Here is a 115,343-nt window from a genome sequence, read left to right as displayed (position 1 = left end):
ATGGGCCGCATCGAGTCCGGCGCAGGCGAAGATCTCGAGCAGACGAACCTCACGCGCGCAGACATGGCCCTCGGGACGCTCGAGTACATGGCGCCCGAGCAGATCCTGAACTCACGCGACGTGACCGCAGCCTCCGATCTCTACGCCGTCGGCGCGATGCTCTACCGCGCGATCGCAGGGCGTCACATCTTCGGCGACGCGCAAGACGCCGAGCTCGCGCGCGCCAAGTTGATGACGGACGCACCAGCGCTGCAGACAGGCCGAAACGATCGGATCTCGCAAGGGTTCGTCGCCGTGGTGACGCGCGCGGTCCAGCGGCGGCCGCAGATGCGCTACCAGAAGGCCGAGGACATGCTGAACGAGCTACGCGCGCTGCAAGACGCCGTGCGCGCGATGGCCTTCGAACAGAGCGGTGCGAGGCACCTGATCGCGCCGGCGAGCGTCGCAAACCCGAGGCCGTCACAAACGTCGTATCCAGGCTACGCCGCGACGCAGACGCCCATGCCGTATGCGCAGCAGCCGCAGGCCGCACAGGCGCAGTCCGCGATGATGCAGGCGCAGGATCGGCCCTCGCTGCCAGGCGGGCCAACGTCGAGGCCAAGCGCGACCTCCGCGCCCATCTCCCTCCCCATGGTTGCTCCGCGCCGCGGGATGTCCCCCGCAGCCGTGGTAGGCCTCGTGTTCCTCGCCCTCGCAGCAGGCGTGGCCGGAGCAGCCGTCTTTTTCCTGAACACAAGGCCCGCCGAGCCCACAAGCACCGCACCCGCCGCAACCCCCCAAGCCCCCGCGCCGAGCGCAGCCCCCGCGCCGCCCACCACAGCCGCGCCGCCACCTTCCGCAGCCGCGCCAAATCCAAGCGAAGGAGGCGACGGCCTCGAGGTCGAGCCCGCCACGACCGCAGCGCAGCCAACGCCAAGCCAGAAGCCCGCCGGGGCACTCGGCAGCGGCGCGTTCTCCGCGAAGCCATTCGGCGCCGGAAGCACAGGCACCACGAAGGCGCCCGCCGGTACGGGCACTGCGCCGAACGTCAGCAAGATCCAGTTCTGAACGGTTTGTCCGCTTGGCTGGGGGCGTTGCGCTGGGGCTTTGCCCCAGGCCCCACCGGGGCTGTCCGCCCCTGGACCCGGACCAGCGCAAGCGCTGGACTCGGGGTCGATGAACTGCGCGGTGCGCAGTTCATCGAACAGCCGCAAGTCAAGACCCTCAACGACCTTGCCAACGAAGACCGCGGCGCTGCAGGTTCAACCTGCAACGTGCCCGTTGCCTGCTCGAGACGCACGTCCCTGGTCTTGCCACCGGCCCGTTGGAAGAACTGCGCACCGCGCAGTTCTTCCACCCTCGGTCCAGGCCGTGCCTGGTTCGGGTCGAGGGGCGAACAGCCCCCGCGGGGTCCGGGGCAGCGCCCCGGCGCGGCGCCTCTCGCTCAGTTGCCGTCGTTCGAGCAGGCGAAGAACTGCGCGCCGCAGCCGTTCGACGAATTGTCGAGCAGACAGTTCTCGCACTCGGTTGCGGGGACCTGGCTCGACATGCAGGCTTCGCCGCACTTGGATGCGCAGGCGCCGTAGCACTTGCAGTCGGTGAAGGCTTCGTAGAGGGGGACGGACCCGGGGCAGAGCTCGGGTGGCATGTCTTCGAGCATGAACTGCTTGCACGATGCGCACGTCGAGGCGCCGCCGGAGCCACCCACGCCACCCATGCCGCCGGCGCCGGCTGCGCCGCCGGCGCCGCCGACGCCGGGGGCGCCGCCGACGCCCACGGCGATGGAGGTCCCGGGTGGGAAGGGGCCCGGCTCGGGGGCGCAGCTCCCGAAGCCTGAGCTGTCCTCGGTCACGTCGTAACAGCAGGTATCGCCTTCGAACGTGCCCTCGCTGGTGACCGCGGTGATGTTGGTCGAGCAGAAATCACCCTGGAAGAAGTCGAACGCCTCGCGCTGCGAGGGGCATGTGCCTTCGAGCTCGGTCCAGTAAAAGCAGGCGCGGTCGGTCCCGCATCCGGAGCTCGACACCGTCAGGAGCAGGCCGGTCGCGAGTGCGAGCGAGAGGAAGGGGAACGTCCGCGAAGAAAAAGAAAAGAAGCTCGGCTTTCGCATGCGTTCAGCGTGGCGCTTCGCGCTCGAAAATTCAATCGGAGGAGGCGCGGTACCCCTTCACGTCGTCGAGAACGGCGCGCGTCAGATTGGCGCCGTCGAGGATCGCGTCCGTCAGGTTCGCTTCCGTGAGGATCGCGTCGACGAGGATCGCGCCGGAGAGGTTCGCGCCGGCGAGGTATGCTCCTTCGAGATCGGCGCGGGTCAGGTTTGCGCCCTTCAGGTTTGCGCCTTTCAGGTTTGCGCCGAAGAGGTTCGCCATGATCAGGTTTGCGCCGGCGAGATTTGCGCGGGCCAGGTTTGCGCGGTGGAGCGCGAGGCCGGAGAGATCGAGCCCGGACAGGTCGACGCCCATCAGCCGCGGGTGATCCCCGGCGGCGATGAGGGCGAGGACCAGCTCTTTGCGGGTGATTTCGGCCACGGGGAGCTTCCTTGTCGTGGGGGTCAGCGCGGCGGGGGGGGCCGGCTCTCGGGCGGCGTGGCGAAGAAACGCAGCAGCCGCTCGGCGAGCGTCTCGGGCGCGGTCCAGTGCATCATGTGGCCGGCGTCGGGCAGGTCGACGTGCAGCGTGTTCGGGATGCAGGCGAGCCGCTCGGCCTCGTCGGGCAAGCGCAGGCCGTTCACGCCGCCGCTCATGTAGAGCGTGGGCGCTGTGATGCGGCGGAGAAAGCACTTGAAGGACTCGAGGTGGAACGGGACCGGCGCTGTCGTGCGGTGCATCGAATCGTAGGCCCACGACAAACGGCCCGAGTGGGTGCGCGTGAGCAGGCGCGCGCGGCTCTCGAGGATCGCGCGCGGGACCTGCGGGTGCCTGCGTGCGAGACGATCGAGGGCTTCGTCGAACGAGCCCACGGGGCGCGGCGTGCGATCGAGCGAGCGCATGTCGTCGAGCCAGGTGCGCATGCGATCGACGGCCGTGCTCGGCTCGGAGGCGGGCGCGCCGAGGCCTTCGAGCAGCACGAGCTGGTCGACGCGCTGGGGCCTTGCGCCGGCGAAGAGCGCGGCGATCGTGCCGCCCATCGAGTGGCCCACGAGGGCGAGACGCTTCGGCGCGAGGATGTCGAGCAGCGACGAGAGGTCGCTGACGTAATCGGGGAAATGGTAGTAGCCGCCGGCGCCGACGGAGTCGCTCTCGCCGAACCCGCGCAGATCGGGCGCGAGGACGTCGTGCCCGGCGCGCGCGAGGGGCTCGGCCACGAGATCCCACGTGGCGCCCGAGTCCAGGTATCCGTGGAGAAGCAGGACCGTCAGGCCGCTCGGGCGTGCGCTGGCTGGCTGGAAGCGGTGGATGTAGAGGCGGATTCCATTGACGAAGACGAGGCCCGACCCGCTCTGCACCTTGCCACCCTTAGCAGGGATGCCCCGGCGCGGATAGTTCTGCTAGCGTCCGCGCCAGCAGGCGTCGGGGGCTTTGCCCCCACCAACACGCCCGGAGGCCGGTCGATGGCTGCAGAAGGCGGCAATGGCAAGGCGGGGCCGAGCGGGGCGCGGACGTACCCCGACTTCTCGGCGCCCACCGTGGACAAGGTGATGGTCGAGGAGCGCGCGGCGGCCCTCGGCAAGCGCAGCATCAAGAAGGAGGCGAAGGTCGCGGGGCTCTTGCTCTCCATCGCGATGATGGATCTCACGACCCTCGAAGGGAAGGACTCGCCGGGCAAGGTCACGCAGCTCTGCCAGAAGGCGATGCGGCCCTCCGCCTCGCCCGAGGTGCCGCCGTGTGCTGCGATCTGCGTGTACCCGAAGCTCGTCCCCGTGGCGAAGCGCGCGCTTGCTGGATCGAGCGTGAAGGTCGCGAGCGTGGCGACGGCGTTCCCGAGCGGGCTCTCGGCGCTCGACGTGAAGCTCGAAGACGTCCGGCGCGCCGTCGCGTGGGGCGCTGACGAGATCGACATGGTCATCGATCGCGGCGCCCTGCTCGCGGGCGAGAAGACGCGCATCTTCGACGAGATCGCCGCCACGAAAGAGGCGTGCGGACAAGCGCACCTCAAGGTGATCCTGGAGACCGGCGAGCTCGGCACGTACGACCTCGTGCGCGAGGCGAGCCAGATTGCGATGCTCGCGGGCGCGGACTTCATCAAGACCTCGACGGGCAAGGTCACGCCGGCTGCGACGCCCGCCGTGACGCTCGTGATGCTGGAGGCGATCCGCGATTTCTTCTACGCGACGGGCAAGCGGATCGGCATGAAGCCGGCCGGCGGGATCCGCACGGCGAAGCAGGCGCTTCATTACCTCGTGCTCGTGAAGGAGACGCTCGGGGATGCCTGGCTCACGCCGGATCTCTTCCGCCTCGGCGCGTCCACGTTGCTCAACGACGTGCTCATGCAGCTCGAGAAGGAGCGCACGGGCGCCTACCAGTCAGGCGATTACTTCAGCAAGGACTGAAGAGGAGACACGATGACCGCCAAGGAAACGATCGCCTCTGCGACGAACGGCGAGACCCACGCGGCCCCGTCGTCGCCCGCAGCGCGCGCCGCGCTCGATTTCGGCAAGGCGTGGACCTACGCGCCCGCGCCCGAGGCCGCTGATCACGTACGGATCGATCCGCGTTACGAGCTCTTCATCGGCGGCAAATGGGTCGCGCCGTCGTCGGGCAAGTACTTCGAGACCGTGAGCCCCTCGACCGAGCAGAAGCTCGCCGAGGTCGCCGAGGCCAACGAGCGCGACGTGGATCTCGCCGTGAAGGCAGCGCGCGTGGCGTATGAAAAATACTGGTCGAAGCTCTCCGGGATCGAGCGCGGCAAGTACGTCTACCGCATCGCGCGGGTGATCCAGGAGAAGGCGCGCGAGCTCGCCATCGTCGAGACGATGGACGGCGGCAAGCCCATCAAGGAGTCGCGCGACGTCGACCTGCCGCTCGTGGCGGCGCATTTCTTTTATTACGCGGGCTGGGCCGACAAGCTCGCGTACGCCTTCCCGGGTCGCTCGCCGCGCCCGCTCGGCGTCGCGGGGCAGGTGATCCCCTGGAACTTCCCGCTGCTCATGGCCGCGTGGAAGCTCGCGCCTGCGCTCGCGGCGGGCAACACGTGCGTGCTCAAGCCCGCGGAGACGACGCCGCTCACGGCGCTCTTGCTCGCGAAGATCATCGAGGAGTGTGATCTGCCGCCGGGCGTGGTGAACATCGTGACGGGCGCGGGCGCGACGGGCGCGGCGCTCGTCGCGCATCCGGACGTGGACAAGGTCGCGTTCACGGGATCCACGGACGTCGGCAAGCGCATCCAGAAGGCGCTGTCGGGCACGAAGAAGAAGCTCACGCTCGAGCTCGGCGGCAAAGCGGCGAACATCGTGTTCGCGGATGCGCCGCTCGATCAGGCGGTCGAAGGGATCATCTCGGGCATCTTCTTCAACCAGGGGCACGTCTGCTGCGCGGGCTCGCGCCTGCTCGTGGAGGAGGGCGCGTTCGAGCCGCTCTTGCAGAAGCTCCGCGATCGCATGCAGACGCTGCGCGTGGGCGATCCGCTCGACAAGAACACGGACGTCGGCGCGATCAACTCGAAGATGCAGCTCGACAAGATCCGCGAGCTCGTCGAGGCGGGGGAGCGCGAGGGCGCGTCGCGCTTCTCGACGCCGTGCGAGCTGCCGGCGCGTGGCTACTGGTTCGCGCCGACGCTCTTCACGGGCGTCTCGCAGTCGCACCGCATCGCGCGCGAGGAGATCTTCGGGCCGGTGCTCGCCGTGATGACCTTCCGCACGCCCGACGAGGCGATCGAGAAGGCGAACAACACGATGTACGGCCTCAGCGCGGGCGTCTGGACCGACAAGGGCTCGAAGAGCTTCTGGGTCTCGCAGCGGCTGCGCGCGGGGGTCGTCTGGGCGAACACGTACAACAAGTTCGATCCGAGCTCTCCGTTCGGTGGTTACAAGGAGAGCGGCTTTGGCCGCGAGGGCGGCCGGCAAGGGCTCTTGCCGTATCTCGAGGTGGACTGATGGCGCGTACGAAGGACAGCAAGGTCAAGGACAACGAGCGCGCGCCTCTGCAGGACGACGTGGACGCGAGCGAGAACGGGTTCGTCTTGCCCGAACGCCTGCGGGTGAGAAAAGCCTACAAAATGCTGGTCGGCGGGCAGTTCGTTCGATCGGAGTCGGGCAGGTACATCCAGGTGGCGGATCCGATGAGCCTCGGAGGGACGAAGGAAAACGTGCCGTGGGCGTCCCGCAAGGACGTGCGCGACGCGGTCGTCGTGGCGCGCGGCGCGTGGGAGGGGTGGTCCGGCCGGACCGCCTACAACCGCGGGCAGATCCTCTACCGGCTCGCGGAGATGCTCGAAGCGCGGCAGGGCGAGCTCGCGCGCGCGCTCGAGCGCGGCGGCCTCGAAGCGTCGCGCGCGGCGGCGGAGACGGCGGCCGCGATCGATCGCGTGGTCTCGTACGCGGGCTGGGCGGACAAGTACCAGAGCTTGTTCTCGAGCTTGAATCCGGTCGCTGGGCCGCACTTCAACTTCACGGTGCCCGAGTCGATGGGCGTGGTCGGCGTCGTCGCCCCCGCGCGGCCGGCGCTCCTCGGGCTCCTCGGCGCGGTGCTGCCGATCATCACGGCGGGCAACACGGTCCTCGTGCTCGCGAGCGAGGCGGATCCCCGCACGGCGCTCGTGCTCGGCGAGGCGCTCGCGACGAGTGATTTGCCGGGCGGCGTGATCAACGTGCTGACGGGCCGCGCGGCCGAGCTGCTCCCGCACCTCGCGAAGCACATGGAGGTGGCGGCGCTCGATCTGCACGAGGTGACGCCGGAGCTCGCGCGCAAGGCGGAGGAGGCGGCCATCGTGAACGTGAAGCGCGTGCGGACGCGATCGATCGACGAGGCGGCCTGGTTCGACGCGGAGAGCGCGACGAGCCCGCGCTGGATCGAGCGCTTCGTCGAGATGAAGACGATCTGGCATCCCTCGGGCGTGTAGGCGACGCCCTCCGCTCTTCTTCCCCCCGCACCATCCCCGTTTGCATACGTGATCCCGGCCGCGTGACCGAGACGCGGTCACGCTTGCGCCGACGCACGCGAAGGCGAGCCGCGTGCGAGGGTGGCCTTGCGTGCACGCAAATCGAGCGATGCCGCGTGCGAGGTGATCCTTGCACGCGCGCGAAGGCCGCCAGCGACGTTGGTTGGACGCGCTTGCACGCGTGCAAGGGCGACCGCGCATACAGATGGCTCGTGCTCGCGTGCGTGCAAGAGCTTCCGTGACGTGGGCGGGATGCTCCTTGCGTGCGTGCAAGAGCTTCCGTGCCGTGTGCGAGATGCCTCTTGCACGCGTGCAAGAGCTTCCGTGCCATGGGCGGGAGGCCCCTTGCTCGCGTGCAAGCGCCGTCTCCAGAGCGGGGATCGTCGATTTGCGTGCGTGCAAGACACGCCGTGCAGAAGCGGCGGGGGGTTTTGCGTCGTGGATCCGGAGGAATCGTCGAGGGCGGGACGGATCCCGCCCCGCGTTCCAGCTCCCGCAACGACTTCCTCCGCCGCCTCTGAAGCGCTACACCCCGCCCGTGCGCGCCCTCTTCTTCGGCACCCCCGCCATCTCCGTCCCTGCGCTCGACGCGCTCCACGCCATCGCCGAGATTCCGCTCGTCGTTTGCCAGCCCGATCGCCCTGCTGGCCGCGGCCTCGAGCTGCGCGCGCCGCCCGTCAAACAGCGCGCCCTCGAGCTCGGCCTGCGCGTCGAGCAACCACTCAAGGTCAAGACACCGGATTTCGCCCGCCTCATCGCCGAGACGAACGCCGACGTCGCGCTCGTCATCGCGTATGGCCGCATCTTGCCGAAGGCCGTGCTCGACGCGCCTCGCCGCGGCTGCATGAACCTGCACGCCTCGATCCTGCCCAAGTACCGCGGCGCAGCCCCGATCACGTGGGCCATCGTGAACGGCGAGCGCGAGACGGGCGTCTGCCTCATGCAGATGGACGAGGGCATGGATACGGGCCCCGTCTACGCCACGCACCGGATCCCGATCGGCGAGGACACGACCGCCGACGAGCTGTACGTCGAGCTCGGCGAACTCGCGGCGCGGGTCGTGCGGGAAGATCTCGCGCGCGCGGTGGCCGGGGACCTCGTCGCGGCGCCGCAGGATCACGCGGCGGCGACGATGGCGCCGATGCTGGAGAAGGAGCACGGCCGCATCGATTGGTCGAAGCCGGCACGCGCGGTGCACGATCACGTCCGCGGCATGACCTCGTGGCCCGGCGCGTTCACGACGTGCGCGGGCAAAGGGCTGAAGGTGCTCGCCACGCGCGTGGCCACCGAGCAAGGCGTGCGCGGCGCGCCCGGCACCATCACGGCCGCGGACAAATGGGGCGTGGAGGTCGCGTGTGGCGCGGGCGCGATCACGCTCGTGCGCGGGCAACTCGAAGGACGGAAGCCTCTGTCCGCGCAGGAGCTCGTCGCCGGTCGTGCCCTCACGAAGGGCATGATCCTCGGCGCTTGACGTCGCCCTCGCTCGACCTACCCCGCGCGCTTCTTGCGCTTCTTCTTCGCCGGCTTGGGCTTCGCCTCGCCGCTCTCGTCCTTCGTTCCGTCGCTGCCGCCCTGGGCCTTCGTCGTCTCGGAGAGCTTGCCGGGGTCGGCGCAGCAACGGAAGCCCGTCTCGTAGAACGTGAACGTCGGCTCGTGCGCGTCGTTCGTGCCGCGACAGCCCGTCCACGGCTTCGCCCAGAACCCGCCCATGAGCGCGCCGGGGAACTTGCGTCCGGGCCGCGTCGCCACCCACTCCTCGACGTTGCCCATCATGTCGTAGATGCCGAACGGCGAGACACAACTGAGGTACGAGCCGCTCGTCGACCCTTGCCAGAGCTTTTCGAGCTCCTTCTTTTCGTCCTCGCCGCCGGCCGCGAGCGCCCGCGCGTCGAACGGACGCCAGCCTTTGTCGCTGTTGCATTGCGTCCGGTTCACCTGCCAGCCGTACGCGAGCGGCCTGCGCTCGCCGCCCTCGCAGGCGAGCTCCCACTCCTGCTCGCTGCACACGCGCTTGCCTCGATCGCCGCACCAGCGCTCGGCCATGCGGAACGACTGCATCACGAGCGGGCGCGCGCCGCGCCGATTCGGGGCCTCGAACTGATCCATGCAGACGCGGATGTCCGTCCGCGCCCCTTCCTCCCCCGTCAGGCCCTCGAAATAGGCGAAGCAATGCGTGGTCTTCGCGTCCTTGCGGGGGTCCGTGCAGAGGTGCTGCACCTCGTCGGCGTGCGTGCCCGCGACGAGGCGCATGTCACTCGGGCACTCGGGGGTCGGGCCTGGATCGAGCGAAGGCGCTGCGGGGACGTGCAGCAGGAAGGCAGCGAGGGACAACGTCGCGACGACCGGATCGAGCAAGCAGCGGCCTCCAGCTAAGGAAAAGGCTGCCCGCGCGCTCGCGCCCGCGCCTTGGCGGCAGAGCAGAGGAGCAGCCTGCTCCCGGGCGCATGGTACCCGCCCGGGACGTGGGCGCTAGCCGTGGCGGGCTCATCAAAACCTGGGAGAAGGTCCTACGGCACCCCCGGGGCCCCCGAGAGCGGATGAAATCTCCCGCAGAGGCCTGGCATGGCGCGTGCGTCGTGTCTACGTTGACCGCCGCCTCCGAGACCCCGCTCGGGCGTTGCTTGCTCTACGGGGCTCGGGAGGACACACCAAACCGATTGACGCTATTCGTGGGCTGGCCTCTGTAGGGTCCAGCAATTGCCGCCGATGCCGGTCGAAGCTGCTCCCGTCCCGGGTAGCTTCGCAGAGGAGATCGTCTCATGTCGGAAAAGAAAAACCCGCCGAGTCAGCCGCGTTCCGAGGAGGAGGTGGTCTTCGGCGACGAGCTCCCGGTCCTCCCCATTCGCAACGCCGTGCTGTTTCCGGGAGCGGTCGCGCCGTTCGACGTGGGCCGTGAGAAGAGCGTCGCGCTCGTCGAGGACGTCGACAACCTTCCCGGGCCGGTGATCGCGATCTTCGCGCAGCGGGATCCGTCGACGGATGATCCCGCGGCCGAGGATCTTTTCCCGGTCGGTTGTGCGGCCCGCGTCCTCAAGGCGCTGAAGCACAGCTCCGGCAACTACTCGCTCATCCTCCAGGGCCTGACGCGGATCCGTCTCGAAGGCGTGGTCACGATGTCGCCGTACATGAAGGCGAAGATCCGTCGCATCGAGGAGCCCGCGACGGAGGACGTCGAGGCCGAAGCGCTCGCGATGAGCCTGCGCGACATCGCCAAGCAGGTCATCCAGTTGATGCCCGAGCTGCCGCGCGAGGCGGGCTCGCTCATCGACTCGATCCAGGCGCCTGGCGCGCTCGCGGATCTCGTGGCGGCGAACCTCGACGCGCCCGTCGAGGAGAAGGCGCAGCTCATCGAGACCGTGGACGTGAAGGAGCGCATCCGGAAGGTCCTGCGCCTGCTCACGCGGCAGCTCGAGATCCTCAAGATGCGCGAGCGCATCAACTCCCAGATCAAGGAGGAGATGGGCAAGAACCAGCGCGAGTACGTGCTCCGCCAGCAGCTCAAGGCGATCAAGGAGGAGCTCGGCGAGGACGACGGCGATCAGGGCGATCTCGACGGCCTGGAGGATCGCATCGCGAAGGCGAACCTGCCGACGGAGGCGGAGACCGTCGCGAAGAAGCAGCTCAAGCGCCTGCGCACGATGCAGGTGGGCTCGGCCGAGTACACCGTGGTCCGGACGTACCTCGACTGGATCCTCGACATCCCGTGGACGCAGTCGACGACGGACAACCTCGACATCGCGGCGGTGCGCAAGGTCCTCGACGAGGATCACTACGGCCTCGAGAAGGTGAAGAAGCGCATCCTCGAGTACCTCGCGGTGCGCAAGCTGAAGCAGGACAAGAAGGGACCGATCCTCTGCCTGCTCGGGCCTCCCGGCGTCGGCAAGACCTCGCTCGGGCGCAGCATCGCGCGCGCGCTGGGTCGGAAGTTCCACCGCGTCTCGCTCGGCGGCGTGCACGACGAGGCGGCGATCCGCGGCCACCGGCGCACCTACGTCGGCGCGCTGCCCGGCCAGATCATCCAGGGCATGAAGAAGGCGTCGACCGTGAACCCGGTCTTCATGATGGATGAGGTCGACAAGATCGGGCACGACTTCCGCGGCGACCCGTCCGCGGCGCTGCTCGAGGTGCTCGACCCGGAGCAGAACAACACGTTCGCCGATCACTACCTCGAGATCCCGTACGACCTGTCGCACGTGATGTTCGTGGCCACGGCGAACACGGCCGACCCGATCCCGCCTCCGCTGCGTGACCGCATGGAGATCCTCGAGATCCCGGGCTACACGCGTCGCGAAAAACTCGCGATCGCGCGGCAGCACCTCCTGCCGAAGCAGCTCTCGGATCACGGCCTCACGCAGGAGCAGCTCGAGATCACCGATCGCGCTCTCGAAGAGATCATCGATCGGTACACGCGCGAGGCGGGCGTCCGCTCGCTCGAGCGCCAGATCGCGAGCGTCATCCGCGGCGTGGCGGTGAAGGTGGCCGAGGGCGAGACGCAGAAGCGTCGCGTCGACAACGAGGACGATCTGCACGAGTTCCTCGGCGCGCCGAAGTACACGAGCGAGGTCGCCGAGCGCACGGCGGACACGGGCGTGGCCACGGGCCTCGCGTGGACGAGCGTGGGCGGCGAGATCCTCTTCATCGAGGCGACGCGCATGTACGGCACGGGCAAGCTCCAGCTCACGGGGCAGCTCGGCGACGTCATGAAGGAGAGCGCGCAGGCGGCGCTGTCGTTCGTCCGGACGAATGCCTTGCGGTACGGCATTCCGAAGGACTTCCTCGACAAGAGCGACCTGCACATCCACATCCCCGCGGGCGCGATGCCGAAGGACGGTCCGAGCGCGGGCGTGACGATGTTCACGGCGCTCGTCTCGCTCCTGACGGGCCTCAAGGTCCGGCACGACGTCGCGATGACGGGCGAGATCACGCTGCGTGGTCGCGTCCTGCCGATCGGCGGCCTCAAGGAGAAGGTGCTCGCGGCGCACCGCGCGGGGATCAAGCGCATCATCGTCCCCGAGCGCAACCGCGCGGACCTCGAAGAGGTGCCGAAGGAGGTCGTCGACGAGCTGCAGTTCTTCTTCGTGAGCCGCATGGAGCAGGTGCTCGAAGCGGCGCTCGAGTCGATGCCGCAGCCGACGCCGGAGGGGACCGAAGAGGCGCGCGACGGCGAGAAGAAGGACGCCGAGAAGCACCCCACGGCCAGCAGCAACTGACGCGGGTTTGTCCGAAATGAACCTCGGGGGTGGTGCTTCGCGCGCCGCCCCCGATGTCTTTTGTGGCGCCTTTCCCAGGCTCGCCCGACGTGCGCGGAGCGGGAGACCCGCGGCGGACAAAAATGTTAATGTGGCGGGCGGATGAAGCCCTGTCCCAGCTGTCAGTGGATGCTCAAGGACACGGACACGGTCTGCAACATGTGCGGAGCGTCCGTGGGAGGAGGCGCGGGAGCACCGGCGCCGCCCCCGATGGGTGGAGCGGGGGCCTACGCGCCTCCGGGGCCCCCAGGGATGGGCGGCGGCTACCCCGCGCCCCCGCCGAAGATCAACGCCGGTGGGATGTCGCCTCCGGCGCCCGTCGCGCCCGGCGCCTATCCGCCGCCGCCGATGGCCGGAGGCGGGATGCCGGCCGCGAGCGCGTTCTCGTCGGCCGACGTCGACGACAGCCCCATGCGCTCACCCTGGGCGCGTGAGGCGCCGAAGCCCGCGCCGCAGCAGCCGATGGGCGCGCCGCCCGGGATGCCCGCGGCTCCGCAGTTCGGCGCGCCGCCCGCGCCCGGCGGGATGCCGTTTGGCCAGGCGCCGCTCGGCGCACCGCCCATGAATGCGCCGCAGATGCCCGGCGCGCCTTCGTTCGGACAACCGCCGATGGGGCAGCCGATGGGGCAGCCGGCGCCGACGTTCGGCAATCCAGGCATGTCCGCGCCGCCGATGGCAGTGCCGCAGATGGCGCCGCAGATGGCGCCGCAGATGGCGCCGCAGATGGCGCCGCAGATGGCGCCGCAGATGGCGCCGCAGATGGCGCCGCAGATGGCCGTGCCGCAGATGATGCCGCCGGGCGGCATGGGCGCGATGCCCGCAGCGCCGCCGCGCCTGACGGGGCCGGGTCAGCTCGGCGGAGTCGCGCCGCCGCCGATGGTCGCGCCGCCGCCGATGATGTCTCCGGGCGGCCTGGGAGGCGGGCTCGGGCAGCCGCCGATGGTCGCGCCGCAGATGGTTTCGCCGGGCTCGTTGTCAGGGCCCGCGGGCGCGCCGCCGGCAGCGGTGGCGCCGTCGGGGCAACGCGTGCTCGTCGGTTTCCTCGTGACGTTCCAGAACGATCCGGGCGGGAGCTTCTGGGCGATCCACAGCGGTCGCACGCAGCTCGGCCGGAGCGGCGGGGACAGCGGCGTGGACATCGCGGTCTCGGACGGGAGCACGTCGTCGCGCCACGCCACGATCCACGCGGATCCCGCGACGGGTCAGGCGTTCGTCGAGGACGACAACTCGCGCAACGGGACGTTCTTGAACGAGCAGAAGCTCGTGCCCGGCGATCGCCGCCAGCTCCGCGACAACGATCGGCTGCGCCTCGGCAGCACGACGTTTGTCGTCAAGCTCCTGGTGTCCTGAAAAGAATCGAGCGAACCGCGCGCGTGGGGCGAACGTGCACCACGCGCGCGGTGTTGCGTGTCAGGGATTGCCGCCTGCGCCGCCCGCGCCACCGGCGCCACCGGCGCCGCCCGCACCACCTGCGCCGTCCGGGCCCGCGTCAGGCATCGTGCACGCGCCGGCATCCGCGTCGGTGCGGCAGCGCTTCTCGCCCATCGCGACAGTGACGCAGAGGTTGGAGGCGCAGTCTTCGTTGACGAGGCAGGTCTGGCATTCGCCGCAGGTGTTGCCGCAGACGACGCCGCAGTCGATGTCGCCCTCGATCGAGTCCTTCTTCCCGTTGTCGCACAGGGGGTTCTTCGCGCACTTCAGGATCCCCATGCTGTCTTTGGCGCAGTTCCGGGAGGCACAGTCGGCATTCACCACGCACCGGGAGCCCTCTATACAACCGATGCCGCAGATCGCGCCGCAGTCGGTCGAGGGTTCATCGGGATCCTGCACGTTGTTCGAGCAGGTCGCAGACGCACCGGGAACAGCGCACTCGAAGTACTCGACCACGACCGGCTGCGCGCCACTGAGCGGCGTCTTCTCGTCGGTCGGCATGTCGATCGCGCTCGGCGGGTAGAAGACGCGGAACCGCACGAAGCCGTTCACGCCGACGGTGCCCGGGTTGGACAGGAACTCGGCGCGCGGCATGAGCTGGTCGTAGTCCTGCTCGATCGCCTGATCGCCGTCGCACTTCGCGAGCTGCAGCCGGTTGAAGCGATGCGTTTCGCCGCTCGGGCACTTCGTATCGATGAGCTCGCGCTCCGTGATGGCCTTGACCGAGAAGGAACCACCGCAGATCTGCTGCTCCGAGGAGCAATCCACGGCGCCCGCGTCGCCCGGTCCGCCGTCGGGGATGGAAGGCTCCGACTCGATCGAGATCGCAAACGCCCCATCCGCGTCGACGGCGCCCGCGCCGCACAACGTCGCGTTGCCGTTGACGATTGCAAACGCCGCGGTCGTGACGGGGAACTCGGCGACGTCGAGCGGCGGATCGAAGATGACCTGTCCGCCGGCCGGGCTGTCGAACACGCAGAGGTCGAGTTTGTCGCGCTTGAGGAAGCTCCCTCGGCGCGGAGAGGGCTGGGCGGGATCGTTGGGCGGGACGTTCAGGTCGGTGACGACCGCACCACACCGGTCCGTCACCTCCTGGGCGAACTTGCGGTAGCAGTTGTTCGTGTCGCCGAGCCAGCCGCAGAGATCATCGAGGTTGTCGGCGGGGCTGCAGGCGGCGAGGTACGCGCCGATGACGGTCGGGATGGCGGTGAGGGCGAAGGCGAGCCGAAAGCGCATGGGGCGAGTTTACGTGAACGACACGCATCCGGACTACATCCGCGCGCGTCCTTCCCGTCTCGTGCGCCGGCTCGGGGGAGGGGAGGGCGGTTCGCTCAGAGCTCGGTGTACGGCCCCGGGACGCCGTACACGTCGTCGGTGCCCGAGTACGCGAACATCCCCCAGCAAACGAGCTTGTGCTTGAGCGCGAAGGCGACCGACTCGGAGAGGCCCGTCTTCGGCGCGAGGACCGCGAGGTTCGAGCGGCGCACCCCCCACCAGCCCGGACCGTGATCGAGCAGCGATTCCTGCAGATCCCGCGTGGCCGCGAAGTGGTCGTCGAGGACGGCAAGGCGGAGCCGGAGGAACTGCTGCGGCTCCCCCTCCTTCTTCTCGCCCGTGGGGAAGTCGAACCAGTAGAGGTTGTCGCGCGCCTTCTGAGGCTCGATCTTGAGCCCCTGGGTCTCCAGGAACCGCGCGAAGTCCTCCGGCCCGAGCCGCTGCGTGACCGGGCGGGTGTCGACCTCCTTGCAGACCTCGTCCTTGATGACGAAGCCGTTCAGCGAAATGCTGGGGTCCGCCTCGCCCTCCGGCGTCGCCACATGCTCATCCGGCGAAGGCAAATCGCTCGGATAGTCGATGCCAGCCTCGAGCCCGACGCAGCCGAGGCCGCCAAGCGCGAGTGCGAGGGATAGAAGGACACTACGTTCTGCGAGATACGTCACGGTGCACTCCCCAGGCGTCGCGCGAGCGACGTCGGATCCTGGCATCATCTTGTCCACAGCCGCCCCGATCATTCAACGGTCTCGGCGAGAAGGCCAAACTCATGAGCGATCATTTGGCCCCGCGACCAGGGTATCCTAAGTTAACCGTGATGAGGCCCGTCGACCTCTCTTCGCCCGCCCTCCGCTCTGTTCGCCGCCTGGCCGTCGTGCTGGGCGCGCTGACCCTGCCTATCGTCTCCGTCGGCTGCGGTGGCTCGCCCACAGCGCCGCAGCGAGACGACGTGTTCTACCTGCACGGCAGCGGGGTCATCGACAAGAACCAGAGCTACGAAGTCTACTTCCCAAAGCTCAACGCCGACGAAAACGAGCGCCTCCCGCGCCGCGTCGGCGTGGGCGTGCTCGAAGGAGACGTGCGCCTCGCACGCCCGATCGACTGGTACGTGCGCGACGCGGACTACTCCCCCGGTCAGCGCTTCATCTCGTACCAATCGCCGCGCCAGTTCCTCTTTTCGATCTACGAGCGGATCGATCACCCCGAGGACACCTGGCCCGACGTGATGAAGCGCTACGAGCGTGACTGCGAGGACCAAGGTGCGCAGATCCTCGCCGGCCGCATGCCGGTGGCGACGGCGAACGCGCAAGCACGCAGCTACATCGTGAAGACGAAGGTTCCCGCGAAGCCGGCGTACCATTCGTACGCGCACGAAGTTCTGATCCGCAGCGACAATCGCCTCCTGCTCGTGCAGGTCGTTCACGGCGAGAACATCGAGTCGGTCGCCGACGAGATGGCGACGGCGCTGCGCAGCATGCTTGTCTACTAGGGGGGCTCCGGTCGGCCCGCCCAAAAGCGATTCTTCGCTACGCGAAGAATCGCCGGGCCTTCCTCTGCCCCCCTAACCCCCCGCGCGCTCGTTTCAGCTTCACTTCGTTCCGCTGCCCCGAGCGCTTCGGTCTGAGGCCTCGTCCAGTGGTGTTCGGGAACGACGCCTCTTGCCCCCTCTCCCGAGAGGGAGAGGGGGATGGGGGTGAGGGGTTCGTCCTAGTAGGGCAACGGGGGCGGGTCGAGACGCTCTTCTTCTTCTTCGTCTCCCTGGCCCGTGCGCTGCGGTTTGTCGTTCAGGGGTACTTCGATCACGAAGTTTTGCCCCACCGGGCCGCCGAGCCACGTCGTGCGCGAGAGCGTGGATGCGCGGGGCGACGCGAGCTGGAAGCGCGGGGCGTCTTCCGTTGCGACGTGCAGCTCCAGCATCGCGTCACATGCGCCGCGCGTCAGTGTGTCGACTGCGGCCTTGAGCACGGAGCGGTTCGAGCCGCCTGGCAGGAACGAGATGTACTCGTCGTACTTCAGCGGCCCGAGCTTGATCTTGAAGCGCCCCGTGCCGTCGTAGACCCATCGGCCGATCGTCAGGCTCTCGCCGAGCTGATGGTTTGCCACGCCCATCTTGTTTCGCAGCGGCTTCTCGATCAGCGTCCAGTGCCCGACGAACTGCTCGATGTCCACGCCCATGCTGCCGAAGATGTCCTTCAGCACCACCTCGAGCCCGTGCGCGCTGCGGGACTTCGTCGCGAGCAGCGGCGCGTAGCGCAGGTAGAGGAATCGATGCAGCGGGCTCTTGTGCTCGCGGAATCCATCGACGCCCGCTGCGCAGAGCAGGCGCCGCGTGAACGGATCGTCGCCCTTCTTCCGGTAGCCGACCGAGTGCCGGTACTTCGTGAACGCCCGGTAAAACAGCGACAGCAGGCGATGGTTGAAGACGTCGAGGAACTCGCGCTTCGGCTGCGGACCGCCCTGGTAGTCGTCCTGCGCGAGCTCCTCGACGTAGTACGTCGGCAGCGGCGAGACCGAGCCGTAGAGGCCCATGAAGCCCGCCGTGATGCGCGCGCGATCGATCTCGTCGGGGTACTTCGTGGACTTGAGCTCGCTCACGTCCGTCGAAGCGAAGATCAGGCTCGTGTCCCCGCGCAGACGGATGCGCTCCGTCGCCACGGGCCCGAGCTGGCCCACGGGCGCGCTGCCCGGGAAGAGGCGCTCGAGGATGTAGACGAGCCGAAAGAACGAGTAGCGCCGTGCGCTGTGCTCGAGCTCGGCCATCTTCGCCGAGATCATCGCCTTCGCCTGTCGCTCTGGATCGAGCGACGGCGCGAAGGCGGCGTCGGGGTTCGGCCCGCCGCTCAGATCAGGTTGAGGCTGCCGCTCTTCGGCTCCCATCGATAAACCACGCGCGTATTGGTGCCGGTAACGCTGAGCTGCGTGAAGGAGTTGAGCGAGACGTACGCCGCGAGCATCTCGTTCAGGATGCTCGCAAAGAGGTACATCTCGCCTTCACCCGCGAAGCCCCCTTCGTCGAGCTCGACCTCCGTCGCCACGCCGCGCACGGGCGCGCCGCGGTAGAGCCGATCCGTGGGGCGGACGCGGATCGACTTGATCGCCTGCATGCGGAGCTGGTTCGCCCGCGCCGCCTGACGATCGATGAGCGCGGGGAAGTTGTAGATTTCGAGGACCGACCGCAACACGTCGAGCTCCGTGACCGATCGATAACTCATCGCCATGTGCGAGAGCACGCGCCACTGCAGCTCGCGGCCCATTGGCGGAGGCAAGGGCGCGGTCACGCCCGTGACGTTCGTGAAGCTCGCGACCGCGGGCGACGTCGCCGTCGGTACGCGAAGATCGCCAACCTTGAGCTGTGCGGGCAAGCGCCGGTTCGTGCACGTCGCCTCGATGCTGATGACGTCGAACTCCGGGATCGCCGCGCCGTCCTGCGCCGAGCCGAACGAGACGTAGAGGTCGACGCCGTCGCCGATCGACGCGGGCTTGATGTGCGTCTGGTAGAAGACGCCGCGCGCCGACGCCTCTGGATCGAGCTCGTGCTCGAACGAGAAGAACGGCGGGATCTTCACGCGCTGGCTCGTGCGCCGCGCGATGCCGATCACGCTCTCGATGCTGTAGAGCTCGTACGCGACGGGCGTCGAGCCGGCGGGGCGCGCGAGGTACTCGTACTTGCTCGGATCGGGCTTGATCGGATCACTCGAGTGCTCGAACAGGTTGACGACCGGCGAGCAGAAGAGCCGGAAGTTCTCCTTCGAGAGGCGTGTCCCCGCGGGTAGCCCGTCCTTGAACTGGATCAGGATCGCGAACCGGTCCGAAAGTTTGTCCGCGGGCATCGCTTCGAGCCCCTGGACCTCGAAGAACGCGAACTTCTGCGGGAGCGTGAAGTACTCCTGCAGCAGCCGGAAGCCCGCGTAGACCGTGGGCGGGTAGGGGATCAGCGCCTCGTCTTCATCGAACCCGACGAGTTTTACGTTGCGCGCGGGCAAGGTCGCGAGCGCCGTGTCGCGGCCCGCGCCGTCGACCGCGCAGAGCGCGATGGAGTCGACGTGCGCGCCGAGCCAGACGCGGACGTCGTCCTGGAGCCTCCGCTCGCCGTGGATGTAGAAGCGGATCCTCGAGAGCGCGAGCGCCGCGAGCGCCGCGCCGCCCGTCACCTTCACCTCGATCCGCAGCGACTGCGCGAGCTGCGCGCCCGTCTCGACGCGCACGTCCTCCACGGTGAGCGGCAAGAGCTCCACGTCCTGCGTGGTCCGGAATCGGCACGACACACCGTCGACGGGCACCGAGCCGACCTCGGCATGCCGCGCGACGATGAGCTTCTCGCGCACCACGTTCGGCAGCGGCGTGAACTCCACGATCGACGTCGCCGGGATCTGCCGCAGGTAGTGCGGGAAGAGCAGCGACGCGACCGAGTGGATGACCTCGGGCAGCTCGTCGTCGAGCTTTTGCCGGATCTTCCCCGTGAGGAACGCGACGCCTTCGAGCAGCCGCTCGACGTCCGGATCTGCCCCGCGCTCCGCGAGCATCGGCGCGATCGCGGGGTACGCCTGCGCGAACTCGCGCCCGAGCTCGCGCAGGTAGGATAGCTCGTCCTGGTAGTACTTGTTGAACATGGGGCCCGACGCCGAACAGTCGACCGTTCCGGAGAGGCAGTGTCAACGATCGTGAAGAGGTTCGCGCCTCCGCGAACCGATCAACCGATCTTGACGTTGCCGCTCTGATCCACCGAGGTGCTGAACCGAAGCCCCGAACGGCGTCCGTCCGGGTAATGCAGCTGCCCCGTGATCTCGAACTCGAGGTACATGGTCCCCATGACCTCGTTCTTGATGTGCCGGACCTGCACGTTCTTCAGGCGCGGCTCGTACTGCTGAATGCTGTTCTTGATGGCGCGCTGCACAATCCCGACCGCGTCGGGGAAATCGTGCAGCATCTCCGACACCTCGATCAGCCCATAATCGGGGCAGGTGAGCGAGCTGCCCTGCCGCGTGTTCAGCATCCGCGCGAGGTGCGCGATCACGGCCTGCTCGAGATCCTGATCCTTCCACGTATGCCTCTCCAGCGAGTGCGGGTTGGCCGCGTGGGCGATGCGCGTGAGCAGGGAGGCAGCCATGGGACCATTCTACCCCTCGCCCCGCTCGACCAGAAGCCCCCAAACCCCGCGCCGCGCCCTCCGCATCCCAGGGGATCGCCCCCATTGTATCAAAGGTCACCCGTCGCCCTTTTGAGGGGGCGTTGTCGGGGTTCGGGGCGACGGATCGTGCGAGGTCGAGCCACAGGGAATTTTCGTGGCAGGCGCCTTGCGTGATACGAAATGAGGCGTGAAGCCGTCTCTTCAAGACCGCCGGAACCAAGCGAAAACGGCACGTCGCGGGAGCCTCGTCGCCCTGGCGATGGGTCTCGCCTCCACGATGGGCTGCGGCGCCTCGCCCGAGCAGCCGCACCTCGAGGCCAGGACCCGCGAGCAGACGCCGATCGCCGTTTGCACGCAGAAGCTCTCACCGCTGCGCGGGGGCCGCGGCAAGGCCGTGGTTCGTACGCTCGAGCCCGATCAGTGGGCCGAGATCGCGTTCCCCGGGTTCAACGCGGACAAGGGGTTGAACCCGACGGACGTCGACTGCACGGGTCACTACGCCTTCGCGAACGAGTCGCTCCGCGGGGGCATCTCGGAGAAGGGCTGGCCGCGCAAGCTCGACGTCGAGGAGGTCGACGTCCGCTCCGGCCCGAACGGCCTGCGCACGCTCTGGTACCGCGTGCTCAAGTTCGAAAACGGCGACGAAGGCGGCCCGATCCTCCTCGCGCGTGCGGTCGACGATCGCGCCGAGATCTACGCGATCGGGAGCTTCCGCGGGCCGGCGAAGTCGCAGATCACGCCGGTTCGTCTCGGCGACGACAACCTCGTCGTGGCGGAGGCGAAGCGTTGCCCCGATCCGGACGACTGTCGCAAACAGGCGCACATGTTTCTCGCGCGCCGCGGGCGCTTGATCGAGGCGGCGAAGGTCGACATCGAGCGCGTGCAGGTGCTCCCGTCGGTCACCGAGCGCGGGCTCTACGCGCGGTATCAGCTTCGAACGGACGTCAGCTACAAGCCGAACGGGATCCAGCTCCTCGAGCAGGTGAAGGTGAGCATCATCCACTACGAGGATCCGAACCGAGACAGCGACCGCGCGCTCCGCAAGGTCGAGTTCTCGCGTTTCCTCAAGGTGGAGCGCGACGCGTTGTTCTCCTCGAACGATCCGCTCTGGGAGCGCGTCGTGGGTCAAGACTGAGGTTCAAGAAAGAAAAACCGTTGGTGCTCCGAACTTCGGAGGGCCAACGGTTCAGGACGTGATGGAGACGCCCCGCCGAAGCGGGGCGTTTGCCATTTTACCAGCAGAAGATCGCGTTGCCGTAGCCGCAGGAGGGGCGCTGGAGGAGCGCGTACGCGCCGCCGACGAGCAGGCCGGTGAAGAAGCCCGCGAACGTGCCGGCGATGATCTGGTTCGAGGTCTCGTACGGGAGGGTCTGCGTGCCGAACTCGTCGACAGCGGGCGACTCGACGCCGCGACCGACCGACGTGAGGATCGAGGCCACGAGCGGGACGCCGATGTTCCCGATGAACGAGCCCGCGTTGAAGCGGCCCTTCGAGAACTTGATCGTGTCCACGAGGAAGATGCCCGTGCCCACACCCGTCGCGCCCCACGAGGCGAAGGCGTGTGTCGAGGGCCCGCCGAACGTCTCGCAGCCCGAGTCCGTGTTCGCGACGAGCGTCTGATCCACGGTGCAGCCAGGGCGCGGATACTGGAGGGCGTTGCGGATGGGGCCGTCGACGAGGAACGTCGCGGCGGCCATCGTCATCGCCGGGGCGAACATCGAGAAGTGCCAGCGGCCCTTCCAGCCGACCGTCGACTCCGGGTCGCTGTAGTACACGCGCGGCATGAGAAAGACCGTGCCGGCGCCGACGCCCAGCATGACGTGGCTGACCGTGCCCCACGTCTCGTCGCGGGGGGCGATGGCCGGGACGGTCTGGGCGGATGCCTCCGTGGAATAGGCGAAGGAGGCTGAGACGAGGCCCAACGTGGCCAGAACGATCTCCCTGATACGCATTCGGATGAGCCTTCCGTCATCCGCGCGCCGCCCGTGGCGGGCGCGGCTCATCGTTTGATCTGATTCGCCGAGAGGGTGAAGCGGCTACGGTTCTTCGCACCCGCGTCACCGGTGGTTTTCTCGTCATCCCCGGCGGTCGCAGCGTACGCGCGCGAGAACTGCGGGCCAAAAATAATCAGGAAGGTCTCTTTCTGTTCTCCAGCGTAGTCGCCGTGGACGACCTCGTAGAGCTTCCAGAGAGCTTCGAATTTGTTCGAGAATAGGCCGCCTCTCTTGCCGCGTCGCTCGAGCTCCTCCTCGATCGTCTTCGGGGAGAGCTTCGTGAGGAGCGAGCGCACGCCTTCCATCACGCCGTTGATGAGCGCGACCTGGTGGCTCATCACGTCGACGAAGATGTCCTGGAGCTGCCGCGGCGCGTCCGGGCCGCTTTGCGGGCCGAGCAGCACGTTGCCGAGCTCCTTCTCGTCCTTCGCGGAGGCCACGCGATCGTTCTCGTCCGGCGTCACCTCGCGCGCGAGCATCTCGGCCTCGAACTCCTGGTAGCCGTTCCGCAGGCTCACGAAGCACTTGAGGAACACTTCCATCGCGTCGCGGAGCTTGCGGCCGAACGTCAGCACGCTCTCGACGTCCTCGATCGGCTTCGAGCCCGGCGCGAGCGTGCGCGAGAGCTCGATCATCGCGGCGTGCGCGGCCTGCGCGGGGCTCGGCTCGCCGAGCATGCGCGGATCGACGCCGTAGTACTGCGAGAGCTTCTGGAAGTCCTGCTCGGCCGCGATCGTCGGCTGCTCCATCGCGATGCGCTTCAGGTAGTTCTGGCGCACCTCGGGCGAGAGCCGCGGCAGGTGATCGTAGATCACGCGATAGACGCCGCCCCAGGCCGCGCGGTAGGCCTCCACGTAGGGCTGGACCTGCCGCACGTAGCCGTCCTCGGCGCCGGGCGTGATCGGCTTCTGCTGCTGCCTCCAAGACGCAGCGGCGTTGCCGGATTGCTCCTGGGCGAAGTCGAGGACGGTCCCGTCTTTCGGGGCTTCACGTTTCTTCGGCGCCGCGTCGATGAGCTGCATCCGCATCACGATCGGGCCGATGGTCAGCTCCGGCGTGCTCGTGACGTCCGTCGGCGTGTCGCGCGTGAGGCGCCGACCCGCGAACACGGTGCCGTTCGTCGAGCCGAGATCCTTGACGATGATCTGCCGGTCGCGGACGTCGATGGCCAGGTGGAACTGCGAGACGTACGGCCGATCGATGTGCAGGTCGTTGAGCTGGTTTCTGCCGATGCGGATGGGGAAGCGCTCGAATGTGACGTCGAAGCTTTGATTGGCCTGGGTATCGATGACCCGGGCCACGAGCGCCAGCGGCATGGGTGCGAGACTAGCAGACAGTGTCCCGGGACCAGAAGTAGCGGGCGACGATCCCGTGAAGCCTCTTCCGACTCCCGCGGGGGCCCTCTCCACCGGGTGCGTCGCGTCGTTCGCGGGCCTCGCGGCGCGCCGAACCGGTTTTTTGACACCTTTGCCTACATCATGCGACCCTGACCGACATGAGTCTCCTCCACAGGATTCCGCCCCTCGTTTCGGCCCTTGCGTTTGGGTACGGCGTGGGGATGAGCGCGCCGGACGCGGCGCTCGCGCCGGTCCAGGCCGCTGTGGTGGCGGTCGCGCCGACGTCGGGGGCGCCTCGTCCCGAGGCCGTGCCGGCGCCGCTCGTCGTGGATCCTTCGCGGGCGCCCCTGAGGGGCGAGCCTCTGCGGGGCGGTGTCACGGCGGCGCGGATGGGCGGGCCGGAGTCGCAGCACCTCGGCAGGCTGCGCGAGGTCGAGATGCGGGAGGCGATGCGGGGCGAACAGTCTTCGCTCGATCGGCCGATGTACTCGCGGTCGCCGCGGCTCAACTCGGACGCGGCGGCGGGGGAGGGGGCCGAGGTCGACGATCTCGACGTGGCGGGCACCGAAGCGCTGTCGCGGATGCAGCTCCCGGATCTGAAGGTGGCGATCACGCGGCGCACGTTGAAGTACGTCCGCTTCTTCACGCGGACCGATCGGGGCCGCGGGATGTTCGAGACCTGGCTCAAGCGCAGCGGCCGGTATCAGGACCTCATCCAGGGCGAGCTCCGCGAGTGGCGTTTGCCCGAGGATCTGATCTGGGTCGCGATGATCGAGAGCGGGTTCGACGCGCGGGTGAAGTCGCCGGCGGGGGCGATGGGTCTCTGGCAGTTCATGCCTGCGACGGGCGCGGTGTACGGGCTCGAGCAGAACAAGCACGTCGACCAGAGGAAAAACCCGAGGCTCGCGACGCGCGCGGCCGCGCACCACCTGCGCGATCTCTACATGCGCTTCGGCAACTGGGATCTCGCGCTCGCGGCCTACAACATGGGCTACGAGCAGCTCCTCGATCGGATCGATCGGTACGGCACGGCCGACTTCAACGAGCTCGCGCGGCAGGAAGCGCTGCCGAGCGAGACCGCGTCGTACGTCCCGAAGATCGCGGCGGCGGCGCTTGTCGCGAACAACCTGGAGCGGTTCGGGTTCGATCAGGTCGAGCTCGTGCGTCCCGTCGACACCGCCGAGATCGCCGCGCCACCTGGTTTGTCGCTCAAGACCCTGGCCAAGGCGGCGGGCGTGCCGCTGAAGACGGTGCGGCAGCTCAATCCGGATCTGCTCGGCGACAGGCTGCCGCCGGGGCGCGGTGATTTCCTCGTGAACGTGCCGCCCGAGTCGCTGTCGCGCGTGCACACGATGCTGCCCGTTCTCTTGCAGACCGAGCCCATCGTGACCGAGGACGCGGCCGTGCTCGATCCGGTCGATCTCCTCGGCGGGCGCGATTTCGTGCGGCGTCGCGCGGCGACGCGGGACAACGACAGCCTGCTTTCGCTCCTGCCCTCGTACAGAAAGCGGCGCGCGCTGCGGGATCCGGTCGAGGAGCTCGCGGCGCAGGCCGGCGTGGGCTCCGCGGCGGACGACGACGAGGGCGACGAGGAGCCGTTCCGGCCGCGCAAGAAGCGCGAGGGTCGCAAGACGTTGCTTTACAAGGTCGGTCCGGGCGACACGCTCATCGGCATCGCGCGCCAATTCGCGATGGATGTGGAAGACGTGGCGCGGGAAAACCGCCTCGGCGAAGAGGACAAACTCCGCGCAGGATCCATTTTGAGGCTCCGCGTCAAGCCCGGCGTGCTCGGTGCGCTCGATCTCGGCGCAGCCGAGGGAGGTGAGGCGGGCGCCAAGGCCGAGGAAACGCAGCGTCGCATCATCGATCCCGGTACCCACGCGAACGCGAGCGCGACCAAAGATAAGGACAAGGGTCCTTCCGACGCAGCGCGCGGTACCGAGAAGACGGACGCGCAAAAGGGTCGCAGCGAAGGAAGGAAAGGATCCCGGGGCCGATCGCGCGGGTGACGTCGGGCCCTGGGTCCCTGTAGGATGCCCGGGCCATGATGCTCGTCGAAGCCAAATCCATCATCAAGCGGCTCACCAAAGTCTGCACCGCTGCGCTCGAGGCGGCGGTCGTCCAATGCGTCAATGCCAGGCATTACGAGGTGACGGTCGAGCACTTGCTGCTCTCGCTCCTCGACGACGCGAACTCCGACATCGCGTTCATCGTGATGCACTACGACCTGGATCCCGCGCGCCTGCGGCAGGCCCTGCAGAGGAGCCTCTCGGATTTGCGTACGGGCAACGCCGGCAAGCCCGTCTTTTCCCCGACGATGCTCGAGTGGATGCAGGACGCGTTCGTCGTCGGGTCGATGGAGTACGGCTACACGAAGGTGCGTAGCGGCGCGCTCTTCGCGCGGCTCGTCAACCAGCCGACGCGTTACTCGATGAGCGGCATCGGCTCGCTGCTCGAGGGCATCTCGCGCGAGGACGTCAAGAACAACCTCCCCAAGATCATCTCGGGCTCGAAGGAAGACGCGGAGACGGCTCCGGGCGGGGCCGCGGGCGCGGCGGGCGGCGCGGCGGGCCCCGGCGGGCTGCCGCAGGGCGCGGCGAGCGCGTCGGCGGATTCGGCGCTGGCGAAGTACTGCGTGGATTACACGGGCCGCGCGCGTGCCGGCCAGATCGATCCGATCTTCGGCCGTGAGGGCGAGATCCGGCAGATGATCGATATTCTCGGTCGCCGCCGGAAGAACAACCCGATCATCGTCGGCGACAGCGGCGTCGGCAAGACGGCCCTCGTCGAGGGCATGGCGCTCATGATCGTGAACAATCAGGTCCCGCCGCTCATGCAGGGCGTGGAGATCATGGGCCTCGATCTCGGCTTGCTCCAGGCCGGCGCGGGCGTGAAGGGCGAGTTCGAGAACCGGATGAAGCAGGTCATCTCGGAGATCAAGGGCTCGCCGAAGCCGATCATCCTCTTCATCGACGAGGCGCACACGATCATCGGCGCGGGGAACCAGGCCGGCGCGGGCGACGCGGCGAACCTCCTGAAGCCCGCCCTCGCGCGCGGCGAGCTGCGCACGATCGCGGCCACGACGTGGGCCGAGTACAAGAAGTATTTCGAGAAGGACGCGGCGCTCGCGCGGCGTTTCCAGCCCGTGAAGGTCGACGAGCCGAGCGAGGCCGTGGCGATCACGATGCTCCGCGGCCTGCGCCCCAAGTTCGAGGAGGCGCACAACGTCATCGTCTCGGACGAGGCGGTCGTGGCGGCCGTGAAGCTCTCGGCCCGCTACATCTCGGGCCGCCTGCTGCCGGACAAGGCGGTCGATCTGCTCGATACGTGCTCGGCGCGCGTGAAGATCGCGCTCCAGCAGAAGCCCGCGCAGGTCGAGGACATCGAGGTCCGCATCGAGACGCTCTCGTCGGAGCTCGCCGCGCTGACGCGTGATCGCGCCGCCGGCATCCGCATCCAGGAGGAGGAGCGGATCGAGCAGCTCACGGAGAAGATCGCGAAGTCGAAGGTGGAGCTCGAGAACACGCGCGTCGCCTACGACAACGAGTCCGCGGGCGCGAAGAAGGTGCTCGAGGCGCGCACGCGCATGAACGCGGCGAAGTCGGACGAGGAGCGCGACGCCATCCGCAAGGAGGTCGTGACGGCCATCGACGAGCTGCACAAGAGCCAGGGCGAGGTGCCGCTGATCCGGCCCGACGTCGACGAGGCGATGGTCGCGGCCGTCGTCAGCGCCTGGACGGGTATCCCCGTCGGCAAGATGGTCGGCGACAGCGTCCGGGCGCTCGTCGAGATGGAGTCGCGCCTCAACGCGCGCATCAAGGGCCAGAACTACGCCCTCGAGACGGTGGCGAAGGAGCTCCGCGCCGCGCGCGCAGGTCTCAAGCCGCAAAGCACGCCGATGGGCGTCTTCCTCTTCGTCGGCCCGTCCGGCGTCGGCAAGACGGAGACGGCCCTCGCCCTCGCGGACATGCTGTTCGGCGGCGAGCGCATGATGGTCACGATCAACATGTCCGAGTTCCAGGAGAAACACACGACCTCCCGGCTCATCGGCTCGCCGCCCGGCTACGTCGGTTATGGCGAGGGCGGCATGCTGACCGAGGGCGTGCGCCAGAGGCCGTATACGGTCGTCCTCCTCGACGAGTGCGAGAAGGCGGATCCGGACGTGATGAACCTGTTTTACCAGGTGTTCGACAAGGGCGCGCTTACGGACGGCACGGGCCTGCTCGTCGACTTCAAGAACACGGTCATCATCATGACCTCGAACCTCGCCACCGATAAGATCACGAACCACGTGGTCAGCGCGTGGGAGGAGAAACGCGAGCCGGTGATCCGCGAGATCTACGAGGAGATCAAGCCGACCCTGTCCGCGCACTTCAAGCCCGCGCTGCTCGCGCGTATGACCGTCGTGCCGTACATCCCGATCTCGCCGGCGGCCCTCGGCGACATCACGCGCCTCAAGCTGAACGCGCTCGTCGATCGCTTGAAGAAGAGCCAGCGCATCGAGGCGACGTACACGGACCGCATGGTCGAGCTCATCGCGAGCCGGTGCACCGAGGTCGACACGGGCGCCCGCAACATCGACCACATCCTGCGCGCGACGCTCCTGCCGATGCTCTCGCAGGAGATCCTCACGAGGATGGCCGAGGGCGTGATGCCGAAGAAGCTCGTCATCGACATCGACGATCAGAAGAACTTCACGGCGACGTTCCCGGAGTGACCGGGGAAGACCCGCTCGGGGTCAAGGCCCCTCTCGCGCTTGGCGAGGGGGGCCTTTTGGTTTTTGGGCCGACGCTTTCGGCAAAAATCTAGGCCACTCGCCGCACCTTCCGATAAAAAGGAGGGCCATGGCGGCCTCAGCGTCCACCACCTCCTGGAAACGCAAGCGCGCGGCCCTGGCCCTTGCCTCTCTCTCCTTCCTCGGGCTCGGGCTCGGCGCGCTCTCCTCGTTTGCGATCGGCTGCGGATCCGCGCCGCCACCCGCTGCGCCGAAGCCGTGTGACGTCCAGATCGTCACGCTTCGCATCTACGCCGCGGACAACATCAACCCGAACGAGAACCAGAACCCGCGCCCCGTCGTCATCCGGCTGTATCAGCTCAAGGACGAGATGCGGATGCAGAACGCGACGTACGACGAGGTCCTCCTTTCGGACAAGGAGGTCCTCGCCGACGACATCGTCAAGATGGACGAAGTCAGCGTTTTCCCGAACGATCTCGTGGAGGTGAAGTTCGAGCGTGCGAAGGAGGCGAGCACGCTCGGAGGCGTCGCGCTCTTCCACAGCCCCAAGGGGCAGAGCTGGAAGACGTTCTACGCGTTTCCTTTGATGCCAGGCGAGGCCCAGTGCGGCGGCCGCGAGAGCGACGCCGGTGCGCAGGCCGACCCCAAGACTGCCTTTTTCGTCGAGTCCACGAAGATCGACAACGGCAGCGAATTCGACGAATCGATGTTCCCGAACGCGACATCGGTCCGCAGGGTCAACCTCCCCAAGGCGTCGGGCGGCAACGCTCCGCCGAAGGCCGCCGCCCCGGCCCCCTAGGGCCGCGCGGCGAGTTCTGATAAGACTGACCGGGCGATATGATCCACCCGCGCAAGCCCGTCTGGACCGAGGGGCTCTTCATGACCCCTCAGCATCTTCAGCAAGGGGACCAGTACCACGAGGCGCTGCTCCAAGCGCGGACCAACGCGCTTTTGAGTTATCCGTGGGGCGTGATGGGCGTGCAGTTCGACGAGCGCGCCCTCGCCGCGGGGCAACTCAAGCTCGTCAAGTGTCACGGCTTCTTCCCCGACGGCACGCCGTTCTTCGTCGGTGATCGCGGCGAAGACGTGGTCGAGGCGCGACCGCTCGAAGGCGTGTTTCCGGCGGCGCTCGAGGCGCTCGACGTCTTCGTGGCGATCCCGAACGTGCGTGAGACGCACCCGAACGTCGCGCTCGATCCGGCGAAGGCGAACCCTGCGATCCGGTTCGTCGCGTCGTCGACGACGGTCCCTGATTTGACGACGGGCCGCAACGACACCTCGGTCGTGTGGGCTCGTTACAACCTCCGCATCCTTTTCGGCACCGAGCCGCGCGACGCGTATCAGACCGTGCGGATCGGGCAGCTCGTGCGGGATCGGACGGGCGCGATCGTCCTCAAGAAGAGCTTCATTCCGCCGATCCCGCACATCGGCAGCTCCGACTACATCATGTCGGGGATGCGGCGCATTCTCTCGGCGATGGTGGGCAAGCAGAAGTCGCTCGCCGAGGGGCGCAGGCTTCGCACGGCGGCGTCGGTCGACTTCCAGTTCTCCGACACGGCGAAGTTCTGGATGCTTCACACGCTGAACGCGTTCATCCCCGCCGTCTCGCACATGGTCGATCACGGCAACGCGCACCCCGAGGATTGCTACGTCCTCATCGCGTCGCTGATCGGCGAGCTCTGCACGTTCGCGGCGGACGGCGATCCGACGTCGATCCCGAAGTTCAACTACCTCGATCTCGAGGGCGTGTTCGAGCCGGTCTTCGATCGCGCGCTCACGCTCGTCGCCAGCGTGCTCGCGGAGAACTACACCGTCGTGCCGCTCGAGAAGCGCGAGGACGGCATGTACCTCGGCAAGTTCGAGGATCCGAAGCTCCCGCGCACGCACGAGCTCTTCCTCGAGGCGAAGGGCGCGGACGAAGCGACGCTGCGCGAGCGTCTGCCGCGGCTCCTCAAGATGGGGTCGTGGACGCAGATCGGTTACATCCTGAACGCCGCCATGCCTGGCGTTCGTGTCGCGGTCGAGTACCGGCCCCCGGGCGCGATCCCGGTCAAGCCGGGCGTCATCTATCTCCGCGTCGACCAGGCTGGCGATTACTGGAACGATATCCTCGGCTCTGGCACGATCGCCATCTACCAGCCGATCGACCCGCAGAAGGTCGATCTGCGGCTGATCGCGGTCCAGGGCGGCAAGTGAATGAAGCGCGCGGCTTTTGAGATCATGGGGAGCGCATGAGCCTGTCGCAGTCGATGTATTGGGTCTGCTCGGATGTCCTGTCGCTGATCCTGCAGCTCAGGAACTCTCGAGATCTGCCTGCGCCGGACATCCTTCAGCGCCGTGTCCTGCAGCTCTTCGACACGATGATGCAGAACGGCCGCGAGGCTCGGATCCCCGAGCAGGACATGATCGACGCGAAGTTCGCGCTCGCGGCCTTCGCCGATGAGGTCATCTACCACTCGAGCTGGCCGGGCAAGACGCAGTGGCTCAGTAACCCGCTGCAGCTTCAGTTCTTCCAGCTCAACACGGCCGGCGACCAGTTCTTCGTGAACCTGGACAACCTGCACGGCCAGCGCAACCGCTCGCACGTCGCACAAATCTACTTCCTCTGTTTGGCCCTTGGCTTTCAGGGGAAATATCGTTTGCGACACCAGGAGGGGCTCCAGGCGGTGGTGGAGGGACTCGGCAACTATGTGGCGCTGGCGGAAGGCGGGGGAGATCAGCTCTCGCCGAACGCGGAGCGCAAGGACGGCGGCGGTGGTGCCGTTCGTCGCGAGCTGCCGTATCTCTTCATCGCGATCGGGTTCCTCATCCTGGCGCTGATCGTGATCTTCATCCTTTGGCTCATCATCGGCTCGAACGCCGACTCGACCGCCGAAGCCATCAAGAGACTGCTCGGCGGCGGCAAGTAGAGTCCCGGGGAAGAAGCTCCGGACCGAGGGAGACGTTCCATGTGGCTGTGGATCCTGAGCGCCCTGTTCCTCGCCCTGGTCTGGGGCGTGTGGTTCATCCTGAGACCCACAGGGCCTGGGCCGAGCGCCGAAGTGTTCCCGACGTGGATCCCGATCGCCATCACGGCCGTCGTGGTCCTCGGACTCGTGGGTCTCGTCGTGTATCGACGGATCCGCGCGGCGCGTGCGGCGCGCGCGCTGGAGAAGGCGATCGCGCAGCAGGCCCAGGAGCAAGCGCTCAATGCGAAGCCCGAGCGGCGTGCCGAGATCCAGGAGCTGCATCGCCAGCTCCAGGAGGGCATCAACGCGCTCAAGTCCTCGAAGCTCGGGGGCGGCACGAACGCGCTGTACTCGTTGCCCTGGTACGTGATGGTCGGCCCGCCTGGCGCGGGCAAGACGACCGCACTGCGCCACTCGGGCCTCGTGTTCCCGTACCTCGATCCCGCGGGCGGCGGCGTCCGCGGCGTCGGCGGCACGCGCAACTGCGACTGGTGGTTCACGAACGAGGCGATCCTCCTCGACACCGCCGGCCGTTACACGACCGAGGCCGACGACCACGACGAGTGGATGGCCTTCCTCGAGCAGCTCCTCAAGTATCGCCCGGACAAGCCTGTGAACGGCGTCGTCTGCGCGGTGAGCATCTCGGAGCTCGTCGACGCGACGGAGGAGCAGGTCGAGTCGATCGCGAAGAAGGTCCGCGCGCGCATCGACGAGATGCAGTCGACGCTCAAGATGGTCCTGCCCGTCTACGTGATGTTCACGAAGGTGGACCTCGTCTCCGGGTTCGTCGAGTTCTTCGGTGATCTCAAGAAGAGCGAGCGCGGCCAGGGCTTCGGCGCGACCGTCAAGCTCGACGCGAACAAGAGCGAGCCGGGCAAGATCTTCGACGCCGAGTTCGACACGCTCGTCGAGCGCATGCACGACCGCGCGCTCCGCCGCATGGTCACCGAGCGCAACCGTGGGACGAAGGAGAAGGTCTTCCAGTTCCCGCTCGAGTTCGCGGCGATCAAGGGCAACCTCTCGCACTTCCTGAACGTCGCGTTCCAGCCCTCGAAGACGGCGGGCCTGGCGACGCCGATCATGCGCGGCTTCTACATGACGAGCGGCGTGCAGGAGGGCAAACCCCTCGAGCGCGTCCTCGGCACGATGATGAGCGCGTTCGGCTTGCGCCCCGCGATCGCGGACGAGTCGTCGACGGCGGGCACCACGGAGGCGAAGAGCTACTTCCTCCGCGACGTCTTCATGAACGTCATCTTCCCGGACCAGGACATCGCGGCGCGCACGGCGGCCGAGGTCCGGAAGCGGCGGTTCCAGCGCTTCGCGGCGGCGTTCGCGGCGGCGGCGCTCGCGGTCGTCCTGCTCATCCCGTCCGTGATGTCGTTCGCGAACAACCGCGCGCTCGTGGCCGAGACGTCCCGGATCTCGGGCGAGGCGGCGGGCGTGAAGTGGACCGACGGCAGCTCGCCGCTGGAGAAGGTCGAGAAGCTCGACAACCTCCGCTCGCACGCCCAGCTCCTCGATCAGTACCGCGAGGAGGGCGCGCCCGTGAGCTACCGCTGGGGTATGTATCAGGGCGACAAACTCTTCGAGCCGACGAAGGACCAGTACATCGCGTCCTTGCGCGAGGGCTTCGTCAAGCCCGTGCGCGCGCGCCTCGAAGAGCGCCTCAACGCGGCGACCGGCGGCAAGTACCTCGAGGAGTACAACGACCTCAAGACGTACCTCCTGCTCGCCGACGAGCACCGGACCCACCTGCTCCCCGAGTCCGAGACGGCGTGGGAGACGGGCAAGCTCCTGCAGCTCTGGACCGACATCCTCCGCCCGACGACGGACATCCCCGAGGCGGACCTCAAGGCGAAGCTCGCGCCGCACGTGAAGTACTACGTGGACCTCCTCCGCCGCGGCGCGATCCGGGGCGAGGAGCTCGACAAGCGCACCGTGGAGCGCACGCGCGACATCCTCGCCCGCGTCGGCCCCACGCAGCGTTACTACGACCGGTTCGTCACGGCGCTGATCGACGAGAAGTACGACGAGAACGGCCCGAACACGCGCGAGAACCTGAAGTACCCGCCCCTCTCGCTCGACGATCTCTTCTCGGATCGCCCCGAGGTGCTGAGCAAGGTGCGGAGCGCGCAGAAGGAGCGCACGAGCAAGTGGTTCGTCGTGCGTGGGCCGTATACGGCGAAGGGCCACGCGCAGGTCGTCGCGAGCCTCGAAGAGGGCATCAAGGTCCTCGATCGCGAGCGCTGGGTCGTGCCGCTGACGCAGGAAGAAGAGCGCCAGGGTGACAAGATCGCGCAGGCCCTCGCGCGCGTGCGCCAGGACTACGACGCGCAGTACATCCGCGAGTGGCTCGAGTTTTTCCGGGACATCCTCGTTGAGATCCCGCCGAACAACAAAGAGGCGATCGAGGAGTTCCGTGTCCTCTCCACGCCGGACTGGCCCTACCAGCGCCTGCTCCGCGCGCTCGAGGACAACACGCAGTTCGACGTCGTCGAGAACCAGGCCGAGCAGCAGGTCCTCAACGACGGCGGCGTGCTCGATCAGGTCAAGGAGCGCGTGAAGCGCCGGATCGACTCGTCGTTCAGCACGCGCACCGGCACGAGCGGCCGCCTCTCGCAGCTCGTGAACTTCGGCGGCGGCGCTGCGCCGGGCATCTACGATCCGATCCCGGACAAGTTCCGCTCGATGGTGCGCTTCGGCGTGCCCGAGCAGCCCAAGCAGACGGCGGAGGGCGTGGCTCCGCCGCCTCCGACGCCGGCCGAGCTCTCGAAGTACATCGGCCACCTCGAGCAGCTCGCGGCCGAGATGGGCGGCATCGAGGATGCTCCGCCCGGCGCGAGCACGCAGGGCGCGCGCGAGAAGTTCGGCGAGGCGGTGCGCGAGACCGAGAAGCTCCTGCTCAAGATGGACGAGACGGGCCAGGAGCTCATGACGCCGCTGCTCATGAACCCGCTTCGCCAGGCCTACAAGGCGGTCATGCGCAGCGCCGGCGGGTCCGCGAGCGGGCTTTGGGAGGTCGTCGTCTGGCCGCCCTTCCGCGAGAACATCAAGGATCGGTATCCGTTTGATCTCGCGGCGTCGCGTGACGCTTCGTTCGAGGACGTGGTCGCCTTCTTGAAGCCGAAGGAGGGCATCCTCTGGGGCTTCTACGAGCAGCACCTCAACGACTTCCACATCCGCGTGGGCCACGACTTCATTCCGAAGGGCGGCCTCGAGGGGCGTCCGAAGCCGGCGAAGCCGTTCACGCCCTTCAACGCGATGCTTTATCCCTGCCTGCACAGGGCGCACGAGATCACCGAGGCCATGTGGCCGAGCGGCGGCGGCGACAAACCGCAGGTGACGTTCCACGTCAACCTGAAGACGGTGAGCCCGATCGTCAGCGAGGTGCTCTTCGAGATCGACGGCCAGAAGCGCCAGTATCGGAACGAGAAGGAGTTCTGGCACACGTTCACCTGGCCGGGTGAAAAGCAGACCGGCGCGCGCCTGCGCGTGCGTGGCGCCGGCGGGCTCGACGAGGAGCTCGTGCGGGAGGGCCCCTGGGGCATCTTCCGCCTCTTCGAGGCGGGCACGACGACGGCCGAGAAGGACAAGGACAGCGTGTTCACGGTGACGTGGCAGATGACCGCGCCTCCCGTGACGGTGACGATGGAAGTGCGCCCCACCCGCGCCAATCATCCTTTCGTCAACAGCTTCTTCCGCGCGACCAACTGCCCCCCGAGCATTGGCGACAGCTTCGGCGGCAAGAAGGGCTCTTGAGATGGTGTTCCACAGGCGCCGCGTAGCAGCCTGTGGAATGCCCTCCCAGGGTTCGCCCGCGGCAGCACGCCCCCTTGTAAAAAGAGGGGGTTCGTGTATTTGTGAGCCGGGCCGGTGATGTTCTGGCGAAAGAAGAAGGGTCCTGCGAGCCCCCCGCAGATTGGCTGCTTCGGCAAGCTGCCTGCGACGGGTGATTTCATCCGCTTCAATGCCGGCGGAGACGAACTCGCGGCGTTCGATCGCTGGCTCGGCGGGGGCCTCGATTTCGCGCATCGCGCGCTCGGCTCCTCGTTCGACGCGGCGTACCAGCCTTCCGTCGGGCTCTTCATCTTTCACGGTGAAGGCAAAGGCGACGAACCTCCCACGCGCGGCATGGTCGGCGCCTGGGCCGCGAGCGGCGACAACGCGGGTCGTACATACCCGATGGTTGTTTTTGCTTCGTACGATTACGGCCAGCTCGTCTCGGCCGGCGCGTCGCTCCCGATCGCGCTCTGGTCGCTGCTCGCCTCGTCGTACGAGATCGCCACGAGCGGGCGAACGCTCCCGGTCGACGCTTTCGTCGATCGCGTCTCGCGCATCGTTCCTCCTTCGCTCGACGACGCGGACGCCGCGGGCGCCGGGTATCGCTCGTGGCTCACCACGCAGTCGATGAAGGCGCTGTGGGAGACGGGCTTCGGCACGGATGCGGGCCGCTTCTGGGTCTTGCAGAACGTCTTCGCGTCGGTCGAGCCGTTTGTCGGCCAGGAGAACCCGAAGACGGGGCTCTGCATTCGCCTCCCGCTCGGCGCGGGCGACGCGTACGCGGCGGCGGTGTGGATGGACATGACGCTCCGCCTCTCGCGCTGGAAGAACACGCTGCTCAATGCCTTCTGGGTTCCGCAGCAGACGATGCTCCTCCACCTCGGTCCGCCGCACGTGGCCTCGTTCCGTGAGCTCATCGCGCCGACGGGTTATGCCGATCACGTGGTGGAGCTCTGCCGTCCTCCGACGGTCGACGAGCCCACCTCGCGCCGCGCCCTCGGCGTGCAGCTCGACGCCCTCGTGGCGCGCTCGGAGCTCACGATCTCGGGCTTCCTCGACGGCCTCTCCCAATAACGAGCCCCGCGTCCGAGCGACGCGCGTTTCGTTCGCGGCGCGCACACGTGGTGCGAACCTGCGCGACCCGTGGGTATGATGCCGTCCATGGCGGCGAGTGACGCGGTTGAAGCTGCAAAGAACCGAGTGTCGGCGTTGATCGAGCCGATCTCGGGGGGTGTTGGGCAGGACGTCTCGTACGACGAGCTCTTCGAAGCGATCAAGGCCGAGGTCGACAAGGCGCAGTCCCTCGAGGGCGGCAAGATCGACTGGTCGAAGATCGTGACGAACGCCGAGGAGCTGCTCACCGAGAAGTCGAAGGACTTTCGCCTCGCGGTGTATTACGCGGCGGCGAAGGCGCACACGGACGGGATCCAGGGCGCGGTCGATGGGCTCGTGGTCATCAACGAGCTGAACACCGCGTTCTGGGACAAGATGTATCCGCCGATCAAGCGCCCGCGCACGCGCGGCAACTTGATGAGCTGGTACGGCGATCAGGTCGCGGCCGCGATCGGAACCTTCAGCCCGACCGCGAAGGACGCGGACATCGTCGGCGCGCTCGATCAACAGAGCCGCCAGCTCGACGGAGAGCTCCGGGACAAACTCGGCGATGCGTACCCGGGCATGGGGTCGCTCCGCGAGTCGTCGCGGCGCATGCTCGCGAGTGTCCCGAAGGAAGCTCCGCCGCCGCCTCCTCCGCCACCGCCGCCTCCTCCGCCACCGCCGCCGCCTCCTCCGCCTCCTCCGCCGCCGCCCGTCGAGCGTGCTGCGCCGCCTCCGCCGGCGGCCGTCGCGCGCCCGGCGGCGCCGCCTGCGTATTCCGCGCCGGCCGTGGAGACGGCGGCGGTCGAGGTCTCGGTGCCGGATGGAACGGCCATCACGGATGCGGACTCGGCGAACGCGGTGCTCGATCAGGTGAGCACCTTGCTCATGCGCGCGGGGGAGGCGCTGCGCGCGGCCGATCCGTCGAGCGCGTTCGCGTATCGCATGAGCCGCACCGGCCTCTGGCTCTTCATGCAGCAGGATCCGCCGGCCGAGGGCGGACAAACCTACCTGCCTTCGCCGCCGGATCACGTGCGTGGCGCGTTCGACGGCATGGCCGAGGCGAGCAACTGGGATGGGATCCTCGCGTCGGTCGACGAGGTCGTGTCGGAGCATCGGCTCTGGCTCGATCCGCACCGGCACGTCTCGAATGCGCTCGAGCAACTCGGTTATGCGGACGCGAAGTTCACGCATTTGCGCGAGGTCGCGCTCCTCTTGCAGCGCGCGCCGACGCTCGTGGATTTCACGTTCAACGACGGCGTCCCGCTCGCCGACGATCTCACGAAGGCCTGGATCGACGCCGAGGTTCGTCCGGTCCTCGGAGCGGGCGGTGGTGGGGGCGGCGGCGGCGCGGCGGCGGGCGGCGCGCCGGGAGGCAAGGGGTTCCGCGCGCTCGACAAGGCGATCGGCGAGGCGCGGAACCTCATCGAGAATGGCGATCCGCTTGGGGCCATCCAGGCCGTGGCGAAGGTCGCGGGGCAGGCGGTGACGCCGGTCGACAAGTTCCGCGGCAAGCTCGCGATCGCGCAGGTTTGTCTGCAGCTCGGGCAGCTCGCGATCGCGCGCGCGCAGCTCGATGGGCTCGAGCGCATGGCGAAGCAGCACAAACTCGACGAGTGGGATCCGGAGCTCTGCGCGGAGCTTTATGGGGCGCTCTACACGGCGCTCCGCGGGTTGAACCAGGGATACGAGGTGAGCGAGGAAGCGCGTAAGCGCGAGAACGAGGCGTTCGAGCGTCTCTGCGAGCTGGACGCCGCGGCGGCCTTCCGCATCTCGATCACCTGAGCGCCCGCGTAGTGAAACGAGGGAACTCGTTCGGAAAGATAACGATGGACGAGGTCGGGGTAGTTTGCGGTATTCTCTGGCCGCCTGTCGAGGTGGGCCCCGACCTGACGGCAATCACGTATTCAACGTAGGGCGGCTCGGAACGGCCGCTCGGAGCATGTAGCTCCCAAGCGTAGGGGAAAGGAGCCTTCCGAGATGAAAGAAGGATCAGTCGCGCCGAAAGAACGCGTGAACATCACGTACAAGCCAGCGACGGGGAACGCGAAGGAAGAGGTCGAGCTCCCGCTGAAGCTCCTCATGCTTGGCGACTACACGATGCGCCCCGATCCGACGCCGCTCGAGGATCGGAAGCCCATCAACGTCGACAAGGACAACTTCCAGAAGGTGATGGCGGAGCAGAAGTTGTCCCTGAACATGGCGGTCAAGGATCGTCTGTCGGAGAACGAGGACAACGAGCTCAACGTCAACCTCAAGTTCCGGCGTTTGTCGGACATGGAGCCTGCGGCGATCGCCAACCAGGTGCCCGAGCTGAAGAAGCTGCTCGAGCTCCGCGCCGCGCTCACCGCGCTGAAGGGCCCGCTCGGAAACGAGAAGGCGTTCCGCAACAAGATTCAGACGATCTTGAACGATCCGGCCCAGCGCAACCGGCTCATCAACGAGCTCGGCCTGAAGCAGGGGGAGGAGTAACCGATGGCTTCCGAGTCCCAGGCGCAAGGCGGCGCGGGCGTACAGACGCTCGAAGGTGGCAGCCTTCTCGACGACATCCTCTCGGAGACCAAGATGGCTCCGGGCGATGAGGGCTACGAGGTCGCCAAGCGCGGCGTCCAGGCCTTCATCGCGGAGCTCATCGCGCCGAAGCGCGAGGGCGAGAAGGTCGACAAGGCCCTCGTCGACGCGCTGATCGCGGAGATCGACGCGAAGCTGTCGCGCCAGATCGACGAGATCCTCCACCACCCGACGTTCCAGAAGCTGGAGTCGGCGTGGCGTGGCCTCAAGTTCGTCGTGGACCGCACGGACTTCCGCGAGAACGTCAAGGTCGAGCTCCTGAACTGCTCGAAGGAAGACCTGCTCGCCGATTTCGAGGACGCCCCCGAGGTGCCCAAGAGCGGCCTTTACAAGCTCGTCTACTCGGCGGAGTTCGGCCAGTTCGGCGGCCGTCCCTACGGCGCGATCATCGCGAACTACGAGTTCGGCCCCGGCCCGCAGGACATCAGCCTCCTGCAGAAGTGCGCCTCCGTCGCGACGATGTCGCACGCGCCCTTCATCGCCGCGGCCGGCCCGCAGTTCTTCGGCCTGAAGGACTACCTGAACCTGCCGAACCTGAAGGACCTCAAGGCGCTCTTCGAAGGCCCGCAGTACACGAAGTACAACGCCTTCCGCGAGACCGAGGACTCCCGCTACGTCGGCCTCGTGATGCCGCGCTTCCTCCTCCGCCTCCCCTACGGCGCGAATACCGTGCCCGTGAAGGAGTTCAACTACGAGGAGAACGTCATCGGCCAGCACGATTCGTACTGCTGGGGCAACGCCGTCTTTGCGTTCGCGACGCGCCTGGCGGACAGCTTCGCCAAGTACCGCTGGTGCCCGAACATCATCGGCCCGCAGGCGGGCGGCTCGGTCGAGAACCTGCCGCTCCACCAGTACGAGGCGATGGGCGAGATCCAGACGAAGATCCCCACCGAGATCATGCTCACGGAGCGCCGCGAGTACGAGCTTTCGGAGGAGGGCTTCATCGGCCTCACCTACCGCAAGGACTCGGACAACGCGTGCTTCTTCTCGGCGAACAGCGTGCAGAAGCCGAAGTACTTCGGCCAGAGCGAGGAGGGCCGCGCGGCCGAGCTCAACTATCGCCTCGGCACGCAGCTCCCGTACATGTTCATCATGGCCCGCATCGCGCACTACCTGAAGGTGCTGCAGCGCGAGCAGATCGGTACGTGGAAGGAGCGCGCCGATCTCGAGAAGGAGCTCAACGACTGGATCTCGCAGTTCGTCGCCGATCAGGATGTCGTCTCGGCGAGCATCCGCGGCCGTCGTCCCCTCCGCAAGGCGCGTATCATCGTGACCGAGGTCGAGGGCAACGCCGGTTGGTACAAGGTCGACATGCAGGTGCGCCCGCACTTCAAGTACATGGGCGCATTCTTCACGTTGAGCCTCGTCGGCAAGCTCGACAAGGAATGAGCCGTTTCGGCTGATTCCGACAAACGCTGAAGGCCGGCTCGAAAGAGCCGGCCTTCGTGTTTTTGTGATTCGTGTGGGCGAGGGCGGGTGACCGGAGCGCGCCGGCCCCCCGCGATCGATCAGCCGACGAGGAACTCGAGGGAAAACTCTTCCAGGGCGACGCCGAGGAAGCGGCGCGGGCGGATCGTGACGGCGACGGCGGTGCCGTCCGAGGTCGCGTGCGCGTTGACCACGATCTCCACGCTGCCGGGCTTGGCATCCTCGAAGAGCGCCCAGAGCGAGCGATCCACGAGCGATTTCGCCTCGGAGGGCGCGACGTTCCCGGGCAAACGGCCGGCGATGACACGCAGGAACTGGACGATCCGGGCCACGAAGAGCTGATCGACCAAGGAGACCCGCTCGAGCCGCGCTTCGGGCTCCGTGGAGGCGCTGTCGTACGTGCGCTTGGGCGGCGGGACGTAGGACGTCGGGGCTGCGAGCACATAGACCGCGTCGCTGTTCGGGGCCGATGCGAGGAGGAGCACGCCTGCCTTGGAGAGCTCGCGTTGCGAGTCTGTCGAGACGAACGCCTGCGTCGGGATCGCCACGACCTCGGCGTCGTCGACGTGCCCCCGCACCTCGTGGATCGTGAGGTTTTCGAGCGTGCCGCCGCTCCTGGCGCCCACGACCCGGCATGGCCAGCGCGTCTCGCGGAAGCTCTGCGTGACGAGCGCGCCCACGCCGTAGGCCGGCGCGATCCAGACCATCGCGCCCTCGTCCGCGGGCTCTTCCTTGATGACGGCCTCGCGCACGCGCGAGGTCGACTTGTCGTAGGCGGCGCGCGCGAGGATGCCGTTCATCGCCATCGTCACCCAGCGCATCGCGGGCTTCTGCGCCGTCGATTGCCAGCGCACCTGATCCGGCGTGGAGAAGAGGGCGATCTTGTTGTCGAGACGTTCGAGATCGCCGAGCCGATCCAGGCCGAGGAGCGCGTGCGACGCGTTCAACACGACGGGCACGGTCTGCGATTCGGCGACGCGGGCGATCTCTTCGAGCTGGGCGAGCGTCGCGGAGGTGCCGGTGATCGTGACGTCCACGATCGCGCAGGAGACCGGGGGCTCGCCGCCGGCGTTGTGGCGGACCGCGCGTTCGAGCGCCATCGCCGCGAGCTCGGGGCGCGCGCAGACGACGTCGATCTTGAGGCCCTTCGTCCCCTTCGAGCGATCGGCGAAGAGCTGGAGGCCACGCCAGGCCTCCTCCAGGCGGCGCACCTCGGGGTGCTGGAGGATCGCGCCGAGCTGCGCGCCGATGGCCTTCTCGACGCGCTGGATGGCCTCCTGCGGGCTGAAGCGGGCCGAGCTCGACTTGCCGGCGTTCGCGACGGCCGAGATGAGCGCGCCGAAGCGGGCGTCGGAGGCGGGGGCCTGCGGCCGCGTCGGCACGACGGGTGCGGATTCGGCGCGGCTCGGTTCGGTCTCGACCATGTCGAGGATCGAGGCCACCGACGCGTCGGTCGTGCTCTGCGTGGGCGCGGAGAACGTTGCGGCGCGGGGCGCGCTGCCGGCCTCCGAGACGAGGCGGAGGACGTCACGCACGAAGGGCGAAGAGTTCCAGATCCGGTCGAGCTCGACGCGGGCCTGGTCGCGATCGATGGTGCCGTCGCGGAGCTTCTCCAGCGTCAGCTTGCCGTCGAGGAGCGAGCGGAGGAGCGGGACCTCGGTGAGCAGCCCATCGGGCCGGAAGCTCTTGAGGCTCGTCGGCGCGAGATCGACGCGCGCGCGGTTGCCCTCGGCGAGCACGCTCGGCACCTCGAGGGCGATGCGCGGGCGAAGGCGCGTGAAGAGGTCGTCGAACGCGAGCGGATCGACCCGCACCGCGAGCTCGGGCGCGCTGGCGCCGGCGTTGTGTTCGTCGCGCGGCAAGAGATCCGCGACGACGAGCACGCGGAGCGGCAGGAGCGGCCCCTCGACCTGCTCCATTTGCTCGGGGCTCTCCTCGCCCACGTTGAAGTTCATCCCACCCTTCATGAAACCCTTCGTTTCGGCGGCCATGGCCAAGAAGTGTAGGGGGGGAGCGCGCGCGGGAGAAGCGGCAATCGCGGGGCCTGAATCACGGCGGCGCGGCTTTCTTTGACGCGGGCCGGGCCCTGCTAAGCTCCGCGCCCATGCGTGGCCCTGCGAACGCCGAGGACCCCTCGACGACGTCTCCGCGGCGTGGATCGATCCGACTCGGCCTGCTCGGGTGCGGCACGGTGGGCGGCGGCGTGCTCGAGCTCTGCGCGGCGAACGCGCGGTGGCTCGAAGGCCGGGTCGGCGCGCCCCTCGAAGTGCGCCGCGTGCTCGTCCGTGATCCCCGGAAAGAGCGCGTCGTCGCTTGTGATCCGCGCTGGATCACCACGCGCCCCGAGGACGTCGTCGACGACCCGGAGATCGACGTCGTCGTCGAGGTGATGGGCGGCGAGGGGGCTGCGCTCGAGCTCGTGGAGCGCGCGATCTCGGCGGGCAAGGGCGTCGTCACGGCGAACAAGCTGCTCCTGGCCAAGCATGGGCCGCGCCTTGTCGACCTTGCGATCGCGCGCGGGACCGATCTCGCGTTCGAGGGCGCCGTCGGCGGCGGCATCCCCATCATCCGCACCCTGCGCGAGGCGTTCGCGAGCGACTGGGTCGAGCGGCTCGCGGGTATCGTCAACGGCACCTGCAACTACGTGCTCGGGCGCATGCGCGAGGGCGGGCTCAGCCTCGACGAGGCCGTGCGCGAGGCCCAGGCGAAGGGCTACGCCGAGGCCGATCCCTCGCTCGACACCGGTGGCCACGACGCCGCGCACAAGCTCTGCGTGCTGGCGATGCTGGCCTTCGGCGCGCGCGTCCCGGCGAGCGCGCTCCACGTCGAGGGGATCGAGGGCATCGAGGAGCGGGATCATCGGTATGCCGAGCGCTTCGGCTACGTGATCAAGCACCTCGCGATCGGCCGTGATTTCGGCGACGCGATCGAGCTCCGTGTGCATCCGACGCTCATCCCGAAGACGAGCGTGCTCGCGAACGTGTCGGGCGTCTTGAACGCGATCCTGCTCGAAGGCCGCGCGCTCGGCCCGTGCATGCTTTATGGCCGTGGCGCTGGTGATCTGCGACGGCCGTGAGCGTGGTGAGTGACATCCTCGACGTCGGGCGCTCGATCGTGGCGGGCGCGTCGGGGCTGCTCACGCGGGGCATTGCGATGGAGCCGCGCCCGCTCAAGCCGCAGGAGGACGTCGAGACGCGGTATTACTTGCGCCTCTCGGCGCCGGAGCGGCCGGGGCTCATGGCGCGGATTGCGGGCGGGCTCGGGGAGCTCGGCGTGAGCCTGGAGCAGATGGTGCAGCCGGAGCGCCCCGCGACGCCGGGGGATCCCGTGGACATCGTGGTCATCACCCACGTGGCGCGGGAAGGGAACGTGACGGCTGCGCTCGAACGGATGCGCGCGGAGGGGCTCTTCGCCGCGCCGCCGCGCCTGTACCGCATCGAGGTCTCGTGACGACCTCGCACCTGGATCCCGACGCACCGCTTGGCGTCTTCGACTCCGGCCTCGGCGGGTTGACCGTCGTGCGCGCGCTTCGTGCGCGGTGCCCTGCGGAGGACATCGTCTACCTCGGTGACACGGCGCGCGTGCCTTACGGGACGCGATCTGCGGAGACGGTCGTGCGTTACGCGCTCGGGTGCGCGCGGGTCCTCGTGAATCGCGGCGTGAAGGCGATCGTGGTCGCGTGCAACACGGTCAGCGCCGTGGCGCTCGACATGCTGCGCGTGGAGCTCGATAGGCCCGTGCTCGGCGTGATCGTGCCGGGCGCGCGGGCGGCGGTCGCGGCGGCGGAGGGCGGGGCGGTGGGTGTGCTCGGCACGACGGGGACGATCACCTCGGGCGCGTATCCGCGCGCGGTTGCTTCGCTCTCTACGCGGACCGAGGTGTTTGGCCAGCCTGCGCCGCTGCTCGTCTCGCTGGCGGAGGAGGGGTGGCTCGAAGGCGAGGTGCCGCGGCTCGTCTCGCAGCGTTACCTCGAACCGCTGGTGCGCGCGGGGGCGCGCTGCGTGGTGCTCGGATGCACGCATTTCCCCCTGCTCCAACAGGTGATCGAGGCTGAAGCGGCCTCGATCGCGGGCAAGCCGATTCCGATTGTGGACAGCGCGTCGGCGACGGCGGACGACGTCTCGACGTTCCTCGCGGAGCGAGGACAACGGACGACGCGGACGACGCGGGGCAAGCTCGAGCTCTTCGTGACGGATCTCCCGAAGAGCTTTTCCACCGTCGCCGAGCGATTCTTGGGCGAACCACTCGGCGACGTGCACCAGATCGATCTTTAGAAGCCTTCGTCCTTCTAGAACTGGTGGGCTTCGGTCGACTCGTTCAGCGCGAGTGTCGAGGCGAGGCCGCCTGAGACGACCTGCGCGACCTGATCGAAGTAGCCTGTGCCTACCTCGCGTTGGTGGCGCGTGGCCGTGTAGCCGGCTTTCTCTGCGGCGAACTCGGCTTGCTGCAGCTCCGAGTAGGCGCTCATGCCGCGCACTTTGTACTCGCGGGCGAGCTCGTACATCCCGTGGTTCAGCGCGTGGAAGCCGGCCAGCGTGACGAACTGGAACTTGTAGCCCAGCGCGCCGAGCTCGCGCTGGAACTTTGCGATCGTCAGATCGTCGAGATTCTTCTTCCAGTTGAAGGACGGCGAGCAGTTGTAGGCGAGCAGCTTGCCCGGGAACTTTTCGTGGACGCTCTCGGCGAACTTGCGCGCTTCGTCGAGGTCCGGCGTGCTCGTCTCGCACCAGATCATGTCTGCGTAGGGCGCGTAGGCGAGCGCGCGCGCGATGGCTGCGTCGAGCCCGCCCTTGAACTGGAAGAATCCCTCGGGCGTGCGCTGCCCTGTCAGGAACGGGCGATCTCGCGGATCCACGTCGCTCGTCAGCAGCTTCGCGCTGTCGGCGTCCGTGCGGGCCACGAGGAGCGTTGGCACGCCCATCACGTCCGACGCGAGCCGCGCGGCCACGAGCGTCCGGACGAACTGGCTCGTCGGCACCAGCACCTTGCCGCCCATGTGGCCGCACTTCTTCTCCGAGGCGAGCTGGTCCTCGAAATGCACGCCTGCGGCGCCGGCCTCGATCATCCCCTTCATCAGCTCGAAGGCGTTCAGCGGCCCGCCGAAGCCGGCCTCTGCGTCGGCCACGATCGGCGCGAGCCAGTGCCGCTCTCGTTTGCCCTCGGCGTGCTCGATCTGGTCGGCGCGGAGCAGGGCTTGGTTGATCCGTCGCACCACGCTCGGGACGCTGTTGGCCGGGTAGAGGCTCTGATCCGGGTACATCTCGCCTGCGAGGTTTGCGTCCGCCGCGACCTGCCAGCCGCTCAGGTAGATCGCCTTCAGCCCGGCGCGCACCTGCTGCATGGCCTGGTTGCCCGTCAGGGCGCCGAGCGCTGCCACGTAGTCCTCGGTGTGCAAGAGCTCCCAGAGCCGCTGCGCGCCGAGCTTCGCGATCGTGTGCTCGATGTGGAACGAGCCGCGCAGGCGCTCGACGTCGGCCTCCGTGTACGGACGGGCGATGCCTTCCCAGCGGTTCGGCACGAGGCCGTTGCTGGGGACAGCGGACGATCGAACGGGAAGCGGATACGCGACGGACATGGGTCTCTCTCCTTCAGCGGTTCATGCGGCGACGGGCGACGTGTCGGTTTTCCCCGCCAAATTGGAAGACAGGGCGAGGAGACGTTCGTACGCGGGCAGCGTGAGGAACTCCTCGAGCTCCTCCGAGGTGGTCAGCGTGGTGAAGAGCTCGCGGGCTTCCTCGAAGCGACCGTGGGCGAAGGCCTCGGCGCCGCGCTCCTTTGCGAGCTCTTCCATCGTCTCGTCGATCGTCCGGACGAGCCGCGCGTGATCGAGCGGCGTGCCCTCGACGGACACGCCGTGGTGTTGCCACTGCCAGACTTGCGCGCGGCAGATCTCGGCCGTCGCGGCGTCTTCCATCAGGTCGTAGAGCGGCACGCATCCCACGCCGCGTAGCCATGCCTCGATGTAGAGGATGCCGACCTTGATGTTGTGCCGGAGCCCCGCCTCGGTGCGCGGACCGTCGGGGACACGCAGCAGATCCTCCGCGTGGACGTTCACGTCTTCGCGCTTCACGTCGAGCTGGTTGGGTCCGTCCATGTGCGCGTCGAAGATCTGGCGCGCGATCGGCACGAGCCCCGGGTGCGCGACCCACGTCCCGTCGTGTCCCGCGTGCACCTCGCGGAGTTTGTCCGCTCGAACCTTGTCCAGGGCGGCGCGGCCGCGCGCTTCGTCGCCTTTGATCGGGATCTGCGCGGCCATTCCGCCCATCGCGTGTGCGCCGCGGCGGTGGCACGTCTTGACGACGAGGTCCGTGTAGGCCTTCAGGAACGGACGATCCATCGTGATCAGGCCACGGTCTGGCAGGATGAATGCCGGATCGGAGCCGAGCTTCTTGATGAAGCTGAAGATGTAGTCCCAGCGGCCGCAGTTCAGCCCGGCCGAGTGGTCGCGCAGCTCGTAGAGGATCTCGTCCATCTCGAACGCAGCGGGCAGCGTCTCGATGAGCACGGTGGCGCGAAGGGTGCCGGGCGGCAGATCCAGCTCGGCCTGCGCGCGCAAAAAGACGTCGTTCCAGAGGCGCGCCTCGAGGTGGCTCTCGAGCTTCGGCAGGTAGAAATAGGGGCGCTTGCCGCGCTCCACGAGGGCGCTGGCGTTGTGAAAGAAGTACAGGCCGAAATCGAAGAGCGACCCGGGCACGGGGAGACCGTCCACGAGCACGTGTTTCTCCGGCAGGTGCAGCCCGCGCGGTCGAACGAAGAGGACGGCCGTTCGTTCTCCGAGCGTGTACGACTTGCCCGACGTGGGATCGACGTAGCCGATCGAGCCCCGCACGGCGTCGGCGAGATTTTTTTGCCCTTCGACGAGGTTCGCGAATGTCGGCGACGTCGCGTCTTCGAAGTCGGCCATGAACACGTTCGCGCCGGAGTTCAGGGCATTGATGATCATCTTCCGGTCGACGGGGCCGGTGATCTCGACGCGTCGATCCTGGATGTCGTCGGGGATGGCCGCGACGGACCAAGGGGCGGCGCGGAGCTCGGCCGTCTCTTCGAGGAAATCGGGGCGCTCGCCGGCGAGGAAGCGCGCGCGCCGCTCGGCTCGCCGGGCGAGGAGCGCGTCGATGCGCCCGCGAAAGGCGCGCGTGAGGTCGGTTATGAAGCGAAGCGCCTCGGGCGTGAGCACATCGCCCTGGGAGGGGGTGTTCGGACCGAGGATGGCGACCTGCGAGGAGGTTCCGTGCATGGCTCAACGCTCCGCGTCCAACGCTGCGCGTCGTGACATAAGAACTATTTGGCGTTTGCCTTCTGTCGTCAATGAACGAAACAAATTCATGATGTTACGTATGTACGGTTCCAACGTTTGACTTGCAGTCACGCTTGTAAAGATTGTAAACTCCCTTTGGCGGTCACCGAGCAAACCGCAAGAGCTCCGCCGCTTTGCGCTATGGCCGAAAATACGATGCTGGGCGGAAAGGTGAGGGCGCTGCGTCGACGCGAAAACATGACGCAGGGGCAACTGGCCGATCGGCTGGGGATCTCTCCGAGCTACCTCAACCTGATCGAGAACAACCGGCGCCCCCTCACAGCGCCCATGCTCATCAAGCTGGCGCAGCTCTTCGAACTCGACCTGTCCACGTTCGGGACAAGCGGAGACGTCTCGATCGTCTCGGATCTACGCGAAGCCTTCGGTGATCCGCTCTTCGACAACCACAACGTGACGACGAGCGATCTGAAGGAGCTCGCAGGCAGCTCGCCCGCCCTCGCAAAAGCCGTCATCGCCCTCTATCGCGCCTATCGCGATACCCGAGAATCCGCCGAAACACTGTCCGAGCGGCTCGAAGGAGGCGAAGGCGTGGCCGGCATGGAGCCCACGCGATTGCCCACGGAAGAGGTCAACGACCTGATCCAGCGGCACATGAACCACTTCCCCACGCTCGAGGACGCCGCCGACGAAGTCCGCGCCCGCAGCAGGCTCGAATCCGACGACGTCTACCGTTCGCTCGTGCGCTACCTCGATCAGGAGCACGGCGTCGATGTCCGCCTGCTGCACGTCGCCGACGAACGCAAGGCCATGCGCCGCTACGATCGCGAAGCACGGCGCCTCAGTCTGTCCGAGCTTCTGCCGCCGCGCAGCCGGCGCTTCCAGCTCGCGCACCAGATCGGCCTGCTCTCGGCAAGCGACACCATCGACAGGCTGCTCGAAAGCGAGAGCGGTCTCTCCAACCCGGAATCACGCGCGCTCGCCCGCGTAGCACTCGCCAACTACTTCGCCGCCGCGCTGCTCATGCCCTACGTGCCGTTCTACGAGGCCGCGCGCGCCGAGCGATACGACATCGAGCTCCTGGCCCACCGCTTCGGCACGAGCTTCGAGCAAGTCTGCCACCGCCTGACCACCCTGCGCCGGCCAAGCGCCGAGGGCGTGCCCTTCCACTTCCTGCGCATCGACATCGCCGGCAACATCTCCAAACGCTTCAGCGGCTCCGGCATCCGCTTCGCGCGCTTCAACGGCGCCTGCCCTCGCTGGGCCGTCCACACGGCGTTCCTGACCCCAGGGATGATCCGGGTGCAGCTCTCCCGCATGACCGACGGGACGAGGTACTTCTGCGTCGCAAGGACCGTGCGCAACGATCGCGGCGGCTACCACGCGCCCCACTCGATGCTCTCCGTGAGCATCGGCTGCGAGGCAAGGTTCGCCAAAGAGCTCGTGTATTCCGACGGCGTCGACGTGGAGAGCCACGAAGCCCTCGTTCCCGTAGGCGTGACGTGCAGGCTCTGCGAGCACCACGACTGCGAGCAACGCGTCTTCCCGCCGATGCAGCACCCCCTCCGGATCGACGAGAACCTGCGCGGCGTGAGCTTTTTCGGGCCCACGCCGAAGCGATGAGGTTTGGGGGAGCGTAGCGCCGGGGTTTCACCCCGGACCCGACGAGGGGCTGTCCGCCCCTCGACCCGGACCAGCCAGGGGCTGGACCCAGGGTTGAAAAACTGCGCTCCGCGCAGTTTTTCAAACAGGCCCGGGCAAGACCAGCAGCGGGGTTGCCAACCGAGACAGGCGCGTGGCCGTCCAGGGGGCCGTTGGCAAGACCATGGGGGGGTTCGCTGGCGTCGGTTCGATGAGCTGCGCGATACGCAGTTCATCGATGAGGCCGTGTCTTCAAGCTTGGGGGGCCGAGCCAAAAGGCGACGGGGACGTGTGTGCGAGGGATGGGGGGCATGGTCCGGAGGTACGAGGCCGTGCCTTGGAGGGACGGGGACGTGTCTCTGGGGCATGCGGCCGAGCCTCCGGAGGTACGAGGCCGTGCCTTGGAGGGACGGGGACGTGTCTCTGGGGCGTGCGGCCGAGCCTCCGGAGGTACGAGGCCGTGCCTTGGAGGAACGGGGGCGATGGAAGGCGCGGCGGGCTCGTGGCGTCGAGAGATGGGCACGATGCGGGAGACCATAGGCTCATCGCCTTAGACCTACGGCCCCATCACCGAAGACCTACGGCTCCATCACGTGGTGGGACGGAGCCGTGCTGTTTGGCACTTGAGGCCATCACGTCACGACACGACGTCATGCGACGAGGCGTTGGCCGCCGACCTGTCAGCGCTGCGGCCTCTGCTGGCACCCCGGCTTCTTCGTCGGCCTGTTTGAAAAACTGCGCACCGCGCAGTTTTTCAACCCTGGGTCCAGCCCCTGGCTGGTCCGGGGTCGAGGGGGCGGACAGCCCCTCGCGGGGTCCGGGGCGGCGCCCCGGCGGCGGCGCTTCCCAGATGAGACCGATGGCAGGTCAGATGCCGACGAGGGCGGAGAGCGCTTTTTCGAGGTCGGTCATGCGCGTCTTCGCGCGTTCTTCGGCCGCGGAGATGGCCTCGCCCGGCGTGATGGGCTCGCGGATGTCGAAGTAGAATTTGATCTTGGGCTCGGTCCCGCTCGGTCGCGCGATGATGCGGCTGCCACCCTCGAGATCCAGCGCGATCATGTTGCTCTTCGGGAGCGTGAGCGGCTCGGTGCGGCCGTCCGGGAACGTGCGGACCTGCGCCTGGAAATCCGAGAGCGCAAGCACGGCGAGCGCGCCAACGCGCGAGGGCTTCGACGCACGCAGCCGATCCATCGCGGCCTGGATCTGCGCAACGCCCTCGGTGCCCGGCAAGGTCACCGAGCGCTGCCCACTCGCGTAGAGGCCATACCGGCGCGAGAGGGCTTCGAGCTCGTCGAGCACGCTCTTGCCGCCGGCCTGAATCACGCTCGCGAGCTCGGCAAAGACGAGCGCCGCGCCAATGCCATCCTTGTCACGCACGAGCGTGCCCACCGTGTACCCGAGCGCCTCCTCGTACCCGAAGACGAACGCCGCGCCCTCCGCGCGTTCGAGATCCATCGCGCGATTCGCGATCCACTTGAAGCCGGTCAGCGTCTCCTCGTACCGAACCCCGTGCGCGCGCGCGATCGCGCCAAGCATGGGCGACGAGACGATCGACGCGATCACGAGCTTCTTCTGAGCGCCCTCGACAGGGGCATCGTCCGACAAACAAGCCGGCGTGCGCGTGAGCAGGTAATGGCCGAGCAGCGTGCCGACCTGGTTGCCCGTGAGCTGCGTGTATCCGCCCTCGGGGCGGCGCACGGCGACGGCGAGGCGATCGACGTCGGGATCGTTCGCCAGGATGAGCGTCGCGCCCTCACGCTCCGCGAGCGCGAAGGACAGATCCATCGCGCCCTTCTCCTCGGGGTTCGGGAACGCCACGGTCGGGAACGCGCCGTCCGGCTCCGCCTGCTCGGGCACGGTCGTGACCCGGGAAAACCCCGCCGCCGCGAGCGCCGCCCGCACGAGCCGATTCCCCACGCCGTGCAGCGGCGTGTACACGATCGCGAGCGAACGATCCCCGTCGCCCCGCACGGAGAGCGCGGCGATCGCGGCAAGATACCGATCGTCGAGATCGTTCGGGAACGAACGAACGAGCCCCTTCGCGCGGGCCTCGTCGAGGTCCATCCGAGGCACGTCCTTCGCCGCCGGGGAAGCGTCGATCGCGGCCGCGATGCCCTTGTCGTGCGGCGGGATGATCTGCGCGCCGTTGCCCCAGTAGACCTTGTAGCCGTTGTACTCGGGCGGGTTGTGGCTGGCCGTGATCATGACGCCGGCCACAGCCCCGAGCTCATTCACCGCGTACGCCGTGACGGGCGTGGGGCAGGGGATCGGCGAGAGGATCGCCGGGATGCCCGCCGCGGCGAGGGTGCACGCGGTGTCCTCGGCGAACTCGCGGCTCATCCGCCGGCCGTCGTAGCCAATCACGACCCCTCGCGCGCGCGCGGCAGCCTCGTCCGCCGCGAGGAGATACCGCGCGAGCCCGGCCGACGTCCGCAATACGACCGCGCGGTTCATGCGCGTCTCGCCCGCGCCGATGACGCCTCGGAGCCCAGCCGTGCCGAACTCGAGCGGGCCCGCGAAGCGCTCGGCGAGCTCCCGTAGCGCGCTCGCCTTCTGCGCCGGATCTTCGGCGGAGGAGGCGAGCTCCGTCAGGCGGGTGAGCTCGGCGCGGGTCTCGGGATCGGGGTCGGCTTCGAGCCAGCGTTGGGCGCGCGGGAGGAGGTCGGTCATCGTGCGGAGAGTTGTATCACCGCTTCTCTTTCGCGAGCGCCTCCGCGAAGAGCGTGTCGTACCGGCCGCCCACGAACGCCTCCGACGCCAGCACCTGGCGCAGGAACGGCAGGTTCGTCGCCGCCTGCCCGGCAGGCCCCACGAGCTCGAGCGTGGTCAGGGCGAGCGCCTCGTCGAGCCGGGCGATCGCCTCGGCGCGGCTCCGGCCGGACGCGACGACCTTGGCGATCATCGGATCGTAGAAGGGCGTGACCTCCGAGCCCTCCTCGACCCCGGTCTCGATCCGCAAATCCCCGCCGGCCGGAGCCCACACGAGCTTGGCGATACGCCCGGGCTGCGGGGCGAACTTTTTCGCAGGATCCTCGGCGTAGACGCGCGCCTCGATCGAGTGCCCTCGCCCCTCGGCCGCGAGCACCTCGGGCGCGAGGCGCTCCCCGGCGGCGACGCGGATCTGCTGCTCGACGAGGTCGATCCCCCAGACCATCTCGGTCACGCAGTGCTCGACCTGGAGCCGCGCGTTGACCTCGAGGAAGAAGATTTCACCGTCGCCCGAAGCGACGAACTCGACCGTGCCGGCGCCGACGTACCCGACGCTCTGCACGATCCGCTTGGCCTGCTCGAAGAGATCCTTCCGTTTGGCCTCGCCCGCTTCGCCCTGGAAAAACGGCGCCGGCGAGGGGCTCTCCTCCACGATCTTCTGGTGCCGGCGCTGCACGCTGCACTCGCGCTCGCCGAGCGCGACCACGTTGCCGTGCGTGTCGGCCAGGATCTGCACCTCGATGTGCTTGGGCGCGCGCATGTACCGCTCGAGGTAAACGCGCGCGTCGCCAAACGCGCTCTTGCCGCGATCCGAGCAAGCCGTGAGCGCGCGCGGGAGTTTTCCGAGGTCCTCGACGATCTGCATCCCGATGCCGCCGCCGCCGCCCGCGGCCTTGACCAGGATCGGCAGGCCGATGCGCTCGGCCTCGCGCGTGGCGAACTCCACGTCGTCCGCGGCGATCGGCCCGTCCGTGCCCGGCGGCGGCGAGACGCCGACGCGCTTGGCCACCTCGCGCGCCTTGATCTTGTCGCCGAAGGCGTCGAGCGCCTCGGGGCGCGGGCCGATGAAGACGATGCCGGCGTCGTTCACGGCGCGGCAGAAGGCCTCTTTCTCGCTGAGCAGGCCGTAGCCGGGGTGGATCGCGCGCGCGCCGGTCTGCTTGGCCGCGGCGATGACCGCGTCCATCGAGAGATAGCTGTCCTTGACGGGCGGCGGTCCGATCCGCACGGCTTCGTCGGCCATGCGGACGTGCGGGGCGTTCGCGTCGGCGTCCGAGTAGACGGCGACGACGGCAATCCCGAGGCGTTTGCAGGTGCGGGCGACGCGGCAGGCGATCTCGCCGCGGTTGGCGATGAGGATCTTTTCGAACACGGTCCCAGCGATGTGCGCGTGGGACCGCGAGACGTCAAGCGCGGTCGATCTACGACGCCGAGTTCCTGAATGCCTTGACCTTCGGCTTCGCCCCGAGCAGCACGAGCTGCCCGCACGCGGCCGAGACATCGTCCCCGCGCCGGCGCCGGATGAAGCACGAGTAACCCGCGCCCACGAGGGCCTTCTGGAACGCGAAGACGCGCGTCATCTCGGGCGGCCCGAGCGTCGAGGCCTCGATCGGGTTCATCGGGATCAAATTGATCTTCACCGGCACGCCCCGGAGCAGCCGCGCGAGTTTGTTCGCCTCGGCCACGTCGTCGTTTTTCCCGGAGACGAGCGTGTACTCGATCGTGATGCGCCTTCGCCGTTGCATCGGGTAGGCCTTGAGCGCCGCGAGCAGCTCCGCGATCGGGTACTTCTTGTTGATGGGCATCAGCGCCGAGCGGCTCTCGTCGTCGGCCGCGTGCAGCGAGATGGCGAGCGCGATCTGCCCATTGAAATCACGACCGAGCCGCGCGATCTCCGGGACGAGGCCCGAGGTCGAGACGGTCACGCGGCGCGTGGAGAGCGCGATCCCGTCGGGGTGCGTGAGCAGCCGCAGCGCGCGTGCCGTGCCCTCGTAGTTGTGCAGCGGCTCGCCCATGCCCATGAACACGACGTTCCGCAGCGCCTCATCCTCGTCGAGCAGCGCGCGCCCGAGCAGGATCTGCGCGACGATCTCCTCCGGCCCGAGGTGCCGCTTCCACCCAGCCACGCCGCTCGCGCAGAACACGCACCCCATCGCGCAGCCGACCTGCGTGGAGATGCACTGGGTCACGCGGGTTTTCCCGCGAAAGGCCTCCTCCGTGGTCGCGTCGTCCTCTTCCTCGTCGTCGTCCGCGGCGGCCGCGTCGGCGTCGATCTCGGACTCCTGGCGCGCGCCGGGGCCACTCACCGCGGGCAGGAGGACAGTCTCGATCGTGGCGCCGTCCTTCAAGCGCACGACGAGCTTGCGCGTGCCGTCGGCCGAGCGGTGGACGTGCACGATCTCGGCGATCGATCCGAGCCCTTCCTCGGCGAGGGCGGCGCGCAGGCGCGCGGACACGTTGGTCATCGCGGCGGGGTCGACGACGCCGTGGCGGTGAATCCAGTTGAAGATCTGCTTGGCCGCGAAGGCCCGCTCGCCGCGCGCGGCGAGCGCGTCGCGCCATTCTTCGGGGAGACGCGCGATGGGATGGACGGGGGCGGCAGGCTTCACGATGGCGTCGTGGTTAGTGCGCGCGAGACGGAGCGGCAAGGGAGCGAACAAAAGTTACCGCGAGGACAGGGTCGCCTTACGCATCGGGATCGCCCGTCGAAACGGCCAGGACGGACACACGAGCCCGTTTGCTTTACGGGTGATGGAATCTGTCGTAGCCTCGTTGAATCCCGAAATAGAACGGACCTAGGGAGTACACCATGGGTGTGAGCTTTTCCCAGGCAGCGCGGCGAGTGGCGACGAAGTACGTCGATGCCTCGTCTCTCGACGCCGCTGTGGAGGTACTGGGAGCGCGTGCCGACAAGGACGTCGACGCGCTGGATTCCGAAGGCAAGGCGAGCCTGATCAGCTTCCTCGTGCGCAACCTCCGCGAGCTCAGCGTGGAAGAGGCCACCGAGCTCGAGCGCAAGCTGCTCCGCGAGATGGGCGCCGTGCCGAAGCCGATGAAGACGATCGTCGTGAAGGACGACATCTCGGTGATCACGCTGCGCAACTACGTCCGGTACCTCTGTGTCTACCTCGGGATGGAGTGGAACCGAGGCATGCTCCTGCAGTCGGCCGTCTCGGACCTGGCCCGCTTCGCGCTCACGCGCGGCGCCGGCACGTTCGAGATCTCGGCGGCGCGCGAGAAGGTGAGCTTCCGCGTGCACATCGACGGGCAGGTGGCGATTGGCGGCGCGTGGCTCTCCACGTCGAACGAGCCGCTGCTCGCGGGCGTGCGCAACCTGGCGCGAGGTCTCCGGAGCACCTCCGGCGCGCAAGGATCGCAGCTCGAGTTCGACGTCGAGTGGGCGGCCGTCGCCTGACCGTCGGGCTCGCCTCGCGAATCTCGCGAACAAGGGGAAGAGAAAAACGTCATGGGGATCGTGCTGGACTTGTTCGCGCTTCCGCGGGCCGAGCGCTCGCGGACGCGCAAGCTTCGTGATGCGTTTTTCAGCGCTTATCTGGAAAAGAACCCCGACGCGCACCGCGTCGAGGTCGACCTCGTGAAGGACGCGGAGAAGCTGCCGGCCTGGGACGAGTGGGACGTCCAGACCAAGTTCGAGATGCTGTACGGCGAGGGCAACCTCGACGAGGAGATGGCCACGCGCTGGAACGCGCTCAGCCGGTGGACCGATCAGCTCCACCAGGCGAACCTGATCGTGCTCTCCACGCCCATGTGGAACCTCTCGATCCCGTGGCAGCTCAAGCGCTGGATCGACGCGGTCGTGCAGGCGCGCCTCACGTTCGAGGTCCAAAAGGGCGAGTTCAAGGGCCTGCTCGGCGGGCGCCCCGTCGTCCTGCTCGTCTCGCGTGACGGCGCGTATCCGCCGGGCTCGCCGTTCGCGTCCTGGGATTTTCAAGTCCCCTACCTGAAGACGATCCTCGGGCTCATGGGCCTCGGCCCGTTCCACGAGATCATCGCCGAGCCGATGGGCCTCATGGGCCCGAAGGTCGGGAAAGAGGCGCTCGACGCGGCCGTCGGGCGCGCCGCCGAGCTCGCCAAGACGCTGTAGAGGACGACGTCCTCACCCCCAGGCCCCTCTCCCGCGCGGGAGAGGGGCGCCTCAGGGCACCGAGGCGATGTCCTTCGGCGCCCGCTTCACCCGCTCCAGGCTCCGCGTGCTGAAGTAGACGTGCGTCGCGTCGACCGCGATGTAACACGGCCGATCCTGCCCGCTCGCGAGGACGATCGGCTCACCGCCCGTGAGGCGCTGCTTCAGGATGCGCCCGCCCGTGCTCGCGTTCGTTCCTCCGACGTTGCCCGGATCCGTCCAGTAGACCGCGTCGCCGTCGATCGCCATCCCGCACATTTGCGTGTCGGCGACCGCCACGTCGAGCGCCGGGCCGCCTTTGACGGGCGCCTTTCGCACGACGGCGCGCGTGCCCGCGAGATCCTTCGCCGAGATCCAGTACACGTCCGTGCCGACGATCGTGATGCGTTTGACCCAATCCTGGCCGGGGGAGACGACCTCGATCGGGCCCCCCGCGATCGGCATCCGCACGACCTCGCCCTGCTTGTACACGTCGCGCCGCGACCAGTACACGTGCGTCGCGTCCACGGCGAGCCCGTTCGGCTGGCGCTCGCCCGCCGCGAGCACCTTGTGCGCTCCGCCCGCGAGCGGCGCGCCCGCCACGAAGCCGTCGACGTAGTCGCGATCCACGTTGCCCCCGTCGAGCCAGTACACGTGTGTCGCAGAGATCGCCATCGCGGTCGGATTCACGATCCTCGAGGCGAGCACGCGCGGCTCGCCCGATCCGTCGAGCGGGAAAGCCGTGATCGTACCTTGCCCGTCGACCATGAGGCCGCCCCCATCCACGACGACGAGCACGTCCTTGCCGAGCGCGACGTCGAGCGGCATGCGCCCCGATCCGAGAAGGGTCTCCGCGCCGCCCATCACGGGGACCGAGAGGATCCGCTGCCCGAGCAGCGACTCGCCGAAGTAGACACGTTTCCCGTCGGTCGCGAGGCCCGCGACGAGCGCCTTGCCTTGCGAGACCACGAGATCCCCAGGCTGCGCAGGCGCGCGCGTGCCGAGCATGCCCCGATCCTGGATCATCGGTTGATGGACGCCCGGGTTTGTCATTCGCAACGGGTCCCAGGCGCGCTCTTCCTCCTGGCGCGTTCGGGAAAAGAGAAACGCGGCCTGGGCGACGAGGACGACGAGGATGGCCCAGCGCCACGGGCGTGCCGGCGCGGGCGAAGGTCGTTTCGAGGCGTTCACGCGCGGCATGCTAACCGGCCTCGGGCTGACGCGGGCGAGGGAAGGAGGACGGCCGGCGCAGGCCGCGCGTGCTACGGGTTCGTCATGGCCAGGCCTTTTGATCCTGTCGTCGTCCCCCCGCTCGCAGAGCAGCGTGGTCAGACCTTCCCCCGCCTCGTCGAGCTCATGCAACGCCTGCTCGCGCCGGACGGCTGCCCGTGGGACCGAAAGCAGTCGTTCGAGACGCTGCGCAAGTACGTGCTCGAAGAGGCGTGCGAGGTGATCGACGCGATCGACACCGGGGATCGCGGCGAGCTGCGCGGCGAGCTCGGGGATCTGCTCCTGCAGGTCGTGTTCCAGGCGGAGCTCGGGCGCGCGGAGGGGGCGTTTGGTCCCGACGACGTGGTCGCCGCGATTTGCGAGAAGCTCGTGCGGCGGCATCCGCACGTCTTCGCGGACACGACGGTCGAGGACGCGGACGAGGTCTTGCGCAACTGGGAGCTCATCAAGGCGAAAGAGCGCGCGGACAAGCCCAAGCAAGGGATTCTCTCGGGCGTGCCGCGCAGCTTGCCGGCGCTCGTGCGGGCGCAGCGCATCGGGGAGAAGGTCGCGCGCGTGGGCTTCGACTGGCCGGACGTCGCGGGATCACGGGCCAAGGTGGCCGAGGAGATCCGCGAGCTCGACGAGGCGATCGCGACGGGCGACGCCGGGGAGATCGAGGCGGAGCTCGGCGATGCGCTCTTCGCGCTGGTGAACCTCGCGCGGCACGTGAACGTGGACGCCGAGAGCGCGCTGCGTCGCACGATCGACAAGTTCACGCGCCGCTTCGACCACGTCGAAGCCCGCGTCCGCGAGCGCCACGGCGGCTGGCCCGATCCGGGCGGGGAGGATCACCTCACGTTGCAGGAGCTCGACGTCTACTGGGAGGAGTCCAAGAAATCGGGTAGGTAAAGCGCATGTCCGAACAGGTCCTCTTGGTCGAGCACGAAGGCCCCGTCGCCGTCGTCACGTTGAACAGGCCCCGGGCGAAAAATGCGCTCGACGCGGAGCTCCTCGGCGCGCTCCTCGAGACGTTGCCGCGGCTCGGCGCAGACGCGTCGGTGCGCGCGGTGGTGCTGACGGGCGCGGGCGGCGCGTTCTGCGCGGGCGCGGATCTCAAGAACGCGATGGGCAGCCTGCAGGCCGCGGGCGGCTTCGACGCGATCATGGATCGCTACCACGGGATCATTCGCGCGATCGTGAACGCGCCGAAGCCGTTCGTCGCGATGGTCGAGGGCCCGGCCGTGGGCTTCGGCTGTGATCTCGCGCTCGCGTGTGATCTTCGGATGTTCGGCCAGGACGCCTACCTGGAGGAGCGCTTCGTGAAGATCGGGCTCATGCCGGACGGCGGTGGCTCGTTCTGGCTCCCGCGCCTCGTCGGCCTCGGGCGCGCGATGGAGATCATGCTGACGGGCGATCGCATCACGGCCGATCACGCCGTCTCGCTCGGCCTCGCGAACCACGTCCTCCCGTCGGCCGAGCTCCGCGGGGAGACGATGAAGCTCGCCGCGCGCCTCGCGAAGGGGCCGCCGCTCGCGTATGCCGAGATCAAGAGCGCCGTCCGGAAGAGCCTCGGCAGCACGATCGACGAGGCGCTCGATCGCGAGAAGGCCGGGCAGGTGAAGCTCCTGCAGTCGGCCGACTGCATGGAGGGCGTGCTCGCCTGGATGGAGAAGCGCGAGCCTTCGTTTCAGGGCAAGTGATCGGAGCCCCGCGCGCCGGGGCGCCCGATCGATGCTCTAGTACAGTCGCTGGCCGAGCTCGCGGACGTTGATCTCCGCGAACACGCCGTAGTGATCGGAGGGCGCGACGCCGTCCTGGTTCTCCGTCATCACGACCTCCGCCGAGAGCGGCTTGCCGCGGCCCGTGCCGAGCTCAGGCCCGCGCACGAGGATGTAATCGATGCGGCGCGGGAACTCGTGCGTCAGCGCGGCGTATGGGTTCTTCTCCGAGTCGAACGTGTTGCCCGGGGGCGCGCCGAGGTGCTCGAAGCAGTCGGTGAAGTGCACGCTCTTGCCCCCGAGCGACTGGAGCCCGAGCAAAAATCGCATCTCCGCCGAGTGCGACACGGCGTTGAAGTCGCCGACGAGCACCGCAGGAAGATCCGCGCCGACCGGGGCCTCGTGCATCACGTGCTCGGCGATGGAGAGGACCTGGGCTTCGCGCGCCACGCCGTCGTGGAACTTCCAGTTGAGGTGCGTCACGAAAAACGGGAGGGAGCCCGCGGGCGTGCGGATGCGCGCGTGGAGCAGCGCGCGCCGCTCCTCGTCGCCGGCCGTGGGCAGCGGCAGCACCGAGCGTTTCTCGATCGGGAAGCGCGAGAGCACGGCGTTGCCGAAATGCATGCCGTCGCCGAGATCGTGGGCCATGCCGAAGGCGGCGTCGTAGCCGAGGCCCTCGCGGATCTCGTCGGCCTGCGTGCGATCGTTGTAGAGGATGACCTCTTGCAGCCCGATGACGTCCGGCGAGAGGCGGCGGATCCCTTCGCGGATGAGCTCGAGCCGCCGCTCCCAGGGGCCTTTCTTGTTCCAGATGTTGAGCGTGAGGACGCGCAGCCGTTCCATGCTCCTTCCGGGCTACGCCACGATGGCGGCTCAGGCGAGCGGCCGAGGGGGCGTCGCGCCGCGTAATTTTTTCGGTCTTCCGAGCGCGCGCGCGGGCGCGGCCTCCGTGGCTGACCGAGACGTGCGCGTCGAGCCGTGGTAGCAAGGCGCTCGAAACGGGGTTTGGGGCGTAGCTCGGCTCGTCCGAGCGCAGCCCCAAGCGTCGAAGGGAAAGGACGGAGGCGATGAAACGCGTCGTGACCCTGGGAGCCCTGGCCTGCTTGGCCCTTTTCTCGTCGCTCGGGTGTTCGAGCAAGATGGATCCGAAGGAGTGCGACAAGATCCGGGGGGAGGCCTTCGACCTCCTCAACAAGGCACAGCACTGCAACGTCGACGGCGACTGCAAGCAGAGCGATTGGCCCGGCTGCGCGAAGCCCGTGAACGGGCAGACGCTCGACACGATCAAGCCGATGGCCGAGAACTACAAGAAGGGCCAGTGCGAGGAGCCCAAGGTCCAGTGCTCCACGCCGCCCGAGAGCTACTGCAAGCAGGGCCTCTGCGTGCACCGCCACAAGGGCACGCCCGAAGGCGCGGGCGCGCCGGCCGGCGACATCATCGTGAAGTGAGGGGCCGCAGGATCTCGTGATGGAAGCGAGCTCGTTTTACGCAGGCAAGCGCGTGGTCGTGACCGGCGCGGGGGGCTTCATCGGCAGCCACCTCGTGGAGGCCCTCGTGCGCGAGGGCGCGAGCGTGCGCGCGCTCGTCCGCTACACGTCGAGCTCGCAGCGCGGCCACCTCGATCGCGTCCCCGCGAGCGTGCTTGGGAACGTGGAGGTCGTCCTCGGCAACGTCGAGGATGCCGCCTGCGTGCGCAAGCTCGTGCGGGGCGCGGACGTGGTCTTCCACCTCGCTGCGTTGATCGGGATCCCCTACTCGTACGTGGCCCCGCACCAGTACGTCGCGACGAACGTGTCGGGCACGTTGAACGTGCTCGAAGCGGCGCGCGAGCACGGCGCCCGCATGGTGCACACGTCGACGAGCGAGACCTACGGATCGGCGCGGTATGCGCCGATCGACGAGGCGCACCCGCTCACGGGGCAGTCGCCTTACTCGGCGACGAAGATCGCCGCGGACAAACTCGCCGAAAGTTATTTCCTCTCGTTCGGCACGCCCGTCGCCACGATCCGCCCCTTCAACACGTACGGCCCGCGCCAGTCGTCGCGCGCGTTCATCCCGAGCGTGATGAAGCAGCTCGCGGCCGGCCGCGACGTCGTGCGCGTGGGCAGCACGCGGCCGAAGCGCGACCTCAACTTCGTCGAGGACACCGTGGCGGGGTTCCTCGCGGTCGGCGCGAGTGATCGGGCCCTCGGGCAGGTGATCAACGTGGGCAGCGGCCGGACGATCTCCATGGGCGAGCTCGCCCAGCTCATCTTCACGATCTCGGGCAAACCGGCGCGCCTCGAGACGGACGACGCGCGCGTGCGGCCCGACGCGAGCGAGGTCGAACTCCTGCTTGCCGATGGACGCAAGGCCAAGGACCTCGTCGGATACGAGCCGCGCGTGACCCTCGAAGAAGGGCTCCAGAAGACGTGGGCGTACGTCCTCGAGCGCATCGCCGACTATCGGCCGGACGAGTACGCGATCTGATCGGATCCGAGCATGTGGAAGATCCCCCTCTGCGACCTTCATTTTGGCCCTGAAGAGATCCAAGCCGCGGCCGACGTCGTGGCCTCGGGTTGGCTCACGATGGGCGAGCGCACGCAGGCCTTCGAGCGAGCGCTCGGCGAGGCGTTCGGCACGACGGGCGTGCTCGCCATGACGAACTGCACGGCGGCGCTGCACCTCGCCTACCTCGCCGTGGGCGTCGGGCCCGGCGACGAGGTGATCTGCCCGAGCCTCACGTTCGTGGCGACGGCGAACGCCGCGCTCACGACGGGTGCGGACGTCGTGCTCGCCGACATCGTCGGGCCGGACGATCTCACGATCGATCCCGCGGACGTCGAGCGGAAGATCACGAAGCGCACGAAGGCGATCACGGTCGTGCATTACGCCGGCTTCCCGTGCGACATGGACGCGATCCTCGCGATTGCGGAGCGGCACGGCGTCGCGGTGATCGAGGACGCGGCGCACGCGCCGCTCGCGACCTGGAAGGGCCGCGCCCTCGGGACGATCGGCGACGTCGGCTGCTACAGCTTCTTCTCGAACAAGAACCTCTCGACCGGGGAGGGCGGCGCGGTCGCCGCGCGCACCGAGGAGCTTCGCCAGCGCTGCAAGCTCCTGCGATCGCACGGGATGACGACGCTCACGCTCGAGCGCCACAAGGGGCACGCGTTCTCCTACGACGTGGTCCTCGCGGGGCAGAACTACCGCATCGACGAGATCCGCAGCGCGATCGGCCTCGTGCAGCTCGGGCGCCTCGCGGAGGGCAACCGCATGCGCCGCGCCGTCGTGACGCGCTACCGCGAGCGCCTCGGCGCGATCAGCCGTGTGCACGTCCCGTTCCGCGATTTTGAGGCGCGCGGGGTAGGGGAGGGCGCCTACCACATCATGCCCGTGCTCCTGCCCGAGGGCACGCCGCGCGAGGCCGTGATGGCCGCGATGAAGGCCCGTGGGATCCAGACGAGCGTGCATTACAAGCCGATCCACGCCTTCTCGTTCCACGGCACCACCGAGCGTGTGCGTCGAGACAACCTCGCCCGCACGGACGCGTTTGCCCCCCGCGAGATCACGCTCCCGCTCTACCCGCGCATGACCGACGCGCAGGTCGACGAGGTGTGCACGGCGCTCGACGCGTCGCTGCGCGAAGTGGTTCCGGGCTGAAGGTCGTTCGGCGCCAGAACACGCCGAGCAGCCTGTCGGCGAGGTGCAGGCCGAGCGCCACCGCGAACACGAGCGCGAGGTGTGGCGCATGCATCCGGAGCATCGCCAGCCAGAGCGAGCGTGTTGCGGAGGACCCTGCGGATCCTTCGTTGGAGGCCGAAGGATCCGCGGGTTCCCCTTGCCTTCCAATCGGCGCGGCGGGCGCGCCTCTCGCTCTGCTCGTGGCGAAGCCTCGGCTTTCACGAGGCTACCCTTCGCGACGGGTCGAGGATATAAGGGCCCCTTCCCGAGGGACGATGCCGATGAAGAATAAGAAATACCGCTGCCTCGTGTGCGCCCACGTCTACGATCCGGCGATCGGCGATCCGGACAGCGGCGTCGCGCCGGGCACGGCGTTCGCGGACATCCCAGACGACTGGTATTGCCCCGAATGCGGAGCGACGAAGGCCGATTTCGAGCAGATGGACGATTGAACCGTCATAACGTCGTCGCTCGGTCCGTGCGCCACGGGCGTCAGGCCCACGCCTTCGCGCGTGGTTGGCAAGATCGCGGCGAGGCGGACCTTGACGGGCCTTTTCGCCGTCGGCTAGGATCGGCCTGTTTCTTACCATCCAAAGGTTATAGAGGACACACCACCGACACGGATCGTTGGTGCCGCCGACGAGGGCAGGTCGAGACCGGCCGTTCGTCGAGCGGGCGAGCAGCCCAAAGCGTGGGTTGTGATACGGAAAGGAACGGGCGCATTCGAATGGACGTATGGATCCGGCCTCGCTGCGCGCGTTCCGCGTGGCCCTCGCTCCGCGAGGGCGTTCGTCCGGGAAGACGCGGAAGAAGTCGGGGTTTGTCCCCGTACCGAAGCCTGCTGATCGTGGTACCCTCGTGACCGATTGCCGGAAAGGGAGGTTTGCGTGAAAAAGTCCAGCTGGGCTTCGAGCTTTTCGCTCGCGATCTCGGCGCTCCTCGCCGCCACGGCTTATGCCGCGTGCACCGATTCATACCAGGACCCGGAGGCGTCGGGCGCCGGCACGGGGCCGGGAGGGCCGGGTGGAACGGGCGGCGACGGCGGCTCCGGCGGCGTCATCATCGATACCGACAGCGGTGTCGGCTGCGATGACACGTGCTCGAACGACCTCACGGCGGTCGTCGATTGTTATGGCCAGGTCAAGGTGCAATGCACCCCGGACCAGGGCTGCGCGAATGCGAAGTGCATCAACGACCCCTGCCAGGCCGCGGAGGAGTCGAAGAGCTCGTACGGCTGCGATTACTGGGCGCTCAAGACGGCGCTCCGGCCGCAGGCCGACGGCGCGTGTTTCGCCGCATTCGTAGCGAATACCTGGTCGAAGCCGGTGCACCTCCAGGTCTCGCGGAAGGGCTCGTCGCTCGATCCGGCGACGTTCGCGTACATCCCGAGCATCGGCGCGAACGGCACGATCCAGTACGACGCCTACAACGAGGCGACGGGCATCGACGTGGGGCAGGTGGCGATCCTGTTCCTGTCGCGCAAGTCGGCGGGCGCGAGCGTCGTCGACTGCCCGAAGCCCGCGGCGCTGAACCTCGACACCGGCGTGATCGACACGGGCAAGGGCGACGCCTTCCACATCACCACGGACTACCCCGTCGTGGCCTACCAGATCTCGCCGTACGGCGGCGGTCAGGCGTACGTCAGCTCGGCCACGCTGCTGCTCCCGACGAGCGCTTGGGACACCAACTATCTCGCCATCAACGCGTACAAGGCGAGCGAGGTCTTCCCCGACGCCTGGCCCTCGATGGCGATCCTCGCGCACCAGGACAACACGAAGGTCACGCTCCTGCCGAACGTGGCGGTCGTCGGCGGCGGCGGCATCCCCGCGTCCGAGGCGAACAAGCCCGCCGAGTACATGTTGAACGCGGGCCAGTTCCTGCAGATCACGCAGCCCGAGGAGCTCACGGGCAGCCCGATCGGTTCGGACAAGCCGATCGCCGTGTTCGGCGCGTCGAAATGCATGAACGTGCCGTCGATGCAGGACGACTGCGATTCGGGCCAGCAGCAGCTCGCGCCGGTGCGCGCGCTCGGCAACGAATACGCGGCCGTGCGGTACAAGAGCCGTTCGGCGGCGACCGAGGAGTCGTCGCGGTGGCGGCTCGTCGGCGCGGTCGACGGGACGGTCCTCACCTGGACGCCCACGAAGCCCGCGGGCGCGCCCGCGATGATCAACCAGGGCCAGGTGCTCGAGTTCGAGGATCCGGGGCCGTTTGTCGTGCGCAGCCAGGACGTGCAGCACCCGTTCTACTTGGGCGCCTACATGACGGGTGGCGCGCCGTTCGCGAACGTCGGCGATCCGGACTGGGTCAATGTGGTGCCGCCGCAGCAGTTCCTGAAGCGCTACGTCCTCTTCACGGACCCGACGTACCCGGAGACGAGCCTGGTTGTGGTGCGCGTCAAGTCGAAGACGACCGGCGACTTTGCCCCCGTCACGCTCAAGTGCAAGGGCGAGCTCGACGGCTGGCAGGCCGTCGGCGACTATGAGTTCACCCGCGTGGACCTCGTGAAGGGCGACTTCCAGGGCGTCGACGGCTGCACGAACGGGCCGCAGGAGATGTCGAGCACGCAGCCCTTCGGTGCCACCGTATGGGGCTGGGGCACGACGCAGCAGACCCTCCGCGTGTCGTACGCCTATCCGGCGGGCGCCGGATTCCTGCCCATCAACGAGATCGTCGTTCCGCCGACGCCGAAGTGACCGTCCACGACACTCGGGTGGCCGCGCGCGAAGTGAAGGAGGGGCGCGCGACGGCCACCCGGTCTGGCCGGGACAATGATACAGAGGACATCGCGTGATGGTTCGACGACCTATGGGACCCGCATGGGCAACGCGGGCGAAAAAGACCCTTTTGCCCGGCGCCACCCTCCTTGCGACCTTGCTCGTGCCGCTTGCGGCGAACGCGCAGGACAAGACATTTTACCTCGACCGGCTGCAGATCGGCGGCGCGCCCGCGGATGGCCTCGCGGTCTGGCGCCCCGACATCGGGCAGACGCGCCTCTACGGCCAGTTCGGGCTCGGCTTCTCGCTGAACCCGCTGCGCGTCGACAACCACGTCGACAACATCGAGAAGGCCGGGACGCTGAAAGGTCCGCCCGTCGCGAACCAGCTCGCGGCGTACATCACGGCCGGCGCCGAGATCCTCGAGCGCGGCGCCGTGCAGGTGACGCTCCCGCTCGCGCTCTACCAGAGCGGCAACCCCACGGGGAACGCAGCGGCCGGGCTCAACCAGAACGTCAACATGCAAGCCTTCGCGCCGATGGATCTGCGGCTCGATGGTCGCTTCATCTTGTTCCGCACGGAGGACAAGTCCTTCAAGCTCGGCCTGCGCGCGGCGGCGTTCCTGCCGACTGGCGACGAGTTCTCCTTCGGCGGTGACAAGGAAGCGTGGGGCACCGTCGGCCTCGCCACCGAGTACGACGCGAAGAAATTTTTCTTGACCCTGAACGCGGGTTTCTCCATCCGGCCCACCGCGCAGCTGCACGAGCTCACGGTCGGTCGCGAGCTCACCTACGGCGTCGGCGGCTATGTGCCGCTCATGCAGGATCGCCTGCGCATCGGGGCCGAGATCTTCGGCTCCTTGGGCATGCTGCCCGAGACGCTCGGCGAGCTCGACGCCGCGCCGGTCGAGTGGTCGCTCTCGGGTCGCATGGCGCTCGACGCGAAGAAACTTTCGTGGGCGGGCCTTTCGGTCGGCTCGCGCCTCACGGGCGGCTACGCGCCCGATCTGCGCATCGTCGCCGTCGTCGGCGGCGCCTTCCAGCTCAAGGACACCGAGGTTGGCGCGGGCTCGGCGCGGTACCAGTTCCGCGACGACGTCGACACGGACAAGGACGGCTTCCCGGACCTCGTCGACATGTGCCCCGTCGACAAGGAAGACAAGGCGCCGCCGAACCCCGACGACGGCTGCCCGACGATGTCCGATCTCGACAAGGACGGCATCCCCGACAACGTCGACAAGTGTCCGGCCAACCCCGAGGACAAGGACGGCATCGACGATCGCGATGGCTGCCCCGAGGACGATGCCGATCAGGACACGGTGCCCGACGCCGAGGACAAGTGCCCGAAGGAGCCGGGCATGCGCGGCGACGATCCCGAGAAGGAAGGTTGCCCGCAGTTCGTCCGCCGCATCAGCGGATCGAGCGAGATTCAGATCACGAAGCAGGTCGAGTTCGAGTTCGACAGCAACGTGATCCTGCCGAAGAGCTATCCAATCCTCGACGAGGTCGTGCGCCTGCTCAAGGCGAACCCCGAGATCAAGCTCGTCAGCGTCGAAGGGCACACCGACGACATCGGCAAGCCCGAGTACAACGACAAGCTCTCGGCGAACCGCGCGGCGGCCGTGCGCATGTACCTGATCGACAAGGGCGGCATCGCGGCGAACCGGCTCGAATCGAAGGGTTTTGGCGCGCGCAAGCCGGTCGGGAGCAACGCGACGCCCGAGGGGCAGGCGCGCAACCGTCGCGTCGAGTTCCACATCGTCACGCAGGCGATCGAGGGGCGGTGAGCCCCCCCCGGGGCGCGCGCGGACGGCCCTTCGGGCGCGCGCTCGCCCTCGGGGTCGTCCTCGCCGCCGCGGGACAGGGCAGCCCGGAGAGCCTGCTCGCGGCGCAGGCCGATGATCGGATCGTGCTCGGCGTCGATCGCGACGACGACGACGTCGATGGTCGTCCCGACGCAGAGCAGGACGTCGTCGCGCCATCCACAGATCTGTTCGAACTCGTGCTGCCGAAGGGCAAGGATCGAACGATCGAGATTCGCGGCGACGTGGCGCGCCTGCTCGTGGACGGGCGGCCGTTCGCGGGGAGCGTGATCCCCGCAGGCGCGAAGCGTGTCGCGCTGCAGGCCGTACGCGCGGGGCGTGGTGAGGTGAAGGCGTTCGGACGAACGCGTATGATCGCGGCGATCGACGTGCGGCCGATCGACGGGCAGGGCCGGCTCGTGGATCCGGCGCGCTCGCACGCTTCGCTCGAGCGCACGCCGCCCGAGCGGCTGCCCGCGGATCCGTATGCGAACACCACGAACCCCGACGCGGTGCGGTTCGTCGTTGTGGCGACGCCGGAGGATCTGCCTCCGGTCGTGCGCGTGACGGGCCGCGCGCCGTCGGGCGCGATCGTCGATCGGCTGGAGCCGTTGATGCTCGGCGCGGTTGCATGTCCCGACGGCGTGGGCGCGTCGCTCGCGTGCGCCTCGACCGCGCCGATCCGCGTGGTGCCGGACGAGATCGATCGGAACCACCCCACGGTGCGGGATCGATCCGTGCGCGCGGAGGTCGGCGGCGCGGTGGAGCTCGCGCTGATCAGCGATGTGCGCAAGCTCGGGGGGCTGCGCGTCGCGGGGCCGCGCGCGTCGCCGCTCGGGCCACTCGTGCGATACCGCGGCGTGCTGCGCGTCTTTCTGGTGCGCCCGCGGCCGGGTGGGCCGCCGCCCGTGGGCGGGGACGACGCGGGCGCGATGGTGCTGGCGCGCGCGGACGTGGCGCAGGCGAGTACGCTCTGGGGCGCGTGTGGCGTGAGCTTCGGGCCGCCTGCAGAGACGGAGATCACGATCGTGGATCCGCCGCGCCCGCACCTCGTGGCGCTCGGCTGTGATCACGGCTTGCCAGCGGCGGGCGGAGGCAAGGTGCGCGTGCGCGTGGACGGGCGCGAGGTCGCGGTGACGCTCGAGAAGGGCACGACGCCCTCGGGCGCGGCGCGCGTGCTCGCGACGGCGATCGCCGCGGCGGGCTTCGTGGCGCGCGTCTCGGACAACGCGACGATCGCGGCTGGCGCGCGCGGCAGCTCGGACGTGCTCGTGCGGCGCAAAAGCGGCGAGCCGGCGCTTGTCGAGCCGCCTGCGTCGGGGCCGGTCAGCACGGACGCGCTGCTCACAGCGTGCATCGGGCGCGTCGAGCTCGAAGATGGGCTGCAACATTTCAACGACATCGACGCGATCGCGGGCACGGTCGAGGAGCGCGCGCTCATCAAGGCCCTCGACGACGGCGATCCCTCGACCATCGAGGTGATCGTGGTGCCGAGCTTTGCGGGCAGCGGCCGCATCGGCGAGAGCTTCATCGGCGCCGACGGCGGCGCGGTGCGCAACGTGCTCATCACGGATCGCGCCGCGCTCCGGGCCGACCGCGCGAGCTTCGCCCTCGCGCACGAGCTCGGGCACGTGCTGCTCGACGATCCCGGCCATCCCGACGACTTCGGCCGTGACACGCCGACGCGGCTCATGGACGCCGATGCCGCGAACGGGACGGCGTTCGGGCCGCGCCGCCTGCTCGTCGACGAGTGCGCGCGCGCGCTGCGGCAAAGCGGCCCGACGGCGGCCGTGCCCCTCTTGCGCCCGTGGCCGCTCGCTCCGCTCGGCAAGGAACGCTGAGCCGTACGAGCAGAAGGCAGCGAGAGATTCGGCGGGTCAACGAGCTTCGACCCGTGCTAGACGATGTCCCTCGCAATGTCGGTCAGCCAGTCGAGGGCCCTCGCCGGGGGAATCGCGCTTTACCTCGCCGCGTTCGTGGTGCTCTCGATCGCGCTCGTGCGGATGTTCTCCGCCTTGCTCGGGCCTCACTTCGAGCTCGTGTGGATTGCGCTCCTGCCGCTCGGGCTTGGCGTCGGCGCGTGGTTCGCCGGGGCCTTGCGGGGCATCGGCAAGCCGCCACGTAGCGCCGCGCCGGTCGCGCATTTCGCCGCGCTCTCCGCGGGCGCGATGGCCGTCTCGGTCGTGGTCGGGGTGCGCGCTCGCTCGGTCGACACCTTCGATCGTGCGGCGCTCGGCCAGCTCGCGATCTTCCTCGGCACCTCGCTCCTGCCCTTCCTGCTCGCGGGCGTGACGCTCGCGGGCGCCCTCGGCGTGGCGCGGCGGCGCGTGGCCGACGTCGGCAAGAGCGGGCTCCTCGGCGCGGCGTGTGGCGTCGTCGTCGCGGCGTTCGTCCTGCGCTTCGGGCCTGCGCGGGTGGGGCTCGGCGCGGCCATCGCGGCGAGCCTCGCGGCGGCGCTCTTCGCGGTCGCTGCGCGGCGTGAGGTCGTCGAGGCCGAGGGCGAGGGTTCGTCCGGCGAAGCGGAGCCGCCGCGGGTCCACCTCGGGATCGTCATGACGTTCGTGCTCGGCTCTTCGGTGCTGCTCGCGGGCGAGATCGGCGCGCCGTACCTCAAGCTTGCGGCCATCCGGTGGATCCAGATCGAGCGTGTCTCCTTCCAGCGCTGGACGAACCGCGCCCTGCTCACCGTGGACAAACCCACGGCGGGCGCCGCGTGGTTGCGCGCGGACGGCACGATGGGCACGCAGATCTACGAGGGGAAGCAGAATCCCCCGGCCTCACCGGACGAGCTCGGCTACGTCCTGCACAAGGACAAGGGCCCCGTGCTCGTCGTGGGAGCCGCCGGCGGGCGCGAGCTCCGGTCCGCGCTCCGGCAGAACCAGAAAGAGATTCACGCGGTCGAGCCGGACCCGGCCATCGTGCACGAGATCATGCGCGGCGAGTCGCGCGCGTGGAGCGGGGAGCTCTACGACAAACCCGAGATCCGGCTCACCGTCGAGGGGCCGCGCGGGTACCTCCGGCGCCCACCCGTGCCTTATCGCAGCATCGTCGTCGGGTACTTCGACGCCTTCGCGCCTTCGCCGGTCGGCGCCGTCGCGGCCACGCCGAGCCCGCTCTTCACGACGCAGGCCGTGCGGGATTTGCTGCTAGCGGTCGTGCCCGAGGGCACCGTGACGCTCTCGCGGCCCGAGGTGGAGGCGGATCGGCTCGTCGCGCTCGCGACGCGCGCGCTGCGCGAGGCGGGGGCCGAGGCGCCTGCGATGCACCTCTTCGGCTGCACGAAGGACAGGATCACCACGCTGCTCCTCAAGCGCACGCCGCTCAGCGCCGAGGAGCTCACGAACCTCCGGTCGCACTGCCGGCGGCACAAGTTCGCCGAGCTGCTCATGGCGGAGGCGCCCAAAGGAAACCTTCGTCGTTTGCTCGTCGAGGGCGCCGATCCGGCCGAGCTCTCGGCGCGGCAAGGCACGGATCTAAGGCCGCCGACGGACGATCGTCCCTTCTGGTTCTCCACGGTCGCGCCGGGCGAGCTGAAGAAGACGCTCCTCGACGTGCGCGGGCTGAAGGAGAACCAGCGCGGGCTCTTGACGATTGTCGCCGGCCTCGTGGTGACCGCGCTCGCGGCGTTCGTCGCGCTGCTCGGGCCGCTCGTCGCGGCGCGGCGGACGCTCGACGGCGCTTCGCGTGGATCGATCCTGCGCGCGGCGCTCGCGCTCGGTTTCTCTGCGGCGGGCGTCTCGCTCATCGGCGGAGCGCTCTTTCCGCGGCTGGGCGTGGTCGTGGGCCGGGCCGATCTCGTGGCGCTCGTGCTGCCGCTCGTCTTTTTGCTCGCGCTCGGCGTGGGCTTCGGGCTCGGGCATCGGCCGTGGGACGTGTCCGCGCGTGGCGCCGCGCAGCGCTGGTCGCTCGCGCTCGTGTTCGTCCTCGCGCCCCTCGCGATGGGGCTCGATGCGGCGCTCGGGTTGGCCCTCGGGCTCACGCTGCCGGCGCGGCTCGGCGTCGTGGCCGTGATCCTCGGCGTGATCGGCCTGGGCCTCGGCGCGCTCCTCGCGCTCGGCACGCGGATCGCGTCCTCGATCGCCGACCGCGCGCTCCCTCTCTCGATGGCCGTCGCCGGAGCCTTCGCCGCGTTCGCGCTCTTTGGCGGCGCCTTGCTCGCGCTCTGTTTCGGCTACAGCGCCGCCGTGCTCTGCGGCGGGGCGTCCGTGCTCCTCGCTGCCGTGCTCGTCCCTGCGGCGCGGCGGCCGACCCGGCTCGCCGAGCCTCGCCCCGAGCCGTTGCCGGGCGACCGCGTCACGCCCATCGGTGAACGCCCGACCGTGCCGGAGCTCGATTTGCCCGAGGGCGCCTCGGTCCATTCCAGCTAGGGATTTGCGTCTGCCCGAAAACCGACATCCCCACAGGGGATTGCTCTCCGGACGTGGGGATTTTTGGCGGGCGCGGGGTAGGATCGGGCAGGAGAGCAGGCAGCGGCTCGGGGGGGACGCTGCTGCTCTCGCGAGCGAGGGGCGCACTGATCGCGCCTCTCGCTCGTTTTTCGTTTGTCGGGACACCCGGGTCCAGGGACGCCCGGAGCGCCGGTCTTGTCGAAATCACACGTCCTGGTTGCACGTGCTGCGGCACGATCTTGGCGCTTCGAAGCGTGGCGGATGTCCAACGCGCATGCTGCGACGCGACAAATAACGCCCCGGATGGCCGAAACGAATTCCTCCGCTATCCTGGACCGCATCCTCATGTCCAGCGCGATTCCCATAGGTGGGCGAGACACACTCAGGCAGTCGCTCGTCGAGCTTCTCCCGGTCGCGGACGCCCTCGACGCATCGGATCTGCGGGATGCGGCCGAAGCGTGCATCGTGCTCCTCGACACCCCGATGCGCGTTGATCAGAAGAGCCTCGCGCCTTTGCTGAAGCTCACGCACGAGCGCGCGGCCGAGGTCTTTCGCCGGGGCGCGCGGGACGCGGACGGCCCGCTGCGCGCCCGCCTCGAAGCCTGCCGTGCCCGCGCCGAGGCGCAGGCCAAGCAAATGCAGCAGTTCCTCCCCACTTTATTTTCGTGATTTCGGGGGGTGGGAGCCTCGTCGAGGGTACGAGGTCTCCTCGGTCCCGCATGCGTCTTTTCCTGGCATTCTTTTTCATTGTCGCCGCATGTGACGCGCCGTCACGCCCCGACGCGGTTCTTCCCGCGCCGCTCACGAATCCGCCGACGGCGCCGGATTCGCCTTCGCCTTCGAATCTGCACGCGGATCTGCCTTCACCTCCGGTTGCGCGTCCGCATCCGGCGTGCTCCGAGACGCGTGACATTCCCGGGATCTGGCCGCGCCCGGACGGGTTCGCGCGGGTCGTCCCTGCCAAACCCGGAGCGCTCGGTCACCTCGAACAGGACTTTGCCGGTCGCCCCGTTCGGCTGCGGTTCGTCGGGGCACACCTGTTCGATCTTCTCGACAAACTCCTCTACGAAGGAGGGCCGACCGAGCTCGATCGCCGCCGAGTCGCCTGCATCGCGCTCGACGCGGTCGCCAGGAGCGGCGCGCCCGTCGTGCGCCTGTGGGGTTCGTTGAAGCAAACCGGCTCGTCGACCGAGATCAAACACGCCGCCGATATGCTCGCGCTCCTGCTCGACGAAAACGCGCGCCGCGAGCAGCCTTTGCGTTTCATCGTCACGCTGCAGAACCACCAGGCCGGCTACGGCGCCCCGGACAGCACGCGCTCGCTCGACGACCAGGATCCCAAGAGCCCCTTCTTCGCCCGGCGTTTTTATCTCGAAGGCGGCTGGAAACAAACAGGCGCCGGGTCCCTCGCCGAGCGTATCGAGGCCTTCGCGGCGAGGCCCGCCATCGCGGAGGATCGCGCGATCCTGGCCTTCGAGCTCGTCAACGAACTCGACACCTTCCGGAACGTCGCCCGCGGGACCTGGGACGGCCCCGAGGCGGGTGTCTGGGTGAGCGAGTTCGTGCAGCCCGCGTTGCGCCTGCTCGGCGAGCGTTTGCCGCACCCGATCCTGCTCGGCGACCTGCGCGGGCACGAGGCGGCCTACGTGTCCTTCCAGCGCACGTGGATCGAGGCGCTGCCCGCTTCCCTCCGGGCGCGGTTTGTCTGGACGGCGCACGTGTACACGACCGTCGCGCCTTCGGTGAACGACCCCTCGTTCGCCCGCGCGACGTGGAAGCTCGAGAAAGACCTCACGATCGCGCGGAGCCTCGGTTTGCCTTTCCTGCTCGGCGAGCTCGGCCAGCACGTGCCGAGGAGCGCCCCGCGTTTCTGCCAGGGCGGCGCTCGGCACGACCTCGGCCAGCTCTTCGATGCCGTGCTCGGCCCGGCCGGGCCACGCGCCGAGCGGCGCCCGATCGAGGCCGCGATCCTGTGGGGCGAGGGGCTCTGTGATCTCGACGTCGAAGGCGGGCGGCGTATCTCGATCGGCGCGGGCGGCGACTCGGCAGACATCGGCCCGGACGAACCCGCGGCGCGCGAGCGGATCCGCGAGATCCGCGAGGATCCTCGATTTCGTGTGGAATGACTAACGGCAGCAATACTTGACGGCGCCCTCGAGCAGCACCGCGCCGCTCGGCGCGCCGCCCGCGGAGGTGCAGGCGCCCGTGTAGACGCTGGCTTCGAGGGCCTCGATCGAAAAGGTGCCGGAATCGGCGAGCGCGGAGACGTCGACGCAGGTGTCGCCCGTGATGTCGATCGGGGGAGCCGCGTCGGCTCCTGATGCGGGCACCTTGCAGTTGTTCGAATCGAACACACGATAAGCGCCACCCTCGCATCCGGCGCCCTCGAGGGTGCACGTGCAAGCGCTGCAGGTTCGCGCCTCCTGCCCACCTGCAAAGGCCGTCAGCGTTTCTCCATCCCAACCTGTTGGGCATACGCCGGCGCCGCTGCTCCGCACGCAGAGACGCGCGCCGACTTCGAGTGGCGGCGCGCAGGTCGCGCCCTCCGCGCAGCCCAGCCCCGCGCCGAGCGCGCAGGCCGAGACGATCTGTTGGAAGAGCTGCGGCTCCGTGAGCTCTCCGCCGCTCGGGGCGCACGCGCCCTCCGATTGCACGGCGCCCGGGCCGATGATGCGGCAACTCGCGGACGGAAACGGGAACCCGCCCAAGGGTGCGTCGCATTGCCCGACGTTGGTGAGCGTCGTGTTGATGGCTTCTCCCGAGCAGTTCTTGGTGGTCCAGCAGCGGAATTTCGGCGGGTTGCAAGCGCCGCCCTGGACGTCGCTGCACGCGCAGGGCGTGCAGGCCGCGGGCGCGGGGGACATGTAATGGGCAGTGCCCGGGATGCCCGCGGGGCACGAGGGCCCGGACACGCCATCCCAGGGCGCGCGCCGGACCCAGAACGGGCCTTCCCAGCCGGGCGGAGCGTTCGGGACGCAAAGGGTCGTGCCACAATCGGGGTCGTCGCAATCGGCGAGGCCGTCGCCGTCGTCGTCCACGCCGTCGCCGCAAATCTCGTCCCCGGACGCGAGGACGAGCTCCGGCTCGATGCTGCCAACGACCTGGCATCCGCCCAAAAGCGCGAAGAGCCCTACGAAATTCCAGAACCACCGCTTGGAAGCCATGTCGTGCCTCATTTTGTGACCACCATACCCGATCCACGACGAGGGGCGTTGCCAGAGCGAGGATGCTCGGCCTACAATTGATTCGGGGCGCCTTTATTCGAAAGGTACCTTCCGCGGGTGGCGGGCCGCTCCATGCGGCTCGCCGTTATGCGGGTGACGCACTCTTTGGATGGTTGCTTGGGAGCACGATCGCATGAAGAAGCTGACAAACGAGCTCACTCGTCCTCGTAGACCTCGGCAGATTCGGGTGGCGGCCGCGGCGCTCCCCGCAGCGGCGCGCCTCGCGCTCCGCCGTCGCACCTTCATGATGGGGCTCCTGGGCGGCGTCGCCGCGACGTTCGCGGCAGGGTGCGGCTCCGATCCCGTCGCGCCGGCGCCGCCCACCGCGCCTTCCGGCGTATCCATCCCCGAAATCGGGGACGGCGAGGACGTCATCGCGTACGTGACCCGCGTCAAGGGCAAGTACGACCACGAGTTCTACAAGGCCGTGATCGGCGCCGCGAACGATTTCAAGGAAGGCGACGAGGCCCTCGGGATCGCAGCCGCCGACGACCTGTCGCGCGAGAACGCGCGCAAGCTGCTTTCGAACACGAAGATCGGCGATCTCGTGGATCGCCCGATGCTCGAAGACGCGGTGTACGACCTCGTCATGAAGGCGACCGACACGGCCGCGCTCGACGGCGTGCGCGCGTGGAAAATGTCGGAGCTCAAATCGTTCTTGCTCGAAAAGACCGAGGACGAGATCAAGGCCGTCATGGTGGGCCTGCCGAGCGACATCATCGGCATGATCGTGAAGCTCATGAACAACGCCGAGCTCATCAAGGTCGGCCAGACGGTGTTCAACCCGCTGCCGGGATCGAACCTCGGCGCCAAGGGCTACATGGGCGCGCGTATCCAGCCGAACTCGCCCACGGACGACACGACCGACATCCTCTGGCAGGTCATGAACGGCTTTGCCTTCGCGGTCGGCGACGTCGTGCTCGGCAACAACCCCGTGTCGAGCGAGGTCGCGAGCGTGCACGCCATCGAGGAGGTGCTGAAGGACGTGCTCGTCACGTTCAAGCTCGAAGACACGATGCCGCATTGCTGTCTCGCGCACATCGACGTGCAGGCCGAGGTGGAGAAGCAGTTCCCGGGGTCGACGGCGCTCTGGTTCCAGAGCCTCGGCAGCACGGTCGACGCGAACGCGACGTTCGACGTGACCGTGGAGAAGATGCTGAACCACGCGGCCACGCGCTCGGGCAAGTACGGCCTCTACTTCGAGACGGGCCAGGGCGCGGACGCGACGAACGGCCACGGCGCGGGCTTCGACATGGTCGTGCACGAGTCGCGCAAGTACGGCTTTGCGCGCGCGCTGAAGAAGAGGGTGGCCGAGGCGCAAAAAGCCGCAGGCATCCCCGAGGCGCCGTGGGTGCATCTGAACGACGTGGCCGGCTTCATCGGCCCCGAGGTCTTCCGCACGAAGGAGCAGCTCGTGCGCTGCTGTCTGGAGGACATCGCGATGGGCAAGCTCCACGGGCTGCCCATCGGCCTCGACATCTGCTCGACGCTGCACATGTCGGTGGATCTCGATGATCTCGACTGGTGCATCGACCAGATCATGCCGGCGAACCCGGCCTACCTCATGGGTTTGCCCACGAAGAACGATCCGATGCTCTCGTACCTGACGACCGCGTTCCAGGACCACGTCCGGATCCGCGACAAGTTCGGCTACAAGGTCGACGACAAGATGTGGGCGTTTTTCAAGGAGCTCGGCGTGATCGACGCCATGGGGAAGCCCACGCAGTACTTCGGCAACGTGAAGTACGTCTATGCGAAGTACGTGAAGGCGAAGAACCCGGCCGACATGCGCACCGTGGACGAGATCATGAATGCGCAGGAGACGCTCGACGCGCTCGACGCCGTGAAGAAGCGCGGTGTGTTCATCGCCGAGGGCCACGGGGCGAACCCGTGGGATCTGAACCCCGAGCTCGACAAGTACATCCGCGAGCTCGTGGCCGACGGCAAGAAGAGCATCCTCGCCGAGCTCGCTCCGGCGTTCGTCGCGACGATCCCGAACGTGGTGAAGGTCTGGACGGGCGCGAAGGATCGCGATGATTACATCCTGCACCCGCCGACGGGCGAGCAGATCAAGGACGACGCGGTTCGCGAGGTCGAGAAGCTGCGCGAGACGCACGCGGGCAAGTACGACGTGCAGATCATGATTTCCGAGGGCCTCAACGCCTTCTCGATCTCGGATCCGGGCCACGTCGACAAGTTCCTGCCGGCGCTGCGCGCGGAGCTCGAAGCGGCGGGGTACAAGGTCGCGCCCGAGCACGTCGTCTGCACCTCCGGCCGCGTGCGTGCGGGGTATCACCTCGGCGAGGTTCTTTACGGAAAACTCGCGGATGCGAAGAGCAGGCGGGCCATCGTGCACATCATCGGCGAGCGGCCGGGCAGCGAGCACCGCGCGTTCTCGGTGTACATGACGATTCCGACGGTCGCGTCCTGGGCAGAGCCGGGCAAGGTCGACCACGACATCACGAGTGTCTTCGCCGGCCTCGCCGACACGACGTACAAAGACAACAATCCGGGCGCGTCCGCAAAGCAGGTGGTGGGGCAGCTCAACGATCTGCTCACGAAGACCTGAAACGAAGGCCGCCGGGGGCTCGGCTCGCCAGCGCCGAGCGAAGCCCCCGGCGCGCGGCTCACTCCGGCAGCGCGATCGCCCGGAGATCGGTGCCCGCCGCGTACGAATAACTCACGTACGAATCGAACCCGCCCACGGTCACGAGGACCGGCACGCCGGCGACGACCCGGTGGACACCGTCGTTTTGCTTGCCCGGCAGGGTGATCACGAAGTTCGCGAGCGCTTCGATGAGGGGGAAGCTGAGCTGGCAGTTGTAGACGAGGTATGTGGGCGGCTCGCCGCCGCGCTCCTCGGTCGTGAGGCCGTCGGCCGCCTCGACCTCGCAGCTATCGGGGCCCATGAGGATCTCGTCGAGCAGGACGCCCTGGTCCGCGGGCACGACGATCGAGATGTAATCGAATGCGTATTTGTCGGGCGTGAGGAAGACGTAATCGGGCCGCGCTTGCTCGAGCGGGGGGACGATGAGCAGGCTCGGATCCCCGCCGGGCAGGCCACGGCGCACGCCCGCGGCATCCTGGCTGCTCATGATCTGCGCCACGATGATGGGCTCCGTGCTCTCGGCCGTGAAGTGGCGGTAGGTCGTGACCTCGGCAGAATCGCCGAGCCACTTGAGGTCGATCACGTCGTACGGAGGCGGCAGGCTCGTCGTGATCTTCGCGCCGGCCTTCGAGGTGGCGACGAAACGCACGTAATCGGGCTCGGGGACCTCGTCGATGAGCGCGCCGGCGAGCTTGACCATGCGTGTGCGGCTCGGCGTGTGCGGAATGACGAACGACTTTCCGGCCGTGCGGACCGGATCGAGCTGGTCTTCGAGGTGATCGGCGCAGCAGCGGCGGTAGGCCAGGGTCGGGAAATGGGGCGCGTCCGAGGCCTCGCCGCCCGTGAAGACCGCAATGGGCCCGGTCGACTCGATGGTGCTGCCCGTGAAGTCGGCGTTGAAATCGCCCGTCTCCAGGTTCAGCACGTCGAACGCGTCGAGCATCACCTCGATCGTGCCGTTCGCCGGCGTCTCGGGCACGGGGCCGCCGCCGACGACCTTGGTCTTCGTATTCACACGCACCTTGGTGTTCGGCTGCGTGCCGACGACCGTGAGGAACGCGCGGAGGTGGGTCGGGTCGTTCGGGTTGAAGTTCGTGTCTGGATCGTCGGTCGCGGCGATCGTCTGCGGCCAGCCGACGACGACGTACGACGTGATGAGGCTGTCCTCGACGCCGAACGAGAGCGCCTCGGTCGGCTTCAAGAGCGACGCGTCGTTCGAGAAGACGTTGACGTTCTCGAGCGGGTTGAACTGATACGCGACGACGGGGAAATCCGAGCGGACGCGGTAGGCGTGCCTCGTGAGCGCCGTGTGCGTGCCCGTGTCGTATTCGCCCTCGGGGCTGCCGTCGACCTCACGCGGGCCGAGCTTGAAGACCTGGAGGTTCAAGGGCGCGATGACCGCGGTCGCGATGTCGTAGGGCGCAGCCGCGGAGCCCGGCAGGCCATCGTCCTGCGCGATCCGCACGGAGACGGCGACGTCCGGGTGCGGGTTCGAAACGACGACCGCGAACTGCTGCGCAGCCGCGTTGCTGGTCGCGTCGATCATCGCGTTGTCGAGGTCGACCGCCCAGTACTCGCAGCCGACGTTGCTCTTCTCGATGGTCGCGCGGCCGCAGAGATCCACGCAGTTCCCGAGGCGGCACGCGATGCCCTTCGACGGATCACACGTGCTGACGAGCGTCGCAGCGCTGCCGTCCGCGTTGCAGCGATAGGCCTCTTGTCCCTTGCAGCTCCCCGCATTCGGGAGGCACGCCGTGCAGCGGAGCAAGGTCGGCGCGCAGACGAGGCCCTCGGCCGCGCAGTCTTCGACGAGGGTCCACGCAGGGCCCGTGCCGTCGTCGGTGCAGCGCTCGAGCGCGCTCGTGCATCGCTCGAGGCCCACGACGCACGCAGGCGGCGGCGGGGGCTTGGGCTCGACCTCTTCCCAGCGGGTCGATTTGTCGAAGCAGCTCGCGATGAGCGCCGTGGCGAAGAAGACGAGGGCGCCGCGGCCGAGCTTCTTCGAGCGCCTGGATCGCTCGTTCATGCGCGTCTCCTCGTCGCGGTCACAGGAACACGTTGAAGTAGTCGAGGGCGTAGGCGCTCATGCCGCTCGGCCGGATGTCGCGGTAGCGGAGCGCGCCGTAGGAGAACTTTTCAACGCGCGCGCCGTAGACGCCGATCGTGACAGGCCCGCCCGGCAGGCCGCCTTCGGGGAAGGGGAAGCCCGAGAGATCGGGGACCTCGACGGTGTGCGAGCCCTTGGGCACGACGACGGTCCAGCGGATGAGGCCGCCGCCGCTCGCGATGTCGTAGACCGAGAGGTCGATCGCGGAGCCGCCTGCGCCGAATGTGGTCGCGAGGTGACGGCCGTCCCAGGCCGCGCCGCTCGCCGGCGTGTGCAGCGTCGGCACGCCGACGAACCCGTCCACGAGAAGGCCCTCGGCGGTGCTTGTCGAGAGCAGCCGGCCGACGACGGACATCGGCGCCGAGGCCTGTGGGCCTGTGACCGCGCGCGCGGTGGAGTGGTACGTCGCGCCAAACAGCGAGCCGTCGAGCGCAGGCAGGCCGATGAAGGGGATGGGCCCCGCGAGCGGCAAGAGCGGCGTCTTCACGCCCGCAGGCAGGATCGCGTAGCCGTCGTTGCCGAGCATCACGGAGACCGTGGCGCGCACGCGATCCGGCCCCTTCGGGCCCGGCGCGGGCGGCGTCACGTTCATCGTGAGGGCTTGATCGAGCGACCGATCCATCACGATGTAGACCTGGTCGGCGAACACGCCCGGCTGCACGCTCACGCCTTGCACCATGCCCATCGCGTACGCCGTGAACTTCGGCGGGACGGTGTTCGTGGTCTCGACGCCGGCGAGCGCGTAGAGAGCGCGGTTGCCTGCGCCGCTGCCGATCTGGAACTGGTAGCCGATCTCGCCGGGGGTATCGGGGAGGATGGCCGTCGAGGGATGCGGGAGCTGGAAAGACGCGGTCGGATCCTGCGTCGCGTGGAAGACGTACGCGGCCTGGCGTTCGCCCGGCGCGGGCCCGGGCACGTTGATCCAGGGGGATTTCTTGAACTCGACGTTGCCCGTCCAGACGAGCTCGCCGCGGATGCCGCCGCCCGCGCCGGGTTTGCCCCCGACCGGCGGAGGATCGCCGTCGGCCACGCAAGCGGGGCTGAGGACGGGATCGAGGTAGACGGTGACGGTGTCGACGGGGACGTCGACGAACGAGATGGGGCTGTGGCACTTGGCCGCGATGGTCACGGTGCGCGGGCCCGCGAGCGAGGGATCGTCGAAGAGGGTCACGCCCGTCGAATCGACCTGCTTCACGAGCGCAGACGGGAGATCGCTGCCCACGATCACGTGCGCGCCAGGGATCGGATCCCCCGTGAAGTTGTTGTAGACGAGCACCTTGAGCTTGCCCGCGAGTGGATCCCCGGAGAGGCCGCCCTTGAAGCCGTTCGTGCTGTCCTCGTAGGTGTACGCGTCGAGCACGGCGATCGGCTGGCCGTCGCCCGCGTCGACCGAGACAGGCTTCGCGCCGGGCGTGCCCTTGGGGACGGTGCACGTGATCGAGGTCGGTCCGTTGACGGTCTGCGTGGTGCAGGGTTTGCCGCCGATCTTGGCGACCGTGCCGGGCCCCCAGCTCGTGCCGTCGCCGACGATTTCGATGACCGTGCCACCGGCGACGGGCCCGCTCGACGGCGTCGCGTAGAGTGCGTCGTAGGCGTATCCGCCGGGGAGCGAGCGGCGCGTGGATTCGTCGTCGCCCTTCTGCACGGTGAGCGTGACCGGGCCGGCGGAGCCCTTGGGCGCGACGATCTGCAAGCGGGTCGGATCGATCGGCAGCATCGTGGACGCGTCGGCCTCGGCCTCGCCGAACCAGACGCGCGTGGCGGCCGCAAAGCCGTTGCCGCGAAGGAGCACGCGCTGGCCGCCGGTGAAGGGGCCGTGCGTGGGCTCGGCGCCGATCACGGCGTAGGGATCCGCGTTCGGGATGTCGGGCGCGGCGTCGATGGGCGGCAAGCCTCCATCGAAATTGATGAGCGGCTCTTCTTCGTCGCCGTCGGTCTGACGACGGATGCCCTCGGGCGCACCGGCGATACACGCGGAGGCGGTCAGCGCGAGGAGCAGGAAGCCACGGAGGACGAATTTTCTCGGGCCGGCTTGGGAGTCGCGCACATCACGAGTGTACGCGATGCAGGCAGGTACGGGCGAGGTTCGGCTGTGCTCAGGGATCCTTGCCGCCGACGAGGCCGAGGCTCGCTTGTTTTTCGGCGAGCGCCTTCACGTCCGGCTCGATGTCCTCGAAGGGCTCGTTGAAGTGGATGGCGACGGCGTACGGCCAGATGTCCGAGACCTCGACCTTGCGCCGCTCGTCCCGCACGACGCGGCCCTTCACCTCGCGGGCCTGGTTCGGATCCCCCGTGAGGTACAGCGAGAGCGTGACCTCGTCGCCGATTTTCACGCGCGCGCGGGTGAGCAGGAGGGCGCCCGAGACGCTCAGATCGCGGATGACGGCGGTGCGCTTGGTCCCGTTGCCCGTGTCGACGTGCGCGGGGAAGACGGCCGTGTGTCGCAACGCGGTGCGGCGGTCCGATGCTGGGCCCGATACAGGGCCTTCGGAAAGCGGTGCTTCTTCTTCACGATCTTGGTTGCTCATGGACGTAACCTCGGCGCGCGCTCGGGGAGCCATCTTCCCGCGGGAGCGCCGCTCGTGACAAGGCCGAACGCAGCAGGCGTTTCCGACGTCGTCTAGCTTCGCGCGACCTCTTCGCGATCGCCCCTACCAGCGAGGCGCGCGACCGTGTCGAGCAGCGTCCCGAGGTCGAAAGGCTTCTTGAGGAACGCCGCGCACCCGAGCTCCTGCGAGAGCCTTCGCCCCTCCGCCGCGCTCATCATCACGACCGGGATGCCCCCGAGCGACGGGTCTTCGCGCATGAGCCGCAGCATCTCGGCCCCGTCGACGACGGGCATCATCCGATCGAGCAGCACGAGGTCGGGTCGCGATTCAGCGATGCGCGTGAGCCCCTCGCGCCCGTTCGACGCCGTGATCACGCGGTAGCCCTCCGCGGTGAGGAGATCGCTCAGCACGTCGACGATGTCGAGTTCGTCGTCCACGACGAGGATCGTCTTCACGCGCTCCCCCGGAGGCGCCCTCGCGCGTTCGGCCGCTCCACCTCGATGCCATGGCTCGAAATCCGGAGCCTCCGCGAGGAGGGATCGTGCTTGCCGCCCGCGACCTTGCGCGTCGCGACGTACCTGCGCAGCCGCCGCCCTTTTTCTTCCTCCTCGAGGACGATGACGTTGTCGACGAACGCGGCCTGCGGCAGCGAGCTCGTGCTCGGCGCGCGCTCCCATGTGGAGATCGTCTCCGCCAGCAGCGTGGTCGCCCCGCGCCTCGCGAGCTCGGCCCATAACGCTGCATGGAAGCGATCGAGTCGCTCGACGTCCGTCACCATGTTGCGGAAGCCGCGGAGCTCGTCGATGAACACGCGCTTCTGCCCCTCCTCACTGGCCTCCTCGAGCAGGCGCCACGCAACCGCGTCCGCCGTACCTTCGGTGGGAGGGTACCATAGCATCGTCAGCTCGGAGCGATCGAGCGCGCCCTGGGCGTCGAGCCCGATTGCTCTTGCGGCCTGGACGATCCGCGCGGGCCCCTCGCCGAAACCCAGGTAAATCCCGCGCTCGCCGCGGCGGACGCCCTCGAGGAGGAAGCTCATCCCGAGCAGCGTCTTGCCCGTCCCGGGCGCTCCCACGAGCACCGTGGACGAACCGGCGAGCACGCCGCCGCCGAGCATCGTGTCGAGCCCCGGCACGCCGAAGCCGATCCGCCCTCGCGGGGGCGCCGAGGAGGGCGGCTGGAAGGGCCAAGCTTCGAGCCGCGGGTAGACGTGGATGCCCTTCTCGTCGATGTCGATCGCGTGCGCGCCGAGCGCATACTTCGTGGCCCGCATCTTCTCGACCACGAGCTCGCGCTCCGAGCGCGCGCCGATGCGGCGTTTGTCGAGCGTGATGAGCCCGTCCACCGTCGCCTGCTCGGGCCGCGGCATGTCCGAGGCGCGCTGCGTGGCGAGCAGGAGCATCGTGCAGCCGGTCAAGCTCGCCGAGGTCGAGAGCGTCAACAAGAACCGCTTGAACACGCTCGTCGTCGGGGCGAACTCCTCCGCCGTGCCGAGCCCGTCGAGCACGAGGAACATCGCGCCGTGCTCCCGGATCGTACGGCCGAGCAGCTCCAGCAAGCCGTCGAGGCCGCTCTGTTCGAGCACGCCGTACCCGCTCATGTAGACGATCCGGTGCGGCACGAAGGTCGGGTCGAAGAACTCGAACGCCGCGAGATGCGCGAGCATGCGGGCGTGCGCCTCCGCGAGCAGCGTGACGTACACGGCCGTCTGGCCCGTCGCGGCGCGGCGGAAGGTGATCTGGTTGGCGAGGATCGTCTTGCCGCTGCCGGGTGGGCCCACGACGAGGTGGACACTGCCGGCCAGGAAGCCTCCGCCGAGGACGGTGTCGAGACCCGTGATCCCCGTGGGAATCCGGTCGAGGCTGGGTCGCTCGGCGTCATCCTGTTTCATGGCGTGCCCCTGGGATGCCGATGGTCCGTCCGCCGTCGCGGTTTCTTCCGTACGGATAGCGCGTGAAGAAGCTCACCGCGAGGAACCGAACGAAAGGCCCGCTCCTTCCGTTGACAAGCCCCATGTCGCGGGGCAGGATGCGCGCCCCCGTTTGCCCCCGCATTTGCAACGGCAAACGGACTCCACACGCTCCCCCGGCACACGCCCCATGAGGTGGGACCTGCGGCCGGTGCCCCCAAGGATCTGTTGATCCCGGGGGGTTGTCCGCAGGATGGGGAGCGGAGGTCCAACCGAACCCGAGTAAGGAATTCGTGCCATGACTGACGTTTCGATGTCCACTGCCGAGTCCGCCGGCACCTTCGTGCCCCCCGGCCCCGGTGAGTTCCCGCTGCCCCTCCGCTCGCTGCTCGACGCGGGCGTGCACTTCGGCCACCAGACGAAGCGCTGGAACCCGAAGATGCGCCCGTTCATCTACGGCGCGCGCAACGGCATTCACATCGTCGATCTCGACCAGACGGTGCGCCTCTTCAAGCGCGCGTACGACTTCGTCGTCGACGCGGTCGGCCGCGGCGGCAGCATCCTGTTCGTCGGGACGAAGCGCCAGGCCCAGGACATCGTCCAGGAAGAGGCCCGCCGCTCCGGGATGTACTTCGTCACGAACCGCTGGCTCGGCGGCACGCTGACGAACTTCCGCACGATCAAGCAGGGCCTCGACCGCCTCCGCACGCTCGAGCGCATGAAGGAGGACGGGACGTACGAGCAGTTCGTCAAGAAGGAGGTCGCGCGCATGGAGAAAGAGCGCGATCGCCTGGAGAAGTACCTCGGCGGCCTGAAGGGCATGGGCGGGGTGCCGGCGGCGATTTTCGTGATCGACCCCCACCAGGAGTCGATCGCGGTGAACGAGGCGCGCAAGCTCGGCGTTCAGGTCATCGCGATCACGGACACGAACTGCGACCCGGACCTCATCGACTACGTGATCCCGGGCAACGACGACGCGATCCGGTCGATCCGGCTGATCACGGCGCGCATCGCCGACGCCGCGCTCGAAGGCTCGCAGCGCCGCAAGGACGTGGAGCGCGAGCAGGATCGCGAGCGCCCGCAGCAGGGTGGCCCGCAGCAGGGCGGCGGCCGTCGCGATGAGATCAACGTGTACCAGGGCGGCCGCGGCGGTCGTGGCGGCCGTGGCGGTCGCGGCGGCGGCGGCGATCAGCCCCAGCAGTGAGCACGCGCCCGGTCGGGCGAGCGTGACGGGAGGGCGCTCCCTTTCGAGCTCGAGGTTTCACGCCTCGCTCGGGGTGGCGCCCTTCCTGCCACCGTCGGCCCCCGGGGACCCCTGAGAGCATCCTGTCCACGTTCGGAGCTCCGCTCGGACGAGCCGAGCCGGCGCCCGAACCTCTGAAGATTTCCCCAACACGAACGATACATTTTCCGGAGGAATACGAGCCATGGCCGGCATCAATCCGCAGGCGATCAAGGAGCTCCGCGAGCGTACGCAGGCGGGCATGAGCGACTGCAAGAACGCCCTCGTCGAGGCCGAGGGCGACATGGAAAAGGCCGTCGAGATCATCCTGAAGAAGGGCCTCGCGAAGAGCGCCAAGCGGGCCGGCGCCGTCGCCAGCGAGGGCGAAGTTCGCGCGTCCATCTCGCAGGACAAGCGCGCCGCCACGGTCGTCGAGGTCAACATCCAGACGGACTTCTCCGCGCGCAGCGACGAGTTCAAGAACTTCGTGGGCGACGTGCTCGGCCTCGCCGAGGCCGCGCCCCTCGGCGCGGATCTCACGAACAGCGAGCTCCGCGGCAAGAAGGTGAGCGACGTGATCGTCGACCTCACCGCGCGCATCGGCGAGAAGGTGGCGATTCGCCGCTGGGATCGCGCCGAGGTCCCCGCCGGCAAGACGGGCCTGGCGCACGCGTACGTGCATCTCGGTGGCAAGATCGGCGTCGTGCTCGCGCTCGAGACCGAGAGCGACGCGGTCGCGCAGCACGCCGAGGTCGTGAAGTTCGCCGACGAGACGGCGATGCAGATCGCGGCGATGAACCCGGTCGCGCTCGTCCGCGCGGACATCAGCGACGACGCGAAGGCCAAGCAGAAGGAGATCTTCGAGGGGCAGCTCCGCGAGGACCCGAAGCCGAAGCCCGAGAGCGCGTGGCCCAAGATCATCGAGGGCAAGTTCAACAAGTGGTTCAGCGAGGTCACGCTGACCGAGCAGGAGTCGGTCGTGGTCCCTGGCCAGACGATCGACAAGCTCCGCGAGATCGCCGAGAAGGCCGCGGGCGGCAGCGTGAAGATCGTGCGCTTCGTCCGCTTCGAGCGCGGCGAGGGCATCGAGAAGCCGCAGGGCCCCGACTTCGCATCGGAAGTTGCGAAGATGGCCGGTGGCTGAGAGGGCGCTGCTCGGCGCCGTCTCCGTCGATCTCGACGGGATCTCGCACTACCACCACATCCACGGCCTCGCTCCGCTCGCGGACGAGGCCGTGGCCCGTCACGCCGTCTACGACGTCGCCCTCGCCCGCATGGCGGATTTCGCGCGGGCGCACGATCTTCCTCTCACCCTCTTTGCCATCGGCGCGGATCTCGCGAGGCCCGCGAGCGCGGCCAAGCTCGCGGATCTCGCGGCGCGCGGCCACGTCGTCGAGAACCACTCGTTTTCGCACCGATACGACCTCACGCGTGGCTCGTCCGAGGAGATCCTGCACGACATCGCGGCCGGGCAGGACGCGATCGCGCGCGCCACGGGCCGCCGCCCCGTAGGCTTCCGCGCGCCCGGGTACACCGTGACCGACGTCGTGCTCGACGCGCTCGAGGCGCTTGGTTTGCGCTTCGACTCGTCGGTCTTCCCGTGCCCCGCGTACTACGGCGCGAAGGCGCTCGTGATGGGCGCCATGCGGCTCGTCGGCCGCACGAGCGCCTCGGTGCTCGACACCCCGCGCGTGCTCGCCGCGCCGACGCGCCCGTATCGTCCGGGCAAACCCTTGTTCCGCCCGGGAAACCGCGCACTCGTCGAGCTCCCGATCCAGGTCACGCCCGGGCTTCGCCTGCCCTTCATCGGCACCACGCTCGCCCTCGCAGGGCCTCGGGTCGCGCGCCTGCTCGCCGCTTCGTGCGCGGGCGAGCCGCTCGTGAACCTCGAGCTCCACGGCATCGATTTCCTCGACGCGGACGACGGCCTCGCGCACCTCGTCCCGCACCAGCGCGAGCTCCGGATCCCGCTCGCCCGAAGGCTCGACGCACTCTCGGCGGCCCTCGACGTGCTCGCGAAACGTGGCACGCGGTTCGTCACGCTCGAAGAAGCTGCAAACGAAGTCGCTTAGCTCGAAGGGTGGTACCGCACGGCGGATCCGCCTTCCGTCGCTTGCTTCAAGCTCTCGACGCGCGAGATGCGCTCGGGCGCGATGCCGGAGGCCGCGATGAACTCGCGCGCGATCTCGCTCTCGCCGTAGGCGAGCTCGTCGGGCGTGCCCGAGGCGACGACCTGGCCCTGGATCACGAGGAACGCCTGGTGCGCGATGCGGAACGTGCTCGCCATGTCGTGGGAGATCACCACGCTCGTCACGCCGAACCGGTCGCGTGTCTCCTCGATGAGATCGTCGACCATGCGGCTCGTCTGCGGATCGAGGCCGCTCGTGGGCTCGTCGTAGATCAGGATCTTCGGCTCCAGCATGAGCGCGCGCGCGAGGCCCACGCGTTTCCTCTGTCCGCCCGAGAGCTCGCTCGGCATGCGTTTCTCTTTGTTCTCGAGCCCGAGCAGGTTCAGCATGCCGACGACCTTGTCGCGGAGGTCCTTCTCCGACATCTGCTTGCGGTGCTCCCGCAAGGGGAACGCGACGTTGTCGAAGATGTTCAGCGAGTCGAGCAGCGCGGCGTACTGAAACACCATGCCGAACTTCTGCCGCACGCGGTTCATCTGACGCTCGCCGAGCGGGCCGATGTCCTCGCCGTCGACCCAGATGTGCCCACTCGTGGGTTTTTCCAGGCCGATGAGGAGGCGCAGCAGCGTCGTCTTGCCGGCGCCCGAGCCGCCGATGATCACCGCCGTCTCCTTGCGGCGGAGGTGCATCGTCACGCCCTTCAGGACCTGCGTCGTCCCGAACGATTTTTTCACGTTGTCGACGAAGACGTGATCCTCCGGCGGGATCCGGGGTGCTTGGCTCGTGCCTCCGGCGGACATCGCGCGTCGAGGCTACCACGCGCTCTCATCCGAGGGGCCCTCGCGCTTGACGCGTGGGGCTTATGGCGGGAAATGTGCCGCATGACCGAGGACATGCTCCGTACCGTGCTCGACACCGTTGGCGTCTCGACCGACCCCGAGGGTTGGCTTCGCCTGCCAGAGGGTCAGCTCCTGACGCTGTACGCCGCGCACGACGGCGTCTCGCTGAACATCGCGAAGGTGGAGTCGCTGCGGATCGCCCACGGCGTCATCCGGGCGCGCTCGAACAAGGGCGAGTCGTTTTTCGTGGCGCGCGAGGATCTCTTCGCGGTGAGCCTCGACGGCGGCACGAAGGTCTCCGCGGGCCGCAAGGCGGGCTTCTTGGGTTGAACGCACGAAGCCGAGCGGCCGAGACGCTCGGCGCTCGCGCAGAAGGCGCGTCCGAGGCCGTCCCGCAGGGGTCACGGGGACCGCTGTGGATGTGGCTCGTGGCGCGCCTCGTGGCGGTCCTGCCGTACCGCGCGCTTCGCTTGTTCGGCGCGGCCCTGGGCGCGTTTGTCGGCGGGCTTCTGCGGGTGCGGCGACGCCATGTCGAGTCCGCGATGGCACGCGCGGGTGTGCCGGCGCCGAGGCGCGTGGCGGCGGCGATGTACGGCTCGCTTGGCGCGGGTCTGCTCGAGCTCCTCTGGACAGCAGGGAGGCCGGAGGCGCCGCTCGCATCGAAGCTCGTGGTATCGCCGCGCGCCGCGGCGTGTTTCGCGCGCGCGCTTGGGCGTGGTCGCGGGGTCGTGGTCGCGACGGCGCACACGGGCAACTGGGATCTCTCGGCGTGTGCGGCGGCGGCGTGGCTTCGGGAGCACGGCGGAGCGTCGGGGCGTGCGCCGGCCTTGCACGTCCTCACGAAGCGTTTGTCCTGGCGCGCGCTCGACCGCACCTGGCAACACCTGCGCGCCGAACGAGGTGTCCTGCTCGTCGACGCCCGCGGCGCCACGGCCCGCGTGCGGGACGCGCTCGCCCGCGGCGACGTCGTCGCGATGATGATCGATCAAGCCCCCGAGCGCGCCGCCGGCGTCGCGCAACTCTCGTTCCTCGGCGCGCCTGCGTGGTGTGATCTCGCGCCGGTGCTGATGGCGTCACGCGCGCGTGCGCCGATCGTCGTCGCCTTCGGCCGCCGCCGCGACGACGGCTTGCACGAGCTCGACGCCTTCGACCTGATCGAGCCCGAGGCGCTCGCCACGCGGACCGACGTGGTGCATGTCGCGGCGCGGATCACGGACGCGCTCGCATCGTTTGTCGAGACCTACCCGGCGCAGTGGTTGTGGTTGCACCGGCGGTGGAAGGTGTTTTCGAGGGAGAAGAAACGATCCTGAGCAGAGCGGTGGGCGGCAGCGTCAGAACGTGCCGATCGCGCCGAGGGCCGGGATCGTGTTGCCGCGGAGATCGTACGCGACAGTCGGGCCGAGGCCGTGGAGCTCGAAGCTGCTCGCGGCGGCTTGCTTCTTCGCTTCGAGCTGCTCGCGGTGGGGCGTCGTCGCGAGGTCCACGATGCCGAGCGTGAGCGGCGCGAGGAACGCGAACGTGAGGGGGACGAGGTGAGTCGTGTCGTCCCAATCGATCATCGTGCCCGCGGCGAACGAGCCGCCCCGGAGCGCGGTGTAGAGCAGCCCCTTGCCCCAGTCGCCCACGACGAAGCGCGGGACGCTCGGCGTGATCGTCAGGATCGCGCCCATCGCGTACAGCGCGGGCTTCGAAGGCCCGACGCTGCAGATCTCCGTGGCGCCGCAGGCCGCGCTCGCGCCGAGGGAGATGAGGTACGCGGCGCCGGTCGTGGCCGTGCCGAGGCCGAAGATGATGCTCGACGCGATAAGCGCGCCGCGGCGCCCCGGATCCGGGGCGTATCGAGGCTTTAGCTTGCGCGGCGCGGTCGGGGGCGGCGGGGGCGGGTAGGCGTAGGCGGGCGGAGGCGCGGAGGGGTAGGGGTAGGGCAACGCGTGGGGGAGGGGGCACGCGCCGTGCGGGGCCTGGGATTGAGCGGCGCGCGGATCGACGTCGACGCGGCCGCATTCGTAGGCGTGGACCGCGCCGGCGCTCGTCTGCGCGTGGACGTCGACGCCCTCCTCGGGTGTGCGGGTGACGGTCGTGCGGCCGTCGGGGTGCTGGACGATGTGGGGCGAGAGGGGCGCTCCGGGCGGAAGCGGCTCGAGTGGCGGAGGGGGCGCCTGGGCCGAGGCCGCCCCGGCGGTGAGGAACCAGGCGAGCGCCGCGGCCGAGCAGAGCATCGTCTTACGCATGGCGAGGGCGAAAGGGAGCAAGTTCCAAGCCATACGTGCTTTCCGGGTTCGAAGCGAGGGACCTCGGGCGGCCGAGCGCCTCGGGGGTCGGGGTGTATCTCGCCGGGCGAGCGGGGGCGTGGACCCCGGTTCACGGTGGCGGGGAGCGGATGTGTGAATGTTTGGCCTGGATGGCTGAGCCTTGGTGATAAATTGGCGGCGCGATGGAAGCGGGAAGCCAGTCGACCGATGACACGCTCTGCGTGCGCCCCGAGGACGGCGCGCGACGGAGGGCGCATGCGTCGTGCGAGCTTCTCGAGAGCGAACCACGATCTTCATGACGCGCGTGAAGGGCTCATCCGTGTCTGGACCTGACTCGGGCGATCGCGCCGTCGACGTCGCGCTGAAGCTCGCCGAAGAGCTCTTCGGCTTCGGCTCGAGCGGCGCGACGCCAGGCTGGGTGCGCGATCGCGTGCGTCGTTACCTCGAACATCAGTCGTACAGGAGCGGCCTGTCGATGAACGCGGTCGCGCGGGAGCTCCTCAAGGACAAGGCCGCGGTCGAGCAGATCGTGACCTCGCTCCGCGTGGGCGAGACGCGCTTCTACCGCGACGGCGCGCAGTGGGAGGCGATCGAGCGCCAGCTCGAAAGGCTCTTCCCCGCGGACGTGGAGCTCGCGGTGCTCTCGGCCGGCTGCAGCACGGGCGAAGAGGCGTACACGATGGGCATGTTGCTCACGGCGGCGCGGCGGCGCTTCCGCGTGCTCGGCGTGGATCGTTCGGCCGAGGCGATCGCGGTCGCGCGCGAGGCGACGTACGGGCGCGAGGCGGCGCGCGACATCCCGCCCGCGTGGGTCGAGCGCTTCTGCGACGAACAGAACGGCCGCCTGCGCGTCGGCCTCCTCGTTCGCAACGCGGTCGAGTTCGAGGAGTGCGACCTCGTCAAGCGTGTGCCGCAGGGTCCGTTCCACATCATCCTGTTCAAGAACGTGCTGCTCTACCTGACGACGCAGGCCGGCGAGCAGGTCGCCACGCGGCTCGCGAACGAGCTCGAAGACGGGGGACTTCTGTTCTCGGCCGCGAGTGAGGTTCTGCGCCTGCGCAGCATGGGCCTCGAACCGTTCCGGCTCGCGCAGACCGTCACCGCGCTCCGCCCCCCGAAGCGACGACCATGACCGCCGAGGTGAAGGATCCGACGGGCGTGCTCGTGGATCTTCGCCGCGAATGGTCCGCGCGTCGCGCCGAGCTCGAAGCGCTCGTGCCTTCGGGCAGTTGTCCTGCGCCGCTCGATGGCTGCGGGCTCGTGCTCGGGCGCAGGCACGCGCGCCTCTGCGACGAACTGCTCACGCGGCTCTTCGAGATCCTGCGGACCGAGGCGCGCGAGGGGCGCTTGCGTTTGCCCGGCGGCGAGGCCGCGCCGAAGGAGATCGAAGGCGCGTTCGAAGAGGTCGCGCTCGGCGGCGTCGGCGGATACGGGCGCGGCGCGCTCGCGCTCGGCAGCGACCTCGACGTGCGGCTCCTCGCGCGTGACCTCGGCGCAGCCGCGTCCGTGGCGGAGGCGCTGCTCTACCCGCTCTGGGACATGGGCGTGACGATCGGCCATCAGGTCGGCAAGGTCGAGGCGCTCGTGGAGGCAGCTCGCACGGACCTGCCCACGGCGACGAGCTTGCTCGACTACCGGCACATCACGGGGAGCCGCGCGCTCTCGGACGAGCTGAAGACGCGGTGCGACGCCGGCCTCTTCGCGCACACGGAGCTGCCTCGGTTCCTCGCGCAGCTCGAGGACGAGGTGCGCGAGCGGCACGCGCGGTTCGGCGGGTCGGTGTATCTGCTCGAACCCGACGTGAAGAACGGCGCGGGGGGCCTCCGGGATCTCGACATCGCGTGCTGGGCGGGAAAGGCGCGCTTCGGCGTGCACGAGCTCGATGATCTCGTGCGCGTCGGAGCGCTCTTGCCGCGCGAGTCGGCGGAGATCGCCGCCGCGCGCGAGCTGCTCTTCCGCATCCGGAATCTGCTCCACGCGCACGCGGGGCGGCGCAGCGACAGGCTCACGTTCGACGAGCAGGAGTCGATCGCGTCGCTGCTCGGCTACGGCGAGGGCGGCGAGGCCGTCGAGAAGATGATGAGCGCGTACTACCGCAGCGCGCGCATCATCTCGAGCGCGCGGGAGACCATGCTCGCGCGCGCCGCGCCGCTGCTCGGCAAGAAGAAGCCGCGCGAGGAGGACCTCGGCGGCGGCGTGCGCATGTTCGACGGCTGCGTGACGATGAGCGAGCTCGAGCTCGTCACGAAGGATCCCGCGCTCGCGCTGCGCATGCTCGCGGCGGCCGTCGAGCGCCGCGCGCCGCTCCTGCCGTGGGCCCGTGACGCCATCGCGCGCGCCGCCGCGGACCCTTCCTGGACCGAGAGCCTGCGCGAGAGCCCCGAGGCCGCGCGCCTCTTCTGCGCGCTCGTCTCGACCACCGAGGAGACCCGCTTGAAGCGCGGATCTCCACTCGCGGAAATGCACGACCTCGGGCTCTTGCTCGCGATGATCCCCGAGTTTCTGCCCGTCGTCGGGCGCGTGCACCACGACGTCTACCACGTGTACACGGTCGACGTGCACTCGGTGGCCGCCGTCGACAGGCTCGCGGCGCTCGTGCGTGGAGAGCTCACGGCCGAGCACCCGCTCGCGTGCCGCCTCGCCGCCGAGGCGACGCGCAAGACGATGCTCTTCTTCGCGACGCTCCTGCACGACGTGGGCAAGGCAATCGGCGGCAGGGATCACAGCGAGCGCGGCGCCGTCATGGCCGACGGCATCTTGAAGCGCCTCGGTTTTCCGGCCGAAGACGTCGCGGCAGCGTGCCACCTCGTGCGCCAGCACCTCGTCATGTACCACGTGGCGACCCGCAGGGACCTCGACGATCCTGCGACGATCGAGGAATTTTTGCGCGTGATCCCCGACAGGGACTCGCTCTCCGAGCTCTACCTGCTCACCGTCGCCGACCTCTCCACGACGAGCCCGACGTCGATGACCTCGTGGAAGGCGCGCATGCTCGACGAGCTTTACCTCGCCGCCGATCGCGCGCTCGCAGGCAACCCCGGCGAGGACGAGCGCTCCGCCCGCGCGCAGTCGGCCGTGCTCGAAGCCGCGCTCGCGCTCCCCGCGTCGTCGGACGAGGAGCGGGCCGCGCGGCAGGTGTTCGTCCCGACGTACCTCGCGTCGATGCCCGAGCGGTACTTGCTGTCGAACGCGCCCGCGGCGATCGCCTCGCACGCCGAGCTCGCGCGCAAGCATGAGGGCCGGACGGTCAGCGTCGCGCTCGTCCCTTCCCGGCACCCGCAGGCCGCCGAGATCTGCGTCATCGCCGCGGATCGACCGGGCCTGCTCGCATCGATCACGGCGGCGCTCGCGGCCTCGCGCCTCGAAGTGCACGCCGCGCAGATCCACTCGCGGCATCTGCCGGGCGGCGCCGTCGAGGCCGTCGACCTTTTCTGGGTGCGCGATCGCGCCGAGGGGGTCGAGGGCGTGGCGCGCGCGTTGCCGGTCCTCGTGCGGGACCTCGACGCCGTGCTCGAAGGCCGCACGACCACGGCCGAGCTCGCGAGCAAGCGCGGCAAGAGCACGCTGCCGGGCCGGGCGACGCCGCGCGTGCGCACGCAGGTCTCCATCGACGATCGCGCCTCGCCGCGGCACACGGTCATCGAGGTGATGACCCGGGATCGACCGGGCCTCTTGCACGCCATCTCCGACGCGCTTTATCGCCTCGGCCTCAGCATCGTCGTCGCCAAGATCAACACCGAGGGCATGCGCGCGGCCGACGTGTTCTACGTCAGCGAGGCGGACGGCGGTAAAGTAGCGCCAGGCAAGCGTGCTGCCGAGGTGCGGCAACGAATCGAGTCGGTGCTCGAATCGCTCGAGCAAGAAGGAAACAGCGGGCCATGGTCTTCTCCTCCTCCTCCTCGCGCAGAGCGATGAGAGCCTTCCTCCTCCCTTGCGCCACGGCGCTCCTTCTCACGGCGTGTGGCAGCACGCCGCCTCCGAAGGATCCCGAGCTCGTCGCCGATCCGCCGCTCGGCGGGAACGAAGGCATCAACGAGGGCGCCGCGCAGACCGACTTCCAGCGCGCCGTCGCCTACATCGACAAGGAGCAGTACGCGGCTGGCAAGGTCCACCTCGAACGCGCGCTCAAGGCGTCGCCGGACAACGCCGAGGCGCACGCGTACATGGGCCTCGTGCTCGAAAAAGAGAACGACCTCGCCGGCGCCGAGGCGTCCTACCTCGCCGCGCTGAAGCTCAAGCCGGGGCTCGCCGGGGCCGCGCAGAACCTCGCGGCGATCTACCTCTCGACGAGCCCGCCGCGCACCGACGATGCCATCAAGCACCTCCGCGCGGCGCTCGAAAAGACGCCCGGCGATGTCGGCATGTTGCGCAACCTCGGCTACGCGCTCGGCCTGAAGGGCGACGTCGAGGGCGCGTCGAAGGCCTACGACACGGCGATCGCGAAGGGCGACACCGTCGAGGTGCGCTTCGAGTACGCCGCGATGCTCGCCGAGGCGAAGCAACACGAGAAGGCCGTTCCGCACCTGAAGAAGGTCCTCGAAGGCACGAAGGACGACCCCGCGATGCTCGTCACGGTCGGCCGCATGCTCGGCTACGGCAAGGCGTTCGGCGATTGCGTGGCCGCGTTCGACCGAGCGATCAAGCTCAAGGCGACCGACCCCGAGTGGTTCGTCCGCCGCGGCACCTGCAAGCACGAGCTCGGCGACGAGGCCGGCGCGCTCGCGGACTACCAGGAGTCCGTGAAGGTGAAGCCCGACTACGCCGCGGGCTACTACTACATGGGCCTCGCGCAGCTCGCGCTCCAGAAGCCGCAGAGCGCAGAGTTCTCCATGGGCAAGGCCGTGGAGCTCGGAAAGGACGCGCCGATCGGCAAGGCCGCGAAGGACAAACTCCGCGAGATCAAGGCGATCAACAAGCGCTGATCACGCCTTCGGCGCGCGCCTCTGCTGCACGAACGCGGCGAGCGAGACGAGCGCGCCGAGCGCGAGGGCCCCGACGAGGAGCTCCGTCGGGATGTCGAGCTCCTTGCCCACGACCGCGATCACGTAGATACGCGGCGCCCGCCCGAGTCCCACGGCCACGGCGTACCGCAACGCCGGGTACCCCGTGAGCGGCATCAAGATGCGCACGATGATGAACGGCAGCGGCAGCGCCGCGAACGCCGCCGTCGTCAGGAACGGCGCGACCTTCACCCAGCCTTCTGCGCGCTGGAAAAGCGCCTTCTTCCGGATCTCCGCGAGCGCCTTGATCTGGAAGGTCGTGCGCACGAGCCGGTGATCCACGAATGCCGCGGCCGTCGCCGCCACGGCCGCGACGAGCGAAAGGGCCCACGGCGGCGCTGCCTTCGCGGCCAGGAGCGTCGCCGGCGTCAGCGGTTGCGGCACGAAGCCCGCGAGCACCATCAGCCCGAAGAACATCGCGAGCGCGGGCACGACGTTCGGCACCTGGGCATCGTGCGGCGAGCGGGCGGGCATCGCAAGCGCCCGCCCGTCGCATCCGGTTCATGCGCCGAGCAGCGAAAGGATCCGATCGAGCTCGTCGAGCGAGCCGTACGCGACCGCGATCTCGCCGCGGCCGTCCTTATCGCGCACCTCGACCTTCGCGCCGAGCTTGCGCATGAGCCGGGCTTCCAGATCCTTTACGCCCGGCGACTTCGGCGTGGGCCCGTCGGCCTTGGAGCCTTTGCCTCCGCCGCCCTCCTTCGGGCCGCGCGAGGTGCGCACGAGCTCTTCGACCTTTCGCACCGGCAGCCGACCACGCACCGCCTTGTCGGCGATCTCTTCCATCGCCTTGTCGTCGGGCGCGCCGAGAAGCGCGCGCGCGTGGCCCTCGGTGAGGTCGCCGCCGATCACCATCGACCGCACGCGCGCGGGCAGCTTCAAGAGCCGCAGGCTGTTCGTCACCGTCGTGCGGTTCTTGCCCACGCGCTCCGCGAGCGACTCCTGCGTGTAGCTGTGCTCCCGGAGCAGCCTGTCGAAGGCCTCGGCGAGTTCGATCGGGTTCAGGTCCTCGCGCTGCACGTTCTCCACGAGCGCGAGCTCGAACGCCTCCTTCGGCGAGACGTCCTTCACCACGACGAGCACGTCCTTCAGGCCCGCGCGTTGCGCCGCGCGCCACCTTCGCTCGCCCGCGATGATCTCGTACTTGTCGGCGCCCGCCTGCGCGCGCCGCACGACGATCGGCTCCAGGATCCCGTGCTCCCGGATCGACGCGGCGAGCTCCTCGAGCGCCTCGTCGTCGAAGTGCTGCCGCGGCTGACCGGGCTGCGGGCCGATGCGCTCGATCGGGCACGTGAACACGCTCTTGTCGCCGTACGACGCACCGGATGGCGACGGGGGCGCGGCGGCGGGCAGGAGCGCGTCGAGCCCGCGGCCGAGGGCGCGGCGCGGCGCGTTCTTCGGATCCGAGCTCATGGCCTCGGCCTCGCGGCTTTGCCTTTCGGCCGGTTCACCTCGAGGATCTCGCGCGCCAGGCTCAGATAGCCCTGCGCGCCCTTCGACGAGGCGTCGTAGAGCAGCACCGGTTTTCCGTGCGACGGCGCCTCGGAGAGCTTCACGTTGCGCGGGATGATCGAGTCGAAGACCTTGAAGTGACCCTTCACCTCGTCGGCGACCTGGTGCGTCAGCGAGGTCCGCCCGTCGTACATCGTGAGCACGATCCCCTCGACACCGAGGTCCGGGTTGAAGGCCGCCTTCACGCGGTCGATCGTCGCCATCAGGTACGTGAGCCCCTCCAGCGCGTAGTACTCGCACTGCAGCGGCACGAGCACCCGGTCCGCGGCCACGAGCGCGTTCAGCGTGAGCAGGCCCAGGCTCGGCGGGCAGTCGAGGATCACGTACTCGTAGCCCGCGACGTGGGGTCGCAGCGCGTCGCGGAGCTTCGTCGCGCGGTCGGGCGCGTCGACGAGCTCGATTTCTGCGGCCACGAGGTCCTGCGTCGCCGGCACCACGTCGAGCCGCGGCACCGACGTCGAGATCACCGTCTCGCGCAGCGTCGAGCGGCCGATGAGCACGTCGTAGAGCGAGCGCTCGATGTTGGGCCGGCGCACGCCGACCCCGCTCGAAGCGTTGCCCTGCGGATCGCAGTCCACGAGCAGCGTCCGCTTCTCGGCTGCGGCGAGGCTCGCGGCCAGGTTCACCGAGGTCGTCGTTTTGCCGACGCCGCCCTTCTGGTTGGCGACGGCATAGATGAGGGGCGAAGGGGCCATGAAATGTGCCGGGAACGCCGTGCCTGAAGGCGCGGTGGAGGGTCGTCCGTCCCGGGGGACGATCCCGTGGGTAGCGGCTGCTTACACGACCCTCGCCCCCCCGTCGAGGGCACGTCGATCACGTTTTTTTGGCCCTTGACTCACCAGTCTCTACAGTGGCGCACATGTCGCTCGCTGTGGGTGCATGTAGGACAACGTCATCGACGTCCACGACGTCGCGCCGCTCCGGGGGCCGAAGGGGCGCTGGGGCGCGCGGGCTTCGGCTCGCGAGCGCCCTCGCCACCCACCACGAGTCGACCGCGTGCGACCGCGTGCTCGCGCGGGCCTTCTGGGCCGCGCCGAGCCTCACCGCGTCTGCCCGCGTCCTCCCGCTTTTCCCGAACCACGACCGCCGATCGACCTGAGCGCTGATTTCGCGCGCGGGCTGCCGAACCTGCGCGCTGCCGAGGAGAGAGCCATGCCGCTGCCGAAGAGCTTCCAGAACTTCGCCGAGTTCGAGCGTGAGATCATCCGCGCGGGCACCCGCGTCAACCTGAGCCTCGAGGACATCGTCGAGGACACCTCCTTCGAGGAGGAGATCGAAGTCGACCAGGACGACGATCCCTTCGCTTCGATGCGCGACTTCTGAGGCAGGGGGCCCGCCGCGGGCGGGCCTCCGTCCCCCGATGCGTCCGCGGGGGTTCGGGGCACAGGACACCAAAGGTGATCCGACGCCTCGAGCCTCCCCCCGATGCCTTGCGGCATCGGACGCATCGGGGGGCCGAGCCCTACGTCTCGCCAGACCTCCTGGGTTGCTTGGACCCGCGGGGGTTCGGGGCGCAGGACACCGAAGGTGATCCGAAGTCCCGAACGTCCACCAGAGCCCCGACGGCGCCTCTCCGTCGGGGCTCTTTTTTTGTCTTCAAACCCGCCCTCGCTTGACCCCTCTCGCTGTGCATGGCATGGCGCCGTTCCTTCCAACGAACGCCCATGCAAGTCACCGTCGAAAAGCTCTCCCCGGTCCTCGTCGAGCTCAAGGTCGAGATCCCTGCCGAGCAGGTTCGCACCGAGGTGGACAAGGCCTACGCCAACCTCCAGCGCTCCGCCCGCGTGAGGGGCTTCCGCCAAGGCAAGGCGCCGCGCCACGTGCTCGCCCACCTTTACTCGGGCAGCATCCACGCGGACGTCGCCCGCCGGCTGGTCGACACCACGCTGAACCGCGCCCTCGCGGCGCAGCAGGTGCAGCCGCTCTCGCAGCCTGACATCGCCCCCGTCGAGCTCCGCCCGGAGGAGTCGTTCTCCTACAAGGCACGCTTCGAGGTCCGCCCCGACATCGCCGAGGTGAAGTGGGAGGGCTTCGAGGTCAGCCGGCCGAAGACCGAGGTCACGGCCGACGCGATCGACGCCGAGGTCGCGCGCCTCCGCCGCGAGAACGCGACCCTCTCCGCGCCCGAGCCCGAGCGTCCCGCCAAGGCTGGCGACGTCGTGCGCATCGCCTTCACCCTTGACGTCGACGGCAAGGTCCGTGAGGGCAAGGAGCAGGAGATCGAGACCGAGATCGGCAGCGGCCAGGTCTTCAAGGAGATCGAGGACGTGCTCACCGGCATGAACGTCGGCGAGTCCAAGGACGCGACGGTGAGCTTCTCGGAGCGTCACACGAACGAGTCGCTCCGCGGCAAGACGGGCACGTTCCACGTCTCGCTGAAGGAGGTCCGCGAGCGGAACTTCCCCGAGGTCGACGACGAGTTCGCGAAGGACGTGGGCCACGAGAACCTCGAGGCCATGCGCACGGCGCTCTCGGCGAAGATCGAGAAGGAGCTCAAGCAGAAGGCGACCGACTCCGTCGCGGAGAAGCTCGTCTTCGAGCTCTGCAAGGCGAACCCGATCCCGGTGCCTCCCTCGCTCGTCGAGCAGCAGGCGCAGCTCACGGAACGCGAGCTCGTCACGGCGGCGCGCCGCCAGGGCCAGCGCCTCGAGATGACGCCCGAGCTTCGCGCGCGCGTGCATGCCGACGCCGAGACGAAGGTCCGCGCGGGCTTGCTCATGGCCGAGATCGCGAAGGCGAAGACGGTCCAGGTCACGCCGCAGGACATCGACAAGGGTTACGAGGAGCTCGCCGAGCAGACCGGCAAGAACGTCGCCAAGGTCAAGGCCGAGTACCGCGATCCGAAGAAGCAGGAGATGCTGATCGGCATGATCCTGGAGGACAAGATCCTCGACCTCATCGAGGCCGCCGCGAAGATCACGGAAACCTGAGAGCTCCGCACACGATCGCGGTCTCACGAGCGGGCGTGCTGGTGTCACCAGCACGCCCGTTTTCGTCTTCACGTCGCGCGACGTCTCTCCAGGCTTCCTTCCTTCTCCCAACGCGAACGAAATTCCCGCGCGGAAGCGCGAAAACGACTCACGCTCGGCCGTCGCATTTCTTCACACCGACCCCACGGTTCGGGCTTGCGAACGGCAGGCTTCTGGCTCACGACTAGGGCCTCCCGGCACCCTTTTGCCGAACCACAGCGGAGCCCTGGATGATCCGACGAGTCGAGACACGTAAGCAGGCGATGGAGTTCCTCGAGCGGGACCACGATGTGGTGGAACGCGACCGGGCGTCGGGCCTCACCACGCTCCGCGAGCAGGGCTACGTCCTGCCGACAGTCACCGAGGTGACCCATCGCGGCGAGCGCGAGTGGAACATCTTCAGCCGGCTGCTGAAGGACCGGATCGTCTTCATCGGAACCGAGATCGACGACTTCGTTGCGAACGCCGTCATCGCGCAGTTCCTCTTCCTCGAGAGCGAGGATCCGGACAAGGACATCCAGGTCTACATCAACAGCCCTGGCGGCATCGTGACGAGCGGCCTCGCGATGTACGACACGATGCAGTACGTCCGTTGCCCGGTCTCGACGATGTGCATCGGCCAGGCAGCGTCGATGGGCGCGGTGCTGCTCGCGGCGGGCCACAAGGGTCGCAGGTACGCGCTGCCGCACGCGCGCATGATGATCCATCAGCCCCTCGGCGGCGCGCGCGGCCAGGCGACGGACATCGAAATTCAGGCGCGTGAGATCAAGAAGATGAAAGAGACCTTGATCGACATCCTCGCCGACGCGACGAGCAAGAATCGCGAGGAGCTCGCCAAGGACATCGAGCGCGACTTCTATCTGAGCGCGCCGCAGGCCAAGGAGTACGGCCTGATCGACGAGGTCTTGCCGAAGCGCATCAAGGGCTCGCCCCAGGCGTTGTGAAGCAGGATCGCGACGCCTGCCCGCGAGGGGCGGGCGCGGGGCGGGGAGCACGCGGCCCGGGCTGTCTCGGAGCCGCGTGGATGGGGACGCGCCTTGGACGAAACCAATCCGTCCGTACGCGTCTTGCCGTGTCACAGGTGGGACTTGCGGTCAGATGAATGCGCCCCGAGGTGCGTGAAATGCACGCCTCGCGTCGTCCGGAGCCGTAGGGACGGGCGGCGACCGAGCGCGCGAAGCACGAGCGTTAACTTGCGGGTCACAGGGTAGGGGACTAGAATCCGCTCACGGCGATACGCTGGAAAAACGCGGATTTTCAGCATCGTTTTCGTCGTCGAGCGCCTCGGTGATCGCCTCTGCGGACATCGGGAACGCTCGAATGAAAAGGGCCCTCAGCCGTTACGGCACGAGGGCCGCGGCGAGGCGAGAGAGGCGAGAGGCGAAGTGGAGCGAAGGCGGGACGATCACTCGAACGGCAATCTGAGCTGCTCCTTTTGCGGCAAATCGCAGAAGGAAGTGAAGAAGCTCATCGCTGGGCCGACGGTGTACATTTGCGACGAGTGCATCGGGCTCTGCAACGACATCATCGCCGAGGAGGTCGAGAAGGACGAGCCGTACGCCGGCTCCGCCCCGATCCCGAAGCCGGCCGACATCAAGGCCATCCTCGACGAGTACGTGGTCGGGCAGCACCGAGCGAAGAAGGTCCTCTCGGTCGCGGTGCACAATCACTACAAGCGCATCGACAGCCGGGTGCACTCGGACGACGTCGAGCTGCAGAAGTCGAACATCCTTTTGCTCGGCCCGACCGGCTCCGGCAAGACGCTGCTCGCGCAGACGCTCGCGAAGATCATCAACGTGCCCTTCGCGATCGCCGACGCCACGACGTTGACCGAGGCGGGCTACGTCGGTGAGGACGTCGAGAACATCATCGTCCAGCTCTTGCAGAACGCCGATCACGATGTCGAGCGCGCGCAGCGCGGCATCGTCTACATCGACGAGATCGACAAGATCAGCCGCAAGAGCGACAACCCGAGCATCACGCGCGACGTCTCGGGCGAGGGCGTGCAGCAGGCGCTCCTGAAGATCATCGAGGGCACGATCGCGAATGTGCCTCCGAAGGGCGGCCGCAAGCACCCGCAGCAGGATTTCCTGCAGGTGGACACGACGAACATCCTGTTCATCTGCGGCGGCGCGTTTGTCGGGCTCGATCAGATCATCCAGCGCCGCGTCGGGCAGAACACGCTCGGGTTCGGCGCCGAGATCAGGTCGAAGAAGGAGTTCAAGCTGGGCGACCTGCTCTCGCAGGTTCAGCCCGAGGATCTCCTCAAGTTCGGCCTGATCCCTGAGTTCATCGGCCGTTTGCCCATCATCGCGACGCTGCACGAGCTGAACGAGGACGCGCTGATCGACATCCTCACGAAGCCGAAGAACAGCCTCGTGAAGCAGTACCAGAAGCTGCTCGAGATGGACGGCGTGAAGCTCAAGTTCACGAAGGGCGCGCTCACCGCGGTCGCGCGGCAGGCGCTCGACCGCAACAGCGGCGCGCGCGGCCTGCGGGCCATCCTCGAGGCGGCGATGCTCGACATCATGTACGACGTCCCCTCGCGCGCGGGCGTGAAAGAGGTCGTCGTCAGCGAGGACGTCATCCTCAAGCACGAAGCCCCGCTGATCGTTTACCAGAAAGAAGCGGAGCTCGCTTAGCGCCGGGGGAGGACGTCCTCCCCCAACTCCATTCCTCTTCCTCGCGTCGCCTCGCTCATCGTCACGAGCGAGCGATCACCCGTAGGCCCGTTTGCCCCGGCCCGCGCGCCGGGGCGAGAAAGACGTCGGATGTTCTTCAAGAACGACAGCGATCGCGGCAAGTCCGCCCCGGAGCGCGGGGTCGCACCCCTCCTGCCGCTCAGGGACATCATCGTCTTTCCCTATATGGTCTCGCAGCTCTTCGTCGGCCGCGAGCGCTCGATCGCCGCGCTCGACGAGGCGATGAACCGGGGCAAGGAGATCTTCCTCGCGGCGCAACGCAACGCGAAGACGAACGATCCGACGGCCGAGGACATCTTCGCCGTCGGCTCCGTCGGCGTGATCATGCAGCTCCTCCGCCTGCCCGACGGCACGGTGAAGGTGCTCATCGAGGGCAAGCGCCGGGCGAAGATCAAGAAGTTCGTCCAGTCGGACGCCTTCTTCCTCGTCGAGTACGAGGAGATCCCCGAGAAGGCCGCGTCGAGCGTCGAGGTCGAGGCGCTCATGCGGAGCGTGCAGAGCACCTTCGAGGTCTACGTAAAGCTCAACAAGAAGATCCAGCCCGAGGTGTTGATGGCCGTGCAGGCCATCGACGACGCCTCGCGCCTCGCCGACGCCATCGTCGCGAACCTGCCGACCATCAAGCTCGCCGATCGCCAGAGCCTGCTCGAGACGGACGATCCGAAGCAGCGGCTCGAGCGCCTCATCGAGCTGATGCAGGCCGAGATCGAGATCCTTCAGGTAGAGAAGAAGATCCGCTCCCGCGTCAAGAAGCAGATGGAGAAGACGCAGAAGGAGTACTACCTGAACGAGCAGATGCAGGCCATCCAGAAGGAGCTGGGCGGCGGCGAGCGCGACGAGTTCAAGAACGAGATCCAAGAGATCGAAGAAGCTTTGAAGACCAAGCGGATGAGCAAAGAAGCCACCGCGAAGGTCAAGAAAGAGCTGAAGAAGCTCAAGATGATGCACCCGACGAGCGCGGAAGCGACCGTCGTGCGCAACTACATCGACTGGATCCTCGACCTGCCCTGGTACGAGAAGAGCGAGGAGCGCTTCGACCTCGTCGAGGCCGAGAAGATCCTCGACGAGGACCACTACGGCCTGCGCAAGATCAAGGAGCGCATCCTCGAGTACCTCGCGGTCCAGGCGCTTACGAAGAAGCTCAAGGGCCCGGTGCTCTGCTTCGTCGGTCCTCCCGGCGTCGGCAAGACGAGCCTCGCGAAGAGCATCGCGCGCGCCACGGGGCGCAGGTTCGTCCGCCTCTCGCTCGGCGGCGTCCGCGACGAGGCCGAGATTCGCGGTCACCGCCGCACGTACATCGGGGCGCTGCCGGGCAAGCTCATCCAGAGCCTCAAGAAGGCCGGGACGAACAACCCTGTCTTCCTGCTCGACGAGGTCGACAAGATGTCGACCGACTTCCGCGGCGACCCCGCGGCGGCGCTTCTCGAGGTCCTCGATCCCGAGCAGAACCACGCGTTCAACGATCACTACCTCGACCTCGATTACGACCTCTCCGACGTGATGTTCATCACGACGGCGAACACCCTCGGCGGCATCCCGGTGCCGCTGCAGGACCGCATGGAGATCATCCAGCTCTCCGGCTACACCGAGTTCGAGAAGCTCAACATCTCGCTGAAGTACCTCATCCCGCGGCAGCGCAAGGAGTGCGGCCTCGAGGACGTGACCATGGACTTCAGCGAGGGCGCGGTCCGGACGATCATCCACCACTACACGAAGGAGAGCGGCGTGCGCTCCCTCGAGCGCGAGATCGCCAGCGTCTGCCGGAAGGTCGCGCGCAAGGTGGTGAACGAGGGGAAGGAAAAACCCATCGAGGTCAGCGCGAAGAGCATCCCGAAGTTCCTCGGCGTGCCGAAGTTCCGGCTCGGTAGGCGCGCCGAGAAGGACGAGGTCGGCCTCGTGAACGGCCTCGCGGTGACCAGCGTCGGCGGTGATCTTCTGCCCGCCGAGGCCGTGGTCCTGCCCGGCAAGGGCAAGCTCGTGGTGACGGGCCTGATCGAGAAGGGCATGGAGGAGAGCGCGCAGGCCGCGATGAGCTACGTGCGCTCGCACCTCGAACGTCTCGGGCTGTCGAGCGACGCGTACCAGAAGGCGGACGTGCACGTGCACTTCCCTGACTTCGTGCGCAAGGACGGGCCGAGCGCGGGCGTGACGATGGTGACGGCCGTGTGCAGCGCGCTCATGAAGGTCCCTGTTCGCCAGGACCTCGCGATGACGGGCGAGGTCACGCTGCGGGGCCGCGTGCTCGCGATCGGCGGGCTCAAGGAGAAGCTGCTCGCGGCGCACCGGAGCGGCATCTCGACGGTCGTCCTGCCCAAGGAGAACCGCAAGGATCTGCGCGACGTCCCGCGCCGCGTGCTCCGCGCGCTGCGGCTCGTGCTCGTCGATCACGTCGACGACGTCCTGCGCGAGGCGCTCATCGTGAAGGACCCCGAGGCGACGTTCGGCCCGCCGCACGCCCGCCTGGAGTACCGCGACGGCGAGCTCGTCACGCCGAACGGGTCGACGACTCCGTCCATGCCGTCCCTGCCGTCCGATTCGCCCGCAGAACAGCCGGGCGCCTAGGCCAGGTCTCCTCCCTCCACGTTTCCTCTCGTCTCCCTGCTGGCAAGGATCGCCGCGGCGCGCTAGTCGCTCGCCGCCATGATCCGACGAGCCCTCATCTCGGTCTACGACAAGGCGGGACTCCTTCCGTTCGCGCGCGCGCTCGTGGCGCGGGGCGTGGAGATCCTCTCGACCGGCGGCACGCTCAAAGCGCTCGCAGACGCGGGGCTGGCCGTCACCAGCGTGGAGTCCTTCACGGGCTCGCCCGAGGTGATGGGCGGGCGCGTGAAGACGCTCCACCCGCGCGTGCACGGCGGCATCCTCATGCGCGGCGATATCGATCAAGCCGATCTCGAGCGCCTCGGCGGCGCCCCGATCGACCTCGTCGCCGTGAATCTCTACCCCTTCACGCAGACCGTCGCGAAGCCGGGCGTGCTCCTCGCAGAGGTCATCGAGCAGATCGACATCGGCGGGCCCGCGATGGTGCGCAGCGCCGCGAAGAACCACGGGCGCGTCGCCGTCGTGTGTGATCCGGCCGATTACGAGGCGGTGCTCGCCGAGATCGAGGCGAGCGGCGGCGAGGTGTCGGCCGCGACGCGACGCAAGCTCGCGGCCAAGGCGTTCGCGCACACGGCCGCGTACGACGGCGCGGTGTCGGCATACCTGTCGTCGCTCGGGGATCCGGATCCGGCCGAGGAGAAGGCGCAGCCGAAGCGCGATGCGTATCCGCGGTACCTGACGCTCACGTTCGAACGGGCGTACGGCCTCAGGTACGGCGAAAACCCGCATCAATCGGGCGCGTTTTATCGCGAGCGCGTGGCGCCCGAGGGCTCGCTCTCGCTCGCCGACGCGCTCGGCGCTGGCGGCAAGGAGCTCTCGTTCAACAACCTCGTCGACGTCGACGCCGCGCTCGAAGCGGTGCGCGAGCACGAGCGGCCCGCGGCCGTCGTGGTGAAACACGCGAACCCCTCGGGCGTGGCCGTGGCCGATGCGATCGAGCGCGCGTATCGGCTCGCGCGGGATGCCGATGCCCTCAGCGCCTTCGGTGGGATCGTCGCGTTGAACCGGCCCGTCGATCGCGCGACGGCCGAGGCGCTCGCCGAGACGTTCCTCGAGTGCGTCGTGGCGCCTTCGTTCGCGGACGACGCGCTCCCGGTTCTCCGCGCGAAGAAGAACCTGCGCTTGCTCGCCACGCGTGTGCTCCTGCCGGCCGAGCTCGACGAGCTCACCTGGAAGCGCGTGGGCGGCGGCCTCGTCGTGCAGGGGCGCGACGCGACCGCGCGCGGCGAGGTCGAGAAGGCGCGGGTCGTCTCGAAGCGCGCGCCGACGCCGGAGGAGCTCGCGGCGCTCGACCTCGCGTGGAAGGTCTGCAAGCACGTGAAGTCGAACGCCATCGTGCTCGCCAAGGAGGGCCGCACGGTGGGCGTGGGCGCGGGGCAGATGTCGCGCGTCGAGAGCGTGCGCATCGCCTGCCGCAAGGCCGACGTTGAGGCCCGCGGCGCCGTGCTCGCCTCCGACGCGTTTTTCCCGTTCCCGGATGGCGTCGAGCTCGCCCTCGAAGCGGGCGTCACCGCCTTCGTGCAGCCGGGCGGGAGCGTGAAGGACGCTGACGTGATCGCGGCCGCCGACAAGGCAGGCGCTGCGATGATCTTCACGGGCGTCCGGCATTTCCGGCACTGATCGCGGCGTCTCCCGCCCTGCCCGCCGCGCCGCCCGCGCCTCGCCAAACGCCCTGGTCTCGGCCCCTCGTAGTGTCCTTTCGCACCGCCGATGGATCCAGCCTCACGGATCCTGGCAAAAAAAACGCACACAAAAATTTGGCTCCCCCGATCTAGCTGTGCTGTTGGTGGCTGACAGCGTCGCGGCGGGGCGCCGCGGCGAGCTTCAAGGAGCGTGGCGGTGGCCGGGATCAGGGAGTCGTGCAGCGTTTGCGGGTCGGATTTCGACGTCCAGTTCCGCTACCAGATGGAGGAGCGGGACGGCGGGTTCTCGTTCTACTGCTCCCAGAAGTGCCTGGAGAAGAGCCAGCTCGGCGGCGAAGGGCAGGGGGACAAGCTCGCGACGTGTGATGCCTGCGCGAAGCGGTTCCAGCCCGAGCTCGCTTCGCAGGTGATGTATCTCGGGGGCCGTCGCACCTACGCGTGCTCGATGCCCTGCCGGACCCAGCTCCAGCGGGAAGCGAGCGGCGTGCGGCTCGGCGAGATTGCCGCCGAGGTCACGCCGCAGGCCGTCGCGCCCTCGCCGCCGCCGCAGGCGGTGCCGCGGGCCGTGGCGACGCGTGCGTCGGGCCCGTCGAGCGCCACGACGCCGCCGAAGCGCGCTTCCTCGTCGACCTCGCCGGCCGTGGCCGTGCCCGTGGTGCCGCAGGTCGCGAACAAGCGGACGACTCCGGCGGCGCAGGCCTCGCAGGCGACGCCCGCCGCGCCCGAGGCGCCGAAGGAGCCGGCCGCAGACGCGTCCGTGCCGCGGTACCTCGCCGTGTTCAACCACAAGGGTGGCACGGGCAAGACGACGACGGCCGTGAGCGTCGCCGCCGGCCTCGCGTCGCGCGGCAAGAAGGTCCTGCTCGTCGACACGGACGCGCAGGGCAACGTGTCCGTCTCGCTCGGCGCGAACGTCGAGCGCTCGCTTTACCACGTCCTCGTGATGGGCCTCCGGGTCGCGGACGCGACGCGTGTCGTTCGTCCGAACCTGGACCTTTTGGGCTCCAACGAGACGCTCGCCGCCGCGGAGCTCTACCTCGCGGGCCGGCAGAACCGCGACCGCGTGCTCTGCGAGCGCCTGAGCGCCGCCGCCGCGGGCTACGACTATGTGGTGCTCGACTGCTCGCCGAGCCTGTCCTTGATGAACCAGAACGCGCTCGTCTTCGCCGACAGCGTGCTCGTGCCCGTCGCTTGTGACTACCTCTCCCTCGTCGGCGTGCGTCAGGTCATCAAGACCGTGAAGAACGTGAACGCGCTCCTCCACCACCCGGTGCAGATCTGGGGCGTGCTCCCCACGTTCTTCGATTCGCGCGCGAAAATCTGCCGCGAGGCCGTCACCACGCTGAAGCAGCACTTCGGCGACCGGTGCCTGCCCCCGGTGCGCGCTGCGATCAAGGTGAAGGAAGCGCCGGCGCAGGGGCAAACGATCTTCGAGTACGCCGCCGGCACGCCTGCCGCGGAGGACTACGGCGTCGTCGTGGACCGCATCATCCAGAGCCGAGAAGGCGCGGCGAAGGGCGCGAAGGACACGAAGGACACGAAGCCCGCGCGAACCGCCGCAGCGACCGCTTAGGAGAGGACGATGAAGCACGAGGGCGAATTCTCCGAGGCCGCGCACGCGCTCCTCGATCGCGACGAGGTCGAAGGGGTCCTCTCCGGGGCGTTTTACACGCCCGCGGGGAAGCCGAGCGCGCGGGCGCAGAAGCCCGCCGCGGAGCGCCCGACGCATTACAAGGTCATCTGCATCTCGATGTACACGGACGACCTCGAGCGCCTGGACGAGATGGTCGAGGCCTTGAAGGCGCGCGGCTTGACCAAGGCGAGCCGCAGCGCGCTCATCCGTCACGCGCTCGAGCAGGTCGATCTGGAAAAGGTCCCGAAGGGGATCTGATCCGTCCGCGGCTCGGCGCTTGCACCGCGCCGGGGCGATGTCGAACGCGCCCATCAAGCCACCCCCCCGGGATCTCGGCGAAGTCCCTGCGACGCCAACGATCGACGAGCAAATGCCGCCGTCCGGCGTGCGGAAGATGCTCGACGCCTTCGAGGAGCGTGACCTCTCGCGCATCCGATGGAGCTCGGTGCTCGCCGGCCTCTTCCTCGCGCTCGGCACGCTCGTGCTCCTCGGGCTGCTCGGGTTCGCGACCGGCGTGTCCGTCCTCGATCCGGGCGGCCGCGCGTCGCTCGAGCGCCTCGGGGCGGGCATGGCCTTGTGGATGGCCTTCGCCTCGCTCGTCGCGCTCTTCGTGGGCAGCTACGCGGCGGCCAAGCTCGGCGGCGCGATTCGCCGCGGAGACGGTGCGCTCGCGGGCGTGCTCACCTGGGCCGTCTCGCTCGCGCTCCTCGTGTTCGTCGTCGGGAACGGTGCGCCGCCGTTGTTCGGCACGGAGGAGTTCGGCCGTCCAGCCGGCCTCGAGCCGACCATCACCTTCGCGCAGCGGACGACCGAGCCCTTCACCCAGTCCTTCCGTTTCGATCGGGGCGAGCTCGTCCGCGCGGCGTGGCTCAGCTTCGCCGGCGCCGTGATCACGCTGCTCGCGGCGACGTTCGGCGGGGCGCTCGGCGCCGTGGGGCGCCGTCGCGGCAGCGCGCTCCCGCCGGCGCCTCGGCCTTCGTCGGGGGATCAGATCCCGATGTACTGATCCGTTGGTGCAGGAGCGGAAGCCGCGACTTCTTCCAGGCTCGCCCAGAACTCTCCGAGATCCGGCGGCAGTGGCGCCTCCACGCGGAGCCTGCGCCCCTCGTCCGCCGGGTGATCGAGCTCCAGCACGGCCGCGTGCAGCGCGTGCCGATCGAGCTCGAGCGTCTCGCGGTCCTCGTCCGTGAGCAGGCCGTCCGCTCCGCGCCCGAAGAGCTCATCATCCGGCCCGTACAGTTTGTCCCCGACGACCGGCGTCCCGCGCGACGCGAGGTGCACGCGGATCTGGTGCTGCCGGCCGGTCTCCAGCGTGCAGCGCACGAGCGCGTAGATCCGCCCCGTCGCGGGGTTTCTCCGCCGTCCGAGCACCGCGCAACGCGTGGCCGAGGGCAAACCCTCGCCGGGCTGCGCGACGCGCATCTTCACGCCGTAGCGGCTCGTCGGATCGAGCTCGAGCGGCGCCTCCACGCGGAAGGCGTCCTCTTCGTCCGCGCCCCAGGTGATCGCCAGGTACTCCTTGTGCACGCTGCGCTCTTGCGCGCCGGGGCGCGTCGCGCCGCGGGCGAACTGCCATTTCACGTGCCTGTCCGCTTCGCTCGTCCGCGCGAGCAAGAGGACCCCGCTCGTCTCCCGGTCGAGCCGGTGCGAGAGCATGAGCCGCTCGCCCTCGCGGGCGTTTTCGAGCAGTTTGACCACGGTGCTCTGGTGGTACCGCGCCGTGGGATGCACGGGGATCCCGGCGGGTTTGTCGACCGCGAGCAGGTGCGCGTCCTCGTGCAGGATGCGCAGCGTGACGTCGGGCGCCTTCTCGTCCCACGGCGGACGCCAGAGCAGGATGAGCTGCTCGGGCTGCACGCGGTCATTGCCGCGCAGGCGGCGCGCATCCGGGGCGTAGGCGCCGAGCGCGATGATCTTCTGGGCGCGGGTCCGGCTCGTCCGCCTGAGCTGCGATTGCACGAACCGGTCGAGCCGCATGCCCTTCGCCTCCGGGGGCACGCGGAGGATGGAGACGACGGACCCCTCGGGCACCTCGTCCGGGCGTACGACCTTCATCCCTCGCCCGAAAGGGCCTTCCGTGGCGCCGAGCTCGTGCGCGCTGATGCGCGTCATGGTCGCCATCCTAGCCTGGCTGCCGTCGGGAGCTACCGCCCGCGTTCGCCGGTCGGCCCTCGACCGACCCTTTCGGCCCACGCTCGGTCTACGTCGCGGCCGCGAGTCGTGCTACACCCGCCCGCGCATGGACATCCTCTTCGTCGCTTCCGAGATCGCGCCGATGGTGAAGGTTACCGGCCTCGCCGACGTCGTCGCGTCGCTCTCGAAGGCGCTCCGGCTCCTCGGGCACAAGGTCACCCTCGCGCTGCCGCGTTACCCTGGGATCGAAGCTTCCGGCGTCATGATCGCGCGGCGGCTGACCCCGCTCGTCCTCACCATCGGCGGCGAGCGCGTCGAGGTCACGGTCTTCGACGGGCGGCTCGGCTCGGGCGTGGAGCTCGTGCTCTTCGACGTCCCGGGGCTCTTCAGCGAGGGCCCCTCGCGCCTCGCCGACGAGGACGAGGGGGATCTCGCGGCTGCGCGGCGGTACGGCGTGTTCGCGCTCTCCGTGGTCGAGCTCGTTCGCCAGCGCGCGCTTGCGGGCACGCCGTTCGAGGTCGTCCACGCGCACGACTGGCCTGCGGCGCTGGTCCCGTACCTCCTGCGTGATCGGGAGGGCGACGCGCGTCCGGCCTCGGTGCTCACGCTCCACGATCTCGCGCGCCAGGGCCTCTTCCCGCGCGAGGCGCTCCGGGTCATCGGCCTCGGCGACGCGCACTTCCAGCCTTCGCTCCTCGAGTTTTACGGCAAGGTGAGCTTCCTCAAGGCGGGCCTGCTCGCCGCCGATGCCATCACCACGGTGTCGCCGACGTATGCCCGCGAGATCCTCACGCCCGAGCACGGCGAGCGGCTCGACGGCGTGCTCGCGGCGCGCGCGAAGGAGAACGAGATCGTCGGCATCGTGAACGGCATCGATTACGCCGTGTACAACCCGATGACCGATCCTGCGCTGCCTGCGCGGTACGACGCCGAGGACACGACGAACAAGGCGCGTTGCAAGAGCGCGCTCCTCGCCGAGCTCGGGCTCCCGATCGACATCGAGCGCCCGCTCGTCGTCTCGGTCGGCCGCATCTCCGCGCAGAAGGGCGGCGACCTGCTCGCCACCGCGCTGCCCAAGCTCCTGAAGAGCGACGCGAGCGTGGTCGTGGCGGGCGCGGGGGATCGCGCGATCGTCACGAAGCTCGAAGCCGCGATAGGCAAGTCGCCCGAGCGCGCGCGTCTCCTCGGTGATGCCGCCGAGCCGCTCGTGCACCGCCTGTTTGCAGCCGCGGACATCGTCCTCGTCCCCTCGCGCTACGAGCCCTGTGGCCTCGTGCAACTCTACGCGCAGCGTTATGGCGCGCTTCCGGTCGCGTATCGGACCGGTGGCCTCCTCGACACGATCGTCGATTGCGACGCGGCGCTCGAGACCGGGACGGGGTTCTTGTACGACAAACCCACGTCGACGCACCTCGTCGGCGCGGTGCAGCGGGCCCTCGCGGCCATGGCCTCGCCCCGCTGGCCGGCGCTCCGGCGCCGCGTGATGCGCCTCGACCTCGGCTGGGATCGCCCGGCGCGCCGCTACGTGCACGTGTATCGCTCGGCGATGACGAAGCGCGTCGCCTAGTTTTCGCCGAGAAGATGCGGCGAGCGGACGCTTCGTAGTACAGTGCATGCGCCCCTTTCGGGCGCTTGTGTCCCAGAACGTCGAATTCTACGTCTCCGAGCAGGGCAACATCCGCGGACCCGTGCGGCTGGAGGCGGTCCGCCGCGAGATCGGCGGGGGCGCGATGAAGAACCCGCTCTTCCGCATGGAAGGGTGCAAGCGGTTCCTCCCCGGCTCCGCGTGGGATCCGCTCTCGGACCTCTTTCCGGCGCCGAGCCCACCCGATCGGCCCGAGGGCAGCGTCGCCGAGGCGCTGCCGCGCGACCTCGCCAAGCTCGAACCTCAGGCCCGCGACAAGCTCCTCTGGTTCGTCGAGGACACCGACGGCGTCATGGGGCCCGTGACGGGCGCCTTCGTGGTGCGGGGCCTCATGACCGGCCGGATTCCGATCTCCTCGGGCGTCTCGCTCGTCAGTGTCCCCGGGTGGATCCGCGGCACCGCGGTGTTTCCGGCTGCGCTCGAAGGCGCGACCGCGATCCGCAAGCGCCCGCTGTCCACGTTCACCTGCCCGTATTGCCTCGAACCCGTCATGGTCGGCAGCACGAATTGCCTCATGTGCGGCGAGTTCGTGGGCATCGCGCAGCCGCGGCTCGGGCTGGGGCGCGTGGTGGGCCTCGTGGTCCTCGGGCTCGTGCTCGTGCTCGCGCCGCTCCTCGGGGGCGCGCTTTCTGTGCGCGGGGAAGGGCGCGGCGCGGGGGTCGAGATTCCTTCGGCAAACGCCGCGCCTTCGCCGGGCAGATCGGCGGCGCCGGCGTCGAGCGCCTCCGCGACGACGAGCGCTGGGAGCACGCCGGCCGATCCACAGGCAAACCCGCCGGCCGAGCCTGCGCCGGCCGCGCCGAAGCGGCTCGAAGGCAAGGTCGCGGCGAAGATCGACGTCGCGGCCGACGCCGAAACCGCGATCCTCCTGCCGCAAGGCCACGTGGCCGTCGCGCGTCGTGTCGCGCTCGACGTCGTCGATCCGCGGAGCGGCGTGGTCATGACGAGCTCGCGCGAGGCGCAATCCGCGCGCGTGATCGAGCGTGTCGGCGGCGCTCTTTATGCGCTCGGCCAGACCCGCATCGGCGCGCTCGAACCCGACACGCTCCGCGTCCTGCGCTGGATCGAGCCTCGCACCCAGCTCCTCCCGGGCGCCGCTGCCGCCTCGGCCGGCCTCGCGATCTTTCCTTCGGCCGTGGATCGCAGCGTCCTCGTCGTCGGCACCGAGCACCACGTCGAGATTGCGCGTTTCCGCTTCGGAGGCGCCATCCCGAGCGCCGTCGCGCTCGACGCCGAAGGCACCTGGGCCGTCGCGGCCGTCGCCGATCCTCGCCCGCGCGCCTATCCCGACGCGATCGAGGTCTTCGCGCCTCGAACGCCGCCGAGCGCGCAGCTCGTTCGGCACCTCTCGCTCGTGGATCCCGTCTCGGCCGTCGCCGTCAAATCGGGGTTTGCCTTTGCTGCGCTTGGCTCCTCGCGCATCGCGCGCGTCCCGCTCGAAGGAAAGGGCCTCCTCGCGGCGCCCGACCTTTCCCGCGACACCTGCACCGATCCCGTGTTTGTTCGGGCCGCACCCCGCACGCTCGTCGTTGGTTGCAGGGTCGGCCGCGCGCTCTCGCTGCATGCGCCGGCCACGCTCGCGCAGGACACGCGCCTCGAACTCGGCAGCCCCGTGACCGCGCTGGAAATCTCGCCCTCCGGCGACCAGGCGCTCGTCGCCACGGGCGCGCCTTCCCCCGGGGTGTACGTCGTTGATCTCGCGACGGGCGAGCCCATCCGGGTCGACGTCACCGACGAGGTCACGAACGTCCGATTCGGCAAAGACGCCGGCAGCGCGACGGCATTTTCGGCCCGCGCGCGCCGGGTGTGGGTGCTCCGGTGAGCAAGACGAAGTGCCCCAAATGCGGGTCGATTTCGATCCGGCAGGGCGCGACGAAGTGCCCCTCGTGCCGCGCGTGGGTGAGCTCGCCCAGGCTCGCGGGCAGCCGCGTGCAGCTCGGCGCGCTCGGGCTCGTGCTCCTCACGGCTGGGCTCGGCGGCTTCGGCATGCTCGCCGGCGGCGCGGCCGTCCTCGCCTCGCAAGGCCGCCTCGGCGGCCCGCGCGCGCCCGTCTCGGCGCCTCCGCCTGCGCTCCTCGCCGCGTCCTCGGCGCTGCCCCCAGCGCCCTCCGTGAGCGCCGCGTCCTCCGCGTTGGCTTCGGCCGCTCCGGCCGCGGACACGCCCCCTTCGTCGTCCGAGGCGCCCGCGGCGTTTGCCGTGGCCACCACGATTCGCCTCGACGCCCCGCCTGTCGACGTCGCCTTTGCGGACGACGAGGCGATGGCCTTCGTGCTCTGCGAGGACGGCACGCTCCGGGCGCACGCCCTCGATTCCGGCGCGGAGAAGGCCCGCGCGCGGCTCCCGGGCAAGGGCACGGCCCTCCGGCGGCTCCCCGCGGGCCGACTCGCCGTGCTCGGCGTCTCCACGGGCCTGCCCCTCGTGACGACGGCGCCCTGGCTCTCGGGCGCGGCGCCTTCGGCCTACCTGAAGAGGGTCGACGTGAAGGGCGCCCTCGACGTCGCGGCGAGCGGGGATCCGCCTGTCCTCGTCGTCGCGAGCGCCCAGGGAGGCCGCGTCGTCCGCCTTGTGGGGACCGATCTCGCGCCGGACGGCGAGATCCTCTTCCCGGCCCCGATCCGCGGCTTCGCGCCCCTGCCTTCTTCCGGCGGCGATCAGCTCCTCGTGCTCCTCGACGGGCGCACGCCCACCGAGCCGGGATCCGTGGTCCTCCTCGATCCTGTGACAAAACCTTTCGGCGGCGCCCGGTCGGCGTGGTCGTCGCTCCTCGAGCCGCGCGCCTCGGCGGCGCCTCGGGCGGCTTCCTCCGAGCGCGCCTTGCTCTTTGATCGGGCGACGGCGAAGGTCGTGGGGTTTTCCGTGGGGGCCGAGCCGCGCCTCGCGCCGGCGGGTCCGCAGCCGATCGCGGCATTCCCTTGGCCCGGGGAGCGCGCCGTGGTGATTGGCGCGGCGGGGGAAGGGACGCTCGTATCCCTGGATCACCGCGAAGTCCTCGCCACGGTCGCGCTCGGGGGGGTCCCTTCCTCGGCCGCGCTTTCGCCCGAGGGCCGGACGATCCTCGTCGCGCTTGGCGGCGGACCTCGTGGCAAGGGCGCGACCACGGTCGTGCTCGGCGGCGAGCCGCTGCGAATCGTTTCCACGCTGCAAACGGGGGAGGGATCCCAGGTGGTCTCCGTGGCTCCCGGGGGGCGTCTCGCGCTCGTCGCGGCGACGTCGGCGCGCGCCGTGACGGTCTTGCGGCGCCCCTGAGATCGCGCTCGGCGCCGCCGATTTTTTGCGCCCATGCGGCGCGAGATCGGCGAAACTGGCGGCGGCGTCTTGGCTCGGCGCCTTGCCTTGGAGTTTTCCATGACCATGTTCGCGACTTCCCTCCGCAGGAGCACGGTGCGCTCGTACGGCTTGGCGTCGATCTTCGTGATCGGCTCCGCGATGGTCGCGTCGGCGCCCGGGTGTCTCGACC

90 protein-coding genes (2 of these 90 running past the window's edge) are annotated in these 115,343 nt (G+C 68.7%); 59 read left to right on the top strand and 31 right to left on the bottom strand.

Features of this window, described 5'->3' with window-relative positions:
- Nucleotides 1-1,047 carry the 3' portion of a serine/threonine-protein kinase gene (locus POL67_RS33675; protein ID WP_271924711.1) on the top strand. It extends 480 nt beyond the left edge of the window, so the window shows 1,047 of its 1,527 coding nt (coding positions 481-1,527); the start codon falls outside the window, past its left edge; its stop codon occupies nt 1,045-1,047.
- 376 nt (nt 1,048-1,423) lie between these two features.
- On the opposite strand, the gene POL67_RS33670 is transcribed toward POL67_RS33675, so the two are convergent.
- The 3 genes from POL67_RS33670 to POL67_RS33660 are packed head-to-tail and all read right to left on the bottom strand — an operon-like array spanning nt 1,424 to nt 3,424.
- On the bottom strand, nt 1,424-2,089 hold the full coding sequence (locus POL67_RS33670; RefSeq protein WP_271924710.1) for a hypothetical protein: 666 nt from the start codon (nt 2,087-2,089) through the stop codon (nt 1,424-1,426).
- A gap of 31 nt (nt 2,090-2,120) precedes the next feature.
- Nucleotides 2,121-2,507: a pentapeptide repeat-containing protein gene (locus POL67_RS33665; protein ID WP_271924709.1), complete on the bottom strand. Its 387-nt coding sequence runs from the start codon at nt 2,505-2,507 to the stop codon at nt 2,121-2,123.
- A 23-nt stretch (nt 2,508-2,530) separates the two neighbouring features.
- The gene (locus POL67_RS33660) at nt 2,531-3,424 is read right to left on the bottom strand and encodes an alpha/beta fold hydrolase (protein WP_271924708.1); all 894 of its coding nucleotides are present in this window, start codon (nt 3,422-3,424) and stop codon (nt 2,531-2,533) included.
- 105 nt (nt 3,425-3,529) lie between these two features.
- Between POL67_RS33660 and deoC the strand changes: the two genes are divergently transcribed.
- The 4 genes from deoC (at nt 3,530) to fmt (ending at nt 8,485) form a co-directional block, all read left to right on the top strand.
- On the top strand, nt 3,530-4,468 hold the full coding sequence (gene deoC, locus POL67_RS33655) for a deoxyribose-phosphate aldolase (protein ID WP_271924707.1): 939 nt from the start codon (nt 3,530-3,532) through the stop codon (nt 4,466-4,468).
- A gap of 12 nt (nt 4,469-4,480) precedes the next feature.
- A complete protein-coding gene (locus POL67_RS33650; protein ID WP_271924706.1) occupies nt 4,481-6,010 on the top strand; it encodes an aldehyde dehydrogenase family protein in 1,530 nt (509 codons plus the stop codon).
- Nucleotides 6,010-6,975: an aldehyde dehydrogenase family protein gene (locus POL67_RS33645; RefSeq protein WP_271924705.1), complete on the top strand. Its 966-nt coding sequence runs from the start codon at nt 6,010-6,012 to the stop codon at nt 6,973-6,975. The genes POL67_RS33650 and POL67_RS33645 overlap by 1 nt, the downstream gene beginning before the upstream one ends.
- A 577-nt stretch (nt 6,976-7,552) precedes the next feature.
- Entirely contained in the window at nt 7,553-8,485 is a 933-nt protein-coding gene (fmt, locus tag POL67_RS33640) for a methionyl-tRNA formyltransferase (RefSeq protein WP_271924704.1), read from the top strand.
- Between the two features lie 17 nt (nt 8,486-8,502).
- Here fmt and POL67_RS33635 read toward each other — a convergent pair whose 3' ends face one another.
- Nucleotides 8,503-9,369 carry a formylglycine-generating enzyme family protein gene (locus tag POL67_RS33635; protein ID WP_271924702.1) on the bottom strand — a complete coding sequence of 289 codons (867 nt, stop codon included), beginning with the start codon at nt 9,367-9,369 and terminating at the stop codon, nt 8,503-8,505.
- A 404-nt stretch (nt 9,370-9,773) separates the two neighbouring features.
- On the opposite strand from POL67_RS33635, the gene lon (POL67_RS33630) reads away from it, so the two are divergent.
- Both lon (POL67_RS33630) and POL67_RS33625 read left to right on the top strand, forming a co-directional pair.
- Nucleotides 9,774-12,224 carry an endopeptidase La gene (gene lon, locus POL67_RS33630; RefSeq protein WP_271924700.1) on the top strand — a complete coding sequence of 817 codons (2,451 nt, stop codon included), beginning with the start codon at nt 9,774-9,776 and terminating at the stop codon, nt 12,222-12,224.
- Between the two features lie 141 nt (nt 12,225-12,365).
- Entirely contained in the window at nt 12,366-13,613 is a 1,248-nt protein-coding gene (locus tag POL67_RS33625; protein ID WP_271924698.1) for an FHA domain-containing protein, read from the top strand.
- Nucleotides 13,614-13,673: 60 nt separating this feature from the next.
- Here the strand turns inward: POL67_RS33625 and POL67_RS33620 are convergent, their stop codons facing one another.
- The gene (locus tag POL67_RS33620; RefSeq protein ID WP_271924696.1) at nt 13,674-14,930 is read right to left on the bottom strand and encodes a hypothetical protein; all 1,257 of its coding nucleotides are present in this window, start codon (nt 14,928-14,930) and stop codon (nt 13,674-13,676) included.
- Between the two features lie 95 nt (nt 14,931-15,025).
- A complete protein-coding gene (locus POL67_RS33615) occupies nt 15,026-15,634 on the bottom strand; it encodes a hypothetical protein (protein ID WP_271924695.1) in 609 nt (202 codons plus the stop codon).
- Between the two features lie 149 nt (nt 15,635-15,783).
- Between POL67_RS33615 and POL67_RS33610 the strand changes: the two genes are divergently transcribed.
- Nucleotides 15,784-16,455 (top strand): hypothetical protein, encoded by a 672-nt coding sequence (locus POL67_RS33610; RefSeq protein WP_271924693.1) that lies wholly within the window; start codon nt 15,784-15,786, stop codon nt 16,453-16,455.
- Between the two features lie 218 nt (nt 16,456-16,673).
- Here POL67_RS33610 and tssG read toward each other — a convergent pair whose 3' ends face one another.
- The 3 genes from tssG to tssE form a co-directional block, all read right to left on the bottom strand.
- On the bottom strand, nt 16,674-17,843 hold the full coding sequence (gene tssG / locus POL67_RS33605) for a type VI secretion system baseplate subunit TssG (RefSeq protein ID WP_271924691.1): 1,170 nt from the start codon (nt 17,841-17,843) through the stop codon (nt 16,674-16,676).
- The gene (gene tssF, locus POL67_RS33600) at nt 17,807-19,576 is read right to left on the bottom strand and encodes a type VI secretion system baseplate subunit TssF (protein ID WP_271924689.1); all 1,770 of its coding nucleotides are present in this window, start codon (nt 19,574-19,576) and stop codon (nt 17,807-17,809) included. The genes tssG and tssF overlap by 37 nt, the downstream gene beginning before the upstream one ends.
- An 80-nt stretch (nt 19,577-19,656) precedes the next feature.
- The gene (gene tssE, locus POL67_RS33595; protein ID WP_271924687.1) at nt 19,657-20,073 is read right to left on the bottom strand and encodes a type VI secretion system baseplate subunit TssE; all 417 of its coding nucleotides are present in this window, start codon (nt 20,071-20,073) and stop codon (nt 19,657-19,659) included.
- 280 nt (nt 20,074-20,353) lie between these two features.
- Here tssE and POL67_RS33590 point away from each other — a divergent pair, with 280 nt between their 5' ends.
- Nucleotides 20,354-21,229 (top strand): hypothetical protein, encoded by an 876-nt coding sequence (locus POL67_RS33590; protein ID WP_271924685.1) that lies wholly within the window; start codon nt 20,354-20,356, stop codon nt 21,227-21,229.
- A gap of 97 nt (nt 21,230-21,326) precedes the next feature.
- Here POL67_RS33590 and POL67_RS33585 read toward each other — a convergent pair whose 3' ends face one another.
- Complete coding sequence (locus POL67_RS33585) at nt 21,327-22,046, bottom strand: hypothetical protein (protein ID WP_136927933.1); 720 nt, start codon at nt 22,044-22,046, stop codon at nt 21,327-21,329.
- A 47-nt stretch (nt 22,047-22,093) separates the two neighbouring features.
- Entirely contained in the window at nt 22,094-23,404 is a 1,311-nt protein-coding gene (locus tag POL67_RS33580; RefSeq protein WP_136927932.1) for a type VI secretion system-associated FHA domain protein, read from the bottom strand.
- A gap of 179 nt (nt 23,405-23,583) precedes the next feature.
- Here POL67_RS33580 and POL67_RS33575 point away from each other — a divergent pair, with 179 nt between their 5' ends.
- The 10 genes from POL67_RS33575 (at nt 23,584) to tssC (ending at nt 39,943) form a co-directional block, all read left to right on the top strand.
- Nucleotides 23,584-25,434, top strand: a complete 1,851-nt coding sequence (locus tag POL67_RS33575) for a lytic transglycosylase domain-containing protein (RefSeq protein WP_271924681.1) — start codon at nt 23,584-23,586, stop codon at nt 25,432-25,434.
- 35 nt (nt 25,435-25,469) lie between these two features.
- Nucleotides 25,470-28,142 carry a type VI secretion system ATPase TssH gene (gene tssH, locus POL67_RS33570; RefSeq protein ID WP_276076079.1) on the top strand — a complete coding sequence of 891 codons (2,673 nt, stop codon included), beginning with the start codon at nt 25,470-25,472 and terminating at the stop codon, nt 28,140-28,142.
- A 127-nt stretch (nt 28,143-28,269) separates the two neighbouring features.
- Nucleotides 28,270-28,959 (top strand): type VI secretion system lipoprotein TssJ, encoded by a 690-nt coding sequence (gene tssJ / locus POL67_RS33565; RefSeq protein ID WP_136968899.1) that lies wholly within the window; start codon nt 28,270-28,272, stop codon nt 28,957-28,959.
- Nucleotides 28,960-28,997: 38 nt separating this feature from the next.
- Nucleotides 28,998-30,356: a type VI secretion system baseplate subunit TssK gene (tssK, locus tag POL67_RS33560; RefSeq protein ID WP_271924676.1), complete on the top strand. Its 1,359-nt coding sequence runs from the start codon at nt 28,998-29,000 to the stop codon at nt 30,354-30,356.
- 35 nt (nt 30,357-30,391) lie between these two features.
- The gene (locus POL67_RS33555; RefSeq protein ID WP_136927927.1) at nt 30,392-31,069 is read left to right on the top strand and encodes a DotU family type IV/VI secretion system protein; all 678 of its coding nucleotides are present in this window, start codon (nt 30,392-30,394) and stop codon (nt 31,067-31,069) included.
- Between the two features lie 39 nt (nt 31,070-31,108).
- Nucleotides 31,109-34,867, top strand: coding sequence for a type VI secretion system membrane subunit TssM (gene tssM / locus POL67_RS33550; RefSeq protein WP_271924674.1), 3,759 nt, complete (start codon nt 31,109-31,111; stop codon nt 34,865-34,867).
- Nucleotides 34,868-34,984: 117 nt separating this feature from the next.
- A complete protein-coding gene (gene tagF, locus POL67_RS33545; protein ID WP_271930928.1) occupies nt 34,985-35,962 on the top strand; it encodes a type VI secretion system-associated protein TagF in 978 nt (325 codons plus the stop codon).
- Nucleotides 35,963-36,049: 87 nt separating this feature from the next.
- Nucleotides 36,050-37,768, top strand: a complete 1,719-nt coding sequence (gene tssA, locus POL67_RS33540; RefSeq protein ID WP_271924672.1) for a type VI secretion system protein TssA — start codon at nt 36,050-36,052, stop codon at nt 37,766-37,768.
- Nucleotides 37,769-37,963: 195 nt separating this feature from the next.
- Entirely contained in the window at nt 37,964-38,455 is a 492-nt protein-coding gene (tssB, locus tag POL67_RS33535) for a type VI secretion system contractile sheath small subunit (RefSeq protein ID WP_136927924.1), read from the top strand.
- 3 nt (nt 38,456-38,458) lie between these two features.
- A complete protein-coding gene (gene tssC / locus POL67_RS33530; RefSeq protein ID WP_271924669.1) occupies nt 38,459-39,943 on the top strand; it encodes a type VI secretion system contractile sheath large subunit in 1,485 nt (494 codons plus the stop codon).
- A 119-nt stretch (nt 39,944-40,062) separates the two neighbouring features.
- Here the strand turns inward: tssC and POL67_RS33525 are convergent, their stop codons facing one another.
- The gene (locus POL67_RS33525) at nt 40,063-41,973 is read right to left on the bottom strand and encodes a type VI secretion system contractile sheath domain-containing protein (RefSeq protein WP_271924667.1); all 1,911 of its coding nucleotides are present in this window, start codon (nt 41,971-41,973) and stop codon (nt 40,063-40,065) included.
- Between the two features lie 113 nt (nt 41,974-42,086).
- Between POL67_RS33525 and POL67_RS33520 the strand changes: the two genes are divergently transcribed.
- From POL67_RS33520 to murI, 3 genes are read left to right on the top strand one after another with little or no spacing between them, the layout of a single operon-like run.
- Complete coding sequence (locus tag POL67_RS33520; protein ID WP_271924665.1) at nt 42,087-43,058, top strand: homoserine dehydrogenase; 972 nt, start codon at nt 42,087-42,089, stop codon at nt 43,056-43,058.
- Nucleotides 43,055-43,432, top strand: a complete 378-nt coding sequence (locus POL67_RS53805; RefSeq protein WP_271924663.1) for an ACT domain-containing protein — start codon at nt 43,055-43,057, stop codon at nt 43,430-43,432. Before POL67_RS33520 ends, POL67_RS53805 begins: the two co-directional genes overlap by 4 nt.
- Nucleotides 43,429-44,256 carry a glutamate racemase gene (murI, locus tag POL67_RS33510; RefSeq protein WP_271924661.1) on the top strand — a complete coding sequence of 276 codons (828 nt, stop codon included), beginning with the start codon at nt 43,429-43,431 and terminating at the stop codon, nt 44,254-44,256. Before POL67_RS53805 ends, murI begins: the two co-directional genes overlap by 4 nt.
- A gap of 14 nt (nt 44,257-44,270) precedes the next feature.
- On the opposite strand, the gene aceA is transcribed toward murI, so the two are convergent.
- Entirely contained in the window at nt 44,271-45,557 is a 1,287-nt protein-coding gene (gene aceA, locus POL67_RS33505) for an isocitrate lyase (RefSeq protein WP_271924659.1), read from the bottom strand.
- Nucleotides 45,558-45,578: 21 nt separating this feature from the next.
- Entirely contained in the window at nt 45,579-47,219 is a 1,641-nt protein-coding gene (gene aceB, locus POL67_RS33500; protein ID WP_271924657.1) for a malate synthase A, read from the bottom strand.
- Between the two features lie 201 nt (nt 47,220-47,420).
- Between aceB and POL67_RS33495 the strand changes: the two genes are divergently transcribed.
- A complete protein-coding gene (locus POL67_RS33495) occupies nt 47,421-48,860 on the top strand; it encodes a helix-turn-helix domain-containing protein (RefSeq protein ID WP_271924655.1) in 1,440 nt (479 codons plus the stop codon).
- An 885-nt stretch (nt 48,861-49,745) separates the two neighbouring features.
- Here the strand turns inward: POL67_RS33495 and POL67_RS33490 are convergent.
- The 3 genes from POL67_RS33490 to rlmN are packed head-to-tail and all read right to left on the bottom strand — an operon-like array spanning nt 49,746 to nt 54,196.
- Nucleotides 49,746-51,548 (bottom strand): phospho-sugar mutase, encoded by a 1,803-nt coding sequence (locus POL67_RS33490; RefSeq protein ID WP_271924653.1) that lies wholly within the window; start codon nt 51,546-51,548, stop codon nt 49,746-49,748.
- 16 nt (nt 51,549-51,564) lie between these two features.
- Complete coding sequence (locus tag POL67_RS33485; RefSeq protein ID WP_271924652.1) at nt 51,565-52,959, bottom strand: acetyl-CoA carboxylase biotin carboxylase subunit; 1,395 nt, start codon at nt 52,957-52,959, stop codon at nt 51,565-51,567.
- 49 nt (nt 52,960-53,008) lie between these two features.
- Nucleotides 53,009-54,196 (bottom strand): dual-specificity RNA methyltransferase RlmN, encoded by a 1,188-nt coding sequence (rlmN, locus tag POL67_RS33480; protein ID WP_271924649.1) that lies wholly within the window; start codon nt 54,194-54,196, stop codon nt 53,009-53,011.
- Nucleotides 54,197-54,396: 200 nt separating this feature from the next.
- Between rlmN and POL67_RS33475 the strand changes: the two genes are divergently transcribed.
- Together POL67_RS33475 and POL67_RS33470 are read left to right on the top strand one after the other, a co-directional pair.
- Nucleotides 54,397-55,002 (top strand): hypothetical protein, encoded by a 606-nt coding sequence (locus POL67_RS33475; protein ID WP_271924647.1) that lies wholly within the window; start codon nt 54,397-54,399, stop codon nt 55,000-55,002.
- 51 nt (nt 55,003-55,053) lie between these two features.
- Nucleotides 55,054-55,692 (top strand): FMN-dependent NADH-azoreductase, encoded by a 639-nt coding sequence (locus POL67_RS33470; protein WP_271924645.1) that lies wholly within the window; start codon nt 55,054-55,056, stop codon nt 55,690-55,692.
- A gap of 51 nt (nt 55,693-55,743) precedes the next feature.
- Here POL67_RS33470 and POL67_RS33465 read toward each other — a convergent pair whose 3' ends face one another.
- Nucleotides 55,744-56,901, bottom strand: coding sequence for a hypothetical protein (locus POL67_RS33465; RefSeq protein WP_271924643.1), 1,158 nt, complete (start codon nt 56,899-56,901; stop codon nt 55,744-55,746).
- 84 nt (nt 56,902-56,985) lie between these two features.
- Between POL67_RS33465 and mazG the strand changes: the two genes are divergently transcribed.
- Complete coding sequence (gene mazG / locus POL67_RS33460; RefSeq protein WP_271924641.1) at nt 56,986-57,831, top strand: nucleoside triphosphate pyrophosphohydrolase; 846 nt, start codon at nt 56,986-56,988, stop codon at nt 57,829-57,831.
- Between the two features lie 5 nt (nt 57,832-57,836).
- Nucleotides 57,837-58,622 (top strand): enoyl-CoA hydratase, encoded by a 786-nt coding sequence (locus tag POL67_RS33455; protein ID WP_271924639.1) that lies wholly within the window; start codon nt 57,837-57,839, stop codon nt 58,620-58,622.
- Nucleotides 58,623-58,658: 36 nt separating this feature from the next.
- On the opposite strand, the gene POL67_RS33450 is transcribed toward POL67_RS33455, so the two are convergent.
- Nucleotides 58,659-59,483, bottom strand: a complete 825-nt coding sequence (locus POL67_RS33450) for an endonuclease/exonuclease/phosphatase family protein (protein WP_271924637.1) — start codon at nt 59,481-59,483, stop codon at nt 58,659-58,661.
- Nucleotides 59,484-59,707: 224 nt separating this feature from the next.
- Here POL67_RS33450 and POL67_RS33445 point away from each other — a divergent pair, with 224 nt between their 5' ends.
- The 10 genes from POL67_RS33445 to POL67_RS33400 all read left to right on the top strand — a co-directional run bounded on the left by POL67_RS33445 (nt 59,708) and on the right by POL67_RS33400 (nt 73,335).
- On the top strand, nt 59,708-60,088 hold the full coding sequence (locus tag POL67_RS33445) for a hypothetical protein (protein WP_271924635.1): 381 nt from the start codon (nt 59,708-59,710) through the stop codon (nt 60,086-60,088).
- A gap of 19 nt (nt 60,089-60,107) precedes the next feature.
- Nucleotides 60,108-61,109, top strand: coding sequence for a GDP-mannose 4,6-dehydratase (locus tag POL67_RS33440; RefSeq protein WP_271924633.1), 1,002 nt, complete (start codon nt 60,108-60,110; stop codon nt 61,107-61,109).
- A gap of 12 nt (nt 61,110-61,121) precedes the next feature.
- Nucleotides 61,122-62,282 carry a DegT/DnrJ/EryC1/StrS family aminotransferase gene (locus POL67_RS33435; RefSeq protein WP_271924631.1) on the top strand — a complete coding sequence of 387 codons (1,161 nt, stop codon included), beginning with the start codon at nt 61,122-61,124 and terminating at the stop codon, nt 62,280-62,282.
- A 302-nt stretch (nt 62,283-62,584) separates the two neighbouring features.
- On the top strand, nt 62,585-62,755 hold the full coding sequence (gene rd / locus POL67_RS33430) for a rubredoxin (RefSeq protein ID WP_271924629.1): 171 nt from the start codon (nt 62,585-62,587) through the stop codon (nt 62,753-62,755).
- Between the two features lie 435 nt (nt 62,756-63,190).
- Nucleotides 63,191-64,999 (top strand): IgGFc-binding protein, encoded by a 1,809-nt coding sequence (locus POL67_RS33425; protein ID WP_271924627.1) that lies wholly within the window; start codon nt 63,191-63,193, stop codon nt 64,997-64,999.
- Nucleotides 65,000-65,096: 97 nt separating this feature from the next.
- Nucleotides 65,097-66,806: an OmpA family protein gene (locus POL67_RS33420; RefSeq protein WP_271924625.1), complete on the top strand. Its 1,710-nt coding sequence runs from the start codon at nt 65,097-65,099 to the stop codon at nt 66,804-66,806.
- Nucleotides 66,803-68,662, top strand: a complete 1,860-nt coding sequence (locus tag POL67_RS33415; protein ID WP_271924623.1) for an ImmA/IrrE family metallo-endopeptidase — start codon at nt 66,803-66,805, stop codon at nt 68,660-68,662. The genes POL67_RS33420 and POL67_RS33415 overlap by 4 nt, the downstream gene beginning before the upstream one ends.
- A gap of 63 nt (nt 68,663-68,725) precedes the next feature.
- A complete protein-coding gene (locus tag POL67_RS33410) occupies nt 68,726-71,188 on the top strand; it encodes a spermidine synthase family protein (protein WP_271924621.1) in 2,463 nt (820 codons plus the stop codon).
- Between the two features lie 366 nt (nt 71,189-71,554).
- Entirely contained in the window at nt 71,555-71,878 is a 324-nt protein-coding gene (locus POL67_RS33405; protein WP_136927901.1) for a hypothetical protein, read from the top strand.
- 50 nt (nt 71,879-71,928) lie between these two features.
- Nucleotides 71,929-73,335, top strand: a complete 1,407-nt coding sequence (locus POL67_RS33400) for a hypothetical protein (RefSeq protein WP_271924618.1) — start codon at nt 71,929-71,931, stop codon at nt 73,333-73,335.
- Here the strand turns inward: POL67_RS33400 and POL67_RS33395 are convergent, their stop codons facing one another.
- Entirely contained in the window at nt 73,336-74,373 is a 1,038-nt protein-coding gene (locus tag POL67_RS33395; protein WP_271924616.1) for a hypothetical protein, read from the bottom strand.
- 193 nt (nt 74,374-74,566) lie between these two features.
- Between POL67_RS33395 and eutB the strand changes: the two genes are divergently transcribed.
- Entirely contained in the window at nt 74,567-77,002 is a 2,436-nt protein-coding gene (eutB, locus tag POL67_RS33390; protein WP_271924614.1) for an ethanolamine ammonia-lyase subunit EutB, read from the top strand.
- Between the two features lie 58 nt (nt 77,003-77,060).
- On the opposite strand, the gene POL67_RS33385 is transcribed toward eutB, so the two are convergent.
- The 5 genes from POL67_RS33385 to POL67_RS33365 all read right to left on the bottom strand — a co-directional run bounded on the left by POL67_RS33385 (nt 77,061) and on the right by POL67_RS33365 (nt 83,588).
- Complete coding sequence (locus tag POL67_RS33385; protein ID WP_271924612.1) at nt 77,061-79,067, bottom strand: IgGFc-binding protein; 2,007 nt, start codon at nt 79,065-79,067, stop codon at nt 77,061-77,063.
- A gap of 19 nt (nt 79,068-79,086) precedes the next feature.
- A complete protein-coding gene (locus tag POL67_RS33380) occupies nt 79,087-81,195 on the bottom strand; it encodes an IPT/TIG domain-containing protein (protein ID WP_271924610.1) in 2,109 nt (702 codons plus the stop codon).
- Between the two features lie 49 nt (nt 81,196-81,244).
- Complete coding sequence (locus POL67_RS33375; protein ID WP_271924608.1) at nt 81,245-81,676, bottom strand: PilZ domain-containing protein; 432 nt, start codon at nt 81,674-81,676, stop codon at nt 81,245-81,247.
- A 92-nt stretch (nt 81,677-81,768) separates the two neighbouring features.
- Nucleotides 81,769-82,152: a response regulator gene (locus POL67_RS33370; protein WP_271924606.1), complete on the bottom strand. Its 384-nt coding sequence runs from the start codon at nt 82,150-82,152 to the stop codon at nt 81,769-81,771.
- Nucleotides 82,149-83,588, bottom strand: a complete 1,440-nt coding sequence (locus POL67_RS33365) for a DUF7125 family protein (protein WP_271924604.1) — start codon at nt 83,586-83,588, stop codon at nt 82,149-82,151. The genes POL67_RS33370 and POL67_RS33365 overlap by 4 nt, the downstream gene beginning before the upstream one ends.
- A gap of 316 nt (nt 83,589-83,904) precedes the next feature.
- On the opposite strand from POL67_RS33365, the gene rpsB reads away from it, so the two are divergent.
- From rpsB to POL67_RS33350, 3 genes are all read left to right on the top strand, one after another.
- A complete protein-coding gene (gene rpsB, locus POL67_RS33360) occupies nt 83,905-84,810 on the top strand; it encodes a 30S ribosomal protein S2 (protein ID WP_136927892.1) in 906 nt (301 codons plus the stop codon).
- A gap of 223 nt (nt 84,811-85,033) precedes the next feature.
- Nucleotides 85,034-85,972: a translation elongation factor Ts gene (gene tsf, locus POL67_RS33355; RefSeq protein ID WP_271924602.1), complete on the top strand. Its 939-nt coding sequence runs from the start codon at nt 85,034-85,036 to the stop codon at nt 85,970-85,972.
- Nucleotides 85,965-86,900: a polysaccharide deacetylase family protein gene (locus tag POL67_RS33350; RefSeq protein ID WP_271924600.1), complete on the top strand. Its 936-nt coding sequence runs from the start codon at nt 85,965-85,967 to the stop codon at nt 86,898-86,900. The genes tsf and POL67_RS33350 overlap by 8 nt, the downstream gene beginning before the upstream one ends.
- On the opposite strand, the gene POL67_RS33345 is transcribed toward POL67_RS33350, so the two are convergent.
- On the bottom strand, nt 86,897-87,757 hold the full coding sequence (locus POL67_RS33345) for an ABC transporter ATP-binding protein (protein ID WP_271924598.1): 861 nt from the start codon (nt 87,755-87,757) through the stop codon (nt 86,897-86,899). The two genes, POL67_RS33350 and POL67_RS33345, sit on opposite strands and share 4 nt — an antisense overlap.
- Nucleotides 87,758-87,838: 81 nt before the next feature.
- On the opposite strand from POL67_RS33345, the gene POL67_RS33340 reads away from it, so the two are divergent.
- Nucleotides 87,839-88,126 carry a hypothetical protein gene (locus POL67_RS33340; protein WP_271924596.1) on the top strand — a complete coding sequence of 96 codons (288 nt, stop codon included), beginning with the start codon at nt 87,839-87,841 and terminating at the stop codon, nt 88,124-88,126.
- A 98-nt stretch (nt 88,127-88,224) separates the two neighbouring features.
- The gene (locus POL67_RS33335) at nt 88,225-89,106 is read left to right on the top strand and encodes a lysophospholipid acyltransferase family protein (RefSeq protein ID WP_271924594.1); all 882 of its coding nucleotides are present in this window, start codon (nt 88,225-88,227) and stop codon (nt 89,104-89,106) included.
- 21 nt (nt 89,107-89,127) lie between these two features.
- Here the strand turns inward: POL67_RS33335 and POL67_RS33330 are convergent, their stop codons facing one another.
- Nucleotides 89,128-90,027, bottom strand: coding sequence for a hypothetical protein (locus POL67_RS33330; protein WP_271924592.1), 900 nt, complete (start codon nt 90,025-90,027; stop codon nt 89,128-89,130).
- 340 nt (nt 90,028-90,367) lie between these two features.
- Here POL67_RS33330 and POL67_RS33325 point away from each other — a divergent pair, with 340 nt between their 5' ends.
- From POL67_RS33325 to POL67_RS33315, 3 genes are read left to right on the top strand one after another with little or no spacing between them, the layout of a single operon-like run.
- Nucleotides 90,368-91,180, top strand: coding sequence for a CheR family methyltransferase (locus POL67_RS33325; protein ID WP_271924590.1), 813 nt, complete (start codon nt 90,368-90,370; stop codon nt 91,178-91,180).
- Nucleotides 91,177-93,963, top strand: coding sequence for a [protein-PII] uridylyltransferase (gene glnD, locus POL67_RS33320; protein ID WP_271924588.1), 2,787 nt, complete (start codon nt 91,177-91,179; stop codon nt 93,961-93,963). Before POL67_RS33325 ends, glnD begins: the two co-directional genes overlap by 4 nt.
- Nucleotides 93,960-94,970 (top strand): tetratricopeptide repeat protein, encoded by a 1,011-nt coding sequence (locus tag POL67_RS33315; RefSeq protein ID WP_271924586.1) that lies wholly within the window; start codon nt 93,960-93,962, stop codon nt 94,968-94,970. Before glnD ends, POL67_RS33315 begins: the two co-directional genes overlap by 4 nt.
- On the opposite strand, the gene POL67_RS33310 is transcribed toward POL67_RS33315, so the two are convergent.
- Genes POL67_RS33310 through POL67_RS33300 form a run of 3 tightly spaced genes read right to left on the bottom strand, consistent with a single transcriptional unit; the run spans nt 94,971 to nt 97,255 of the window.
- Nucleotides 94,971-95,522 carry a VTT domain-containing protein gene (locus POL67_RS33310; protein ID WP_271924584.1) on the bottom strand — a complete coding sequence of 184 codons (552 nt, stop codon included), beginning with the start codon at nt 95,520-95,522 and terminating at the stop codon, nt 94,971-94,973.
- 27 nt (nt 95,523-95,549) lie between these two features.
- Nucleotides 95,550-96,461 carry a ParB/RepB/Spo0J family partition protein gene (locus tag POL67_RS33305; protein ID WP_271924582.1) on the bottom strand — a complete coding sequence of 304 codons (912 nt, stop codon included), beginning with the start codon at nt 96,459-96,461 and terminating at the stop codon, nt 95,550-95,552.
- The gene (locus POL67_RS33300; RefSeq protein ID WP_271924580.1) at nt 96,458-97,255 is read right to left on the bottom strand and encodes a ParA family protein; all 798 of its coding nucleotides are present in this window, start codon (nt 97,253-97,255) and stop codon (nt 96,458-96,460) included. Before POL67_RS33300 ends, POL67_RS33305 begins: the two co-directional genes overlap by 4 nt.
- Nucleotides 97,256-97,712: 457 nt before the next feature.
- Here POL67_RS33300 and POL67_RS33295 point away from each other — a divergent pair, with 457 nt between their 5' ends.
- The 9 genes from POL67_RS33295 to POL67_RS33255 all read left to right on the top strand — a co-directional run bounded on the left by POL67_RS33295 (nt 97,713) and on the right by POL67_RS33255 (nt 109,114).
- Nucleotides 97,713-97,883, top strand: coding sequence for a transcriptional regulator (locus tag POL67_RS33295; protein ID WP_271924578.1), 171 nt, complete (start codon nt 97,713-97,715; stop codon nt 97,881-97,883).
- Between the two features lie 341 nt (nt 97,884-98,224).
- On the top strand, nt 98,225-99,490 hold the full coding sequence (gene tig / locus POL67_RS33290; protein ID WP_271924576.1) for a trigger factor: 1,266 nt from the start codon (nt 98,225-98,227) through the stop codon (nt 99,488-99,490).
- 269 nt (nt 99,491-99,759) lie between these two features.
- A complete protein-coding gene (locus POL67_RS33285; protein WP_271924574.1) occupies nt 99,760-100,473 on the top strand; it encodes an ATP-dependent Clp protease proteolytic subunit in 714 nt (237 codons plus the stop codon).
- 441 nt (nt 100,474-100,914) lie between these two features.
- Complete coding sequence (clpX, locus tag POL67_RS33280; protein ID WP_271924572.1) at nt 100,915-102,171, top strand: ATP-dependent Clp protease ATP-binding subunit ClpX; 1,257 nt, start codon at nt 100,915-100,917, stop codon at nt 102,169-102,171.
- A gap of 129 nt (nt 102,172-102,300) precedes the next feature.
- On the top strand, nt 102,301-104,793 hold the full coding sequence (gene lon, locus POL67_RS33275; RefSeq protein WP_271924570.1) for an endopeptidase La: 2,493 nt from the start codon (nt 102,301-102,303) through the stop codon (nt 104,791-104,793).
- Nucleotides 104,794-104,871: 78 nt separating this feature from the next.
- Complete coding sequence (gene purH, locus POL67_RS33270) at nt 104,872-106,452, top strand: bifunctional phosphoribosylaminoimidazolecarboxamide formyltransferase/IMP cyclohydrolase (RefSeq protein ID WP_271924568.1); 1,581 nt, start codon at nt 104,872-104,874, stop codon at nt 106,450-106,452.
- Nucleotides 106,453-106,671: 219 nt separating this feature from the next.
- Nucleotides 106,672-108,048 (top strand): ParA family protein, encoded by a 1,377-nt coding sequence (locus POL67_RS33265; protein WP_271924566.1) that lies wholly within the window; start codon nt 106,672-106,674, stop codon nt 108,046-108,048.
- A 9-nt stretch (nt 108,049-108,057) separates the two neighbouring features.
- Nucleotides 108,058-108,366 (top strand): ribbon-helix-helix domain-containing protein, encoded by a 309-nt coding sequence (locus tag POL67_RS33260; protein ID WP_136968859.1) that lies wholly within the window; start codon nt 108,058-108,060, stop codon nt 108,364-108,366.
- Between the two features lie 37 nt (nt 108,367-108,403).
- Complete coding sequence (locus POL67_RS33255) at nt 108,404-109,114, top strand: hypothetical protein (RefSeq protein WP_271924563.1); 711 nt, start codon at nt 108,404-108,406, stop codon at nt 109,112-109,114.
- Here the strand turns inward: POL67_RS33255 and POL67_RS33250 are convergent.
- On the bottom strand, nt 109,096-110,220 hold the full coding sequence (locus tag POL67_RS33250; protein ID WP_271924561.1) for an RluA family pseudouridine synthase: 1,125 nt from the start codon (nt 110,218-110,220) through the stop codon (nt 109,096-109,098). The two genes, POL67_RS33255 and POL67_RS33250, sit on opposite strands and share 19 nt — an antisense overlap.
- 127 nt (nt 110,221-110,347) lie before the next feature.
- Between POL67_RS33250 and POL67_RS33245 the strand changes: the two genes are divergently transcribed.
- The 4 genes from POL67_RS33245 to POL67_RS33230 form a co-directional block, all read left to right on the top strand.
- A complete protein-coding gene (locus tag POL67_RS33245) occupies nt 110,348-111,808 on the top strand; it encodes a glycogen synthase (RefSeq protein ID WP_271924559.1) in 1,461 nt (486 codons plus the stop codon).
- A gap of 46 nt (nt 111,809-111,854) precedes the next feature.
- Nucleotides 111,855-113,708: a YncE family protein gene (locus tag POL67_RS33240; RefSeq protein WP_271924557.1), complete on the top strand. Its 1,854-nt coding sequence runs from the start codon at nt 111,855-111,857 to the stop codon at nt 113,706-113,708.
- On the top strand, nt 113,705-115,132 hold the full coding sequence (locus POL67_RS33235) for a YncE family protein (RefSeq protein ID WP_271924555.1): 1,428 nt from the start codon (nt 113,705-113,707) through the stop codon (nt 115,130-115,132). Before POL67_RS33240 ends, POL67_RS33235 begins: the two co-directional genes overlap by 4 nt.
- Nucleotides 115,133-115,237: 105 nt before the next feature.
- Nucleotides 115,238-115,343, top strand: partial view of a hypothetical protein gene (locus tag POL67_RS33230; protein ID WP_271924553.1) — the beginning only. Its footprint extends 1,304 nt past the window's final position; only the first 106 of its 1,410 coding nucleotides appear in the window; the start codon lies at nt 115,238-115,240; its stop codon lies beyond the right edge, outside the window.

This window comes from Polyangium mundeleinium (genome assembly GCF_028369105.1).
Lineage (GTDB): Bacteria > Myxococcota_A > Polyangia > Polyangiales > Polyangiaceae > Polyangium > Polyangium mundeleinium.
Note: the sequence above shows the minus strand (reverse complement) of the source record. Positions and strands in the feature narration are given on the sequence as shown.

Bases quoted from the DNA above. Each gene is read 5' to 3' on its own strand.
- POL67_RS33315 (WP_271924586.1), top strand. From the start codon at position 93,960: ATGAGAGCCTTCCTCCTCCCTTGCGCCACGGCGCTCCTTCTCACGGCG.
- tssK (WP_271924676.1), top strand. From the start codon at position 28,998: ATGATCCACCCGCGCAAGCCCGTCTGGACCGAGGGGCTCTTCATGACC.
- POL67_RS33585 (WP_136927933.1), bottom strand. From the start codon at position 22,046: ATGCGTATCAGGGAGATCGTTCTGGCCACGTTGGGCCTCGTCTCAGCC.
- POL67_RS33620 (WP_271924696.1), bottom strand. From the start codon at position 14,930: ATGCGCTTTCGGCTCGCCTTCGCCCTCACCGCCATCCCGACCGTCATC.
- tig (WP_271924576.1), top strand. From the start codon at position 98,225: ATGCAAGTCACCGTCGAAAAGCTCTCCCCGGTCCTCGTCGAGCTCAAG.
- POL67_RS33255 (WP_271924563.1), top strand. From the start codon at position 108,404: ATGTCGAACGCGCCCATCAAGCCACCCCCCCGGGATCTCGGCGAAGTC.
- POL67_RS33340 (WP_271924596.1), top strand. From the start codon at position 87,839: ATGACCGAGGACATGCTCCGTACCGTGCTCGACACCGTTGGCGTCTCG.
- POL67_RS33590 (WP_271924685.1), top strand. From the start codon at position 20,354: ATGGGTCTCGCCTCCACGATGGGCTGCGGCGCCTCGCCCGAGCAGCCG.
- lon (WP_271924570.1), top strand. From the start codon at position 102,301: ATGTTCTTCAAGAACGACAGCGATCGCGGCAAGTCCGCCCCGGAGCGC.
- POL67_RS33495 (WP_271924655.1), top strand. From the start codon at position 47,421: ATGGCCGAAAATACGATGCTGGGCGGAAAGGTGAGGGCGCTGCGTCGA.
- POL67_RS33300 (WP_271924580.1), bottom strand. From the start codon at position 97,255: ATGGCCCCTTCGCCCCTCATCTATGCCGTCGCCAACCAGAAGGGCGGC.
- POL67_RS33410 (WP_271924621.1), top strand. From the start codon at position 68,726: ATGTCCCTCGCAATGTCGGTCAGCCAGTCGAGGGCCCTCGCCGGGGGA.
- aceB (WP_271924657.1), bottom strand. From the start codon at position 47,219: ATGCACGGAACCTCCTCGCAGGTCGCCATCCTCGGTCCGAACACCCCC.
- POL67_RS33440 (WP_271924633.1), top strand. From the start codon at position 60,108: ATGGAAGCGAGCTCGTTTTACGCAGGCAAGCGCGTGGTCGTGACCGGC.
- POL67_RS33375 (WP_271924608.1), bottom strand. From the start codon at position 81,676: ATGAGCAACCAAGATCGTGAAGAAGAAGCACCGCTTTCCGAAGGCCCT.
- POL67_RS33650 (WP_271924706.1), top strand. From the start codon at position 4,481: ATGACCGCCAAGGAAACGATCGCCTCTGCGACGAACGGCGAGACCCAC.
- glnD (WP_271924588.1), top strand. From the start codon at position 91,177: ATGACCGCCGAGGTGAAGGATCCGACGGGCGTGCTCGTGGATCTTCGC.
- POL67_RS33470 (WP_271924645.1), top strand. From the start codon at position 55,054: ATGGGGATCGTGCTGGACTTGTTCGCGCTTCCGCGGGCCGAGCGCTCG.
- POL67_RS33490 (WP_271924653.1), bottom strand. From the start codon at position 51,548: ATGACCGACCTCCTCCCGCGCGCCCAACGCTGGCTCGAAGCCGACCCC.
- mazG (WP_271924641.1), top strand. From the start codon at position 56,986: ATGGCCAGGCCTTTTGATCCTGTCGTCGTCCCCCCGCTCGCAGAGCAG.
- POL67_RS33260 (WP_136968859.1), top strand. From the start codon at position 108,058: ATGAAGCACGAGGGCGAATTCTCCGAGGCCGCGCACGCGCTCCTCGAT.
- POL67_RS33450 (WP_271924637.1), bottom strand. From the start codon at position 59,483: ATGGAACGGCTGCGCGTCCTCACGCTCAACATCTGGAACAAGAAAGGC.
- POL67_RS33385 (WP_271924612.1), bottom strand. From the start codon at position 79,067: ATGAACGAGCGATCCAGGCGCTCGAAGAAGCTCGGCCGCGGCGCCCTC.
- POL67_RS33365 (WP_271924604.1), bottom strand. From the start codon at position 83,588: ATGAAACAGGATGACGCCGAGCGACCCAGCCTCGACCGGATTCCCACG.
- tssF (WP_271924689.1), bottom strand. From the start codon at position 19,576: ATGTTCAACAAGTACTACCAGGACGAGCTATCCTACCTGCGCGAGCTC.
- POL67_RS33330 (WP_271924592.1), bottom strand. From the start codon at position 90,027: ATGCGTAAGACGATGCTCTGCTCGGCCGCGGCGCTCGCCTGGTTCCTC.
- POL67_RS33475 (WP_271924647.1), top strand. From the start codon at position 54,397: ATGGGTGTGAGCTTTTCCCAGGCAGCGCGGCGAGTGGCGACGAAGTAC.
- eutB (WP_271924614.1), top strand. From the start codon at position 74,567: ATGAAGAAGCTGACAAACGAGCTCACTCGTCCTCGTAGACCTCGGCAG.
- POL67_RS33400 (WP_271924618.1), top strand. From the start codon at position 71,929: ATGCGTCTTTTCCTGGCATTCTTTTTCATTGTCGCCGCATGTGACGCG.
- POL67_RS33555 (WP_136927927.1), top strand. From the start codon at position 30,392: ATGAGCCTGTCGCAGTCGATGTATTGGGTCTGCTCGGATGTCCTGTCG.
- POL67_RS33345 (WP_271924598.1), bottom strand. From the start codon at position 87,757: ATGTCCGCCGGAGGCACGAGCCAAGCACCCCGGATCCCGCCGGAGGAT.
- tssM (WP_271924674.1), top strand. From the start codon at position 31,109: ATGTGGCTGTGGATCCTGAGCGCCCTGTTCCTCGCCCTGGTCTGGGGC.
- POL67_RS33435 (WP_271924631.1), top strand. From the start codon at position 61,122: ATGTGGAAGATCCCCCTCTGCGACCTTCATTTTGGCCCTGAAGAGATC.
- POL67_RS33455 (WP_271924639.1), top strand. From the start codon at position 57,837: ATGTCCGAACAGGTCCTCTTGGTCGAGCACGAAGGCCCCGTCGCCGTC.
- POL67_RS33240 (WP_271924557.1), top strand. From the start codon at position 111,855: ATGCGCCCCTTTCGGGCGCTTGTGTCCCAGAACGTCGAATTCTACGTC.
- POL67_RS33520 (WP_271924665.1), top strand. From the start codon at position 42,087: ATGCGTGGCCCTGCGAACGCCGAGGACCCCTCGACGACGTCTCCGCGG.
- deoC (WP_271924707.1), top strand. From the start codon at position 3,530: ATGGCTGCAGAAGGCGGCAATGGCAAGGCGGGGCCGAGCGGGGCGCGG.
- POL67_RS33395 (WP_271924616.1), bottom strand. From the start codon at position 74,373: ATGGCTTCCAAGCGGTGGTTCTGGAATTTCGTAGGGCTCTTCGCGCTT.
- tsf (WP_271924602.1), top strand. From the start codon at position 85,034: ATGGCCGGCATCAATCCGCAGGCGATCAAGGAGCTCCGCGAGCGTACG.
- POL67_RS33420 (WP_271924625.1), top strand. From the start codon at position 65,097: ATGGTTCGACGACCTATGGGACCCGCATGGGCAACGCGGGCGAAAAAG.
- tssG (WP_271924691.1), bottom strand. From the start codon at position 17,843: ATGGGAGCCGAAGAGCGGCAGCCTCAACCTGATCTGAGCGGCGGGCCG.
- POL67_RS33445 (WP_271924635.1), top strand. From the start codon at position 59,708: ATGAAACGCGTCGTGACCCTGGGAGCCCTGGCCTGCTTGGCCCTTTTC.
- purH (WP_271924568.1), top strand. From the start codon at position 104,872: ATGATCCGACGAGCCCTCATCTCGGTCTACGACAAGGCGGGACTCCTT.
- tagF (WP_271930928.1), top strand. From the start codon at position 34,985: ATGTTCTGGCGAAAGAAGAAGGGTCCTGCGAGCCCCCCGCAGATTGGC.
- lon (WP_271924700.1), top strand. From the start codon at position 9,774: ATGTCGGAAAAGAAAAACCCGCCGAGTCAGCCGCGTTCCGAGGAGGAG.
- POL67_RS33305 (WP_271924582.1), bottom strand. From the start codon at position 96,461: ATGAGCTCGGATCCGAAGAACGCGCCGCGCCGCGCCCTCGGCCGCGGG.
- tssH (WP_276076079.1), top strand. From the start codon at position 25,470: ATGATGCTCGTCGAAGCCAAATCCATCATCAAGCGGCTCACCAAAGTC.
- rd (WP_271924629.1), top strand. From the start codon at position 62,585: ATGAAGAATAAGAAATACCGCTGCCTCGTGTGCGCCCACGTCTACGAT.
- rpsB (WP_136927892.1), top strand. From the start codon at position 83,905: ATGACTGACGTTTCGATGTCCACTGCCGAGTCCGCCGGCACCTTCGTG.
- tssA (WP_271924672.1), top strand. From the start codon at position 36,050: ATGGCGGCGAGTGACGCGGTTGAAGCTGCAAAGAACCGAGTGTCGGCG.
- POL67_RS33285 (WP_271924574.1), top strand. From the start codon at position 99,760: ATGATCCGACGAGTCGAGACACGTAAGCAGGCGATGGAGTTCCTCGAG.
- aceA (WP_271924659.1), bottom strand. From the start codon at position 45,557: ATGTCCGTCGCGTATCCGCTTCCCGTTCGATCGTCCGCTGTCCCCAGC.
- POL67_RS33405 (WP_136927901.1), top strand. From the start codon at position 71,555: ATGTCCAGCGCGATTCCCATAGGTGGGCGAGACACACTCAGGCAGTCG.
- POL67_RS33575 (WP_271924681.1), top strand. From the start codon at position 23,584: ATGAGTCTCCTCCACAGGATTCCGCCCCTCGTTTCGGCCCTTGCGTTT.
- POL67_RS33525 (WP_271924667.1), bottom strand. From the start codon at position 41,973: ATGGCCGCCGAAACGAAGGGTTTCATGAAGGGTGGGATGAACTTCAAC.
- POL67_RS33610 (WP_271924693.1), top strand. From the start codon at position 15,784: ATGAGGCCCGTCGACCTCTCTTCGCCCGCCCTCCGCTCTGTTCGCCGC.
- tssE (WP_271924687.1), bottom strand. From the start codon at position 20,073: ATGGCTGCCTCCCTGCTCACGCGCATCGCCCACGCGGCCAACCCGCAC.
- POL67_RS33295 (WP_271924578.1), top strand. From the start codon at position 97,713: ATGCCGCTGCCGAAGAGCTTCCAGAACTTCGCCGAGTTCGAGCGTGAG.
- POL67_RS33250 (WP_271924561.1), bottom strand. From the start codon at position 110,220: ATGACGCGCATCAGCGCGCACGAGCTCGGCGCCACGGAAGGCCCTTTC.
- POL67_RS33245 (WP_271924559.1), top strand. From the start codon at position 110,348: ATGGACATCCTCTTCGTCGCTTCCGAGATCGCGCCGATGGTGAAGGTT.
- POL67_RS33645 (WP_271924705.1), top strand. From the start codon at position 6,010: ATGGCGCGTACGAAGGACAGCAAGGTCAAGGACAACGAGCGCGCGCCT.
- POL67_RS33625 (WP_271924698.1), top strand. From the start codon at position 12,366: ATGAAGCCCTGTCCCAGCTGTCAGTGGATGCTCAAGGACACGGACACG.
- tssB (WP_136927924.1), top strand. From the start codon at position 37,964: ATGAAAGAAGGATCAGTCGCGCCGAAAGAACGCGTGAACATCACGTAC.
- tssC (WP_271924669.1), top strand. From the start codon at position 38,459: ATGGCTTCCGAGTCCCAGGCGCAAGGCGGCGCGGGCGTACAGACGCTC.
- POL67_RS33580 (WP_136927932.1), bottom strand. From the start codon at position 23,404: ATGCCGCTGGCGCTCGTGGCCCGGGTCATCGATACCCAGGCCAATCAA.
- tssJ (WP_136968899.1), top strand. From the start codon at position 28,270: ATGGCGGCCTCAGCGTCCACCACCTCCTGGAAACGCAAGCGCGCGGCC.
- POL67_RS33670 (WP_271924710.1), bottom strand. From the start codon at position 2,089: ATGCGAAAGCCGAGCTTCTTTTCTTTTTCTTCGCGGACGTTCCCCTTC.
- POL67_RS33310 (WP_271924584.1), bottom strand. From the start codon at position 95,522: ATGCCCGCCCGCTCGCCGCACGATGCCCAGGTGCCGAACGTCGTGCCC.